This window comes from Synechococcus sp. CS-603 (assembly GCF_977929215.1).
Map to the genome: position 1 here is coordinate 57,672 of NZ_OZ376778.1, position 111,454 is coordinate 169,125.

Genomic DNA, 111,454 nt, shown 5'->3' on the forward strand with positions numbered 1-111,454 from the left:
TTCGGCGGCATCGAGCACGTACTGGTCGTCGGGACAGCTGAAGCTTTTGCCGTTGTCCAGGGTGATCGTGAAGGAGGTCATGGCCGGGATGCTGCGGAAGGAAGTCTGTCCTGGATAGGAAGGCCCTGGCGCTGGCGGGGTAGTGCTCGTCACACAGGGCGGGGCCGGCTCCCATGTGGTGGCATGAACACAAGCCGCCCCAGTCGCTTGCATTGCCACACCCCTGGGCCCGTCAATAGAGGCCAGCTCGTTGAAGGGATACGTGGTCAGGGTGCTGGTCCCGGCGGAACGACGGAGTCAGGAGCAGCGGGTGGCCGCCTCGCCGGAGACGGTGCGCCGCCTGCTCGCCAAGGGTTGTGAGGTGGCGCTGGAGGAGCGGGCCGGGCTGGCGGCTGGATTCAGCGACGACGCCTACCGCCAGAGCGGTGCTGCGGTTGTGCCGGTGGGCTGCCCCGAAAGCTGGAGCCAGGCCGATGTGGCCCTCTGCGTGCAGCCCCCCCTGCCGGAATCCGATGGCGGCAGCGGCGGCCTCGAGCGGCTGCGCTCGGGCTCCCTGCTGCTCGGCCTGCTCGATCCCTACGCCAACCGTGCCTTGATCGAGCGCTTGAGCGCCGGTGGCGTCTCGACCATTGCCCTGGAGCTGCTGCCCCGCATCAGCCGCGCCCAGTCGATGGACGTGCTCTCGTCGCAGGCCAACATCGCCGGCTATAAGGCCGTGCTGCTGGCCGCCGCCGAACTCGATCGCTTCTTCCCCATGCTGATGACGGCGGCCGGCACCGTCCAGCCCGCCAAGGTACTGGTGCTGGGCGCCGGGGTGGCCGGCTTGCAGGCCGTGGCCACCGCCCGCCGCCTCGGCGCGGTGGTCAAGGTGTCTGACGTGCGGGCGGCCGCCAGGGAGCAGGTGGAATCCCTCGGCGCCCGCTTCATCGATCCCCCCGAACGCGAGGCTCCCGGTGAGAGCGGTGGCTATGCCCGCGAGGCGGGTGCCTCCTTCCTGGAGGCGCAGCGCCAGCAGCTGACCCTGCATCTGGCCGAGGCCGATGCGGTGATCACCACCGCCCAGGTGCCAGGACGCCCCGCTCCGCTGCTGATCACCACGGAGATGCTGGCCGCCCTGCGGCCCGGTGCTGTGGTGGTGGATCTGGCGGTGTCAAGCGGTGGCAACTGCGCTGGCAGCCAGCCCGATTGCACCGTGGAGATCGGCGGGGTGCGGATCATCGGCGCCTCCAACCTGCCCTCCACCGTTCCTCACCACGCCAGTGCCCTCTATTCCCGCAATCTGGTGGCGCTGCTGGAAACCCTGCTCGCCGATGACGGCCTGACACTCAACCCCGAGGATCCCTTGCTCGACTCCTGCCTGATCACCCACGGCGGGCTATGCCGCCGCACCGACCTCTGGCCTTCGCTTGAGGAGGTGGTGGCATGAGTGGTGAGATCGGCCTTTCCCAAGCCCTCTGGGTGCTCGTGCTCGGCAGCCTGCTCGGCCTGGAGCTGATCGGCAAGGTGCCGCCCACGCTGCACACGCCGTTGATGTCGGGGGCGAACGCGATCAGCGGCATCACCCTGCTGGCCGCCCTGACGCTGATCAGCCAGGCCGCCAGCCCCGCCCTGCGGGCGGTGGGTGCCGTGGCGCTCGGCTTCGCCCTGTTCAACGTGGTCGGCGGCTTCCTTGTCACCGACCGGATGCTGGCCATGTTCCGACGCAAAGAGAGCAGCTGATGGGCGAACTGACGATCGAACTGGGCGCCGTGCTGCTACTGGCCCTCGGCCTCAAGGGCCTGGCCAAGATCCGCACCGCCCGCACGGCCAACGGTCTGGCGGCCCTGGCCCTGGCCCTGGCGGTGGTCGGCTTGCTGGCCCAGCAGGGGCTGGCGGGCTGGCCCTGGATGCTGGGCGGCCTGGCGGTCGGCGGCGGCCTCGGTGCCCTGCTGGCCTTCCGGGTCGCCATGACCTCCATGCCAGAAACCGTCGCCCTGTTCAACGGCTGCGGCGGCGTCTCCTCCTTGCTGGTCGCCCTCGGCGCCATGCAGCTGCCCGGCGGCCTCAACCTGCTGGGTCAGGTCTCGGTGCTGGTGTCGGTGCTGGTGGGGGCGATCACCTGCAGCGGTTCGCTGGTGGCGGTGGGCAAGCTCAAGGAATGGATCGGCACGCCGCGCTGGACGCTTCGTCCCCAGCGCCATGCCATCAATATCCTGATGGCGGTGGCCTGCCTGATCTGCTGCGGCTTCGTGCTCAAGGGATTCACGCTGGCGCTGGTGCCGCTCACCGTTCTGTCGTTGCTGCTGGGCGTGGGCCTGACCCTGCCCGTCGGCGGTGCCGACATGCCGGTGGTGATCTCCCTGCTCAACTCCTATTCGGGCGTGGCCGCCGCCGCCGCCGGTTTCGTGGTGGGCAGTGAACTGCTGATCATGGCTGGCGCCATGGTGGGGGCCGCCGGCCTGATCCTCACCCAGGTGATGTGCACGGCGATGAACCGCTCGCTCACCTCCGTGCTCTTCGGTGGCGCCCTCGGAGTGGCCGGCCCCACAGAGGCTGGCAGCGAAGGCAAAGAGACCTATACCAATGTCACCTCCTGCAGCCCCGAGGAGTGTGCCCTCACCCTCGAGGCCGCCGAGCGGGTCGTGTTCGTGCCGGGCTATGGCCTGGCGGTGGCCCAGGCCCAGCACAGCCTCAAGGAGCTGGCCCGGCTGCTGGAACAACACGGCGTCGCCGTCAGCTACGCCATCCACCCGGTGGCGGGCCGGATGCCGGGCCACATGAACGTGCTGCTGGCCGAGGCCGATGTGCCCTACGACCAGCTGATCGAGATGGATGTGATCAACCCGGATTTTCCGCGCACCGACGTGGTGATCGTTCTGGGCGCCAACGACGTGGTCAACCCCCGCGCCAAGAGCGATCCGACCAGCCCCCTGTACGGCATGCCCGTGCTGGAGGTCGACCAGGCCCGCTCGGTGTTCGTGGTCAAGCGCAGCCTTGGTTCGGGCTATGCCGGCATCCGCAACGACCTGTTTGAGCTGCCCCAGACCTCAATGGTGTTCGGCGATGCCAAGCAGGTGCTGCAGGGCCTGATCCAGAACCTGCGCGAACTCGGCGTGGGCAAGGTGCCGGTGGCCTCCGGCAAGGGGAGTTAGCTGGCCCTCAGGAGGTTGTCAGACCGGCCTGCAGCCGATTCGGCAGCCCAGGATGAGGCGTTGCACTTCTGGCTCGGCTGTTGGCATTCGCCATTCGCCAGGCCTCCCGCCAACTGTGGGCCAGCGCCACGGCGGCCACCACTCCATCGAGCAGCACCACCACCATCCAGATCAGCAACGCCACCCCCTTGTGAATGGAGCTTGGCGGTGGCGACGCAGGGCCAGGGGCGAGAAGCACAGATGGCTTGGCCGGATTAGCGACGGGATTAGCCACGGTGATGGCTCCTGATTCCTTCCTGTCGATGCTTCTCCGGCTTGCCTCCAGTTCTGATGCGGCAGAGTTTGCAGCAAGAACGCTTTCTGTAGGCACACTGACCGGCGGAATTCCACTGCCAAAACCGGAAACCGCCTCAACGACAACCTCTGCCATCGCTGGTTGGATGGGCGGCTTGATCCCTGCACTGATCAGCTGGGGGCCCTGAGCCGGCGCCTGGACGCAGCTGGCCAGTCCCGTGATCTTCTGCCAGGGGCGCAGAGGAGGGCGCCAGCTGCGCTCGCCGCTCCGGCTCGCCTGACGCAGCCGGTTGTAGAGGGTTGGATTCATGGCGGTAGCCAAACAGCGACGGGAGGGGCCCTCAGGACATGATCTCAGTTCTGCCCACGTAGAATGGAGTTCTTGCGAGGACTTTTCCGATTTCTGTTCTGACCCACCCAGCTCCGGGACAGGAGCAGACCGGTACGCCCACCCCCTCCGTCGTCGATTTTTCAGCCTTCGGCCTCTCTGAACCGCTGCTCAAGGCGATCGCCGCCAAGGGTTACACCACCCCGTCGCCGATTCAGGTTCAGTCGATTCCCGCCGTGCTCGGCGGTCATGATGTGATGGCCGCCGCCCAGACAGGCACCGGCAAAACGGCCGGGTTCACCCTGCCGATGCTGGAGCGTCTCCGGCATGGGCCCCATGCCCGCAACAACCAGGTGCGCTCCCTGGTGCTGACCCCCACCCGCGAACTGGCGGCCCAGGTGGCCGAAAGCGTGCGGGAGTACGGCCAATACCTCGATCTGCGCAGTGATGTGGTGTTCGGCGGTGTCAAGATCAACCCGCAGATGCAGCGGCTGCGCCGCGGCGCCGACGTGCTGGTGGCCACCCCCGGCCGGCTGATGGATCTGTACCAGCAGAACGCGATCCGCTTCGATCGTCTGGAAATCCTGGTGCTCGATGAAGCCGATCGCATGCTCGACATGGGCTTCATCCGCGACATCCAGAAAATCCTGGCGCTGCTGCCGGCCAAACGCCAGAACCTGCTGTTCTCTGCCACCTTCAACCCCTCGATCCGCAAGTTGGCCCACGGGCTGCTGCACCAGCCCGTGCAACTGCAGGCCACCCCTGAAAACCGGGCGGCGCCGCTGGTGGAGCAGGTGATGCACCCCTGCGACATGGCCCGCAAAGGCGATCTGATCAGCCACCTGATCCGCAGCAACAACTGGCAGCAGGTGCTGGTGTTCTCGCGCACCAAACACGGAGCCAACCGGCTCGCCGACCGTCTCAGTCAGGAAGGCATCAGCGCCATGGCCATCCACGGCAACAAGAGCCAGGGGGCCCGCACCCGCGCCCTGGCCGGCTTCAAAACAGGCGAGATGCGCGTGCTGGTGGCCACCGACCTGGCCGCCCGCGGCCTCGACATCGAGCAGCTCCCCCACGTGGTGAATCTGGACCTGCCCAACGTCGCCGAAGATTATGTGCACCGGATCGGCCGGACCGGCCGCGCCGGCCAGAGCGGCCACGCCCTCTCGCTGGTGGCCGCCGAAGAGCATGAACTACTGCGCGCGATCGAAAAGGTGATCGGCAATCCCTTGCGCCGCCAGGAAGTGCCGGGCTTCGAGCCCACCATCCACTCAGCGCCACCCCTCGATCTCAGCGGTGGTCGCGGCAAGGGCGGCAGCCGTGGGGGAGGCGGTCGTAGCGGCGGCAGATCAGCCGGAGGCCCCGGCGGGTCGATGCCGCGTCGCAGCGCCTCCTCCCGCACCATTCCCTCGCGCAGCCAGCCCTCCTCAAGGGACAGCCGGCCGCGGGGCAGGGGCTGAGGCTGGGACCCAACCCTATGGATTACCTCGCAACTCGAAGCTCTGTTCTTCCACACGAGCCCATCGATGAGCGAACTGCCCCGCGGCTGATGGGTGACCCGGCAGCGATCTAACTCGGTAGCCCTCGTTTTGAATCACGACACCAACAACCCGTCCCATGGCATGGGCAAAAGTGCCATCGGTTCGACCGGATTCATATGCAAAAACTGAGGATCTTTCGCCATCTCCAGAAGGGGAGCCAAATCAACAGTGTGAGCCGCCATCATGCTTCCGGCCAAAAACAAATGGCCAAGAAATTTTTAAGCATCCATCTCCCATTCCTCGAAGATTTCCACAAGATTTTCAATATTTTCTGTCAAGAAAACCGTGGATGGCACAAGGGATCTGGGAGGCGCCAAGAGACCAAGCTCGGGATCATCCAGGAAAGCCTTACGAATGAAGTTCAAGCGGGGCATTCAACCAGACTTTCAAAAAGATGCTCCGCCCAACATTCTCTTATCTTGAGAAGGAGAGAGCATTTTACATTTAAATTCACAAGGACTGGGCGCCCCGCTGCCATTCCTTTGGAGAATAGGTGATTGAGGAAAAGCTGGCACGATTGAGCAGAGTTTCTGCCAAATCAAGGCCGGGGCTTGATCAGGTCGAGGAGTTGCTCGAGAAGATCAAGGTAGAACCCATGCACTATCCCACCAAAATAATTGGGACTGAATTGCCCACTTTGGCGCGACTCCAAGTCTGATGAGCGGGCGCGCCCTTCACATTCCCCCATAGTTACACGCCGTTTCTGGAGCTGCCCGGCCACCATCAGCTCCCTGAAATCCTCGGATTCGGGGGACCGCAAGCAGACCTGGAATTCCCCCCCGGGCTGCCCTAGATGCGTAGTCCCACCATGAGGCCGATCACAACCAGAACCCCCACCGCCGACTTGGTGATCGCGCTTCCTTACCTGGAGGGAGGGGTGGGCAGAAGAGACATAAGATCAGCCGGCTGTTGCACCAATGGCTCCAATCCACGCGCCTGGAACCTGAATGTCCGCTGAACGCATCACCGCCGACCTGCCCAGGACCGGCCTGATTACCCCGCACGGGGGCAGCCTGGTTGATCTCCAGGCTGCCTCTGAGCAGCACCAGGCGATCAAGGCGGGAGTGGATCGGGTGGTGGAGTGCTCAGACCGCAACGCCTGCGACGTGGAGCTGCTGGTGGTGGGTGGCTTCTCCCCCCTGCGCGGCTTCATGCACGAAGACGATTACCACGCTGTGGTGGCCGGCCACCGCACCAGCTCAGGCCTGCTCTTCGGCCTGCCGATCGTGCTGGATACAGACGATGAGAGCATCACGGTTGGGGACCGGCTGTTGCTCACTTACCGGGGCCAGGACCTGGCTGTGATGACGGTCGAAAGCCGCTGGGAGCCCGACAAGGTGCGCGAGGCGGCTGGTTGCTACGGCACCACCTCGATTGAGCATCCCGCCGTGCGGATGATCTGCTGCGAACGGGGCCGATTTTATCTGGGCGGTGCCGTGCAGGGCCTCGAACTCCCCCAGCGTGACTTCCCCTGCCAGACCCCTGCTGAGGTGAGGGCCAGCTTGCCCAACGACCAGGACGTGGTGGCCTTCCAGTGCCGCAACCCGATTCACCGCGCCCACTACGAACTGTTCACCCGCGCCCTGCACGCCAGCAACGTGAGCGCAGCCGCCGTGGTGCTCGTTCACCCCACCTGTGGACCCACCCAGGACGACGACATCGCCGGGGCTGTGCGCTTTGCCACCTACGAACGGCTGGCCGCCGAAGTGGCCAACCCGCGCATCCGCTGGGCCTATCTCCCCTACGCCATGCACATGGCCGGCCCCCGCGAAGCGTTGCAGCACATGATCATCCGCAAGAACTACGGCTGCACCCACTTCATCATCGGCCGCGACATGGCCGGCTGCAAATCATCGCTTAGCGGTGATGATTTCTACGGCCCCTACCAGGCCCAGGACTTTGCCAGAGACAACGCCAGCGAACTGGGCATGGAAACGGTCCCTTCCCTCAATCTCGTCTATACCGAAGAAGAGGGCTACGTGACAGCCGAGCATGCCGAAGCACGTGGGCTGCATGTCAAGAAACTGAGCGGCACCCAGTTCCGCAAGATGTTGCGGGCCGGGGAGGAAATTCCTGAATGGTTCGCCTTCCGCAGCGTGGTGGAGGTGTTGCGTGAGGCCAGCTGATCAGCTCCCCGTCGGCATCGATCCCGAGGTCCTGCTGGCGGTGCTGCGACGCCTGGCCTGGGAATCGGCCGCCATCCTGCGCGCCTATGCCCGCGGCGAGCAGCCCCCCTTCGGCTACCCGGCCGTGCTCTCGGTCGATGACAATCCCAAGGGGCCTGTCTCAGCCGCCGATCTGGCGGTCAATGATCACCTGCTTACCGGCCTTGGCAAAGCCTTTCCCATTGCACCCTGGACCCTGCTGAGTGAGGAAACGGCCAGCCAGTGGCCCGCCGGCCAGCCGATCGATGCCGAGTGGCTCTGGATCCTCGATCCTCTCGATGGCACCAAGGATTTTCTGCAGGGCACCGGCGAATACGCCGTTCACCTCGCCTTGATCCACCAGCAGCGTCCCGTCCTCGGGGTGGTGCTGCTTCCCGAGCTTGATCAGCTCTGGTTCGGGGTGGTCGCTGCTGATCCAGGCGAGTCCCAGGCCTGGTGCGAGTCGCCGTCTGGGGAGCGTCAGCCGGTGCGTTTCAGCAGCCGGGCACACTTGCGGGAGTTGATCCCCGTCACCAGTCGCAGCCACCGTGATGATCGCCTGGAGCTTCTGATGGGCTCGCTGGGGGTGGCTGCGGGCCTCGCCCGCGGCAGTGTGGGCGGCAAGGTTGGCGCGATCCTGCGGGGCGAAACCGATCTGTATGTCTCCCTTTCGGGCCGCACCGCCCCCAAAGATTGGGACATGGCCGCGCCGGAAGCCGTGCTGCTGGCCGCTGGCGGGGCCTTCACCCACGCCGATGGTCGCCCCTTGCTCTACAACACCGGTGATTCCCGTCAGGCCGGCTGCCTGATCGCCAGCCATGGCCGCTCCCACGCCGATCTCTGCCAGGCCGCTGCGGCCGCGATGGCGCGGATCGACCCGGCATTCCCTGTTTAAGGCGGTCACGCCTAACGCGATCCCGTTCAGGGCGATCCAGTCCGCCCCTTCTTGATCCATCCGTTTCCTGATCCATCCCTTCCCCTGACGAGCCCATGCCCCCAAGCCCCAGCGGAAAAGCCACCAACATCGTCTGGCATCAAGCCTCGATCACCCGCGAGAGCAGGGCTCAGCAACGGGGCCATCGCAGCGCGATCCTCTGGCTCACGGGCCTCTCCGGCAGCGGTAAAAGCACCCTGGCCAACGCCCTCAACGCCGAATTGTTCAGCCGCGGCCTGGCCACCTATGTGCTCGATGGTGACAACGTCCGCCACGGGCTCTGCCAGGACCTGGGTTTCTCCGACGCCGATCGGGAAGAGAACATTCGCCGCATCGGCGAAGTGGCCAAATTGTTTCTCGATGCCGGCCTGATCGTGCTCACCGCCTTCGTGTCGCCCTTCCGCTCTGATCGCGACAAGGCCCGCTCCCTGGTGGAAACGGCGGATTTCATCGAGATTCATTGCGCCGCCGATCTCGATGTCTGCGAAAGCCGCGACCCCAAGGGCCTCTATGCCAAGGCCCGCGCCGGCCAGATCAAAGACTTCACGGGCATCTCCAGCCCCTACGAAGCCCCTGAAGCCGCCGAACTGCGGGTGGCCACCGGCCTTCAGAGCCTGGAGGAATCCGTTGCCCAGGTGATCGCTTACCTGGAGAAGGAAGCGATCATTGAACCGGCGCCGCGCCCTTAATCATGGCTGTATCAATCAGCTGAACCCAGAGGTTTACTGATTTGCCTAGGTGTGTGGTGGGTCAGCCCTGAGCTGGTGGGGTAACCAGATGATCACAGGTGTGAGATCGCCAGGGTCAGAGCTCCCTTAGGCCTTCTAGGCAGTCTCGGGAACCTATCGAAACGGAGAGGGTGGGATTCGAACCCACGGAAGGTTTCCCTTCAAACGATTTCGAGTCGTTCGCTTTCGACCACTCAGCCACCTCTCCCTGTGCGTCCACGGCCGACAGGGCGGAGTGGAGCAGATCTGGAGTTTACGGAGCCGTCAGCCGGCGGGGCTATCGAGCGCTCCACTGCCACCACTGGCTTGCCAGCCACTGGGTGCATCGGGCCATTCCCCACTCACCCAGAGGCGCCGGGGCGCCGCCGCTGCCACGGCCTGCCGCTCAAGCGGCCAGGGCTGGAAACCCAGCCAGGTGCCGCTCCAGCCATCAGCGCGATCGGAGCCGGGACCGGCCTCCGGACCCAGCTGCTGTTGCCAGGCCAGCAAAGACTGGCGATCGGGCAGCAGCAGCCAGCGGTGGCTGCCCACCGTTAAAACGTGGGCGTGGCTGTCGGCGCTCAACGGCGTGAGCGCCAGGCCTGGGCTCTCCAACCGCTGACCCGGCAGCAGGGGCGCTCGGCCTTCGCTGGCGGCCAGCACCAGGGGGCTTTGTTGCTGCCAGCAGGCGTGCTCGTCGCTCGCCACTGGATCGAGCAGGGCAATCCAGTCGTAGCGGCTGAGGCCGAGGCCGGTGGCCAACCTGGCGGCGCTGGAGCAGCTGAGGCCATCGGCGCGAAGGCTGATCAGGGCGCCGCGACCCCGGTGGCGGGCCAGCAGCAGATCGCCCCCCCATTGATGCACCAGTAGCAGCCGGTCGGCGCCCAGCAGCGAGAGGTGCAACGCCAGGGTGAGGCCCAGGCCAGCCAGCCCCAGCCGGCGCCAGCGCTGCCCCTGCAGCAACCAGGGCAGCAGCGACAGGAAGAGCAGCAGCACCAACCAGGGAATCGGCCGGCCCACCTGCCACTGGGCCATCGGCAGGGCCGCAAAGCCGCGCACCAGCAGCAGCAGCAGGCCGCACAGTGCCCCCAGCGGCCAGGCCAGCAGGGGCAGCAGCGCCGGCAGGGTCACGGCGCAGAGGGCCATCGCCATCGCCCCGAGCGTGAGCGGGGTCAGCAGCGGTGCCACCACCAGGTTGGCGGGAACGGCATACAGCGGGACAACACCGAAGTGGAGCAGTTGCAGTGGCAAGGTCCAGAGCGAGGCCGCCACCGGCACCGCCAGGCCAGCACCAATCCAGCCAGACCCCTCCCCAGCCGGCAGCCAGCGCTGCAGGGCCTGCTCCAGGTCGGAGGCGGTGAGGATCAGGCCGGCCGTGGCGGCCACTGAGAGCTGGAAGCCCACATCCAGCAGCCAGTTCGGACGCACCAGCAGCATCACCAGCACGCTCAGCAGCAACACACCCAGGGGCCGGCTGCGGCCACCGCCTTCAAGCACCGCAAAGGCGACGCCCCCCATCAACACCGCCCGCACCACCGAGGGCTGGGGGCCGGCCAGCAGCAGGAACAGGAGCATGGCGCCGATCGCCAGCGCCGCCCGAGGTGGCCGCGGCAGCCTTCGCCCGAGGGCCATCACCGCACCGAGCAGCACGGTGAGGTGGAACCCCGAGGCCGCCAGGGCGTGGGAAAGCCCGGCGGCCCGGAAGGCTTCGCGCACCTCGGCGGGCAAGGGCACCACGGCACTCCCGAGCACCAGCGCAGCGAGTACCCCGCCGCGTTCCGGGCCGCCGGAGGCCAGCAGGGCCGCCGCCATCCGCCGCCGCACCTCCGCGATCGGCGGGGCGGGGCGCTCCAGCACCGTGGGGGGATCCTCCAGCCGCAGCTGGCTCCAGATCCCCTGGCGGGCCAGCCGCTCGGCCGGGCCACTCAACAACGGATGGGGACCGCTGGCCGGCCGGCGCAGCAGGCCATCCACCTCCAGCCGCCAACCCTGCTGAACGGCGGGGCACTGGCGCCAGAGCAGTTCCGTGCGGCCACCGGTCTGCTCAAGCACGGCGCTGCAGCCGCCCTGATCACCCCGCGGCCTGGGATCGGCGACCAAGGTGCCCCGCAATCGCACTTGCTGAGGAACTGCAGACATGGGGGCGGCAGGCAGCAGCCGCACCGGATCGGCGGGGCCGGGCTGGGGCTGGCGCACCACCCCCCAAAGCAGCAGGGCCGGCACGAGCAGCAGCAGGGCCAGCCGCGCAGCCAGTCCAGCCCCAAGCTGCCCGGCCCGCCACCAGCTGAACCCCAGCACCAGCAGGAGGCCAACAACACGCAGCCACTCCCCTGCTGCCCCCTCCAGAGGCAGCACACCCAGGGCCAGGCCGGCCAGCGCCAGCGACACCGTCAGCAGAGGCATCCAACGTCCGAAGGGAAGAGCACCCTTCAGCGTTCCCCAGCCATGCCCACTTCAGCCCAGTGAAAACTTCAACCCAGCCCAAACGCTTAGAAGCTCGGCAGCTTCAGCAGCAGATCGCAGAGCTCGGGGCTGGGCAGGTCGGCGCCCAGCAGCGGGGCCACCAGGGCGGCGACCGGCCGCAGCCGGCAGGGCCAGATCGCCCGCTCGCTGAAGCGGCCGGCCTCAAAAGCGCCAACCAGCAGCAATACGCTCAGCAGAACGCGTTTCACCCGGCCAGCCTTCACCCCTTCAGCAAGGGGAAGCCGAGCTGGCGCCGCTCCTCCAACCAACCCTCCGCCACCTGGCGGGCGAGGTGACGGATCCGGGCGATCGTGGCAGTGCGCTCCGTCACCGAAATCACGCCACGGGCCTCGAGCAGGTTGAAGGTGTGACTGCACTTGAGCACGTAATCGAGGGCCGGCGCCGGCAGGCCCGCCGCCGCCAGATCGCTGGCTTCGGCCTCATAGAGAGCAAACAACTGCTGCAGCCGTTCGGGGTTGGAGGCCTCGAAGTTGTAGCTGCACTGGGCCTTCTCGGAGGCCAGCCAGAGATCGCCGTAGCTGCGCTCGCCATTCCAGCTCAACTCCCAGATACTCTCCACGTCCTGGAGATACATGGCGAGGCGCTCGAGGCCGTAGGTGATCTCGATCGACACCGGCCGGCAATCAAGGCCGCCGCACTGCTGGAAATAGGTGAACTGGGTGACCTCCATGCCATCGAGCCACACCTCCCAGCCCACGCCCCAGGCGCCGAGGGTGGGCGATTCCCAGTTGTCTTCCACAAAGCGGATGTCGTGGTCAGCGGCGCGGATGCCAAGGGCTTCGAGCGAGGCCAGATAGGTGTCCTGGATGCCATCGGGTGATGGCTTGATCAACACCTGGTACTGGAAGTAGTGCTGGGCCCGGTTGGGATTGTCGCCGTAGCGGCCGTCGGTGGGACGGCGGCAGGGCTCGGGATAGGCCACCGCCCAGGGTTCCGGTCCGATCGCCCGCAGCACCGTGTGGGGGCTCATCGTGCCGGCGCCTTTTTCGGTGTCATAGGGCTGCAGCAACAGGCATCCCTGCTCGGCCCAGAACCGGTTCAAGCTGGTGATGATGTCCTGGAAATGCATCGTCTGATCTTCTCAGAGCGGCTTCAGGCGACCAGCTGAAGCAAACCCATCAGCCCACCGGCCACGGGGCGGTGGCGAGCAAAAGCGAAGCCGGCCGCCAGCGCCAGCCGCTCCTGCTCGGGTGCGGTCGGGAAGCGCTCCAGGCTGGTTTCGAGATAGGCGTACTGCTCGGGCAGCTCAAACCAGCGCGCGGTGGGCACCACCAGATTGCGCAGATAGAAGCGCTGGAACGCGGCCGTGAGGGCACCGGCCGCCGTGGCCGGATCGGACCGGTTGAAATCCAGCACGGCGGCGCGGCCAGCGGGCCGCAGCAGGCGCCGCAGTTCGCGCAGCCCTGCGGCCGGATCGGCCAGGTTGCGCAGCCCGTAGGCCATCACTGCCCCATCGGCCGAGCCGGCGGGCAGGCCCGTGGCCAGGGCATCGCCCTGCTGCCAGCGCAGGGGCAACCAGGGCTGGAGCTGGCTGCGGCGGCGGGCAACGGCCAGGGGCGCGGCGGCGGCATCGAGGCCGAGCACCTCCCCACCGGGCCGCAGCCGCTCGGCGAGCACCAAGGCCAGATCACCGGTGCCGCAGCAGAGATCGATCAGCCGCTGGCCGGGACGGGGCTGCAGCCAATGCAGCGCCTGACGCTTCCAGAAGCGATGCAGACCAAGGCTGAGCAGGTCGTTGAGCTGGTCATAACGCGGGGCGATGGCGTCGAACAACTCACGCACCGCCTCGGGATCAGCAGGCTTCAAGCGGCAGCTGGGGCGAATGACAACTCTGAAACATGGCTGCTCAGGAGGATGGCAGACCGGGGCAACGGGCGGGTTCCACCAGACAATCGAGCGAGGTGTCCCAGGGCAGAGCGACGGAATCGAGGCTGATACCGGTGCCCGTGGCGAACGGTACGTTCGTCAGGCCATCGACCATCAGCCGGTAGGGGGAACTGACAGTGAGCACCATCACTGTGGCCAGGCCGACGGCGGCGGAGCAGACCATGCAGCCGGCCAGCATCAACGAAAACTCCTGGCGGTCGTTGGCGGCCTGCATCAGCGAAAGCGCCCAACCCACCAGCGCCACCACAGTTGCAACCACCAGAAGAGCGAGGGTTGTCGAGACGAGTGGGGGCAGAGCCGACACGGTGGCGTCAGAAGAAAGTGAATCAGGTGTTACAACCTGAGAATCAACTGTAAAGGCTCGTTACAGCCTTTTGCGGCCCCTCCAGCGGACGGATCGCCAGCCCCCTGGCGATCAGGTCGGTCTTGATCGCTTCGATGCTGAGCACGCCGTCGTGGAGCAGGGAGGCGAGCAGGGAGGCCGAGGCCCCGCCCTGCTCCAGGGCGGCGGCGATGTGATCGATGCAGCCGGCGCCTCCTGAGGCGATCACCGGCACCGAGACGGCGCTGGCCACCGCGCTGGTGAGCGCCAGGTCGTAGCCGGCCTGGGTGCCATCGCCATCCATGGAGGTGAGCAGCAGTTCGCCGGCACCGAGCGCCACCACCTGGCGGGCCCAGGCCACGGCATCGAGGCCGGTGTTCTGCCGGCCCCCTTGCACAAACACATCCCAACCCGTGCCCTCGGCGCGGCGGCGGGCATCGATCGCCACAACGATGCATTGACAGCCGAACTGCCGGGCCCCTTGCGCCACCAGATCGGGATCGCGCACCGCCGCTGAATTGAGGCTCACCTTGTCGGCGCCAGCGCGCAGCAGGGCGGTGATCCCCTCCACGCTGCCAATGCCGCCGCCGACGGTGAAGGGGATCGTCACGGCTTCAGCGGTCTGGCGCACCAGCTCCACCAGGGTGGTGCGGCCCTGATGGCTGGCGGCGATGTCGAGAAAGACCAGTTCGTCGGCACCGGCGGCGTCGTAACGGCAGGCCAGGGCCACCGGATCACCGGCATCGCGCAGCCCAACGAAATTGACCCCCTTGACCACCCGGCCGTCAGCCACATCGAGGCAGGGAATGATGCGCTTGGCGACCATGGAGGGGGGAAACGGGGGGCGCTGTTAGGGTTGCGCGACTTGCCCAGCCGCGCTGGCCATGACTCAGGCTGCCACCCCAGGATCCATCGACATCGGCTCCCGGGTGAGGATCACCCGCGTGCGCGATCGCATCCCCGCCGATCTGGTTGAAGCGCTCAAGAGCGATGCCTCCGGCACCGTCAGCGGTTTCAAGATGACCGACGGCAGCGGCATCGGCGTGGTGGTGGAACTCAGCAACGGCAGCAGCGGCTGGTTCTTCGACGACGAAATCGCCCCGGCCTGAAACCATCCATCCCGCCGATGACGGTCGAGCCGGTTTCGGTCATGCTGGTGATCTCTGCTTCCATCTCTTGAGCGACGCCCCCGATTCCCCCCCCAGCAGCAGCGGCGGAAAAGCCCGCCAGCTGCTGGGCATGAAGGGGGCCGCAGGCACCACCAGCATCTGGAAGCTGCGGCTGCAGCTGATGAAACCGGTCACCTGGATCCCCCTGATCTGGGGCGTGATCTGTGGAGCGGCTGCCTCGGGCAACTACGTGTGGAGCGGCCGCGACTTCGGCGCCGCCATCGCCTGCATGTTGATGAGTGGTCCGTTGCTGGCCGGCTACACCCAAACCATCAACGACTACTACGACCGCGAGATCGACGCGATCAACGAGCCCTACCGGCCGATCCCCTCCGGGGCGATCTCCCTGGAGCAGGTGCGGGTGCAGATCTGGGTGCTGCTGCTCTCGGGGCTGGCCGTGGCGGGGGGCCTCGATCTCTGGGCGGGCCACCGCACCCCGGTGCTGTTGCTACTCGCCCTGGGCGGATCGCTGGTCAGTTACATCTATTCGGCGCCACCGCTGAAGCTCAAGCAGAACGGCTGGCTGGGCAACTATGCCCTTGGCGCCAGTTACATCGCTTTGCCCTGGTGGGCCGGGCAGGCCCTGTTCGGCCGGCTCACCTGGACCACAGCCCTGCTCACCCTGGCCTACAGCCTGGCCGGGCTCGGCATTGCTGTGGTCAACGACTTCAAGAGCGTGGAAGGCGACCGGGCGATGGGGCTGAAATCGCTGCCGGTGGTGTTCGGCATCGAGCGGGCCAGCTGGATCAGCGCCGGCATGATTGATCTGTTCCAGCTGGCGATGGTGGCTGTGCTGATCGCCATTGGCCAGAACTTCGCCGCGGTGCTGCTGGTGCTGCTGATCATTCCCCAGATCACCTTCCAGGACATCTGGCTGCTGCGCGATCCGGTGGCCTTTGACGTGAAGTATCAGGCGAGCGCCCAGCCGTTTCTGGTGCTGGGGATGCTGGTGACGGCGCTCGCGATCGGCCACAGCAGCCTCACGGCCGTGTTGTGACCAGCGAAGTCTCTCGCAAGGGATCCCCCACCCGCCTGAGGGGCGAGGAAAGGAAAACGTCGACCCGGCAAAGCCGCAAGAAGCTGCTGCTGGCCGGGCTGTTGGCAGCGGGAGTCGGCAGCGCCGCAGCCTTCGGCCAAGCGTCGCTGGTGCGCTCGGTCGACGGGATGCTGCCTGACGTGGCGCGGATCAACACCTTCAACCGACCCGGCACGGTGACGATCCTTTCGGCCGATGGCCAGGTGCTGCAGAAGCTCGGCCCTGCCACCCGCGAGAAGGTGGCTGCCGGTTCGATGCCCGAGCTGCTGCGCCAGGCGTTCGTGGCCGCCGAAGACCGGCGCTTCTACGAGCACGACGGTGTTGACATCTGGGGGATCGGCCGGGCCATGGTGCGCAACATCCGCCGCGGCGCAGTGGAAGAAGGCGCCAGCACCATCACCCAGCAGCTGGCCCGCACGGTGTACCTCAGCCAGGACCGCACCCTGGTCCGCAAGCTCAAAGAGGCGGCCCTGGCCGGCAAGATCGAGCGCCAGCTCAGCAAACAAGAGATCCTCGATCAATACATCAACTATGTGTATCTGGGCTCAGGCGCCTACGGCGTCGCCGATGCGGCCTGGATCTACTTCTCCAAGGCCGCCGACCAGCTCACCCTGCCGGAAGCAGCCCTGATCGCCGGCCTGCCGCCGGCCCCGTCGGTGTATTCGCCGCTCGTGAACGAAGACCTGGCCCTACAGCGGCGAGCACTGGTGCTGGGCCGGATGCGCCAGGCGGGGTTCATCAGCGCTTCCGAGCAGACCGAGGCCGAGGCCACACCGCTCCGGCTCCAACCGGCCTTGCCCAAGTACTGGAACAGTGAGGCCCCCTACTTCACCAGCTGGGTGGCCCAGGAGCTACCCAATGTGTTAACTCCTGAGCAGCTTGAGGTGGGCGGACTGACGATACGCAGCAGCCTCAACCTGGCCATGCAGACGGAGGCCCAGAAGGTGATCAGCAGCAGTGCCAGCGGCTCCATGGAGGGGGCGCTAGTCACCGTCGAGCCGGGCACCGGCCTGGTGCGTGCCCTGGTGGGCGGTAAGGATTACAACAAAAGCCAGTTCAACCGAGCCACTCAGGCGCTGCGATCACCCGGCTCCACCTTCAAGCTGTTCGTCTATCTCGCCGCCCTCAAGGAGGGGATGCGGCCAGAAACCGTCTTGGACGACAAGAAGCGCTGCTTCGCTGGCTACTGCCCCAAGAACTTCGGTGATCGCTACCGAGGCAAGGTGACGATGGCCACGGCCCTGCAGAGCTCTCTCAACGTGGTGGCGGTGAGCCTGCTGCAGCAGGTGGGCTTCGACAAGGTGATCGCCATGGCTAAGAGCCTGGGAATCACCCGTGAGCTGGGCCGCTTCTACCCGATGGCGCTGGGCGCCTACGAGCAGACCGTGCTTGACATGACCGCCGCCTATGCCGCCGTGATCAACCGCGGCGTGTTCGTGCCACCCACCCCGTTCGAGGAGATCAGCGGCCCCGACGGCGAACTGCTCTGGAGCAGGCGCCTGCAGTCGGACCGGGGCCGGCGGGTGGTCGACAGCGACATCGCCGACGCGATGGTCTGGATGCTGCAGCGGGTGGTGACTGGTGGCACCGGTGGAGCGGCGTCGATCGGCAGGCCTGTGGCCGGCAAGACCGGCACCTCCGAGGGCGCCCGTGACGTCTGGTTCATCGGCGCGATCCCCCAGCTCACCACCGGCATCTGGCTGGGCTGGGACAACAACCGCTCCTCCAAGAGCGACAGCGGTGCTGCCGCCGCCGCCTGGGGCCGGTACATGCGCGTGATCGCGAAGGATCTGCCCGTACGGCAGTTCCCGCCCAAGCCCGTGCTCACGGGCAGCTTCAAGGCCAACAAACCCGCCGCGAAGAAGCCAGCCGCCCCAACCGCCAGCCCGGCCCCCGCCCGCGAGCAGCCCAGGCCGTGGGAGCAGGATCGGCCAGAGCCGACGTCCAGCTTCGAGCCCCGTGACTTCCAGCCCGAGGAACCAATTCCGGCACCCACTCGGGCTCCCGCGAGCCGCCCATCCCAACCCCAGTCCAGGCCAGCCCCACAGGCGGTGCCCAGACCGGCCTCGCCACCGAGCCGCCCGCCCCAGCCAGTCGCTCCTGTTCCGGCGCCAACTCCTGCTGCCCGGCCGCCGGCCAGCCAGCCAGCACCAGCGCCCGCTCCCCCGCCAGCACCACCGCCAACAGCACCACCGCCGGTGCTGGCACCAACGGCACCACCGCCACCACCTTGAGCTAACGCCTTGAGCCTTCAGCCCGGGGCCTGGAGCACGGCGGCGTAGAAGCCATCGCCGCCGCCCGGCGTGGGCCAGAGCTGAAGTTCCGAACGCTGGCTCCAGCTGGGGTGGCCCGCCAGGAAGGCCGTGACCAGTTCACCGTTTTCACGGGGATGGACGGTGCAGGTGGCATAAACCAGCCGACCGCCTGGCTTGAGCAAGGGCACCATCCCCTCCAGCAGGCGGCGTTGCAGCACAACCAGATCATCGATGGCGGCGGGGGTGATCCGCCAGCGGGCATCGGCATGGCGGGCCAGGGTGCCAAGACCGGAGCAGGGGGCGTCGACAAGAATCCGATCGAAGCTCTCAGCTGGCAATTCGCTGGCCAGCTCGGCCGCATCGGTCTCGTGCTGCTGAATCGAGGCCAGCCCCAACCGCTCGGCATTGACGCCGACGCGGCGCAGGCGGCCAGCGGAGCGATCAACGGCCAGCACCACCCCCTGATCGGCCATCAATTCGGCCAGATGGGTGCTCTTGCCGCCGGGGGCCGCGCAGGCATCAAGCAGACGTTCACCAGGGAGGGGCTCCAGCAAAGGGGCGATCCGCTGGGCGCTGCGGTCCTGAACGCACCAGTGGCCTTCGGCATAGCCGGGCAGGGCGCGCAGATCACCGCAGCGGCCGTGGAGCGTCAGCCCCCAGGCTTGATCAACAAGGGGTTCAGCGGCCACGCCAGCGGCGGCAAAAGCGGCGAGCACCGCCTCACGGCTTGCCTGCAGCCGGTTGACACGCAGATCCAGGGAGGGCGGCAGATTGGCCGCCACACCGAACGCCTCAGCGCCTTCGGGCGGCAGCCATTGCAGCAGATCGGCAGCCAGCCAGTTGGGCAGGGAGTGGCGCAAACCAAGGGCCGCGACGGGTTCGGCAGGCAGCGGTAGGGGGCTGCTGGCAGCGGCGCTACGGCGACGCAGAAAGGCGCGCAACACACCATTCACCACCGGCGCCAGCCGGGCCAGACCATCCCGTTTGGCCAGTTCCACGGTGGTGCTCACCGCCGCTGAGGCGGGAACCCGTTCGGTGGCGAGCAGCTGGTAGAGGCCGAGGTGCAGCAGCCAGCGCAGCTTGGGAGGCTGACGTTCGGCCGGCACCTTGCCGAGCTGGTCGAGCCAGGCATCCAGGCGGCGGCGCTGGCGGATCGCCCCGAAACAGAGCTCGGTCGCCAGGGCACGGTCAGGCGGCGAGAGCGGCAGGCGGCGCAGTTCCCGCTCCAGGGCCAAATCGGCATAGGCCCCGGCCGCCACGGCCAGAAGCGCCCGCCAGGCCACCCGCCGCGAGTCGAGTCCGGCGGCTTCTGGCTGCAAGGCAGCCGCAAAAGCATCGCGATCCGGCGCAGCGGTCATGGTTGGGGAGTGGTCATTGCGGCACCCAGAGATAGCTCCGCAGGGCCAGGCGGCCCGCCCCATCCACGGGGATGCCTTCAGCGATCAGCAGCTCGCGCTGGATCCAATCGCTGCCTTCGCGGCTGAGGCTCATGCTGATCTGGCCTCGGGCGCTGACGACCCGGTGCCAGGGGACCGGTGAGGGCAGGGCGAGACGACGCAACGACCAACCCACCTGGCGGGCGCAGCCGTAAGCGCCGATCCAGTCGGCAACCTGGCCATAGGTGGCGAGGCGACCCTGGGGGATGGGCGCCACGACGGCATAGACCCGCTGATCGAAGCCAACGGCGGCGGCAGGCAGGGCAGGCCTCATCAATTCATGATCCCACCCCTGCTTGCAGGAGCCGCGCTTGCTGCAGTCAAACCATGATCGAGCCTTAAGGTCTGAAGCTCCGCCCCGTTCCATGCCGCTGCTGCCGCGCCGCTACGAGCGACTCCAGGCCGTGCTGAATCGGCGCATGGCCGATCTCACGCTGCTGCTGGAGGCGGTGGACAAGCCCCACAACCTCTCGGCAATCTTGCGCAGCTGCGACGCCGTTGGGGTGCTCGAAGCCCATGCGGTGAGTCTGCCGGGCCGCAGCCGCCGCTTCAACCAGGCCTCCCTGGGCAGCGAGAAGTGGGTGGCGGTGCACCCCCACGCCACGGTGGAGGAGGGGCTGCAACGGCTGCGGCGGGAAGGGTTCCGGATCTACGGCACCCATCTGGGCGTGAACGCGGTGGACTATCGCCAATGCGATTTCACCGGACCAACGGCCTTCGTGCTCGGGGCCGAGAAGTGGGGCCTGAGCGCGGCGGCCAGCGCAGGCGTGGACCAGGGTCTGTTTGTGCCGATGGGCGGCATGGTTCAGTCGCTGAACGTATCGGTGGCGGCGGCGGTGCTGCTGTTCGAGGCACTGCGCCAGCGGCAGGCAGCAGGGCTTCTGCCCCTGGCCGGCGAGGGGGTGCCGGCAGAGCGGCGTAATGGCCTGCTGTTCGAGTGGGCCTACCCCCAGGTCGCCGACTGGTGCCGCCGCGAAGGTCGTGCTTACCCAGCGCTCTCAGCGGAAGGGGCGATCAGCGAAGAGCTGCCGCGCACACTGCGGCTGCGCTGCTGACACGTCTGAAGTGGTCAGTAGGCCAACACTCAGAATGGAATCATCACATCATCGCGATGGGGCTCCGTCCGACCGGCCTGGCCGGAGCGGGCCCGCGGCAACCAGAGGGCCAGAGCCAGACCAGCGAGCTCAAGCAGCAGGAGCCGACCGCCAAGCAAGACCACAAGCAGCAACCCCACCGCCAGGATGTGCTCCAGCAGAGCGATCACGTCGTCGGCGTTGGCGGAACCAAGCAACCAGAGCAAGGTGGCGGCAGCGAGCAGAACAAACGTGAGCCAGAGGGGCATGGGGAATGTCGAGGCGCCTAGGCGTAGCGGATTAATCCCGGCCATTCATTTTGAGCGGCTCGGTGGCGCTGCGTGGGTTCAGGGGGAACGTTCCAGCCAGGAGAGTCGCCGGATCAATCAGTACAGCGGCTATGGACGGGCCGTGTGCTGGGCGAAGCGAGCTGAGAATCACGCAGTTCTGGGCGAAGGTGAGGGTAGAGATCATGGCCGCGGTCGCAGGAGACAGCTGCGCCATCGCCATCAGGGTTTCTACAAAGCTGTTTCCACAAGGCTGCGGTCGTCAGGTGAGAGAAAGGAGCGATTGGTGTAATCGATACAGAGCTTGAGCACTTCCAGGGCAGACCAGCAATTGTGCAGGCCTTAGCGGGTGGGATAGCCGTAAATATCGACAGTGATCCAATAGGACGTTTCCACATCTTCAAAGATGTAGAGGCCGCCAGGACGGAGCAACTGATCGAACAGAATTGAGAAACTGGAGAGCTGATGGGGCGGAAAATGGGAGCCGTCGTCGACGATCAGATGAACGGGGTGGCGAATGGATGCGATCACGCCCTGCACGGCAGCGGGATCCCCCTGATCCACCTGGAACACATCATTGCCAACACCAGAGAGGCTCAGGTCACGATCCAGGCAATACACATGCGCGCGTGGGAATCAAGAGATGCGAGAAGGGAAGGCTCTTACCCTCCCCATAGCCGATTTCGACAATGGCCAGAGTTTTGCAGCGCCTGAGCGGGGCAAGAAAAAGAGGACAAAAGCGGACATAGCCGTGATGCGTGGTCTTGTCGGTCCGGCATTCAGCTCCGACCGCCTGCACGAAGGCCTGATCAAAGGTAGGTCGTTTGGACGGAGAGGCCATCGAAACACAGGCATGATCGCCTGCGCACTCAACGTACACACGTTGCAGAGATCCAGACAACCACTCTGGAGGGTCAGAGCGTTACGCACATCGGCATGGATGACTGGAAATCAGAATGCAGCAGAAACAGCCTTTTGCAGGCAGACTAGGTCAAAAGACATGTCGTAACTCCATCGGTATTGACATCGATTGTCAGTTCATTCGTCGCTGCAATTGTTTCAACGGCCATGCATCGAATACCAGCAGGCCCAGGCTCAAGGGTGACAACAAAAGTACCGCCACCAACGCAGTTATCCACTGCGTTAACGGCAATAACATTTTGATCACTCGGTTCCGTCATACCAATAGCCAAATCAGAAGCAGCAGATGTTGCACATTCTTTGGCAAGGCCAAGCGCCTCTCCTATCAGCGCCCCATTGGCAGCCGCTCGGCGGGCTTGAAGATATTGCGGTAAAGCAACGGCAGCAAGCACACCAACGACCGCTACAACGATCATCAGCTCAACGAGCGTGAAAGCTCGATTCTTGCTGCGGCTTGCATGGATGCCGCGAAGCACACGGAGTTGAGCCTTGGGCAAGAGTTTCATCAGACCAGGAACAGTTTTGATCATGAACTGTAAAGGCTTGATCCATTAGAGCCAATGCTCTTTTCCGAAAATCGATGAAGCAATAGCCGACAAGATAGAGAAAGCAAGGTGAACGCAAGCTGAGAGAGCACTCTGCTCCGCAGTGCTGAACATCAGCCTCCCTTGCCCCCATCGCCGCCGCTCACCCAGGCCTCCAGGCCCTCGCCCAGGAACGAAAGCCCCAGTACCAACACAAACATCGCCAGGCCGGGATAGAGCGCCGTCCACCAGATGCCGGTGGGCAGCGCGGTGAGAGCCTGCTGCAGGTCGGCGCCCCATTCCGGAATCGATTCGGGGAGCCCCAGGCCCAGGAAGCCCAGGCCGCCCAGCACGAGTACGGCGTCGGCAGCGTTGAGGGTGAGCAGCACCGGCACCGAGGTGATCACGTTGCGCAGCAGGTAACGGCGCAGGATCCACAGCGGCCCCGCCCCCAGCGATTGAGCCGCTTCCACATAGAGCTCCGCCTTCACCTGGGCCGTCTGGTTGCGCACCACCCGGAAATACTGGGGGATGTACACCACACACAGCGCCGCCGCCGCATTGGGAAGGCCGCGCCCCAGCAGGAAGGCGAGCACCACCGAGAGCAGCAGCACCGGCAAGGTGTAAAGCGTGTCCATCAGCAGCACCAGGATTCGGTCGAGGCCACCGCCCAGGTAGCCGCTCACCATGCCCAGCGGCACGCCGATCAGCAGTGCCGTGATCAGGGCCAGCAGCACCACCTGCAACGCCACACCACTACCGGCCAGGGTGCGCACGCAGACATCGCGACCGAGGCGGTCAGTGCCGCACCAGTGCTGCAGCGAAGGGGTGGCATAAATCTCGTTGGCCAGGCCGGCGTTCGGATCGTCCAGCAGGCCCAGATGAATGAGTAGGGGCGTGGCCAGGGCCACCAAGCCGTAGGACAACACGATCAGCAGGCCCCAGCGGGCCATGCGGCCAGAAAGGTTCTTCGGGCGCCAGCGCAGCCATTCCCTGGGCTGGAAGACGGTCATGGCGGCAGCTTGAGCGGCGTGAGCGGGCCCAGTGTGGGACCCAAAGCGACCTTTGGGAGCGGTGGCCAGCCAAGAGGCCTAACCAGACTTGAAGAAACCCGCATCAAAACCCGGCCTATTGCTACAACAAAGCCAACATGGATCCAGCAAAATCAATGCGCCGAAGCTGAATGTTTCCCAGCGGGGGAAGTCATGCGCGATACAGTCATGCGCGATACAGAAAGCAGCCCACGCATTCTCATCGTCGATGACGATTTCGAATTGCGCCGTTTCCTCCAGGGGGAGTTTCTGGTGGAGGGTTTTGCAGTAGGCGAAGCCGATACGGGCCTGAGCGCCCTCACCCAGTTACGCGACAACCCCAACCCCTTCGATCTGGTGCTACTCGATTGGACCCTGCCCGATTTCAGTGGTGTCGAGATCTGCCGCCGGCTTCGCTCCAGCGGCGTCACCGTGCCGGTGGTGATGCTCACGGCGCGAGACGACATCCGCGACCGAGTTGAGGCGCTGGATTCCGGCGCCGACGACTTCATCAACAAACCATTCTCCATCGAGGAACTGCTAGCCCGCGTCCGCGCCCGCATGCGCCGCACCGGACTCAACTTGAACGGCAGCGTTGGCGAGCTACTCAGCTATCGCGGCCTGACCATGAACACCGGTAACCGGGAAGTTCGCCGCAATGGTGCCCCGATTCATCTCACCGTGCGCGAATACGACCTCCTCCAGACCCTGCTGCGCGAACCGAACCGGGTGCAGACGCGCAATCAGATCCTTGCCAGCGTCTGGGGCGCCAACCATTTCGGTGATGACAACCTGCTCGACGTCTACATCCGTTACCTGCGCAAGAAGGTCGAGCAATCCGGCTGCCCCAGCCTGATTCAGACCGTCCGTGGTGTCGGCTTCATGCTCAAGGAAGGGGATCCTTGGAACTGAACCGGCGCAGCAGCAACTGAAAATCGGAACCGCCCCCTGGGCCGGGGGCATCCACCACCCGCGCCTCCCCTCCCATCCGCTCCATCAGCAACTTCACCACCGACAGACCAATGCCGCTGCCCCGACGCCTTGAAGAAGCGCTGCCCTGAACAAACCGCTCGAAGATCCGCTCTTTTTCGGCATCCGCCACCCCAGGCCCGCGGTCACGCACATGCACCACCACCACCTCCGCACTGCAGGCCAGGCTCTCCCCTGAGGCCTGGGGAGTGGTCTTGGGGGTGCACTGGGAGGTGGCAAACAACTCGATCGGACTGCCTGGATCGGCGTACTTCAGGGCGTTTTCCACCAGGTTGGTGAGGCACTGCTGCAATCGATCGGCATCACCGCAGGCCACCAGGACCTCAGCCTCGACGGGCGCCAACAGCCGCAGCCGCGAACCGGCATGGTCCACCAGCTGCTCATAAGTCGCCAGCAGCAGCAGCTCCACATCGATGACCTGGTGGCTCACCTCCAGGTGGCCGGCCTCATCGCGGGCGATGGCGAGCAAGTCGCTCACCAGCCGCCCCACCCGCTCTGCTTCGCCCTGGATCAACGCCAACGGCGCGATCATTTCCGCAGCAGCCCCATCGCTGTCCACGTCGCTGGCCGGATCGCGCTCACGGGTCGAGCTGGTTTGTTCTGCCTGGCGCTGCAACCGCTGGGCGTAGCCACTGATCAGCGTCATCGATGTACGCAGCTCATGGGAGACCCCATCGACAAAATCCCGCTGGCGCTCGAAGGAGATAGCCAGGCGATCTAGCAAGTCGTCGAAGGCGAGGGCGATCGGTTGAAGCTCCTCGGGTTGGGGTTGCTCCTGCAACCGTTGGCGGCCGAGGCCATCGGCGCTGATCGCCGCCACGCTGTTGCCAAGCCGCTGCAGGGGCCGCAACCCCCCCTCCATCACCAGCCGCAGCAGGGCACTGGTCAGCAGGGCTGTCATCCCGGCCATGGCGATCAACAGCAACTGGGTGATCCGCTCCCGCCCAGCATCGGCGCTGAAATCCTCGAGGACATGCAGGCGAGCCGGGCCGCTGCTCAGCAGCACCGGGTTGGCATAGGTCAGGAAGATGCCGCCACCCTCCCGGAAGGAGACCGGCCCATCGACTTGCCGGGCCAGGCGGCTGGCGGTGCTCTCCAAAGGACCGAGGGTCTCCGCCGCCCCTGGAGCACCTTCCAGCCACACCGTGACGCCGGGGAGGAGCATCGAGCTGATCCGCCGTTGCATTTCCGTCGAATCGGGAATCTCAGCGGATTCAGTGAGCTTCTTCTGAAGCGCATACACCCCGTCGCTGTGGGCGTCGTAGCGGCTCAGAGCGGCGAGCTGCCTGTTGGCAAGAAGAAGCACGCCGTAGCCAACAAGCACGGCCAACAGACTGGTGGCTTGAAGTCGACGACGAATCGAACTCAAATTCGATCACCATTCAAGGCCAAAGGTACCTTCAGAATCGCTGGTTTGTCCCTCCTCAGAACACATGGTCCTGAGCGGAGATCTGAGTCAACAGTCGCAAGGGCGCAGAGCGATCGCATTCGACTAACCGGCACCCGCCAACACTTCGCTGACGATCGTTTGCGCTCTTCCGCCAGCCTCGCTGAAGCTCTGCTCCAGCCGCAGCGCCACCAGCTGGGTCTCGGGATCGAGGCAAGCCGAGAATGGCAGCCGTGACGAACCATTCAGTTCCACCCCAGCCGCTACCGCGGCTTCGCCGCCGTTGAGCAACAGGCTGCAGCCCTGCCAGGGCGTGGCCTGGGCAGCCAGCCCGTCCAGCACGACCCGGCTCTGGAACGTCGTGCCGGCGGACACTTGGCCGTCAAGCCCGAAGGCAGGCCCACAGCGGACCAGCACCCTGCCCTGCCAGAGGCCACTGGGCGCTGCTCCAACCGAATAGGTGATCGTTCCCTCCGGCGTCCTGAGCTGCAGCACGGCCGGCCGCCCCGCCAGGCCGCAGGCTGAGCCGTAGCGCTCTGGGTCGGGCGCCACCGCCGTGGCCCGCTGCAGATCGGCCTGGATCAGGTCCAGGGCTCGGCCCTGGTTCGCCCGCTCCCGCAGCAGGCGGCTGAACCGTCCGGCGTTCAGCCCTTCCCCCAACAGCGCCTGGACCACCACCCCGCAGAACAGCAGCCCCAGCCCCATCGCCAGCAGCAGCTCCACCAAAGAGAAGCCGCCCCCCTGACGGCGCAAACCCTGCTGTTGGTGTTGAAACGGAATGGACGACCCGGCGGTACGCATGGTGATGAACAACAACGATCAGAGCGTGGGATCGGGTTGGCAGAGGCTGCTGTCGGGCCTGCTGCCGCTGGCCCCGCCATAGCGGCCCAGCCGCACGATTCCCAGCGGCAGCGCCATCACCAGACAGCGGCGCAGGGGAGTGCCGCTGCTGGCCAGCACCACCGTGCCGCCATCAAGCACCAGGCCATTGCTGCTGAAGCGCAACACCTCTGGCAGGTTGTGGAGCACGTCCACCGCGGTGCTCTCCACCCCCTCACCCAGTTCCATCAGCGTGTCGCGACAGGGCCTCAAAGCTCCGCCCTGCGGCGGCTGCCAGCCCTGCTCCGAGAGGGTGAGTCCACAGGCTTCCCCCTGCTGTTCGGCCTCACTGCGGCCACGCTCGATGCCCTGAGCCAAGCGCCGACTCGCCACCTCCAGGCGTTGCCTGGCCAGGCTTTCACCCCCCGACCGCAGGCCCAGGCCAGCCAGCAGGCCGATCACCGCCAGGGTCACCAGCAGCTCCACCAGGCTGAAGCCAGCCTGGTGGCTGAAGCGGCTCGGCCTGGCCTGCAGACGCTGTCTCACGTGCCCTCCTCCAGATCGGAAGTGGCAGCCGCTGACGGACAGAGGCCATGGGCGGCAGCGGTGAACAGCCGGCGACGCTCCAGGCCCATGGGCTCGATGCGGTAGACGAGCCAGAGCCCATCCACTCCCGACGACGTCGCGCTCACCTGGCGCTGCACTCCCACCGGCAGAGCTCCAGCCCCGCTCTGGAGCTGCTCCGCCATCCACTGGCCTGCCGCCGCACAACCGGCTGCCGGCTGTTCAGGGCCTTCAGCTTCCACTCCAGCCACCACAGCGAGCGCCGCCTGGCGCAGGCCGTGCTCGCGGCGCAGCAAGTCGGCATCGACACGGCGCAACATTTCCTGCTGTTCAGCGTTGGCCTGGCTCCAGCGGGCGCTGGAGCTCCACAGTTGCAACGAGGTGTTGGCCGCCAGGGAGAACACCAGCATCGCCATCGTGATCTCGATCAGGTTCATCGCCCCATCCGCCGCACCGTCAGCAGCCGCTCCGGCCGGTCGGGATCAAGCCGCAATCCGAACAGGGCCTGGGCCCGACTGCCCGTCTCCTCTCCCCCTAACTCCAGCCGCAGCCGAGCCTCCAGTGCCGTCACCGGTTCAGCAGCAGGCCCAGGAGCAGGCCACCACTCCACCAGCCTGTAGCGGGAGCTGCCCACCTCCCCTTCACGGAGCCCGGCGAGGCTGGCGCCCGCTCCGCAACCCGCCGGTGGCCACTGCGACGACGGGACTTGCAGCAGGCAGCGGTAGGGGCCATGGAGCTGGGCCGCCACCTGCTGGGCGGCCGAAGCCAGGGCGTCGCTGGCCTGGCGTTGCCGCCATTGCCCTGCCATCTGTCGATGGCCATGCAGGGCAGCGGTTTGCAGCGAGAGGCTGCTGAGCAGCAACACCAGCCCCACGCCGAAGGAGAGGGGCAGAAAGAAGCCCGACTGGCCAGCATGCTGGGCGGCCATGGACTTGCTTCGAAGCTGAGAAGGCATCGGTGGCCTCAGGTGGGGATCACGCCTTCAGCGTTCCCCTCCTCTCGCCGCTTGAACCTGGGCGAGCAGCGGCTTACTGATTCAGCTTCAACACCGCCATGAAGGCCTCCTGGGGCACTTCCACCCGACCCATCGCCTTCATGCGCTTCTTGCCCTTGGCCTGCTTCGAAAGCAGTTTCTTCTTGCGGGAGATGTCACCGCCATAGCACTTGGCCAGCACATCCTTGCGGATCGCGCTGATGCTTTCGCTGGCGATGATGCGGCTGCCGATCGAGGCCTGGATCGGAATCTTGAATTGTTGGCGCGGGATCAATTCCTTGAGTTTCTCCACCAACCCCTTGCCCACGTTGTAGGCCTTGTCACGGTGCACGATCGTGGTGAGCGGATCAGCCTTCTCGGCATTGATCAGCACATCGAGGCGCACCAGTTCATTCTTGCGGTAGCCGATCAGGCTGTATTCCATCGAGGCATAGCCCTTGGTGCGGCTCTTCATCTGATCGAAGAAATCAGTGACCACTTCAGCCAGCGGCATCTCGTAGTGCAGCGTGACGCGCTCAGTGGTGATGAACTTCATATCAATGAATTCACCGCGCCGCTCCTGGCATAGCTCCATCAAGGTGCCGTTATAGGTATTGGGCGTATAGATCTCCAGCTTCACATAGGGCTCCTCGATCGATTCACGCTTCTGCGGATCAGGCAAGGTGGCCGGATTGTCCACCATGATCAGCGTGCCGTCGATCAAGGTCACCTGGTAGATCACCGATGGCGCCGTCACGATCAGGTCAAGGTTGTATTCCCGCTCCAGCCGCTCCTGCACGATTTCCATGTGCAGCAGCCCAAGGAAGCCGCAGCGGAAGCCGAAGCCCATGGCGCTGCTGGTTTCGGGCTCAAACTTCAGCGCCGCATCGGAGAGCTGCAACTTGTTGAGTGCTTCGCGCAGATCGGGGTATTGATCCGCGTCGGTGGGGAACAGCCCGCAGAACACCATCGGCTTGGCCTCGGCATAGCCGGGCAGCGCTTGGGCGGCCGGATTCGCCAGCAGGGTGATTGTGTCGCCCACCCGGGCATCGGCCACCGCCTTGATCGAGGCCGACAGGTAGCCCACCTCACCGGCATGCAGGCTCTCCACCTGGCGCTGGTCTGGGGCCATCACCCCCACCTCGTCGAGTTCGTAGCTGGTTTTGCTGGCCATCAGCAGCACCTTGTCCTTGCGGGCGACCCGGCCACTGATCACCCGGAAGTACACGATCACGCCGCGGTAGGCGTCGTAATAGGAGTCGAAGATCAGGGCACTCAACGGCTCAGAGAGCCGATCCGGCGGCGGCGGCACCCGATCCACCACCGCCTGCAGGATGGCTGCCACCCCCAGGCCGGTCTTGGCGGAACAGGCGATGGCGTTACTGGTGTCGAGGCCGATGATCGCTTCGATCTCCTCGCTGATCCGGGCTGGATCGGCGCCGGGCAGGTCGATCTTGTTGAGCACCGGAATGATCTCCAGATCGTTCTCCAGCGCCAGATACACGTTCGCGAGCGTCTGCGCCTCCACCCCCTGGCTGGCATCCACCACCAGCAGCGCCCCCTCGCAGGCCTGCAGGCTGCGACTCACCTCATAGGAGAAATCCACATGGCCGGGCGTGTCGATCAGGTTGAGGATGTAATTTTCGCCATCGGCCGCCTTGAACTCCATGCGCGCCGCCTGGAGCTTGATCGTGATCCCCCGTTCGCGCTCCAGTTCCATGTTGTCGAGGAACTGGGCCTGCATGTCCCGCGCCGCCACCGTGCCGGTTTCCTGCAACAGACGATCGGCCAGCGTCGACTTGCCGTGGTCGATGTGGGCAATGATGCAGAAATTGCGGATCCGAGAAACGGGAACGTCGGTCATCGCGTTGGGAAAGCCCGTTCAGGGAAGCCAGTGGGATCAATCCTAGGAATCGGGCGACAAGCCCAAAGCCATTCCTCTCGATTCAACTAAGCTAAGCCTTAGTCCATCGTCGCGCCATGGCGCTTTCAGCCACGCCCAAAACCACGCAGGCAAGCCTCCGCCAGGTGAACGTGCACGAAGCCAAGACCCAGCTCTCCCGCCTGCTTCAGGAGGTGGAGGCCGGTCAGGCGGTGGTGATCGCCAGGGCTGGTGTCCCCATCGCCCAACTGGTCCCCATTCAGGCCCAAGCCTCCGGCGTCGCGCCTCCAGGGGCGATGCGCGGTGAGATCACCATGGCGGACGACTTCGATCGCACCCTGGACGACCTGTTCACCGTTCTGCAGCTGCCGATCGCCCCTTGATCCATGGCCCGGTTGCTCCTCGACACGCACCTGGTGCTCTGGTGGATCGCAGACCACCCACAGTTGCCCAAGGCTGCGGTCGGCCTGATCCGCGACCCTGAGAACGAGGTTCATGTCAGCCAGGTTTCCCTCTGGGAACTGGCGATCAAAGCCTCCGTGGGGCGGCTGGATGTGGACCTGGCCAAGCTTGAACGCACCATTCCCGCCCAGGGCTTCCGCTGGCTGGCAATCCGCAACCAGCACCTGCTGGCTGTGGCCGAACTGGGAACCAGCCCCGTGCATCGCGATCCCTTTGATCGCTTGCTGGTGGCCCAGAGCCGCAGCGAACCGCTGAGGCTGCTCACGGCCGATCGCCAGCTCGCGGCCTACGGACCGACGGTGACGGTTTTTTGAACCCAGACGATCCATGGCCTGGATCCAGGCGACCTCCAGGCTGCCTCCCTAAACTCAAACCACACCTCGAATTCTGTTGATGAGTCCCGAAACTGCCACCAGCGAAACCACCACTCCAGAGCTGAACGTTGAAGCGGCGATCAGCGACCCCCGGGCCCTCACCATCCCCAACGTGGAGCGTGTGCTCGATGAGCTGCGCCCGTACCTGATGGCCGATGGCGGCAATGTCGAGATCGTCGAGATCGACGGTCCGATCGTCAAGGTGCGTCTCCAGGGTGCCTGCGGCTCCTGCCCCAGCAGCACCATGACCCTGAAGATGGGCATCGAGCGCAAGCTGCGTGAATCGATCCCCGAAGTGAGCGAAGTGGTTCAGGTGCTCTGAGGCCCCTGCGCCGAGTGATCACGGCCAGCCTTCGCTGAGGGCTGGTTAAGGGTTGTTGCCCAGAAAACCCTGGCACCACTGAGCCGTAGGCTTCCCACACTTGCCTGATTGGCTGTGCTGGACCTGCGCTTGGTGCGCGATACGCCGGAGCTGATCGTCGAGCAGCTCGGCCGCCGCGGCCTGAAGCTCGATCTCACCGCCCTGCAGATGATCGCCCGCCAGGAGCGGGATCTTGAGCAGCAACGCAGCAGTCTCCAGGCCGAGGGCAACCTGGTGGGGCGTCAGGTGGGAGAGCTGATTCGCTCCGGCGAAGCGCCCCACAGCCCGGAGGTGCAGGCGCTGCGCGACCAGGGCAACCGCCTCAAACAGCAGGTGGGGGTGCTTGAAGAAGAGGAGAAGAGCCTCGAAACCCGCCTGCGCGACCAACTGCTCGCTTTCCCCAATCTACCGTCGCCCCACTGCCCGGAGGGACGATCGGAAGCCGACAACATCGAGGTGCGTCGCTGGGGAACGCCCCGCCAGGGCGAGGGCCTGCAGGAGCACTGGCAGATCGCCGAGAGGCTGGGCCTGATCGACAGCGAGCGCTCGGTGCGGATTGCCCAGAGCCGCTTTGTCACCCTGCTGGGCCAGGGCGCTCGCCTGGAGCGCGCCCTGATCAGCCTGATGCTCGACCTGCACGGCCGGCGCGGCTACCGGGAGGTGATGCCGCCGATCCTGGTGAACAGCGCAAGCCTGATGGGCTCCGGCCAGCTGCCGAAATTCGCCGAAGAAAGCTTTCGCTGCGCCGACGACGACCTCTGGCTGACGCCCACCGCCGAGGTGCCGATCACCTCGTTCCACCGCGACGAGCTGATCGCGGCCGAACAACTGCCGCTCAAATACGCCGCTTACACCCCCTGCTTCCGGCGCGAGGCGGGTACCTACGGCCGTGACACCCGCGGCCTGATCCGCCTGCACCAGTTCAACAAGGTGGAGCTGTACTGGTTCTGCAGCCCAGAAGCGTCGGAGGCCGCCCACGCCCAGCTCACCGGCGACGCCGAGGCGGTGCTGCAGGCCCTGGACCTGCCCTACCGGGTGTTGGAGCTCTGCACCGGTGATCTCGGCTTCTCCGCGGCCCGCACCTTTGATCTGGAGGTGTGGCTGCCCGGCGCCGGCGCCTATCGGGAAATCTCCAGCTGCAGCAATTGCGGTGACTTCCAGGCCCGCCGCTCCGCCATCCGCCAGAAGGATGGCAAGAAGACGCGCCTGCTCCACACCCTCAACGGCAGCGGCCTGGCGGTGGGGCGCACGATGGCGGCCCTGCTCGAAACCGGACAGCAAGCCGATGGCAGCGTCCTGCTGCCGCAGGCGCTGGTCCCCTACATGGGCTGTGACCGCCTCGTTGCCGAAACCTGAACCCAGTCTCTTACGGCCTCCCCCACACCTACCCAACCGCCTTCAGCCCGCCGGCGGGCGGGTTGCCCCTCCACAATGAGGGCACTGCGTCACGGTCTGAATGGGTGTTCTTTCAGCTCTGGCGATCCTGGCCGCCCTGATCGTTGTGCATGAGGCTGGCCACTTCTTTGCCGCCACCTGGCAGGGCATCCGCGTCAGCGGTTTTTCGATCGGCTTCGGTCCGGTGCTGCTGGAGCGTCAGCGCCGCGGCGTTCAGTTCGCCCTGCGGGCGATCCCGCTCGGCGGCTTTGTCGCCTTCCCTGACGATGACGAAGACGAGACCAGCGCCATCGCTGCCGACGATCCCGATCTGCTGCGCAACCGCCCCCTGCACCAGCGCGCCCTGGTGATCGCCGCCGGCGTGCTCGCCAACCTGCTGCTGGCCTGGACGGTGCTGGCGGCCCAGGGAATTGTGGTGGGCATTCCGGCCGGTTTCAGCGCCAACCCGGGCGTGGTCGTGGCGGCCGTACAGCCTGGCCAGCCGGCGGCCCTCTCGGGCCTGGTCGCCGGCGATCGGATCGTCAGCCTCGGCGGCGTCAGCCTGCTGGGAGGCCAGGAGGCGGTGGTCGGCCTGGTCGGCGATATCAAGGCCGCCCCCAGCCAGACCCTGGACCTGGTGGCCGAGCGTGACGGCAAGACACTCACGCTCAACCTCACCCCCGCCGACAACGACGGCATCGGCCGCATCGGCGCCCAGCTGCAACCCAATGGCAGCGAGGCCTTCCGCCCCGCCACTGGCCCACTGGAGGTGATCAACCAGACCAACCGCATCTTCGCCCAGCTCACCGGCCGCACCATCGATGGCTTCGTCGCCCTGGTCACCCGCTTCAGTGAAACGGCTCCGCAGATGTCGGGGCCGGTCAAGATCGTTGAAATGGGCGCCACGCTGGCCAAGAGCGGCGGCAGCAGTCTCTACCTGTTCACAGCCCTGATCTCGATCAACCTGGCCGTGATCAATGCCCTGCCCCTGCCCCTGCTCGATGGCGGTCAGTTCCTGCTGCTGTTGATTGAGGGGGTGCGCGGTCGCCCCCTGCCCCAGCGGCTGCAGATGGTCTTCATGCAGTCGGGCTTCCTGCTGTTGGTGGGGCTCAGTGCCGTACTGATCGTTAAGGACACCAGCCAGCTCTCGGTGGTGCAGCAGCTGATCGGCCGCTGAGGTGAGCGAACGTCTCCGGCGGCCTCGCTTCCCGACGGCGCGGCAGCGGGCTCCGTTGATCCTGGCCCGGCTTGGTGAGCTCTATCCCGAGGCCACCTGTTCGCTGAACTGGCGCACCCCCTGGGAGCTGCTGGTGGCCACGATGCTCTCGGCCCAGTGCACTGATGAACGGGTCAACCGGGTCACCCCGGCCCTGTTCGAGCGCTTCGCCGATGCGGAGGCCGCCGCCGCTGCCACCGCCGCAGAGGTGGAGCCGTACGTGCATTCCACAGGCTTCTTTCGCAACAAGGCCAAAAACATCGTGGCCGCCTCGCGGCTGCTGATCGAGCACCACGGCGGGGCGGTGCCGCCGCGCATGGACGCCCTGCTGGAGCTCCCTGGTGTGGCCCGGAAAACCGCGAATGTGGTGCTGGCCCATGCCTTCGGGATCAACGCCGGCGTCACTGTCGACACCCATGTGCGGCGGCTGAGCAACCGGCTCGGCCTGAGCAAGCAGAGCGAGCCGCGCCGCATCGAACCGGAGCTGATGAAGCTGCTGCCCCAGCCGGAGTGGGAGAACTTCTCGATCCGGATGATCTTCCACGGCCGCGCCGTCTGCAACGCCCGCAAACCCGCCTGCGACGGCTGCCCCCTCGCCGACCTCTGCCCCAGCCATCCCGAGCACGGCCGCGCGGTAGACTGATACATCCCTGAACCAGCTCTGAAGCCGCATGGCGAAGAAGTCGATGATCGCGCGCGATGTCAAGCGCAAAAAAATCGTGGCTCGCTTCGCCGTTAAGCGCGCCGCCCTGATGGCCGCGTTCGAGGCCGCCCCAGGCCCGATGGAGCGCCTTGAAGTGCACCGCAAGATCCAGGGCCTGCCCCGCAACAGCGCCGCCAACAGGGTGCGTAACCGCTGCTGGGCCACTGGCAAGCCCCGTGGCTACTACCGCGATTTCGGTCTGTGCCGCAACCAGTTGCGGGAGATGGCTCACAAGGGTCTGCTGCCCGGCGTCACCAAATCCAGCTGGTGAGCCCATTCGGCTGGCAACCAACTCCAGCTGATGAAAAAATCTGGCTGATGGTATGTGGCCGATGCTGAACTGCTCTGTTCCGCTTCATTGTCCGCAAACTTTTTGACTGTTGTGTTCTATCGCCCCTTTTTTGCGACCCCATTCGTTGCGAAAAAGTGGCGGCAAGATCAACAGCACGGGTGGCCCTGACGCCACCCTCTGTCGGGCGTTTTTGTAGGCCAGCGCTGCCGGCAGGCAAGCAGGCGCAGCCGATATTGATTGCAGGTTTGGGGCCCTGATCACCCCGTTTTGCCTCTTCACTAGTGGGCGCAGCCCATACGGGGGCAAGACAAAATGCGAGAATCAACAACGTCAACAAAACGGACATAATCAGAAGTGCCAGGAAAAATTCAGTCGGTCTCCTTCGATGGTCGGGAGATCCGGCTGACCACAGGGTTGTTTGCCCCTCAAGCAGGCGGGGCCGTGTTAGTTGAATGTGGTGATACGTCCGTGCTGGTCACGGCCACCAGGGCCAAGGGTCGCGAAGGGATCGATTTCCTCCCCCTCACCTGCGACTACGAAGAGCGTCTCTACGCCGCCGGACGCATCCCCGGCAGCTTCTTCCGCCGCGAAGGCCGCCCCCCCGAGCGCGCCATCCTCACCACGCGCCTGATCGACCGCCCGATGCGGCCGCTGTTTCCCTCCTGGCTACGGGACGACCTCCAGGTGGTCGCCACATGCCTGTCGCTGGATGAACGGGTCCCGCCCGATGTGCTCGCCGTGACCGGCGCCTCGATCGCCACCCTGCTGGCCAAAATCCCCTTCAACGGCCCGATGGCGGCCGTGCGCGTCGGCCTGCTTGGCGACGACTTCGTGCTCAACCCCAGCTACCGCGAGATCGAGCGCAGTGAGCTGGATCTGGTGGTGGCCGGCACCCCGTCCGGGGTGGTGATGGTTGAAGCGGGCGCCAACCAGCTGCCCGAACAAGACGTGATCGAAGCGATCGACTTCGGCTACGAAGCCGTGGGCGAGCTGATCAAGGCCCAACAGACCCTCCTCGCCGACCTGGGCATCGAGCAGGTATTCCCGGAAGCGCAGGTGCTCGACGCCGCCCTGCCGAATTTCCTGGAGCAGGAATGCGGCGCCGGCATCGGCGAAGTGCTCAAGCAGTTCAGCCTCACCAAGGCGGAGCGCGACGCCCAGCTGGATGTGATCAAGGCAGGCGTGGCCCAGAAGATTGCCGGTCTCTCCGACGACGATCCGATCCGCCTGGCCGCCACCGGCAAGGCCCTCGGCAACACCTACAAGGGCATCACCAAGAAGCTGATGCGCGCCCAGATCCTCAGCGAGGGCAAGCGGGTCGATGGCCGCAACCTCGATGAAGTGCGGCCGATCACGGCGGCCGTCGGCGTGCTGCCCAAGCGGGTGCATGGCTCCGGCCTCTTCCAGCGCGGGCTCACCCAGGTGCTCTCCTGCGCCACCCTCGGCACCCCCAGCGATGCCCAGGAGATGGACGACCTCAACCCGATGGGCGAGAAGACCTATCTCCACCACTACAACTTCCCCCCCTATTCCGTCGGCGAAACCCGGCCGATGCGCTCCCCCGGCCGCCGCGAAGTCGGCCACGGCGCCCTCGCCGAGCGGGCCCTGATTCCCGTGCTTCCCGCCAAGGAGGGCTTCCCTTACGTGATGCGGGTCGTCTCGGAGTGCCTCAGCTCCAACGGCTCCACCTCGATGGGCTCGGTCTGCGGCAGCACCCTGGCGCTGATGGATGCCGGTGTGCCGCTCAAGGCTCCCGTAAGCGGCGCCGCCATGGGCCTGATCAAGGAGGGTGATGAGGTGCGCATCCTCACCGACATCCAGGGCATCGAGGATTTCCTCGGCGACATGGACTTCAAGGTGGCCGGCACCGAGAAGGGCATCACCGCCCTGCAGATGGACATGAAAATGTCCGGTCTGGCGGTGAAGACCATCGCCGAAGCCGTCAACCAGGCCCGCCCGGCCCGGCTGCACATCCTCGAGAAGATGCTGGAGGCAATCGAGAAGCCCCGTGAGATCCTCTCGCCGCATGCCCCGCGGCTGCTCAGCTTCCGCATCGATCCCGAGCTGATCGGCACGGTGATCGGCCCCGGTGGGCGCACGATCAAGGGCATCACCGAGCGCACCAACACCAAGATCGACATCGAGGATGGCGGCATCGTCACGATCGCCAGCCACGACGGCGCCGCCGCCGAGGAAGCCCAGCGGATCATCGAGGGGCTGACCCGCCGGATCAGTGAAGGCGAGCAGTTCAGCGGCACGGTCACCCGGGTGATCCCGATCGGCGCCTTCGTGGAGATCCTCCCCGGCAAGGAAGGGATGATCCACATCTCCCAGCTCTCCGAAGCCAGGGTCGAGAAGGTGGAAGACGTGATCAAGGTGGGCGATGCCGTCACCGTGCGGGTGCGCGAGATCGACAACCGCGGTCGTATCAACCTCACCCTGCGCGGTGTGTCCCAGGAACCCGTGGCGGTCTGAGATCGATCGGGCCCCGCTGAAGCTGGATCCCCCGGCTGAACCCGCCGCCGGTGTGCTCTACCTGGTGGGCACACCGATCGGCAACCGGGGCGATCTCTCGCCCCGGGCCCAACAGGTGCTCGCGGGAGTCGATCGCATCGCCTGCGAAGACACCCGCCACAGCGGCCAGCTGTTGGCGGGTTTCGCCATTCGTGGCCGCCTGCTCAGCTTTCACCAGCACAACCAGCACGGCCGCACCCCCGAGCTGCTCGCGGCGCTGCAGGCCGGCGAAAGCCTGGCGCTGATCAGCGATGCCGGCCTGCCGGGCATCTCCGATCCCGGCGAGCTGCTGGTGGCGGCCGTGCGCGCCGCCGGGCTGCCGGTGATCTGCATTCCGGGCCCCTGCGCCGTCACCACGGCCCTGGTGAGCAGTGGCCTGCCGACGGGGCGTTTCTGCTTCGAAGGCTTCCTACCCGCCAAGGCCCGCCTGCGCCGCCAGGCCCTGCAGGAGCTGGCCGCGGAACGCCGCACGCTGGTGCTGTTCGAAGCGCCGCACCGGTTGGTCGAACTGCTGGAGGACCTGCTCGATCTGCTCGGCAATCGACCGCTGCTGGTGGCCCGGGAACTCACCAAACGCCACGAACAGCAGGTTGGTCCCACGGTGGAGGCGGCCCTGGAGCACTTCCGCCAGGTGCCCCCCCGCGGCGAATGCACCCTGGTGCTCGGCGGCGCCCCTGCCCCCGAAGCTCCCCAGTGGAGCGAGCACGAGCTCAGGGCGGAACTGGCGCGGCGCCTGGCAGCGGGCCTCAGTGGCAGCGACGCCGCCCGCCAGCTCGCCGCCGAAACCGGCCTCTCCCGCCGCAGGATCTACGCCCTGCTCCACCAGCCACCCCCATAGCAGCCGCCACTACCAGTTCGCCTGGCCACTGTTCGCTCGCCCACCAGCAGTCAGAATCACAAGAGCCAACTGTTTTGTCCCGTGCTGCTGCGTCTGCGCCTGCTGCTCTCCAGCCTCGGTGGCGGCCTGTTGCTGCTGCTGATCCTGTGCCTGGGCTCGCAGAACCTCAACGAACGGGCCGTGCTGCAGCTTGGCATTGGCCGCACCGTGCCGCTGCCCACCGGCTTTTTGGTGGGCGTCGCCCTGGTGGTGGGCGTGATCAGCGGCGGCAGCGCCACCGCCCTGGTGATGCCCAGGGGTGATCAGGATCCCGGCAGGGAATAGACAGCGCCTTCGAGCACGAGTCGGGTGATGCCCTGAACCAGCAGGTAGGGGGCGGTGCGCCGCAACACCTGGCTGTCAGGCAGCTTGATCACCCGTTGGGTGCGCCCGCAGTGGCGCTTGGCCTGGCGCGGGTTGGCGAACACCAGCAGCGCCTGACCTTGTTGCTCCCCATCGGGCAGTCGGCCCAGCTCAGGAAAATCGCTGAGGGGGCGGGCCTGCAGTTCCACCGTCTTGTCGACGAGCATGTAGAGGCTTTCAGGCAGTGGCGCGCTCTCCAGCGGCTGGCGGCAGGCTGCCGCTGGGCGATCCTCAAGGGCAACGCCCACGGGGACGGCCACAAACAGATTGCCTTCTCGGTCCCGCCCGAAGCCATCGCCGCCATCGCCGCCCTCGTCGTCGCTGTCGTCGTCCTCACCGAAATCATCGGCATCATCGATCGCCAGCACACCGGGCCTGGTGTCCTCGTCGTCGTCCTCTTGGCCTAATTCAGCGCCGTCTTCAACGTCTTCAGCGCCAGCACCTAGGTCAGCGCCGGCAACAGCAACTGGCGCTGTGGTGGCAAGCGGAGAAGCTTGGGCCTTGCCCCGTTGCCGCTTGAGCTGTCCGTAGACCTCCTCCCCCAGAGCCGCCTTGACCAGGCGCGTCACCGTGTTGGCGCTGCAACCGAAGGCCGCAGCCAGCGCCTGGGAGCCCTCGCCCCGCTGATAGCGCCGCACCAAGTCCTGTTTCTGCTCGTCGCTGAGCCGGTTGGCCGCCATGGAACTGGAGAGGGTTGCGTAGCCGCTCACCTTAGGCTGCCCGGGTGGGCCGTTAGCTCAGTTGGATAGAGCATGCGACTTCTAATCGCACGGTCGCTGGTTCGAGTCCAGCACGGCCCGTTGAACAGCTCCAGCCCTGCCGGCCAGCAGAAGACGCCAGGGTTCGCTCACACCCGAACGGTTCGGTGATAAACAAGTCATTGGGCGCAACGTTTTGTAACCAGAATTGACGAATCAACGCGCTCACCCGTCAATGGCCCTTTCGCCATCCGTCGAGGTCGTACAGCTGGAGCGCAGCTGTACCGGCCGCACCACCTTCTGCGCAGCCCAATCCAGCGACCAGACCCTGATTGCCGAGTTGGCACCGCAACAACCCTGGGAGCTGTTCTGCCATCGCCACCAGACCGATCAGCTGATCCTGTTGCGTGGCTCCCTCGACTTAGTCGTGCTCCACAACGGCCGCTTCGAGCGGATCACCCTGCGCGAAGACGACCCGGTGATGGTGCGCATTCCCCCCGGCGTGCCGCACGGGGCAATCAACCAGGGTCGTTACTCCGCCACCCTGGTTAACGCCGTGCTGCGCCATGGACCCGCCGCTGCCGGCGATTACCGGCCCCGGCCGATTCCAGCCGGCCTGCTTGGTCAGTGGCAGAAACTGCTGAACGTGCCCGATTCAACAGCTCACCTTGGCTTGGAACAATCAGGCGAGACGCCAGGCCGCAGCGTTCCAGGAAACGGATGAAGCCATAGGTGGGATCCGGCAGCACGCAAACCTGGCCCGCCTGCAGGGTGAACCCTTGCCGCGCCGATGACTGGAAGGCGTGGTGCAGGTTGTGCCATCCCTCGCCGAGGGTCAGCAGCGCCACTAAGCCATTGTTGCGGCTGTGATCATCGGTGCGAAACGGCTGGTCGCCCGCTAGGTGGGCCAAGGAATTCACGGTCGCCACGCCGTGGAACAGCACTGTGGTGCTGAGGCAGTAGGCCGCCAGCAAGGGAAGGCCGCCCAGGGCGAACGACAACCAGCCCAGGCCTACGGCCGGCAGGACATGCAGCCGGTCGATCAGGCGCAGCACCGGATCAGCCTCCACGTCCGGGGGGAGCCGCTCGGGGAAAAAGGAAGGCCGCAGCAGCCAGCCGACCTGGGAACGCCAGAAGCCTGCCCAGCCCCTGAGGGGCGCCAGGGGGCTGTGGGGATCCCGATCGGTGTCGACGTAGCGATGGTGACTGAGGTGGTGAGCCTTCCACCAGCTCGGGCCCATCTGCCCTGCCGAAGCCCCCACCAACGCCCCAAGCCAGAGCACCAGTTTGGGGGCCTGGTAGCTGCGATGGGTGATCAGGCGGTGATAGATCGCCGTTGTGGCCAGCATTCGCAGCAGATAGAGCGTCACGGCCCAGGCGATCGCGCCGAGCCCGAGGCCCGTGGCCAGCAGCAGCAGGCAGCCCAGATGGACAGCCACGATGAACACCGGTCCGAGGACGTAGAGGAAACGGGTAAGAACGGAGTACAGAACAGGCCTTGCACCAGACCCGACGCTAGAGGCTGGCTCTCACCAACGAGCCCGGACCCGTTGCTCAAAACCCCTGATTTCAGAACATTTGATCATCGCCCTGGTACGGCTCGAATTCACTCCATCCTGGGCTGGCGTCATCGAACAGTCCGTAGCGGGCCGCTTCGTCATTGAGCAAGGTGTTGCCTTCCGGCTGGGTATCACAGGTGATTCCGCCGCCGACAGCCGGGCGGCAATTGTCGAAGCGGATATCAGCCAACAGGGGCTCAGCTCGTCCAGGAGCCGCAGCGCCCACCAGGAGCAGAAGTGCTGCCGTTGCGCTGGAGGCGGCAATCGAAGTTGCGATGGAAATGGCGGCTTGCCAGGGGCTTTGGTGATGGGCGGTTGTCATGGTTTAGGTGCTGACCGGCGAAACGGGATGATGGCGACGAGCTTTTCTCGCCACGATGTACACCGACTGGACTGCCGTCATCCTGCTGCTGCTCACGGCTGCGCCCTTAGCGGTGGTGGTCGGGACCGCCACCTTCTTCATCTGGAGCCAGAAGAGAAGGCCCCAGCGTTGATCTCCTGGTTCCAGGGCTGAATCACGTCCGGCTGGATCATGTCTTGAAGCCTCGGCTGGGGCTCGAAGCGCGGCTCATGACCCTGGCCAAGGCAGTCGAGGCAGGTGCGAAAGCGCTGCTCACTCATCCTCAGCACCCCACTACCGCCGCAATGCGGGCACGGCGGCAGCGGAACATTCGGCAAGGAGGCACTGGGGCCTGAGCCGGAGGGGGGAAGGGAGGTCACGAAACGAACACCATCTGCATGAATGCAGTCTGCCCCTCCTGCTCCTCACAGGGAGGACCGATCCAGCTTCATTCCTTAAGAATTCCTTTCTTAAGTGTTTGTTTCTTGAGCCTTCCTTGCCTGAGCATTCGTTTTCACAGAAACCGGCTTTACAGGGGCTGGCGTAGCCGCTCCCGCAACAGGGGCAGGCTGAGTTGCTCGCAGAGCTCCAGGGCACTGAGGCGACTGCCGACTGGCACCAGCTGCAGACTCGCCGCCAACTGACCGATCACCGCCGGTCCATCCAGTCCCTGAGCGCGCAACCCAGCCAGCCCTTCGGCCGCCGATCGCTTGGCCAGCCGTTCGCCGCCGGGCCCGCACCAGAGCGGCACATGCCAGTAGTCGGGAGGACGCCGCTCCAGGCAGGCCATCACAGCCAGCTGCGGGGCGGTGGAGTGCCAGAGGTCGGCTCCACGCAGCACCGTGCTGATGCCCAGGGTCAGCTCATCGACTGCCGTGGCCAGGTGATAAGCCACAAAGCCATCGGCCCTGCGCAGCACCACGTCACCGACAGCCGTAGGACCATCCAGCCCAGCCTCGCGTCCAACCAGTTCAGGCCAATGCAGCCGCCCCGGCGCCAGCCGCAAGCGCCAGCTGGGCTGGCGGCCATCCTTGGTACCCCAATCGGCAGGAACGGCGCGGCAGAGACCTGGATAGGGCGACCATCCGCCGTGGGGGGCTGAAAGATCGGCGAGCATCCGCCGGCTGCAATGGCAGGGATAGAGCTGGCCCGAGGAGCGCAGCCTGGCCAGTGCCGCGTCGTAGAGCGAGCGGCGCTCACTTTGAAAGAGCGCCGGGCCGTCCCAATCGAGACCCAACCAGCCCAGGTCGGCCTCGATGGCTTCGCAGGCACCGCTGCGGTTGCGGGGCGTGTCGAGATCGTCGAAGCGCAGCAACCACTCGCCACCGCTCAGCCTGGTCTGCAACCAGCTGAGCAGGGCCGTGCGCAGATTGCCGAGGTGAAGATCGCCGCTGGGGGAAGGGGCAAAGCGCCCGCGGTGGTGGCCCTGCCGCAGACAATCGCCGCGCTCGAGCTGCTGCTCAAGCGCGTCTTGAAAACCTTCTCTGGAGGCACCGGGCCTGCCGGCGCCTGGCCTGCTGGGGCTGGCGGAAGGAATCGACCCGATTCAGCCCTGAACCTGGTCTTTGAACTGCTTGCCGGCGGTGAAGGCGGGCACGCGCTTGGCGGGGATGGCGATTTTCTCACCAGTCTTGGGGTTCAGGCCCTGACGGGCCGAGCGCTCGCGGGCCTCGAAGGAGCCGAAACCGAGGATCGACACCTTTTTGCCTTCGACCACCGAATCGATGATCGTGGAGATGGCGGCGTCTACGACATTGGAGACGTCGGTCTTGGTGAGTTCGGTGCGGGCTGCGACGAGATTGACGAGATCAGCTTTGTTCATCGGATAGGAAAACCTTCAGGGAGTGCGGGATCTGGGCGGAGCGGAAAATCCCCTCCCGCCATGCGGTGGAGCAGCCAACGGGATGTTGAGCGCGCCAATCGTATGGGGGAAGGGCTGATCCAGCAACTGAAATCGCCCTGTCGGCAACGGTTTTGACCCAATTGGGCCCAAATTGGGCCGATTTGGGCCTGGATCGAGCGGCGATCGCTGCCAGAGCGGGCCGTTGAACACCGTGTTGGAGCAGGCCAGGCAGCGGTTGCAAAGCCTCCTAGTTTGTGCGCGCCCCAGAACTGAGCCCTTGGCGGCGATCCAGCTCGGACATCCCTGGCCCCTGGGAGCAAGCGTGACGGCGCGGGGGGTGAACTTCTCTGTGGTGGCTCCGCGGGCCACCCGGGTGGAGTTGCTGCTGTTCCGCGATGGTGCGGCCGCGGAGCCTTACCGGGTGTTCGCCCTCGATGGCCGCCACCGCTCCGGTGACTACTGGCATGGCGAAGTTGAAGGGCTGGGGATCGGCTGCCGCTACGGCTACCGGGTGTTCGGTCCGCTACTGCCGGGGCTGCACGGGTTCAATCCGGCCAAGGTGCTGCTCGATCCCTGCGCCCGGGCGATCGATGGCTGGGAGGTCTACGACCGCGCGGCGGCCAGCGGCACGGTGCTCAACACCAGCTGCTGCCTGAAGGGGGTGGTGACCGAACGGGACCGCTTCGATTTCGATTCCGCCCCCCGGCCCCGCCACAGCTGGCAGCGCAGCGTGATCTATGAGCTGCATGTGGGTGGCTTCAGCCATGGGGCGGGCAGCCCCACCCCGGCGGAGCGCCAGGGCAGCCTGCTGGGCCTGATCGACACCCTGCCCTACCTGCGCAGCCTCGGGGTCACCACCCTGGAGCTGTTGCCGGTGATGGCCTTCGATCCCCAGGATGCACCCACCGGCCGCCACAACTACTGGGGCTACAGCCCCCTGAGCTGGATGGCTCCCCATCAGGGCTATCTGGTGGGGAACGATCCGCTCGAGGCTCGCCAGCAGGTGCGCGCCCTCGTCACCGCCTGTCACCAGGCGGGCCTGGAGGTGCTGCTGGATGTGGTCTACAACCACACCAGCGAAGGCAACCAGAACGGTCCAACCCTCAGCTGGCGAGGCTTTGCCGACGCCCTTTATTACCAGCAGAACGAGTCGAGCGAGTACCAGGACGTCACCGGTTGCGGCAACACGATCGCGGCCAACCGGCCGCTGGTGCGGCGTCTGATCATCGAGTCGATGCGCTGCTGGGCCCTGGAGCTGGGCATCGATGGCTTCCGCTTCGATCTGGGCATCGCCCTCTCCCGCGGCGAGAACATGCTGCCGCTGGATCAGCCGCCCCTGTTCGAGGAGATCGAAGCCGATCCGGAGCTCAGCGACCTGAAGCTGGTGAGTGAACCCTGGGACTGCGGCGGCCTCTACCGGCTCAGCGATTTCCCGGCCAAGCGCATGGGCACCTGGAACGGCCGCTTCCGCGACGATCTGCGTCGCTTCTGGAAAGGGGACGACGACTGCAGCTGGCTGATGGCCGAGCGACTGAGCGGCAGCCCCGATCTCTACGGCGGCCGCCCAGCGGCCGTGGGGCGGGCCATCACCTTCATCACCGCCCACGACGGCTTCACCCTGGCCGATCTGGTCAGCTACAACGGCAAACACAACCTGGCCAATGGCGAGGACAACCGCGACGGCGACAACCACAACAACAGCTGGAATCACGGGGTGGAAGGCCCCTGCAACGATCACGCCATCACCGCCCTGCGCAACCGCCAGCAGCGCAATCTCCTGGCCACCCTGCTGCTCGCCCCGGGGGTGCCGATGCTGCTGATGGGCGACGAGGTGCGCCGCAGCCAGGGGGGCAACAACAACACCTGGTGCCAGAACAATCCCCTCGGTTGGATGCACTGGCGGCCCGATGCCGGCGATCTGGCCCTGCGTCAGTTCGTGCAAAGGCTGCTGGTGTTGCGCCGCAAACTCGCCGGCCTGCTCAACCCGGAGCAGCCCTACGTGCAAGGCAAGCCGGGCCGACCCACAGCCTCCACAACCCTCTGGCGCGAGTGGCACGGCGTCGAAGTGGAACGCCCCGACTGGGGCAGCTGGTCGCACACCCTGGCCTGGAGCCTACACAGCGCCGAGCGCGGAGCGCTGCTCTGGTGCGGCCTGAACGCCTACAGCAAGGCGATCCACTTCGATCTGCCCAAACCCAGCGAGGGCTGGTTGCGCGTGATCGACACAGCCCTGCCCAGCGGCCAGGACCTGCCCCTCCCCCCCGAGCTCTGGACCCCCAGCGGGGCCCCGCTGGAGAGCCGCAGCCTGATGCTGATGGTGGCCCCGGAGCTGCTGCAGAAGCCAGCCAAGCCGAAACAGGCCGGGAGCGCGGCCAGGGCCAGCGCTCAGGCCACCTGACAACCCTGGCTCCACGCTCACCGGCCCAACCGGCTTCATCCGCTCGGATCCGCCAACACCCCCCTGGCCGCGCCCCTTCCCGCCTTGACCACCACCGTCCCCTATCTCGACCTCCAGGCCGTGGAGGCCTACCTGGGCCCCCGCCCGGTCTTCACCAACCTCAGCCTGCGGCTACACCAGGGTGAACACACCGTGATCCTCGGGCCGAACGGGTCAGGCAAGAGTGCCCTGATCAAGCTGCTGTGCCGCGAAATCTACCCGGTGGTCAAGCCGGGATCCTGGCTGCGCCTCTTCGGCCACCAGACGGCGAATCTCTGGGATCTGCGGGCCCGGATCGGGCTCGTCTCCCAGGATCTGCAGGCCAACTATCGAGGCGGCGTGCTGGCCCGCGATGTGGTGCTCTCCGGCTTCTTCGGCTCGGTGGGCATCGGCCCGAGCCAGCAGCCCACAGCCGCCCACAGGCTGAGGGTGGGTGAGCTGATGGACCAACTCGGGCTGGCGGATCTGGCCGAACGCCCCTACCGCCAGCTCTCGGACGGCCAACGGCGACGGCTGCTGCTGGCCCGGGCCCTGGTGCACGATCCAGAGGTGCTGGTGCTCGATGAGCCCACCAATGGCCTCGATATCCAGGCCCGCTTCCAGCTGCTGACGATCCTGCGCGGCCTGGCCCAGTCCGGCACAACCCTGCTGCTGGTGACCCACCAATTCGATGCAATCATCCCGGAAATCAGTCGCTGCGTGCTGTTGCGGCAAGGGGCCGTGCAGGAGGATGGCCCCGTCAGCGAGCTGCTGCAGGACGGCCCCCTCAGCGCCCTGTTCGCCACGCCCCTGCAGGTGTGCACAGCCGGCGGTTATCACCAGGTGCTGCCGGCGGGGGAAGCTCCTTGAAATTATTCTGTAAAATGAAGCAGACAGCTGAGCAATCAAGGAATTTCGCGGGATCATCAGCACCACGGCTCCTCTCGATGAAGTCCTTTCGACGAAGCCCTTTCGATCAAGCCTGTCTTTTTTCATCACGGAGATAACTTTGTTCCCTGTCAACTGCCGTTTCCTACGCCTGCGATCAAACGCAAGATCAACGGCAAGATCAACGGCAAGATCAACGGCAAAGCTGATGCTGCCGCTGCTTGCGTTCGCTGTGGCCCTCCCAGCAGCACATGCCGGCCCATTCAGCTTTGACCCTGTGTCGTTTGCCGGCTATGCCAACAACTGGCAGAAGTTGCAGGGTAATGATCTGGTCTTTCGCAACCTCTCCCTCTGCGCCAAGGAGGGCAACGGTGGCTACAGCTGCCTGGCAGGCGAGGTGCTGCGCAAAGAACCTGGCAAGTCAGGGCGATTTTTCTGCAAACTGCGCTCCGTGGGCTATCACCCCAACACCCGCAGCATCACCTTCGTGACCCGCTCCTGCGAGTATCGCAGCGGCCAGCGGCGGATCATCGATCAATCCGAAAAACTATTCCAGAAGGGCCTCGACACCCTTGAGAATTTCACCAATTAAGCCAGCAACAATCATCAATTAAGCCAGCAGCAATGGTGACCCAAAAATGCTGATTGAGAAAAACCCTGATTTGGGAAAGTAAGCGGACGGCGGGAATCGAATCCGCATCATCAGCTTGGAAGGCTGAGCCACCAATCGCCCAGTCTCCTTGTTGTGCCTGACATATCAACAACAAAAAATCAACAACAAAAAAGCCATTTTGTGAGTTACTTGGTGAGATGCTTCGCTCCTGAAAGCCGTCTGGGGGCCTGGAGGTGGTCCATGCGCCGCGAGGCCTCTGGCCACAACGAGGTCGCCAGCACCGCCGGTGTTGCACTCAGGGCCGGTGTCCGCTGCAGTGGCACCTTGAGAGCAAGGAGGCCACCATCACTGGCTTGTATGGACGTAGAGTCGTGTATCGACACTGCTGGCAAGATCCAAGGCGGTCCCGTGACAGAGTCCATGGCCCAGAACCATCCCGTTGATACAGGTAGGCACTTCCAGCAGGCGATCCGCCGCTGGGGAAACAGCCTGGCCGTTCGGCTCCCCGCTGACTGCCTGCGTCAGGCCGGCCTGCGGGAAGGCGATCAGATCGAGATCGTCGTTGGCCCTGACGGCCGGCTGAGTCTCGAACCCCTGCGCCAGCTGGATCGCTCGGCTCTTGCCGCTGTTCTTCGCGAGCTCCAGGCCACCATGCCCCTCACTCCCTCTGTGGTTGAAGAATGCCGCGCCAATGAGCGCTGGTGAGACCGTCCGCTCGATGATCTACCTCGACACCAGCGTGGTGGTGGCTCTGCTGACCTCGGAGGAGCGCAGCCCGCACGCGCTCGACTGGTTGGCGCAGTGCCGCGAACCCTTGATCAGCAGCGACTGGCTGATCACCGAGACCCACAGCGCCCTTGGGATCAAGCAGCGCCATCACGGCCTCAGCCCCCAGGCCCGCCAGGCCGCCGGGGACCAGTTCGAGCGCCTGCTGCAGGGCGGAGTTGAACTGCGCTCGCTTGCTCGCGACCGCTTTCGTCAGGCAGCCGAGCTGCTTCAAGATCCTGCTCTCGCGCTGCGGGCCGGTGATGCGCTGCATCTGGCGGTGGCACTGCACAGCCGCTGCACCCAGCTGGCCAGCTTTGATGGGCGGATGCTGCAAGCTGCGGCTGCCCTCGGGCTGAGGCCGGTCAAGGAGCTCGGCATGGGCTAGTGAGCTGAAATCAGGGACTATCCCATGGCCCGATAGCCCAGCAGCCTGCTGGTGGGAATCCGCGATTCGATCAGCCGTTTGGCCAGCGTCTCCTGAAACTGCTCCCGAATCCATGCGGTCGAGGTCCGCTATTCCCGCAGGGCCTCGGGATGGTCCTCAGACATGACGGCCCTGGCCGAAAACCCTGATTTGGGAAAGTAAGCGGGCGGCGGGAATCGAACCCGCATCATCAGCTTGGAAGGCTGAGGTTTTACCACTAAACTACGCCCGCAGCAGCACAGATGATCTGATGCTGTGATCGTTAACGCCTCACCCGCGCCACACCCCGATCACTGCAGCATTATGGCCTGCGTCGGAGTGCCCCAGCTTGAGCCCCATCCCAGCGCCGGTGCCCTCTGCTGGAACCCCGGCCATTGCCGATGCGGCCGATGCGTCCAGGGCCGAGCAGCGCCGCCTGCTCTGGGCCTACGGGCTGGGTGACACCGGTACCGGCATGGCCGCCACCCAGCTGGGCTTCTATCTCTTTGTGTTTTACACCGGAGTCGCCGGTCTGCCGGCCTGGATGGCCGGGCTGGTGCTGATGGTGATCAAGGTCTGGGACGGCATCAACGATCCCTTCGTGGGCTGGCTCAGCGACCACACCAAGAGCCGCTGGGGTCCGCGGCTGCCCTGGATTGCCTGGAGTGCCGTGCCGATGGGGCTGGCGATGGCCGCCAACTGGTGGGTGCCGCCGGGCAGCCTCTGGCAGAAGTTCGCCTACTTCGTGGTGATCGCCCTGCTCTCCCAGGGACTGTTCACCTGCGTGAACCTGCCCTATTCCGCCCTCGCCAGCGAGCTCACCGTCGACACCAGCCTGCGCACCCGGCTGAACACGGCGCGCTTCACCGGCTCGATCCTTGCCGGACTCAGCGGCCTAGTGCTCGGCGCCCTGCTGGTCCGCGGCGGACCATCGGGCTACCTCAGCATGGGGCTCGCCTCCGGCCTGCTGATCATTCTGGGAACCCTGGGCTGCGCTTGGGGTCTGTCGCCGTTCACGGGCCATTGCCAGCGGCCCACCGGCGATCCCGAGCCGATTGGACGCCAGTTGCGACGCATTGGCGCCAATGGTCGTTTCCTGCGGGTCCTGGGCCTCTACCTGCTGCTCTGGTGCGGCCTGCAGCTGATGCAACCCGTGTCGCTGATCTTTTTCGAGGCGGTGATGCGACTGCCCAAGAGCTGGAGCGTCTGGATCCTGATTCCCTTCCAGCTCAGCGCCTTGGTCGGGCTGCAGGTCTGGAGCCGTGTGTCCTACAGGCGCGGGCGGGTGCATGCGCTGCGCTGGGGCGCCGGCCTCTGGATCGCCGGCTGCGCCCTCTCGATGGTGCTGGTTCCACTGGAGGCCAGCATCGGTCCGCTCGGTTCGCTCAGCAACATGGTCAGCCTCGGTCTGCTGGTGCTCACGATCGTGCTGGTGGGACTGGGGGGCTCCACCGCCTTCCTGATCCCCTGGTCGCTGCTTCCCGACGCGATCGATGCCGACCCCGACAAACCGGCGGGCCTCTACACGGCCTGGATGGTGATCACCCAGAAACTGGGCATCGGCCTGGCCGTGTTCGCTTTGGGCAACGTGCTCAGCTTCAGCGGCTATGAAGCAGGTCTGCAAGGCCTCCAGCCCGAGAGCGCCCTGCTGACGATCCGGTTGTGCATGGGCCTGATCCCCGCCACCCTGGTGGTGTTGGGGCTGCTGGTGATGCGCCGCTGGCCGGAGCGAGGGCTGCATCTGCAGCGGGCACCACGATGAGGACAACCCGATGAGAACTCCCCGGTGGGTCAGCCGGCTCGGCACCAGCTGCCTGATCGGCGGCCAGACGCTCTCGGCGATCGCCCGCGGCCAGATCAATTTCAACGACCTCTCTGAGCAGATGCTTGAGGCCGGTCCTGGCAGTTTCCTGATCGTGGCGATCACCGCCCTGGCTGCCGGCACCGTGTTCAACATCCAGGTGGCAGCTGAACTGACGAAACAAGGGGCCGGGATGGCCGTGGGCGGGATCCTCTCGCTCGGTCTGGCCAGGGAGATTGCGCCCCTGCTCACCGCCACCTTGCTCACCGGCAAGGTGGCCACCGCCTATGCGGCCCAGCTCGGAACCATGAAGGTGACCGAGCAGATCGATGCCATCACGATGCTGCGCACCGATCCGGTGTCCTATCTGGTGGTGCCGCGGGTGCTGGCCCTGGTGATCATGGCGCCGGTGCAATGCATGCTCTTTTTTGCGGTCGGGGTGTGGTCGGGGCAGCTGAGCAGCACCTTCCTGTTCTCGATCCCGCCGAACGTGTTCTGGAACTCGGTGCGCACCTGGATGCAGCCCAGTGACCTGCCCTCGATGCTGGTCAAAGCGGTGGTGTTCGGCCTGCAGATCGCTGTGATTGCCTGTGGTTGGGGCCTCACCACCAAGGGCGGCCCGAAGGAGGTGGGCACCAGCACCACCGGCGCCGTGGTGATGATTCTGGTCACCGTCAGCCTGATGGACGTGCTGCTCACCAAAGTGCTGTTCGGCGACTGAGCGGCCGGTAGCCCAGCATGGAGGCCATGATTCCAGGCCATGACCACTCCCTCCAGCTCCAGCGACAGCTCGGCCGACAGTTCCACCGACAGCTCGGCCCCCAGCCCCACGCCCGCTGACACCCCAGGGGTGATCCTCACGCCCCGTCCCTGGGTTCCGCTGGGGTTGGTGCTGCTCGGCCTGGCCAGCCTGCTGTTGCTGCCGCGCTGGAGCGGGGCGCTCTGGTTGGCCGGTGCGCTCGTGCTGTTCGGCCTGCTGCTGCTGCTGCAGACCGCCCTGCTGCGGCTGCAGTTCAGCCCCGATGCCCTGCTGGTCTGGCGGCGTCAGACCCTGTTGCGCCGCTTCCCCTACGACGAATGGCTGGGCTGGGCCGTGTGGTGGTCGCCGCTACCGGTGCTGTTTTATTTCCGTGAACAGCGCAGCATCCACCTGCTGCCGGTGTTGTTTGATGCCACCGCCCTGCGCGAGCAGCTCAACCTGCACATCAGCGCCCCGAAATGACCGATCCGTCCACCTCCCCTGATCCGGCAGCCGAAGTGCCGAACGAAGCGCTCAGCGAAGCGCCGGCTCAATCCGGCTCCCCCTGGCAGGACCTGGCCCTGACCGAGCTGAGCGGGCGACGCCAGGCGCTGCTGGCGGAGATCGAAGGGCTTGAGGCCCGCCGCGATCTGCTGGCCAAGGACCTGCTGGGCACGGTCGCTGGACAGTCCGATGCCATTGCCAGGCGCCTGAAGGGCTTTCAGGACTATCTGGTGGTTGCCCTGCAGGATCTGGCCAGCCAGGCAGAGCAGATTGATCTGGCGGTGCCGCCGCTGCAGCTGCAACCCTCTCCCCTCGATCAAATGGCCGCACCGGCGGCAGCGCCCGAAGCCGCTGCGGCGGTGAGCCCTGGGGTGGGTCTGTTCAGCCAGGACGAGGCCCTGATCAGCGACCAGCTGCGGCGCTTTCAAGGCCAACCAGACTTCTACGCCGATCCCTGGAAGCTGCGCCGCAGCATCGAGCCCTCCGCCACGGCCCTGCTTGAAGACTGGTTCCTGCAGCAGGGCGGCCGCGGCGCCCAGGCCAGCAGCGGCAGCCGCAACCGCAACGCCCTGGTGGTGGCGGCCGCCGTTGCCATCCTCGGCGAGCTCTACGGGGAGCGTTTTCAGACCCTGGTACTGGCCGGCCAGCCCGAACGCCTCGGTGAGTGGCGCCGCGGCCTGCAGGACTGCCTGGGCCTGGGTCGGGAAGACTTCGGCCCCAACAGCGGCATCGTGCTGTTCGAGCGGCCCGATGCCCTGATCGAGCGGGCTGATCGGCTCGAAGAACGGGGGGAGTTGCCGTTCATCGTGATCGATGCCTCCGAGCAGGTGGTCGACATCCCGATCCTGCAGTTCCCGCTCTGGCTCGCTTTCGCCGCCACCGCCAACGAATTGGCCCTCGAGGAGGACCAGCTCTGAGACCCGCGCCACCAGCCCGCCCGCAACCCCGGACCCGCCCATGAACGCGCTTCTGCCCCTTGTGGTGATGCTGACGGGATACCTACTCGGCTCGATCCCATTCGGCTGGCTGGCGGGCCGCTGGTGGGGGGGAATCGACCTGCGCGAACTGGGTTCGGGCTCCACAGGCGCCACCAACGTGCTGCGGCAGATGGGCAAGGGCCCGGCCCTGGTGGTGTTCCTGCTCGATGTGCTCAAGGGCAGCGCCGCGGTGTTGCTCGCCAAGGCCCTGCTCCAGCCGCTCCTGATCAGCGACAGCAGCGACTGGTGGGTGGTCGCCGCTGGCCTGGCCGCCCTGGCCGGCCACATCTGGCCGATCTGGCTGGGGTGCAAGGGCGGCAAGGCCGTGGCCACCGGCCTGGGCATGCTGCTCGGCCTGGTGCCGGCCGTGGGTCTGGCCTGCTTCGGCCTGTTTCTGGCCACCCTGACGGTCAGCCGGATCGTCTCGCTCTCGAGCGTGGTGGCCGCCCTGAGCCTGCCGCTGTTGATGCAGGGCAGCTTCATGACCGCCGGAACCGGCCTGCGGCCGGCCTATCTGGCCCTGGCCGTGCTCACCACCGTGTTGGTGGTGTGGCGACACCGCGCCAACCTCGGGCGCCTGATCGCCGGCACCGAACCGAAGCTGGGCAGCAAATCCGGCGCCAACTGATCCAGCCAGACAACTCAGCCTTCGGCCAGGGCCCGGCTGCGTTCGGCGGCCGCCAGCACCGCCTCGATCAAGGCGGAACGCACACCGCCCTGCTCCAGGCGCCTGAGGGCCGCGATCGTGGTGCCAGCTGGGCTGGCCACCATGTCCTTGAGCTGGCCGGGGTGCAGCTGCTGCTGTTGCAGCAGCTGCACCGAGCCGGCCATCATCCCGCCGGCGAGCTGCAAAGACAGGGCGCGCGGCAGGCCGGCGGCCACGCCGCCATCCGCCAGCGCTTCGATCACCACCGCCGCCAGCGCCGGCCCGGAGGAGGCCAGGGCGAGGAAGCCATCGAGCTGGCTCTCCGGCAGCTCGAACACCTGGCCGACCGACGCAAACCAAGACCGCACCTGATCACACTGCTCCGTCTGCACCGCCGCACCCCAGGCCAGGCCGGTAATGCCGGCGCGCACCAGGCAGGGCGTGTTGGGCACGGCCCGAACCACCTGGCAGTGGGGAAAGGCCTGCTCCAGCTGCCGCAGGGTCACCCCGGCGAGAACCGAAATCAGCAGCGGGGCTTGACCCGCCGCGAAAGACGGGGCAGCGGCGGCAACCCGGCGTAATTGCTGGGGTTTGACAGCCAGCAGCACCACCGCTTCTGCCCAGGCAGCGGCTGGATCGGTGCCGACAGCCACCCCCAGCTCCGCCCGCAGGCGCCCGGCACTGGCCTCGCTGGCCACCACGGCCTGGACCCGCCCCGCAGCCACGGCGCCTTGCTCAAGCAGCGGAACCAGCAGCGCCCGGGCCATGCGGCCCAGACCAATCACACCAAGACCAGTCACATCAGGACGGATCACACCGGGATCAGCCCAGGCCGGCACCGAGATCGGTTCGGCCCCAGGCAGGGCTGGGGGCGGCCACCGAATCGGCGCCGAGATCCTTGGAGGTCACGATGGTGGGCGAGGAGGGCTCTTCGCCGGAGGCCGTGGTGACGGTGACACAGCTGGGGGCAAACAGGAAAATGCTTTCGCCGACCCGTTCCTGGTGGCCATCGATGGCGTAGGTGCCGCCAGCCACGAAATCGACGGCGCGCTGGGCCTGATCGGGCTCCATCATCGTGAGGTTGATGATCACGGTCTTGCGGTCACGCAGGGCCTGAATCGCCCGCGGCATCTCATCGAAGCTGCGGGGCTCCATCAGGGTGACTTCCGCGGCCGTCGGCGAAAGACCGGGCATGCCGATCACCTTCCCACCGGCGAATGGATCGTCCATCGAAAAATCTGAGCTGAGGCTCAGGGCGCTGCCGCTGCTGCTCTGGCCAGCGGCGCTGCCGCGGGGGGTGCTGGCGGTGGCTGTGGCCTCACCGGCGTCGTAGTCGAGTTCGTCGTCGTAGTCGCCATCGAGATAGTCGTCACCCGAGACAACCGCACGCAGGCGTGAGAACAACGACACCTTGAGTTCCTTCGTGTTGGTCTGTACCTCAATAGCGTCCCACGCCAGCGGTGGCAACTGGTCACACATCGAACAATCCCGTTCCGAAACAGCGATTGGCCTGGATCGGGCCGCTCAGATCAGACCGCTCAGACCTGGCCGCTCAGATCGGGCGTGGACCGAACAGCGCCGAGCCAATTCGCAGCCAGTGGCTTCCGGCAGCCACCGCTTCAGGCCAGTCACCGCTCATGCCCATCGAGAGCTCCGGCAGTCCCAGGCGTGCCGCCAGGGCCGCGCAGTCGCGGAACAGCGCCAGGCGCTCAGCCGGCTCCAGCCCCATCGGCGCAATCGTCATCAATCCCACCAGCCGCAGCGGATCGAGGGCCCGGAGTTCAGGCCAGAGCCGCTCGAGTTCGGCCGCCTCAAAGCCGGTCTTGCCGGGGTCAGGCCGCAACTTCACCTGCAGAAACAGCCTGGGGCTGAGGCCCTCCTCGCTGGCGATGCGCTGCAGGCGCTCGGCCAGGGCGGCGCTGTCGACGGAATGGATCGTGCCGAAATGACGCAGCACCGCCCTGGCCTTGTTGGCCTGAAGGCGACCGATGAAATGCCAGTCGAGCGGTTCGAGATCGGCCAGTTCGAGCTGCTTCGCCACGGCCTCCTGCAGGCGGCTCTCGCCAAAGGAGCGCTGGCCACACCCCACCAGACGGCGGATCCGCTCGGCCGGCTGCCCCTTGCTCACCGCCAGCAGCCGACTGCCCGGCGGCAATGCAGCGGTCAGGCGCTGGAAGCGCTGCTCGAGGCCCTCAGCGGCATCCACGCCTAGATGAAGGTCTGGTCGAACAGCTGGCGCCAGCGGGGGAGGTGGGCGCTGCCATCGCGGCGGGCCCGCGCCAGGTTCTGCTCGGCGTAGTGACGGGCATCCATCAAGGGAATCACCTCGAACTGGGCACTGCGCGACTGCAGGGTGACCAGAAAAAACATCCTCTGGGCGTAGAGGGTGGCGAACAGGTCACGCCCTTCTCCGGCCGGGGACACCCGATAGAGCAGACCGAAGGTGGGGTGATTCAGATACCGCTCCGTACTCGCGTCTGCGCTCACTGATGGTTCTAGCGGCTACCAATCACAGCGCACCGTACTGCCAGCGCAGTCCGAGCAAGGCGATCAGGGCGGTTGCGGCGATCCAATTGAGTGGGTGAGCCGCCCGGACCACCAGCCGCAGTTGCCGGGGTGGCAACCACTGGCCGCCCCTGGCCATCAGGGCTTCGGCGCCCTGCTCGGCCCGCAGCAACAGGTTGGCCAACAAGCGTTCTCCCACCGCCAGAACGATTCCAAGCGCCCCCTTCAGGCCAAGGCTGCGCAGGTTCACGGCCCGGGTGGCCAGCGAGCGCAACAGGTTCTGGAATTCTTCCTGCACCAGGGGCAGAAAGCGCAGCGCCAGCAGCAGGGTGAAACCAAGCCGATCCACCGGCAGGCCCAGCAGGCGCAAGGGGCTGATCGCCCAGGTCAGGGCCCAGACCAGCTCCTCGGGAGGGGTGCTCAGCAGCAGCAGGTTGGCGCTGTGGATCAAGGTGAACAGCAGGGTGGCGCTGTTGAGGCCCAGTTCGGCTGAGCGGCGGTTGACCACCAAGGGCCCGAGCGGCAGCGGGCCGAGTTGCACGGGCCCCCAGCGCAGCAGTTCCCAGGGTTCTCCCAGGCGCTGGGTTGCGGGCTGGCCGGCAGCACTGGGGGCCAGCGTCAGCTCCTGCGGCGATCGGCTGATCGGTGCCGCTGGCACCGCCCTGGTGGGCAGCAGGGCAGAGAGCAGCCCCACCAGCAGGCTGAGGGCGAGCAGAGCAGGAAGGTTCCGGCGCCACAGCCGCCAGGACAGACCGCTGAGCGCGGTGATCAGCAGCAGCAAGCCCACCAGGGCGATCCGCCAGAGGGGTCCAGCCAGAATCGGCGTGACCAGGAAGGCCAGGGTCCAGCCGAGCTTGAGGCGGGGATCGAGGCGGCGCAGCCAACTCGATGAGCCATCGACGAATTGGCCAATCGGAAGCTGCCGAAGCCAGTCCATCAGCGAAAAACTCTCACGTCTGCGCCATCAACCCAAAGCCATCAAGACAGCGGGGCGTCGGCGGAGTCGGCCGTTAAATCATCCAGATCAGCGGTTGCACCAGTCTTGGAATCGCCCCTGGAGCGGGCCACGGAACGGGAATCGGAACGGGAATCGGCGTGGGCGGTGGCGCGGGCCTGCTGGCGGTTGAGCTCCTTCTCCGCATCCCGTTCCTGCTTGCCACGCCAGAACAACTTGATCGGCGAGCCATCGAAGCCCAGGCCTTCGCGGATCTGGCGTTCCACATAACGCCGGTAGGTTTCACCGAACAGCTTCGGATCATTCACGAACAGCGTGAAGCTGGGGGGCCGGGTGGCCACCTGGGTGCCGTAGTAGAGGCGTCCCTGGCGCCCGCCGCGGCTGGTGGGGGGCGAGCGCCAGCTCAGCGCCTCCTGCAGCACTTCGTTCACCACCGAGGTGGTGACCCGACGCCGGTGCTGCTCCACCGCCAGCAGGGCCAAGGCAAAGATGCTCTCCACCCGCTGGCCGCTGAGGGCGGAGGTGAACAGCATCGGCGCCCAATCGAGGAAATAGAGCTTGGCGCGCAGCTCCTTCTCCATCGCCGGCATGGTGTGGCTGTCTTTTTCGATGGCGTCCCACTTGTTGACCACCACCACGCAGGCGCGGCCGTCTTCCTCGATGCGCCCGGCAACGCGCTGATCCTGCTCGGTGACGCCGTCGAGGGCGTCGATCACCAGCACACAGACATCGCTGCGTTCCACCGCCTTGAAGCTGCGGGTGATGCCGAAGTATTCGGGGCCGTAGCTGACACTGCGGCGACGGCGAATGCCGGCGGTGTCAAGCAGTTTCCAGGTTTTGCCTTCGCGCTCGATCGTCGTGTCGATCGTGTCGCGGGTGGTGCCACGGATCGGGCTGACGATCGCCCTGGGCTCGCCGCAGATCGCATTGAGCAAGCTCGACTTGCCCACATTCGGGCGGCCGATGATCGCCAATTGGATCGGCTCCTCGCCTTCGAGCTCGTCGTGGGGGGGCAGGAAGCCAATCAGCTTATCGAGCAGATCGCCGGTGCCGGCCCCGTGAATCGCCGAGACGGGGTGGGGTTCGCCCAGGCCGAGCCCCCAGAAGTCAGCGGCCATGGCCAGACCCTGGTCGGGCGACTCACACTTGTTGACTGCCAGCAGCACGGGCACCTTCTGGCCGCGCAACCATTCAGCGATGGACTGATCGGCGGCAGTGAGCCCCTGCTGACCATCGACCACCACCACGGCGACGGCCGCTTCGGCCATGGCCAGGTTGGCTTGCTGGCGGATTTCCGGCAGAAATTCGCTGTCGTCGTCAAAGACCAGACCGCCGGTATCGACCACCCGGAAGGTGCGATCTCCCCAGAAGCCTTCTTGGTAGGTGCGGTCCCGGGTGACCCCGGGCTGGTCATGAACGATGGCTTCGCGGCTGCGGCAGAGCCTGTTGACGAAGGTGGACTTGCCCACATTGGGGCGGCCGATAATGGCGACGACTGGAAGCGCCAAAAATACTTATCTCAACCAAACCGTGGCTACTCTTGACACTACAGAGCGCCGGGCTGCTGCGGAAGCGCCCCGTTCTGCGGCAGCGGCTCGCCGCAGCCAGCCAGCCAGGCCAGCAACCAGTTCACCGCCGTGGCCCGGCGGGTGCGGCGGGGATGGAGCTCACCGATCCGGTAGCCAGCGAATCCCAGCTGCTCCTTGAGCAATTGCTTGTAGGGCGCCGCGATCGAGCGGGTGAGCCTGACGCTGGCGGGACGCTCGGCGATCAGCTCCGGGGCCAGCGGATAGGCCTCGGCCCACTCCTGTGGTGTCTGGGGACCGGCACTCCAGGGCTGGCCGGCCGACTCGGGCCGGTAGCCCAGCCGTTGCCAGACCAATTCACAGACGAAGCGATCGCTGAACTCGTCGTCGAGGATCCGCCGCAGCAGGTCGGCGCTGAGCGGGAAGGTATCGGGATGCATCGAGGCCTGCCGCTGCTGAAGCCATGCTGACCCCTCCACTGCGCTGGCCGGGCCGGGGCGTAGCCCGCCAGCTCGATTGCCGCGTGTTTCAGTCGCCGCTGGCGGGTGTGAGCGACAGGATCTTCCGCTCCCTGGTACGGCGTTGGGCGCCGGAGGCCCTGCTGTTCACCGAGATGGTTCACGCCACCAGCCTGGAGCGCGGCCATGGCGGCGAGAAATTCGAGGACTTAGCTGGCGAAACCGGCCCGATCGCGGTGCAAATCTTTGATCACCGTCCGGCGGCGATGGCCGAAGCGGCGCGGCGGGCCGAAGCCGCCGGTGCCTTCCTGATCGACATCAACATGGGCTGCCCGGTGCGCAAGATCGCCCGCAAGGGCGGCGGCAGTGGCCTGCTGCGCGATCCGGAGCTGGCCCAGCGGATCGTGGCGGCGGTGAGCGGGGCGGTGCGGATTCCGGTCACGGTCAAAACGCGGCTGGGCTGGTGCGGCAGCAGCGCCGATCCGCTGGGCTTTGCCCTGGCCCTGGAGAACGCTGGTGCCCAGGCCCTGACCCTGCACGGCCGCACCCGGGAGCAGGGCTTAAGCGGCGAGGCCGACTGGGGCGCGATCGCCGCGGTGAAGCGGGCCCTGCGCATTCCGGTGATCGCCAACGGCGATGTGACCAGTCCGGAGCGGGCGCTCGCCTGCCTGGCGATCACCGGCGCCGATGGGGTGATGGTGGGCCGGGGCAGCCTCGGTGCCCCCTGGCTGGTAGGGCGGATCGATGCGGCCCTACGCGGCCGGCCGGTGCCGCCGATCCCCACGGCCACGCAGCGACTGCAGCTGGCGGCCGAGCAGCTCACGGCCCTGGTGGAGGCCAGGGGCGACAAGGGCCTGCTGATCGCCCGCAAACATCTCGGCTGGACCTGCCAGGGCTTTGCTGGCGCGGCGCAGCTGCGCCGTCAGCTGATGGGGGCGCCGAACCTGGCCGAGGCGCTGGCCCTGCTCAGGGAGGCGGAGAACGGAGCAGGAGCCTCAAAGAGCGAGGCGGGTCTGGAAAGGGATGGGGCTGCACTGAGTTGTGCCTGATCCGATCCCTGCCGGCTCAAGGGCAGGCCCAGCAAATCGCGGCTGCCGGTGATCGCCTGCACCGCCAGAAGCACGGCCACCAGCAGGTTGGCGCTCACATGCAGGCGCCGGAAGCGCAGCGAGGCGATGATCTCCGGACCCGCCGCCATCGAAAACAGCAACAGACCCATCAGCAACAGGCCACTCCAGTAGTGGGAACTCCAGAAAGCCCCGCTGAACGGGTTATCGCTCTGGCGCCAGACCTCGGGCTGGCTGCCCAGCGCCAGCAGGCCGGCCCAGGTGAGCAAAGCGAAGCTGGCCCGCAGCGCCGCCAGCCGCACCCGCCAGAGCGCCAGCAGACTCGCGAAGGTGCCGGCACAGACCAGCAGCAACAGCGCCAAACGGGGAAAGCTGGCGGCACTGCTGAGGGAGGTGCCGCTGAGAAACGAATGAATCAGGGCGATCAGCACGGCCACCACCGCGCCGGAGCCAACCCAGCGGCCGTGGTCGGCATGCTCCACCCCGACGCTGGCGGGCAGAGGGTTGATCTCAAGCCGCCGCTCCCGCGCCAGGATTCCCAGCCGGATCGTGGCCCCCACAACGGGATAGACAAACAGGATCATCAGCACCGGATGGAGCAGGGAGAACCACTCGATCGGGGTCATGGCGGCGGCTGGCGATGGGGAGAGCAAAGCATCTGGCGTGCCATCAGGGGAGCACCTCTGGCCAGCCCAGGCGGATCAGCAGCAGGGAGAAGTAGGGCTGCTCGGCGGCCGGCACCTGCTCGGCCGCTGCCAACAGCTCATCGGGCCAGCCCAGGCGCTGGGCCAGCTGGCAGCCCGCCAGCAGCTGGCGGCGGGCCAGCAGCGGCCTCACCCAGGACCAGCGCCGGCCGAGCTTGAGCAGCACCAGATTGGCGCGCTGCTCCGGCGGTAGCTCCTGCAGCTGATCGAGCAGGGCTTCTAAGGCCTCGGGCTGATCCGGTGTGGTTCGCACCAGCAGGCCCTGCTGCTGCAGCGCCAGGGGCCAATGGGCCGCCGCCGCCGCCGCCGCCAGCGCGGTGATCCCCGGAATCAGCCGCAGCGGACAGTTGGGGTGGCGCTCCGCCAGGGCCAGCAGGGCATAGGAGGCGCTGGCAAACAGCGACACATCCCCCTCGCAGAGCAACACCACCCGCCGGCCGGCCGCCACCGCCGCCGCCAGCCGATCGGCCGCCGCTTGCCAGGCCAGACGGCGCGGCTCGTCTGCAGTCACCATCGGGAACAGCAATGGCAACAGCTCCTGCTGCTGCGTCAGCCAGGGCGCCGCGATCGCCGCGGCCATGCCGGCACCGCCCTGCCGCCCCACCGGATAGGCCACCACCTCCGCAGCCCGGATCGCCCGCACCGCCGCCACGGTGAGCAGGTCGGGATCACCGGGACCCACCCCCACCAGCACCAGGCCCGGCTGTGGATCCAGTGGCAGATCCAGCGACGGATCCAGTGGCGACTCAGGGGCCAATCCGCTGCGCTCGAAGGCTTCGCTCAACGCCTTGTTCTCTTCGATTTCTAAACTTGCAGATTGTCCCGCCGTCCCGGGTTCCACCAGCCCGCTGACCCTTGAGCCGTTTGCAGATCTACGCCGCCAGCGCTGGCCATGGCGCCAGCCAAAACGCCGGCCCCGCCCAACTGGAGAGCGACGACGGGGCCGTGATCGCCGCTGAACTGGCAGCCCGCGGCATCGGCTTTGAGCGCTGGCTGGCCAGACTCGAGCTGGCGGCCGATGCCGATGCCACAGCGATCCTGGCGGCCTATGCCACGGAGGTCGCCGCGCTGCAGGCCCAGGGCGACTACCCCACGGTGGACGCGATCCGCCTGGTCCCCGACCACCCGGAGCGCGCGGCCCTGCGCCAGAAGTTCCTCGCCGAGCACACCCATAGCGAAGACGAGGTGCGCTTTTTCGTGGAGGGCCAGGGGCTGTTCTGCCTGCACCTGGCGGAAGACGTGCTGCTGGTGCTGTGCGAGCGCAACGACCTGATCCGCGTGCCGGCCGGCAGCCGCCACTGGTTTGACATGGGCAGTGCCCCCCGTTTCACCGCCCTGCGTTTCTTCAACAACCCCGCCGGCTGGGTGGCCAACTTCACCGGCGACCCGATCGCCGAGCGCTTTCCGCTGCTCGCCTGAGATCACGCCAGGGCCAGAATGATTCTCGACTGCTCCGAGCCCCAATCAAAAGTGCTCGATTAAGCAAACCCAATGTTCCGGCATGAAGACAAGCGCTTCCTAATCCTGCTGACCCATGCAATTGACTGTCGGCGGGCGACCGTTGCAATTGGTTGCTCAATCGCCGAACATCCAGAGCATCTTTGGATGGTAGGGACTCTTCCGTATGGCGGATACAAACACGACAATTTCAATCACTAGTCCCTAGATCTCGCAATGACTGAAATGAATGTTGTTAGCGAAAAGACAAGAATTGACGCAACGATTCCGGGCTAATCTCGCCCGCTCTCACGAATCGGGATGTCGTGAAGTCAGACATGACTAAGAATCTGGCAACCAAGCAACCAGACCCGCCAGTCCAACGGTTTCTTAGGACCGCTAAGGAATTAGAATAACTACAACCTAGGAGTGGATCGAACAAGCATGGCAGAGTCGCCGTCTCAATTGGCCCCGCCGGTCAGGCTGCATGGCCACTTGGATGGACTTGATCAACCCAGTACGTCTATTCGACTGCTTTGGAGAGCACCGAAGCCGCTGCTCGACGCTCCGGGCAGAACACTGGCGCTTCTTGAACGATGGCTACGAGAAGGTTTTGATGTTCACTCTTCAATTCTGACAACCACACCCAACTTCAATAGATCTGAAGCGAATGCTCACCTTGAACAGGCAGCTTGGCACATTCTTGAACTCGGCCAAGCGCTTCTTCAGATGCTGGAGATCCCCGTATTTCACCCAGGAATCCTTCACCAAGTCCAAAAAGACCCTGCTCAACAAGAGTTTTGGAAGATCAGCGCCACCACTGCCACCCTTGACCATTTGCCTAAGAAGATCCATGGTGAGTGCTACCTTCGCGCAGCCAATCTGCTCCATGGAATTGCCTACCTTGAGCCCACCAGAAGTGAGATCACCAAGCTCCAGGAAAGGGTGCAACGTGATCATGTTGAGCAGATGAGATCGTTTATTCCACGCGGCAAATCAACTTACTTCCTTCTTTCTTTTGCCTATCGTCGACGGGTTCCCTTTCGACATCTTGGATTGGGTGTCTACTCCTTAGGATGGGGATCCCAGCGCCGAAGAATGCGCGGAGGAGGGATCGACAAAGATTCAATGGTTGGTGGAATTCTCAGTCACAACAAGGCTGTGGCACGGGAAGTCCTGCTTATAGCAGGACTTCCCGTGCCTGACCAGTACATCATTGATTCGGAAGCAGCTGCGGCCGTTGCCGCCAAGGAGCTCGGGTGGCCAGTGGTGCTGAAACCAGCCGATTGCGATCGTGGCGAAGGGGTGACGATCGATATCCGAGATCCTGAGCAACTCAACAGTGCCTGGCAAGAGGCCCGGCGGTTCTCTGCTCACCTGTTGTTGGAACGTCAGATCTCCGGCGTCTGCCATCGCCTGCATGTCTGTGATGGCCAATTGATCAGCGCCTGGCGGCGACGACCCAAGTCCGTTCAAGGAGATGGAATCCTCAGCGTGCAGGACCTGATCGACAAGGCCAATGCGGAACTGGATGCCCTACCGCCCTGGAAGCGCTTAAAGCCATTTGCTTGCGATGATCTCGCCGTCCGGTGTCTCGAAGCCCATGATCTCAGCCTTGCTTCAGTTCCCGCCAAGGGAAAGTGGGCCCCCTTGAGACCCTTCAATGCACCCGCTTGGGGAGGCGTGGTGGAGGAAGTCGATGGAACCATTCATCCAGATAACGTTTCCTTGGCCATTCAAGCTGCAAGTCTTTTCGATCTCAGTAACGCAGGAATTGATCTCATTTCCACGGACATTGCTGAATCCTGGCATCGCAACGGCGCAGCGATTAATGAGGTCAACCATTCTCCTCTAGCTCCTGAAAGGCCACAGCTTCTGGAAAAAATCTTTGACAGCCATTGTCCAGCAGATGGACGAATCCCGATTGAGGTTTTTATTGGCAAGAAGGAAGCATGGAACCTTTCTATGATTAAACAACAACACTTCAACGCCTCTGGTCGCCCTTGCTGGGTAACCGATCATGAGCGCAGTGTGGATTGCTCAGGCCGTGAACTTCTCCTGACGGCGCGTGGATTGTTCGACCGCTGCCATGCCTTGATGTGCAGCCGGGAGGTTAGTGCTCTGATCGTTGTGGTTTCGGATACAGACCTGCTCTCCACAGGCTTACCGTTCGACCGCTCGGATCATTGCCAGATCATGGAGGACTGGCAGCCTAAACCTGACGAACGCGCATGGGCAAAGTTGCTGAGCTGGTTGCAACCGGAGCTGAAATCAATCACCGCTGGCGAACTTGCCTGAGCAGCGAATGGCCTGATCGGCACTCTCCATCAGAGCACGACCAGTCATCGTCAACTGTCCATGCTTTTGGACCACCTCCATGCCGGCATCGAAATTCCGTCGGTCTTCGACTTGGGCCTTGAGTGCCTCCGCGCGACTGGCAGCATCGAGAACACCCGAAGCCAGAAGAGTTTCCATGGCCCAATACATCCGAGCTGAAACCCAAGTGGCATGGAAGATGCCATCCATCGGTCGAGAATCAATCCGAAGAGGCGAAGGATAGAGATCTTCGTCCGGGTTCGTCACCAAAGGCTCTTCTATTGTGAAGCCGTACAACAGCATGTGCGCAGCCTCGTGAACCAAGACTTCCAGTAGTTCAAGGATGGATCGAGGGCGATCGATGTTGATGAACAACCCCCCCCACAGCATGTAACAGGAGCCACCATCGAACGTCGTTGCGCCACCTTTGGTTCCGCTCACCATCACCAACTGGGTCACAAGTGCATCAATCTCCCCCGCCAAATCAGGGCAAATGCGATTGAGGAGCTTGAGTGCAGCGTCGAGGTCGTTAAGAAAGCTCGGTACACGTTCCGGCTGGGGAGGCAGTATCAGAAGCGCATCCTCATCCCCCTCACCCATCAAGGCGGTATAGATGCTGATGTCGGGAGCCAACGCGGGATCATCCAATCCAATGACCTGCATGGTCTCGATCGGAACATGTGATTCACCCAGCCGCTTCCAGAGTGCTGTTGCAGCCTTACGATCACCATCAACAAGTTTGTGTACGAACTGGGCGTACAGGCCGAAGGGAGCAGGCCCAAAACGAACGCCTTGCCTAAGCCCACGAACCAGATTATCGCTGGGGGCTGAATCCAGCATCAGATATTCAGCACTCACCTCAGCTAAATAGACAAGACTGTCGGCAACACTGCGCCTTACCGCACGATCAAGCTGCCGTGCACGTTGATGATCAGGGGCAAAGTGTAAAGTCATGAAAAATGGCCTATCGGCACCTTGAAAGATTTGGCGCTAATAGACCAATTGCAAAGGCTATCTAGAATCCCGAATTTGAGCAGAAATTCAGACTTCAGACAGAGAGTTGACTGGGATCGCCCAGGAATGCCAGCCAAGCCTTTAACCTCCTGTACAAATACCTATATCAACAGATTAGTTTAAACTGGCTGAGCACTTGATTAATTATCAGCTAGAACTCAGTTAGGGTCAGTAGGTGGAGAAACAGGTGGACCTGGATTTTTTCTGCCGACTTTATTGCCGATTTTGGAGCTCATGGCAAGGGGAGAATTCTCAAGGCTGCCGGACTCTGGCAGGGAGATCGGGAGGCATGATAGGAGCCTGAAGCCGTGAAGTTTGGACAGATCTAGCTGAAGAGTATGCATAGGAATTACTCCAATACCAAAAATTATCTTGGGATACTTCCCTATCATTGTCAAGCGATTGGTTTTACTGCACAGACGGCTTGCCTTTCAATGCCCACTGAGTGGAATCGAAAAGCATGGCTGCACTCAAGGGCTCCACTGAGAATGCGTGTTTCCTGCTCCGCTAACTGCTCCAAGCGAGCGACCGTTAACGCTCTCCCGAACCGCCGTTCGCTCAGTATCCAGTAGAGGCCGAAGTGCTTTGCTTCGCTGGCCAGTAAATCGCCATAGAGCTCACGGAGCTCCGGATCTGGGGCATGACTGGCGAGCAGGGCCATGCGCTCGTGGCTGCGGGCTTCGATCAGGCCAGCCACCAGGAAGCTATCGAGCATCCTGTCTGGTTCCTGCCGGCGAATTTCCCGGGCGAGAGCGGCGCCATAGGGAGGAGCAGGCAATGTCTTCAATGTGAGGCCGCGACGCTCAAGCAGGGCCAAGACCCTGTCGAAGTGCTGCAACTCCTCCTGGGCCAGGGGGCTGAGCACGGCCGCCAGCTCAATGTCGGAGGGGTAACGGAACATCAACTGCAGGGCCGCTCCGGCTGCCTTGCGCTCGCAGTGGGCATGATCGATCAGCAGCAGATCTGGGTAGGCGAGCGCCTGCTGGAGCCAGGTGCCGCTGCTGGCAGAAACCAACCACTTCACACGGGTGGTGTCAGCTGCCGCCATGGCGGAGGTGCTCATGGTCGGGACAAGCGCAGGTGATCCACCAGCCCGTCGAGGGCGAGGCGATAGCTCGTGGAACCAAAGCCGCAGATCACTCCAACGGCTCGATCGGCCAGGTAGGAGTGGTGGCGGAAGAGTTCGCGGGAGTGGGTGTTGCTCAAATGCAGCTCCACAAAAGGAAGGTCCACAGCCAGCAAGGCATCCCGCAAGGCGATCGATGTATGCGTGTAAGCCGCAGCATTGATCAGGATTCCGTCGGTATCTCCACGGGCTGCCTGGATCCGATCCACCAGGGCTCCCTCGTGGTTGCTCTGAAAACTCAGGAGCTCCACCCCCAAGCGGGCGGCCTGCTCGTGCAGGGAGGCATTGATCTGCTCAAGGCTGCAGCTGCCGTACAGCCCCGGCTCACGGCTGCCCAGCAAATTGAGGTTAGGGCCGTGGAGCACCAAGAGTCTCACCGGCAACGCCACCATCGGAAGATCCTCGATCGTATCGGGCTCCGGTGGATTGGCTGGCAACCGGTGACTGGGGGCGTCAGGCTGGCTGGTAGGTTCTAAGGGTGTGGTGCGGGTCGGTGCCCGAGTGGTTAATGGGGGCGGACTGTAAATCCGCTGGCTTCGCCTACGTTGGTTCAAATCCAACCCGGCCCACCTTCCACATGCCCTTGTAGCTCAGCGGTAGAGCACTCCCTTGGTAAGGGAGAGGTCACGAGTTCAATTCTCGTCAAGGGCTTTCAATGTTGCAAGGGCGCTATCAGGATCACAACTTGTTTAGGCAAGTTGTTGGCACCTGAATACAGGTCAAAGCCAACTATCTACAGAAAAACCATTCAGCGGCGCTGCTGGGCCAGCACGCCATGGCGGGGTGCAAACAGAAAACTGAGCACGAACAGGCCGGTCTGGGTGAGCACAATGCAGCCGGCGGTGGAGGCATCCATCCAGTAGCTCCAGTAGATGCCCACGAGGCTCGAGAGCATCGCCGAGCCCACGGCAATCCAGACCATACGGTCAAAGCGATCGGTGAGCAGGTGGGCTGTAGCCCCGGGCGTGACGAGCATGGCCACCACCAGGATGATGCCGACGGTCTGCAGACCGGCGACGGCTGCTAAGGACAGTACCGAGAGCAGCAGGTAATAGAGCACGCCGGTGTTGATGCCGATCGAGCGGGCGTGGGTGGGGTCAAAACAAAAGAGGATCAGGTCGCGGCGGAACACCATCAGCACCACCAGCACCACCGCGCTGATCAGCACCGTCTGCTGGATGTCGGAGTCACTAATTCCCAGCACATTGCCGAAGAGAATATGGGTGAGGTCGATGTTGCTGCGTATTTTTGATACCAGCACCAGGCCAAGGGCAAAGAAGCCGGTGAACACCAGGCCGATCACCGTGTCTTCCTTGATCCGGGTCATCTGTTTGACAAAACCGATCACCGCCACCGACCCCACCCCGAACACGAAAGCACCGAGCGCGAAGGGAAGATTGAGGGCATAGGCGATCACCACGCCGGGCATCACGGCGTGGGAAACGGCATCCCCCATCAGGGCCCAACCCTTGAGGGTCATGAAGCAGGAGAGCAGCCCACAGACCGCCGCCACCAACGCGCTCACCAACAGCGCCCGCACCATGAATTCATGGCGGATCGGTTCGAGCAGCCAGGCGGCGATGTCAGCTGTCATCACGAGTCCCCCAACCTGATTCCATCCTTCAGCGGCAGGAGCAGGTCCTGGGGAGCGGTGGTGCTGAAGGTGCGCGCCAGGTTCTCCTCGGTGAACACTTCCGAGGTTTCGCCATAGGCCATCACGGTCTTGTTGATCAGCACCACCTGATCACAGAAACCGCGCACATGCGAGAAATCATGGGTGGAGATCAGCAGGGTGCGGCCTTCAGCGCGGAACTGCTCAAACAGTTGGATCATCAGTTTCTCGGTGCGGATGTCGACGCCGGCGAAGGGTTCATCGAGCAGCATCACCGCAGCCCCCTGGGCCAGGGCCCGGGCGAGAAAGGCACGCTTGCGCTGACCACCGGAGAGTTCGCCGATCTGGCGATCGCGCAAGGGCCAGAGATCAACCCGCTCCAGGCTCTCGCGCACAGCCCTGTGGTCGCTTGGCCGGGGGATGCGCAGCAGGTTCATACCGCCATAGCGGCCCATCATCACCACGTTGCCCACATTCACCGGGAAGTTCCAATCCACGCTCTCCATCTGGGGCACGTAGGCGACGGCCTGGCTGCGGCGCGCCTGCCGCAGCGGCCGGCCATTGATGGTGATGCTGCCTTTGGAGGGGTGCACAAAACCCATCAACGCCTTGAACAGCGTCGATTTGCCAGCGCCGTTCATGCCCACCAGCCCGCAGAGGCTGCTGGCCTGAACCTGCAGGGAGACGTCGTGGAGCGCAACGATGCCGTGATAGTCGACGCTGAGGTTGCGGACGCTGATGCGCTCGCTGGGGGCAGGTTCGCTCAAGATCGCTTCCATCGGATCAACTCCCGCCAAGGCCGTCCAGCAGCGTCTTCGCATTGTGACGCTGCAATCCCAGCAGGGATGGGGCCGGGCCATCGGCGGCCGAAAGCGAATCCACGAAGAACACCCCGCCGAAACGGGCGCCGCTTTCCTTGGCCACCTGGCGCTGGGCTTCGTCGCTCACCGTGCTCTCACAGAACACCGCCGGCACCTCACGCTCGCGCACCAGGGCGATCAACCGCGCCATGCGTTTGGGGGTCACCTGGGATTCGGCATTGACCGGCCAGAGGTAGGCCTCCTCCAGGCCGTAATCCCGGGCCAGATAGGAAAAGGCTCCCTCGCAGGTGGCCAGCACCCGCTGCGCGGGGGGGATCGCCGACAGGCTGGCGTGGAGTTCGCGATCGAGGCTGCGCAACTGGGCGCGGTAGGCCTCGGCATTGCGGCGGTAAGCCTCGGCGTTGGCGGGATCGAGCTTGGTGAAGGCCTTGCGGATGTTCTCCACATAGATCTCAGCGAGCTTCGGGGACATCCAGGCATGGGGATTGGGCTTGCCCTTGTAGGCATCCTCAGCGATCGGCATCGGCTCGATCCCCTCGCTCAAGCTGACCCGGGCTGACTCGGGCAGACCGGCGGTGAAACGCCGGGCCCAGAGTTCGAGATTCAGGCCGTTTTCAAGCACCAGATCGGCGCCGCTGGCCCGCTCCAGATCGCTGGGGGTGGGCTCGTAACCATGGATTTCAGTGCCCAGCTTGGTGATCGATTCCACCCGGAGGTGCTCCCCTGCCACCTGCCGCGCCATGTCCGCCAGCACGGTGAAGGTGGTGAGCACCAGGGGGCGCGGGTCAGCAGCCTGCTGGGCCTCGGGCCCTGTCGAGCGCGGCTGCCGGCAGGCGCTGCTCAGCAGCAACAGCGGCACCAGGCCTGCCTGCACCAGCAAGGAAGCAAGCCGTTTCGGATGCATGGGCAGCAGGCCAACCCGACCAACGTTAGGAGATGCTGACGGGCCCAGAACCCCTGCCTGTTGCGGAGTCAACCGCCAGCAGCGTGCTGCGGTTGGCCTGGGCCAGACGACACACTGAAGTTCGAGCCTGCGTCCCCCTGAGCGATGACCCTCTCCAGCACCGGCCAGCCCAGCACCATCGCCGTTGCTGCCCTGGCGCTGTCGCTGGAGCGCTTGCGCGAACCGGTGCGCCAGGGCACCACAGCTCCGCTGGCCTGGCGCCTCCAGCAACTTGAGGGGATGGCCGAGCTGCTGAACAGTCATGAGCAGGCGGTGCTCGACGCCCTCGCCGCCGACCTGGGCAAGCCGCCGGTGGAGGCCTACTTCGAGCTGGTGGCGGTGCGGCAGGAGCTGAAGCTGGCCCAACGGCGGCTGCGGCGCTGGATGGCGCCCCGCAACGTGTCGTTGCCGCTCTCCCAACGCCCCGGCCGGGCCCAGCTGATCGCCGAGCCCCTGGGCTGCGTGCTGATCATCGGGCCCTGGAACTATCCGTTCTCGCTCTCGATGCAGCCCCTGGTGAGTGCGCTGGCGGCGGGGAACACAGCCGTGCTCAAGCCCTCCGAACACGCCCCGCGCACCTCGGCCCTGATCGCCGAGCTGGCCGGTCGCCATCTCGATCCAGCTGCCGTGGCGGTGGTGGAAGGCGACGGCGACACCGCCCGGCAGCTGCTGGAGATGCGTTTTGATCACATCTTCTTCACCGGCGGCGGCCGGGTCGGTCGCCTGGTGATGGCCGCCGCCGCCCGCCATCTCACCCCGGTCACGTTGGAACTGGGTGGCAAGAGTCCGGCGGTGGTGCTTGGCGATGCCGATCTGGCCGTGACCGCCCGGCGCATCGCCTGGGGGAAGGGCCTCAATGCAGGCCAGACCTGCATCGCCCCCGACCACCTGTTGGTGGAAGAGGCGGTGCGGCCCGCCCTGATCAGCGCCCTGGAGGCCGAATTCCTGCGGGCCTATGGCCCGGATCCGCTGCGTTCGCCCGATCTGGCCAGGATCGTCAACCGGGGCCAGTTCGAGCGGCTCTCGGCCCTGCTGGAGGGGGCCAGGCAACGGGGTCAGATCCTGGCTGGCGGCCAGAGCGATCCCGAGAGCCTGCGCATCGCCCCCACCCTGCTGGCCGTCGATCAGGCCGACGACCCGCTGATGGCGGAAGAACTGTTCGGGCCCTTACTGCCCGTGCTGAGTGTCCCCTCGCTGGCCGCGGCGATCGCCCGCATCAACGACGCCCCCAAACCCCTGGCCCTGTATCTGTTCAGCCAAAGCCTCTCGGCCCAGGAGACCCTGCTGGCCGGCACGAGCTCCGGAGGGGTCTGCTTCAACGACGTGGTGATGCAGGTGGGGGTGCCGGAACTGCCGTTCGGAGGCGTGGGCGCCAGCGGCATGGGCAACTACCACGGCAAAGCCGGCTTCGACACGTTCTCGCACCATCGCAGCGTGCTGAGACGCCCCTTCCGCTTCGATCTGCCGTTCCGCTATCCGCCCTACGGCGACCGCCTCGGCCTGATCAAGCGGCTGCTGGGATGAACCCCTGCCAGGGGGCTGGCGCAATGGTGCGTTCTCCTTATGGTTCGAGCATGCTTCTGACCCTGTCCATGCGACGTTCCCTCGCCGCCCTGGTCCTCGCCCTGCTGTTGCCCCTGCCCGCCATGGCGGCCGAAAGGCATGTGGTGAAACCGGGCGAAACCCTCTCCCAGATTGCCGAGCGCTACGGCGTGTCCACCTCCAGGCTGATGCAGCTCAATGGCATCAAGAGCGCCGATCTGATCCAAACGGGCACCAGCCTGCGCCTGCCGGCGGCCCGGCCCGCGGCCAGCGCAGCGTCTGGACGCGGCACCTACAGGGTCAAACCGGGTGAAACCCTCTCGGAGATCGCCGAACGCAGTGGCATCTCCGTACGCCGCCTGATGGATCTCAACAACCTCAGCCGCGCCGACCATGTGGAAGCGGGCCGCCTCCTGGTGGTGCCTGGTGCTCCTGCCACTGCTGCTGCCTCCTCCAGGCCAGCAGCGGTGAACAAAGCGGCCAGCGAGCATGTGGTGCGGCCCGGCGAAACCCTCTCGGGCATTGCCGAGCTCTATGGCGTGCCGGTCAGCAGGCTGGTGTCGCTCAACGCCATCTCCAGCCCCGACAACGTGGAAGCCGGCACCCGCCTGGCCCTGCGTTCACCAGCTGCGGCGGCGAAACCAGCTGCAGCAGCAGTAAAGCCTGCCCCAGCCAAACCCGCCGCTGCCACTCCAACTGCTGCCCAACCCGCCGCCCCTGCCACTGCCGCCGCAACCACCCCAGCAACCACAGCCGCCGCTGGCGGCCCGCCTGACTGGCGCACCTATGGCCCTATCCAGGTGGATTTCACCACCTGGCAGCCCCTGGGAGGCAGCCAGGTCGCGTCCGCGCTCAATAACCAGGGCCAGCAGCTGTTTCTGGCGGTGAACTGCACCGCCAAGCAGATCAACACCACAGGGGAGGGCGGCGTCTGGAAGACCTGGGCCGCACCCCAGGCCGACTTTGAAGAACGGCTGATCGTTGATGCCTGCTGAGCTCAGGCGACCCAGCGCAGCGGCCACGGCTGCTGCAGATAGCGACGGCCGGCCGAGCGCAACCACAGGCGCTGGCTGCCGTCATCGCTCTCACTGATCAGCTCTTCCTGGACCAGGCGGCGAGCCAGCCAGCCCCAACGATCCTCTTCTGATTCCGCCGTGGCCAGGGCATCGGCCAGGCGGCGCAGATCAAAGCCGCTGCGCTGCTCCAGGGCCAGAAGCACCTGGGCCACCTCGAGCGACCAATCGGTGGGACGGCTGCCGGCGTTGCAGTTGTCACAGCGACCGCAGGGGGGCACGAGCTCACCGACGGCCAGCAGCAGCGTCTGCTCGCGGCAGGTTGACCCTTCCGCCACCGCCTCCATGCGCCGGAGCTGCTGCTGGGCCAGCTCCAGGCGGGGTCGCTCCTGCTCCTGCACGTCGTCTGTGAGCTGCCGCATCGAGGCCCGCATCGCCCAACCCAGGCTGGTGCGATCGGCCGGATCGAACAGCACCAGGCACTGGGCCGGCAGCCCATCGCGTCCCGCCCGGCCCGACTCCTGCAGGTAGCCCTCGGCGCTGGCCGGCAGGTCCAGGTGCAAGACCAGGCCCACATCGGAGCGGTCGACCCCCATGCCGAAGGCGACCGTGGCCACCAGCACGGGCCGGGGGTGCTGCTGAAAATGCTCCAGGGCCAGCAGTCGGCTCTCCGGATCCATACCGGCGTGATAAGCGATGGCCGCCACCCCAGCCGCCGAGAGCCGGGCGGCCCAGGCCTCCACCGAACGCCGCGTGCGCGCGTAGATCAGCACCGCCCCCCTGGCGGCGGCCACCGCCTCAAGCACCGCCGGCAGCGGCTCGGCCGGCCGCCGGCGCATGGCGTAGCAGAGGTTGTGGCGACGGGCCGAGCGCACCTGGATCAGGGGCCGGCGCAACTGCAGCAGGCGAATGATGTCGGCCCGCACCCGCGGGGCCGCCGTGGCGCTCAGGGCCACCAGCGGCACGCCAGGGCAGAGGGCGCGCAACTCCCCCAGCCGGCGGTACTCGGGCCGGAAGTCATGGCCCCAGGCGCTGATGCAGTGGGCCTCATCCACGGCCAGAGCCACCAGGCTGCCCTGCTCCAGCACCTCCTCCAGCAGCCGGCGGGTGGCCTCGGCGCGCAGCCGCTCCGGAGCGAGGTAGAGCAGCCGCAGGCCATTGGCCTCGATCTGGCGGTGCAGGCGGTGGCGCGAGGCCGTGTCGAGGCCGCCGTGCAGGCAGGCCGCCGGGATCCCGCGCCGCCGCAACTGGCTCACCTGGTCCTGCATCAGCGCCACCAGGGGCGAGATCACCAGCACCAGCCCCTGGCGCACCAGGGCCGGCAACTGGAAACAGAGCGACTTGCCACCGCCGGTGGGCAGCACCGCCAGGCAGTCACGGCCGGCCAGCAGGGCCTCTACCACCGGCCGCTGGCCCGGCCGAAAGTCACTCCAGCCGAACTGGCTCTCGAGGACGGTCTCGAGGGTGCTGTCCAGACTGGTCTCGAGTGGATCCGGTGCCAATCCCACCCCAGATCTGGTGTGTGGCCACTGTAGCGACGCCAGATCTGCTCAGCTCGCCGGGAAGGCCAGCACCAGCCCGTGCTGGGGCGGCAGCTCGCGGGGCGGCGGCCCACCCACCGATTGCGGTGGCCAAAGCACCGTGGTGGCGCCGGCGGGCAGCGCCAACGGCAGCGCCAGCAGCCCCCGATTGATCACCACCCAGACCCGCTCCGGGCCTTCACCCCGGCTCAGCTGCAGGAGATCATCGTGGCCGCTACCGGTGAAGGCCAGCTCAGATGAGCGCAAGGCCGGCTGGCTACGGCGCAGGGCACTCAGCCCGGCCAGCAGCGGCCGCAGCGGTGGCGCGGCGCCCAGGGGAAAAGCGTCCCAGGGCATGGCCTCGCGGCAGCCGGGTTCAGTGCCACCAGCGAGGCCCATCTCGGTGCCGTAATAGAGGCAGGGCGCACCCGGCAGCAGGAACAGGAGCAGCAGGGCCAGGGCCAGGGCCTCCCGGTCGCCGCCGAGCACATGCAGGGCCCGGGGGGTGTCATGGCTGTCAAGCAGGTTGAGCTGGCAGCGGTTGATCGCCGGGCCGTACCAACCCAGCACCTCCTCAACCCTGGCGCGGAAGCCGGCCTGATCCAGGGGCTGGTAGGGGGGCTCGGGCAGGGCCGGCAGCCGCAGCTGAGCCGGCACCTGCCTGGCGCCGACCCAGCCGAGGATCGCCCAGGCCAGCGGGTAGTTCATCGTGCCGTCGAACAGCCCGCTCTGCAGCCAGGGGCGGGCGTCGCGCCAGAGCTCGCCGACGATCCAGGCGTCGGGCCGCTCAGCGCGCACCACCGCCCGGAACTCCCGCCAGAAGTCGTCGGGTACCTCATCGGGCACATCCAGCCGCCAGCCATCCACCCCGGCGGCAATCCAGTGCCGCGCCACCGCCAGCAGATAGGCCCGCACCGCCGGGTTGGCGTGGTTGAAGCTGGGCAGGGCCGGATCGTTCCACCAGCAGTGGTAGCCACAAGAGCCGTCCTTTGCAGCAGCGCCACCGCCACCACCACCGCCACCGCCGTAGGGGTTCAGTGGCCAGTGCTCCACGTGGAACCAATCCACGTAGGGCGAGAGCGGCCCGTTCTCGAGCAGGTGATGGAAGGCCCAGAAGCCGCGGCCGCAGTGGTTGAAGACGCCATCGAGGATCAGGCGCATGCCGCGGCGATGCAGCTCCGCCACCAGAGCGGCCAGGGCGCCGTTGCCCCCCAGCAGCGGGTCCACCTGGAAATACTCGAAGGTGTGATAGCGGTGGTTGGCGGCTGAGGCGAAGACCGGATTGAGATAGAGGCAGGTGGCGCCAAGTTCCTGGAGATCGTCGAGCGCCTCGATCACGCCGTAGAGATCACCGCCTTGAAACCCCTGGGCGGCCGGGTCCTCCCCCCACGGCTGCAGGGCCAGCCCCTGCTGGGCCGCCACCTTGCCGCTGCGGCGAAAGCGGTCGGGGAAGATCTGCACGATCACGGCATCGGCCACCCAGTCAGGGCGGCTGGCGGGGTGGCTGGCGGGGCGGCTAGCCGTGTCGTCGTTCGTGTCAACCCGCATCGACCAGCCTGAACATGCGCTCAACAGCGCTAGCACGGACAAAACGGAGCCCCCATGCCCAACGACGCCCTCCTTCTGACGCTCGACCAGGGCACCACCAGCTCGAGGGCCTCCCTCCACACCGCCGCAGGCCAGAGGCTGCTCAGCCGCAGCGCTCCCCTGAGCTGCCGGCACCCCGCCGACGGCTGGGTCGAGCAGGACGGCGAAGAGATCTGGGCCAGCCAGCTGGCGGCCCTCCAAGCCCTGGAGCAGGCGATCAGCCCGGAGCAACGCCGCGCCGTGGCGGCCTGCGGCATCGCCAACCAGCGGGAGACCACCCTGCTCTGGCATCGCCGCAGCGGGGCACTGCTGGGGCCGGCAATCGTCTGGCAGGACGGCCGCACCGCCGGCCTCTGCGCCGACTGGAAACGCAACGGCCTGGAGCCGTTGGTGCGGGGCCGCACCGGCCTGCTGCTGGATCCCTATTTCAGCGCCAGCAAGATCGTCTGGCTGCTGCGCGAGCAGCCGCAGGCGGCGGCCGCTGCTGCGGCCGGGGAGCTCTGCTTTGGCACCGTCAACAGCTGGCTGCTCTGGCGCCTCACCGGCGGCCAGGTGCATGCCACCGACCGCAGCAACGCCAGCCGCACCCTGCTGATGGACCTGGAGCGGGGTCAGTGGGATCCGGAACTCTGTGACGCCTTCGGGGTGCCGGCCGGCCTCCTGCCGGAGCTGCGCCCCTGCCACGCCGACTTCGGCGCCATCACTGCGGAGCTGCCCTTCGCCGGTGTGCCGATCCGGGCCATGCTCGGCGATCAACAGGCCGCCACCCTGGGTCAGAACTGCCTGCAGCCGGGTGAAGCCAAATGCACCTACGGCACCGGCGCCTTTCTGGTGATCAACACCGGCAGCAGCATCGTGCGCAGCGACGGGGGCCTGCTGAGCACCTACGGCTGGTGCGGCGCCGACGGCTCCGCCACCTACTGCCTGGAGGGCAGCGTGCTCAATGCCGGCACCGCCATCCAGTGGCTGCGTGACGGGCTGGGCCTGATCGAGAGTTCCGCCGAGATCGATGCGCTGGCGGCAACAGCTCCCGCCGGCAGCGGCCTGATGCTGGTACCGGCCTTCACAGGCTGGGGAACGCCCCACTGGGATCCCCACGCCCGCGGCCTGCTGATCGGCATCACCCGCGACACCGGCGGCGGCGCCATCGCCCGGGCCACCCTCGAGAGCATCGCCCTGGCCGTGGCCACCCTGGTGGAGCTGGCCACCGAAGCCCTGGGAGCTCCGCTGAAGGAGCTGGCCACCGATGGCGGCGCCGCCGCCGCCGATGGGCTGCTGCAGGCCCAGGCCGACAGCTGCGGCCTGGAGGTGCGCCGCCGCGCCGATCTCGAGAGCACCAGCCGGGGCGTGGCCCTGCTCGCCGCCCTCGATGCCGGTTTGGTGCCTGGCCTTGAGGCCTGGGCGACCATCCCCGGCGAACCAGCCGCCAGCCGCTTTCAACCAAGCCTCAGCGAAGACGACCGCCAGCGGTGGCTGAAGCGCTGGCGGGAGGCGGTGCGTCGCAGTTTGGCCTGGTATGCGCAACCCTGAGGAGAGGCCCAGAGCCGCCCAGACCGCACCTCCGCAGAGAATCCTTGCCGATCGCCAACGGAATGTCTTCTCCTGGCCCCAACCATTCAGGCCCCAGTCACGGCCCTGACCAGAACCCTGGCCACGACCCGGACAAGGTCTTCGATCTGCTGGTGATCGGCGCCGGCGCCACCGGCGCCACCATCGCCTTGGAGGCCGTGCGCCGCGGCCTCTCGGTGGTGCTGGTGGAGGGCAGTGACATCGCCTCGGGCACCAGCAGCCGCAGCACCAAGTTGCTGCATGGCGGCGTGCGCTATTTGGAGCTGGCCGTCAAAACCTTTGATCTGCGCCAGCTGCAGCTGGTGCGCGAAGCTCTGGGCGAGCGCGGCCACTGGCTGCAGGCCGTGCCGTTCCTGGCCCAGCCCCTGGAGCTGCTGCTGCCCACCCGCAACCCGCTGGCCACCGCCTACTACGGCGCCGGCCTGGCGGTCTACGACCTGCTGGCCGGCCGGCGGCGCATCAGCGCCAGCCGCTGCCTCTCGCGCCAGGAGGTGAGCCGCCAGATGCCCGAGCTGGCGCCTGGCCACGGCGGCGTCGCCTACGCCGATGCCCGCTTCGACGACGCCCGCCTCAACCTGCTGATCGCCCGCAGCGCCGCCCTCGCCGGCGCCGCTGTACACACCCGCAGCGCCGTGGTGGAGCTGCTGCGCGACGGCCAGGGCCAGCTGAATGGGGCCGTGATCGCAGCGGAGCCGGATGGCGCCAGGCAGCGGCTGCGCGCCCGGGTGGTGGTGAACGCCACCGGCATCGGCGCCGACGCCCTGCGCCGCATGGCCCAGGCCGATCTGCCGCCCAGGCTGCAGGTGAGCCGCGGCATGCACGTGGTGCTCGACGACGACCTCTGCCCCGGCGGCCTGGGCCTGCTGGTGCCCGCCACCGACGACGGTCGGGTGCTGTTCATGCTGCCCTTCTTCGGCCGCACGCTGGTGGGCACCACCGACACCGCCTGCCCCCTGGCCGAAGCCGAGCGGCCCGCCGCCAACGAAGAGGCCTACCTGCTCGACTACGTGCAGCGCTGGTTCCCCTCAGATACTCCACGCCAGGTGAGCAGCCGCTGGGCCGGCGGCCGCCCGCTGTTGCTGCCCGAAACAGCGGCGGAAGCGGCCGCCGGCACGGCGCGGGTGGTGCGGGAGCACGCGGTGGAGCGGCTCAGCTGCGGTCTGATCAGCGTGATGGGCGGCAAGTGGACCACCTGCCGCAGCATGGCCATCGACGCCCTGGCCGTGGTGGCCGAGCAGCTCGGCCGGCCCTTGGGGGAGCCTGTCGCCGGAGCGATCCTGGGTGCCGCCAGCGACCCCGGCCGCAGCGCCGCCGAGCTGGCCGCCCTGGCCACAAAGCTCAGCAACGAGCTGGGAGGCCCACTGGCGGCCCACCTGATCGCCAGCCATGGCCTGGAGGCCCCCGCGGTGCTCGCCTGCGCCGCCGATGCCAGCGAGCGCACCCCCCTCAGCGACGTGATCCCCCTGACCGCCGCGGAGGTGCGCCACATGGCCCGCCATGAGTGGGCCCGGCAACCGGAGGATGTGCTGGCCCGCCGCTGCCGGCTGGCCTTTGTCGATCAGGCCGAGGCCGACCGGCTGGAGGGCACGGTGGGCGATCTGCTCGAGCAGGAAGCCGCCGCGGCCTACTCGCTCACCAGCCACCAGAAGAACCCATAGGCGGGCAGGTAGACGAACCACTCCGGGCTCGCCGGGGCAAACTCACAACCCCAGAGCGTTTCGCGCATGCGATGGCCCTGCCACTGGCTGAGGTCGAGCCGGGTGGAGGCGCCCGTGCCGGAGAGGTTGGCGGCCACGATCACCGTCATCGCCGACAGGGTTTCCTCGCCCTCGCTGCGCTCCTGGCAGGAACGGGCGTAGCAGAGCACGCTGGGGTGGCCGCTCTCGATCATCACCATGTCGCCGTAGCGCAGGGCCGGTAGCAACCGGCGACTGGTGAGCATGCGGTGGTGCCAGTTGAGCAGGGAGCCCGAGAGCTGCTGCTGCACCTCCACGTTGACCACGCGGTAATCAAAACCGGGTGAGGTGATCGGCGGCAGCACCAGCAAGGGGTCTGGAGCGCTGGAGAAACCACCGTTGGGGGCCCGGCTCCAGGCCATCGGTGTGCGGTTGGGGTCGCGGTCGCGCAGTCCCGGCCAGTCGCCCATGCCCAGTTCATCGCCGTAATAGAGGCAGGGCAGGCCGGGCAGGCTGTAGATGAGGGCATGTAGCAGGGTGTTGGGCCTGGCATCGCCATTGAGCAGGGGGGCCAGCCGCCGGTTGATTCCCCAGTTCAGCCAGTGGTCACGTGCGTCGGGAAAGCCATTGAGGATGGCCTCCACCACCGCATCGGGCACCAGGTGACCATCCCCGAGCCAGAGCTCATCGTGGTTGCGCAGCGGCAGGGCCCAGCGGCAGCCCGGCACCATCTCCTGGGCATGGGTGAGGCAATCGCGCAGGGCATCGCTGCGGCCATTGGCCACGGCCGCGAACAGGTGGGCCGTGAGGCCGAAGTCGAAGGCGGCATGCAGTTCATCGTTGGCCAGGTAGGGCGCCGACTCATCGACCGGCTGGATCGCCTCGGCCAACAGCAGCACATCCCGCCCGCTGGCCTCCACCCGGGCCCTCAACCGCCGCAGGAAGGCGTGAGTTTCGGGCAGGCCCTCGCAGCGGCTGCCCTCCGCCTCGAACAGGAAGGGCACGGCATCGAGGCGAAAGCCGTCGGCCCCCATGTCCAGCCAGAAGTCGACCACCTTCAGCATCTCCTCCTGCACCTCGGGATTGGCGTAGTTGAGATCGGGCTGGTGGCGCAGGAAACGGTGCAGGTAGAACTGGCCCGCCACCTCGTTCCATTCCCAGTTCGAGGCTTCGAAGTGGCGGAACAGCACCGGCGCATCGGCATAGCCCTGGTCGTCGTCGCGCCAGACGTAAAAATCACGCTCGCTGCTGCCCTGGGGCGCCCAGAGGGCGCGCTGAAACCAGGGGTGCAAAACGCTGGTGTGGTTCAACACCAGGTCGAGGATCACGCGGATGCCGTGGATGTGGGCCTGCTCCAGCAACAGCCCCACGTCGCGAAGATCGCCGAGATCGGGGTGGACGCTGGTGAAGTCGGTGATGTCGTAACCGCCATCGCGCAGCGGCGAGGGATAGATCGGCGTCAGCCAGATCGCATCGACCCCGAGCCACTCCAGGTAAGGAAGTTTCTGGGTGATACCGGCCAGGTCACCGATGCCATTGCCGTCGGCGTCGTGGAAGCTGCGCGGCATCAACTGATAGATGACGCAGCCTTCCCACCAGGGAGGTTTGGCTTTCGGCATGACAGTGAATGGAGAGGGTGAATGGAGGGGGTGAATCGAGAGAATGAATTGGTGGTCAAGCCGTCAGACGCCGGCCGCCGGCCGCAAATCGATGCTCATGTTGTGGCTCCCAGGCGATGCGCACGGCATCGCCGATGCTTCGCCCGCCATCGCAGACCCAGCGCAGGGGTCCGCGGGCTGTGTCGAGCTGCAGTTGCTGGCTGGCGCCCTGCCATTCCCGACTCACCACCCGAACCTGCAGTCCACCTTCCCGCACAGCATGGAGGTGTTCGGGCCGCACGGCCAGCAGGCTGCCATCGGGTTCTTGGAGCACGTTGATCTGGGGCCGACCGATGAACTGGGCCACAAACAGCGTGGCGGGTCGGTGGTAGAGCTCGCGAGCCGTGCCGCACTGCTGCAGGCGGCCGGCATCGAGCACGGCGATGCGATCGGCGATGCCCATGGCTTCTTGCTGGTCATGGGTGACGTAGACCACCGGCGCCCCACCGCCGCAGAGGATCGCGCGCAGCTGGGGCCGCAGCTCCTCGCGCAGCTGGGCGTCGAGGTTGCTCATCGGTTCATCGAGCAGGAACACCTGCGGGCGCCGCAGCAGGGCCCGAGCCAGGGCCACCCGCTGGCGCTGGCCGCCGGAGAGATCGGCGGGCCGCCTTTGGCGCAGCTCACCGAGCTGCAGCAGCTCGAGCACGGCATCGAGGTCGCGGGCGATGGTGGCCGCATCGACGCCGCGGATCTCCATCCCCAGCGAAAGGTTGCGGGCCACGCTCAGGTGGGGATAGAGCGCGTAGCTCTGAAACACCATCGCCACCTGACGGCGGGCCGGCGGCAGGGCGGTGATGTCGCGCTCGCCGAGCAGGATGCGGCCCCGGTCGGGGGAATCGAGGCCGGAGATCAGGCGCAGGGTGCTGCTCTTGCCGCAACCGCTGGGGCCGAGCAGGGCCAGGCACTCGCCGGGGCTCACCGTCAGATCGAGATCTTCGAGGATCGTGCGCGCGCCGATGCGGCGGCTGATCCCCTCCAACTGCAACGCCGTGGCAGCGCTGGTGGTGGTGCTGGAAATCGTGCTGGAAACGGTCATCGGCGGGAGCGGCGGACAGCAGGTTCAACCCTTGATGGCGCCCTGGGTGAGGCCGGCCACGATCGGCCGCTGAAAGACCAGCAGTAGCAGCAGCAATGGCACGCTGCCCAGCACCGTGGCCGCAGCGAAGGCGCCATAGGGAACCGAGAACACCGAGGAACCGGCGATGCGGGCCATGGCGGGCGCCAGGGTGAGCAGCTCCGAGCGGCTCAGCCAGGTGAGGGCGATCGGGAACTCATTCCAGCTGAACAGAAACACGAGCACGGCCGTGCTCGCCACCGCCGGGCCGAGCAGGGGCACCAGGATCCAGCGCAGACGCTGCCAGAGGCCAAAGCCCTCCAGCAGTGCGCTCTCTTCGAGCTCGCGGGGCAATTCGGCAAAGGCCGCCTCCAGCAGCAGCACCGCCAGGGGAAGCGAAAGCCCGGCATAGGGCAGACAGAGCGCCAGCAGGTTGTTGGCCAGGCCGAACTGGCGCGCCAGCTGCAGCAGCGCCAGGAACAGCAGCACCGAGGGGAAGGCGGCGGCCACCAGCAGGGCCCCATCCACCAGCTGCCGCTGCAGGCCGCCGCGCCGCTGCAGGGCGTAGGCGCAGGGGATGGCCAGCAGCAGGGTCAGCAGCGTTGTTCCCACCCCCACCAGGGTGCTGTTGAGCAGGTAGCGCCAGAAGGGCGGATCACTGCTGAGGATCTGGCCGTAGTTGGCCAGGGTCCAGCCCCGACCGATCGCCGCCAGCCCGCCCAGCAGGGCATCGGGGGTGCGCAGCGAGGTGTAGAGCTGCCAGAGCATCGGCGCGAGGCTCCAGAACAGCAGCAACGCCACCAGGGTCCAGCGGCGCGGGTTCTGCCCCCTCTGTGAGGCGATCGGTTGTGCAGACGGCGAAGCAGGCATCGGATGCGGGGTGCTTGACAAAAAAATCAGTGCAAGGAAAAGGGCGCGGGGCAGCTCAAGCCCTGGCAGGACGGCGCAAAACCAGCAACAACACGCCCCCCAGCAGCAGCAGCACGCCAAACATGCCGATCATCACGGTGGCGCTGTAGCCGAAATCGAGGAAGCGCATGGCATTGAGATAGGCGTAGCCCGCCACACTCTCGGTGCTGCTGGCAGGCCCGCCGCCGGTGAGCACCACGATCAGATCGAAGACGCCCAGGGCCTGGGCCAGGCGGAACAGCAGCACCAGCAGCAGGTAGGGCCTGAGCAGGGGCAGGGTGATGCGCAGCAAGGCCTGACGGGCGCTGCCACCCTCCAGCGCCAGCGCCTCGTAGAGATCGGCGGGGATCATCTGCAGCCCGGCCAGCAGCAACAGGGCCACGAAGGGCGTCGTCTTCCAGACATCGGCAAAAACCACGGCCAGCCAGGCCAGGGAGGGGGAGGCGAGGAAGGGCAGCGTGCTGCCGGTGAGGCCAGCGATCACGCCGTTGATCGGGCCGCTGGGGTCGTTGAAGATCCAGCGCCAGCCCAGGGCCATCACCGTGGTGGGCAGGGCCCAGGGCAGCAGGGTGAGGCTGCGCACCAGCCCGCGACCGCGCCAGCGCTGATTGAGCAGCAGGGCCATGGCCAGGCCCAGCCCCAGCTCCAACGACACCGACACCAACGCGAAGCGCAGGGTCTGGGCCGCGTCCTGCCAGAAGCGGGCATCGAGAACCAGGCGGTGCCAATTGAGCATCCCCACCGGAACGGGCTGGAGATCCGTGAACAGGTTCTGGGCGTGGAAACTCAGCCACAGGTAAGAGGCCATCGGCCAGAGGAACACCAGCAGCAACAGCAGCAGGGCCGGGCCGATCAGCACCACGCCCATCAGACCGCCTCCACGCCACTGGCGTTGAGCACCGCCCGGCTGCTGCGTCCGGCCCGGCCCATCGCCACTTCAGGGGCCGTCCCGCCGGTGATCGCGTCGCTGAGTTGGCGCTGAAGGATGTCGCTGAGTTGGGCATAGACCGGGGTGATCGGCCGCAAGGCCGCCACCTCCAGGGCCTGGCGCAGGGCGGGCAGCAGGGGCAGGGCCGCACGCAGCTCGGGATCGTCGAACAGGGAGGCGAGCGTGGGCGTGTAGCCCCAATCACGGGCCAGCCGCCGCTGGCTCTGCTCACCGGTGAGGGCCTGCAGCACCGCCACGGCTTCGGCCGGATGGGCACTGCCGCGCAGCACCGACAGCCCCCAGCTGCCCTGGGTGGCAGCCGGCGACTGGCCCGGCTCCGCCACCATCGTTGTGATCGCCACCTTGCCGGCCACGGCACTGCCCGGTTTCTGCAGCTCTTTCCAGGCGTAGGGCCAATTGCGCATGAAGGCGGCCTCGCCACTGGCGAAGGCCTGCAGGCTTTCGGGTTCGGCGAAATCGGCCACCGACGCGGGCGTCACACCCGTTTCGACCAGCTGGCGCAGCCAGGAGGCGGCCGCTGCGGCCTGGGGTGAGTCCAGGCCGATGCCGCTGGCCGCCGCCCCGCCCCACTGGCCGCCGAAGCCACGCAACACTTCGAGGAACACACAGCTGAGGCCCTCGTACTGACGGCCCTGCCAGACGTACCCCCAGCGCACTAAGCCCTGCTCTTGCAGCTCTTTAGAGCGATCCACCAACTCGGCGGGCGTGCGCGGCGGCGCCGCCATCAGATCGGTGCGCCAGTAGAGCAGGCCCATCGAGGCCAGCATCGGCAGGCGCCAGAGCTGGCCATCGAGGCGATTGCCCTCGCGGGCACCGGGCACAACATCGACAAGGGGATCGCCGTCGAGCCAGTCGTCGAGGGGCAGCAGCCAGCCGGCGGCGGCGTATTTGGCCGTCCAGGTGACATCCATCATCAGCAGGTCGTAGGGGCTGTCGCCCAGCAGCAGGCTGCTGATCGCCAGATCCGACACCGCCTCAGTTTCAAACGGTCCGCGGGCCACGGCGATGCGCAGCCGACGGTGGTCGCGGTTGAAGGCCGCCACCGTGTCAGCGGTGGCTTCAGCGAAGGGAGCGGGCATCAGCACGGTGATCGTCAGCGGCGGCCGCGCCCAGGCCACGGGCAGCGCCAGCAGGACCAGGATCCCAGCCAGGACGATCGCCAGGGCCAGCGCCCGGGGCCTGGCTCTGGCACGGCCCACGATCACAGAACGCTGAGTTCACCCAGCTGCTGCTCGGCCCAGTGCTCCACGGTGAACTCCTCGACGGCCTGGTTCATCGTCACCATGCGCTCGCACTGTTCGGGCTTGGGCATCACCAGGGCTTCGGCAATGGCCCGGTCCATGCTGCCGTGGGAGTAGGGGTTGGCGAGCACCGCCCCCTGCAGTTCCACCGACGCTCCGGTGAATTCGGAGAGCACCAGCACCCCATCGCGACCCCGCCGGGCCGCCACGTATTCCTTGGCCACCAGGTTGAGGCCGTCGCGCAGGGGGGTGATCCAGCAAACATCGGCCTCGCCGAACCAGGCCACCAGCTCTTCGTAGGGAATCCGCCGGGTCGAGAGGCGCACCGGCGTCCAGTCGATGCGGGCAAAGCGGCCGTTGATGCGGCCGACGATTTCTTCCACCGCCCGCTGGATGTCGTCGTAGATGCGCATGCCACCGGCAGCCGCCACGCAGCCAAGGAACAGCTCAACCTTGCCGTGCCAGGTCTTGTCGGCCTCCAGCAAACGCTCGTAGGCGAGCAGCATCTCCTCGTTGCCCTTGGTGTAATCCACCCGGGAGGCGGAGAGGATCAGCTTGCGGTCGGAATGCTGCTCCGAGATCTGCTTCGACATGGCGCAGATCTCGGGACTGGACGCAATGCGGCGGATCTGATCGGGGGAGGTGCCCACCGGCGAGGCGACGATGCGCACGCGCCGGCCTTCATGCATCAGGTAAGGAACAACGAACGGTTCGGCCAGGGCGCTGCCGTTACGGCGGAACTTCTCGGCGACCGGCACCGGATCCACCCCCTTCACGGCGCGGAGGCTGACGGCCGAGCGGGCGAAGTTGTTGGCGTAACGGGGAATGTGGAAACCGACTAAATCACAACAGAGCAGGCTGTCGAGGATTTCATCCCGCCAGGGAAGAATGCTGAAGACGTCTGTGGACGGGAAGGGCGTGTGGTGGAAAAAGGCGATCCGCACATCGGGGCGTTCCTTGCGGATGTAAGCGGGCGCGAGCCAGAGATTGTAATCATGAATCCAGATCGTGGCCCCCGGTGCGGCTTCCAGGCAGGCCGCCCTGGCGAAGGAGGCATTCACCTCCTCAAAGATGCACCAGTCGGAATTGTCAACGCTGAAATGGCTGGGAAAGGAGTGCAGAATCGGCCAGAAGGATTCCTTCGACGTGACGTGATAGAAGCTGGATATTTGTTTGGTGGTCAGCGGCAGACGCCGCAACATGAAGTCGTTGGGGGGATCCATCTGGACCAGTTCGTCGTCTGACGGCCCCTCTTCGTCTTGGCGGCGCCAGGCCACCCAGGTGCCTGAGCGCTGGCTGCGAAACAGGTTCCTGAGGGTGGGAATGATGCCGTTGGGGCTCTTCTGATCCACCCAATGCCGGGTTCCATCGGCATCGATCTTTTCATCGAACGGCGAGCGGTGATAGACGAGCACAAAGGCGCTGGTGCCCGCCACCGCTGGGGCTGTAGCCGGAAGGTCTGCGGAAGTTTTGCTGGTCATCTCTGGCCTTCACGTGGGGCCATCCTCTCACCGTTGAACGGGGGCGCTCAAAGTGAGCGTTCAGGGCAAGGGAGGCGCTTCGAGCTGGTCGGGGCTTTCTTCCACCAGTTGAATCCGCACCCGCTTGCCACCGGCGAGCTCTCCGAGTGACACCCGCAGCGTGCTGCCACTGAGGCTCTGCAGCAGGGTGAGCAGCTCGCGCAGGTGGGGGGTGCTGCTGCCGCTCTCCACCCAGAGCCGCTCCTGCAGGCCGCCCAGCCGCCGCCAGCTGGTGTGCAGTTTGAGCACGGCGCTCTCGATGTGCTGGGCCTGGCCCACGGCATCGGCCAGCAGGCCGAGGGCATCGAGGCGCTGGGCTTCCTGCAGGGCCTTTTCAAAGTTGAGGTCTCCCTGCTGGAAGGCCCGCACCGCCGCGCCGGCCTCCGCCGCCTTGCTCAGCCAGCGGGCCGTATGGGTCACGTCCTTGACCCGCTCCAGCTCCGGCTCCTCACGCAGGGCGCGGCGCAGGTCGTCCTGCTGGGGTTCCGGCAGCTTGGCCAGCTCCTTGACTAAGGGCGCCACAACCCGCGGCGGCAAAAGGTTCTCCTGGGTGCGCTGGCGAATCTCTTCTGGCAGCAGGGGGCTGGTGGCGGCGGTGAACTCATCGGTGAGCCGGCGCACCTGTTTGCGCGTGATCTGGCGGCCCTCATTGGCCGCCTCGCTGATCATCAGCTGCACTTCCACATCCGCCTGGGCCGTCTCCAGGAAGGCCCGTTTCGAGAAGTTGTTGACGCTGGCCTGCTCCAGCAGGCCGCCACCGACGAGGTTGTCGGCGGATTCCGCCAGCTGGATCAGGCCATAGGCCCTGGTTTTGCTGATCTCGCGCTCGCGCAGCCACTGCAGAAAGCCGGTGCCCCGGCCTTCGCCGCCGCGCTTTTCCCGATCCCGTACCGAACCGAGGATGCGGCCGCGCCAGATTTCGGTCTGCAGATCGAAGCGATCACAGACCTCCCAGGCCTCCTCGAGGCGGGCGAGGAACTCGACGGTGCTGATGTCCTCGCGGTTGGGATCGGGCAGTTCGAGGCTGAGGACAGGTGCCTCCATCGAGGGCCAGGGGCAGGGGAGGCGATCGTGCCATGCGGCCCCGGGCGACGATTCGTGACACGAGCTGGTTGCCAAGCCCCTGCCGCGGGTAGTTTCCGCAAGGAAGTCACCCTCATCTAGGCAGCGATGGCCATTTCACGCGGCGACAAGGTGCGCATCAAGCGGGCTGAGTCTTACTGGTTCAACGACGTCGGCACTGTGGCCTCCGTCGACACCTCCGGTATCCGCTACCCGGTGGTGGTGCGTTTTGACAAGGTGAACTACACCGGATTCAGCGGCACCGACGGCGGCATCAACACCAACAACTTCGCCGAGTTCGAACTCGACAAGGCTTAAGGCCGTAGGCCTGAGGCTCTAAAACCTGATAATCCTGCCCGGAGTTTCCGTGGCAGGATTTTTTTGCTGGTCGTCAGCAGACGAGTCAGAAGGCATTCGGTGAACGGATGTTCAGGATGGTTTTGATCATGATCTTGAGATCGAGCCCGAGCGACCAATCGCGTTGGTAGCGCAGATCAGCCTCGATACGCTGAACCATCGCCTCAAGATCAGCGGTTTCGCCGCGCCACCCTTCCACCTGGGCCAGGCCGGTCATCCCAGGCTTGAACTGGTGCCGTTGCATGTAGCCAGGAATCACCTTGCGATAGAGCTCGTTGTGATCCACAGCATGGGGCCTGGGGCCGACAAGGCTCATCGAACCACTCAAAAGGATGGTTTCGCGAAGATGCAAGAATTCATTGCCCGAGAATTTGCTGAGAAAGAGCCAGAAACTACTCTCAACGGTAAAACGTAACCCCAGATGTTTGGATCATCAAGGCAATCAACAAGTTCTACCAAACGATATGGAGCTGATCAGGTTGACGGCCAAGGTCAAATCCACAGCAAGCTAGGCATTGAGTCCGTAGCCTTCCCAAAAAAGTTGCGGTGAAAAACGTTGATCCTGGTTCCTATCGTTGTCAGTCGTAGAGGCTTTGGATACGGCCCACCCGTTTCAAACTCTCCTCTCCAAGAGAGCTGCCAGCTCGGCAGAGCAGATTATTGAGGCTCCAGTTCACGTCGCGGCTGCGGAATTCCACCACTGAAGAAGACTGGCCATGGTCTTGCAACAGAGGCCGCAGAACCTTCAACACGGTTTCAAGACTGATCAGGCAGGCGTCGACTACGGCAGGATCCGTGCTGACCATGGAACTATCGGAGCGTTGGAGGTAGCGATACTCCGTTTGGATGGTGCTGGCATAGGTGTGCGCGCAACGGTAAAGCAGCACCGTGCACAGCATGTCTTCGCAGAAGTTCAGCTGGGGGTCCTTGGGGAGGCCCATAGTCTTGAGCTGCGCCATGGCTTGCTCCAAAAGGCTGCGGCGGATCAGTTTGTTGGCCAGGTTGTTATGGGATTCACCAATCAGATAGCTCTCCAGGATGGCGGCATCACGCGCATCGTTTCTGTTGCAAACTGCTGAAGGATGTAAGGGGCCTTCCCTGGTGGCACGACCCAGAATGGACACTCCACCACATCGGCCTCGGTGCTGCGGGCCCTTGCCAGCATCCGTTCCATGAACACTGCTTCCCCGTGGTCGTCATGGTCAAAGAACCAGAGGTAGCTGCCCGATGTTGCATTGGCAACCGCCGCTCGGGCGCGGAAGGCTCCCTGGCGCTCTGGAAGCTGCAACAAGGAAGCGGGGATTCCCTGGGCCCTCAGCCCGTCCAGCACGTCCTCCTCCACAGCGCAGCCATCGGCCACCACCACCACCTCGAAATCGCGGAATGTCTGTAGAACCAAGGCGGCCAGTGCAACCTCCAACTCGCTGACCTTGCCGTGGAAGGGAATCACCACCGAGATCTGCAGGCGCCGGGCTGCGGCTCGGCTCGCCTGATCAAAATTGGGCTTTAAGTGAGCAAGCACTTCAGCGTGATCCACCAGTTGGTCCTGCCACTGCTTCAACAACAGCATTCGGGAATGGGCGCTCTCTGGCAGGGCCTGATCATCTGCAAGGTCAGTCTCCAGAAGCTCCCTGGCTGCGCCCAACACCCATTCCGGGCAGGGGACATGGAGCTGGCTGAGTCGTAACAACAGAACGATCGCGCGCCGGCGTGCTTCACGGCCAGCCACCCCGCCGGCATGAGAACTCTCCCGCCACTGAAGCGCCCCGTAGCGGCTGAACTGTTCGTTCAGGATGGGCAGCCAGCTTGGCAGGGCATCGCCAGAAAGGAGAGGCCCCAGCCGATCCAGCACAACCACGCCAGACCAACACAGCTCGGCTCTCTGGTCCGCATCCGGTGCCGCCTCGGTTTCGGCCTGGATCCGCCCATCGATCGCGGCCAGCAGTTCCATCCATTGGGCGGCGATTCCCTCCAGCTTCAAGGCGATGGCAGGCGGTTGCTCCAGGATGGTGGCGAGTTGATCGAGAGCCTCGCCGTCGCGGCCCGCCGCCAAGGCGTCCAGGCAGGCATCGAGAGCCTGGCGTAAGGCTTCCAGGCCTTGCTGGCACGCCTGTTGCTGCTGCACCCACTTCTGTTCATTCAGCACCTCCAGGCCAACCTCGAACATCAGCGCCACGCGGTGCTCCAACAGGTGGGCACCCCGCACTCGCAAGCTGGCCGCCTCCCGGTCTTGAAGGCGATGGGTCTCGAGCGCACGTTGCCTGGCCGCCCTCAGTTCCCGGGGCGACGACACGTCCACCAGCAGGAAATCACGACCGGCGATCAGGGAAGGAGCCAGGTCGTCGAGCACGGCACCAGCAAGCTCACGATCCACGATTGGCAGTTGTCCAGCTGCAATTGCGTCGAAGAATCGCAACGAGAGATCGGATCGAACCGGCAGGCAAAGCGAGAAGAGATGTTGGCACCAGTCAGCAAAACGCTCTTCGGCCGACATCGTAAAATAGGAATAAACTTCATTTTCTTCAAGCTGTAACTTCACATGCTCACTCACCAAACCCTTGCCATAGCAACGCACAAGTTCACTCCGCCTGGTACCGACAGCCCAGTCACTTTTAGTATTGGAATAACTTGTGAACCGGCCAGATATTTCGGTAGAGCGCTGATCGCCAAGCGGGGTGGCGACAAGAAGCCGTTCCAGCGTAGGCATCGACCACTGGGCGCAGCAGAGTGGCAGTGGATAGGTGGTTCTAGGATTGACATCGGCCAAAAAACCGCTGCCGTGATGATGGGAAGGGACACAGACATCCAGCTCCTTAGCAAGCCTACAATTACTAATGTAGCTATGATGATTGTCCCAGAACCAACCAATCACCAGAGAGTTTGTCTCGGCCCGAATCCGTTGGATCTCCTCCAGCTCCCCGTTGATTAGGTGCAGACACGCTAGATAGAGAGTGTCGCGGCGTGGTGGGCCGAGTTTTTCCCCCACCGTGATCCGCTCAATCTCCGCCAGAGCCGTGCTCCCACAGGCGGGCTCGAGCAATCCACGCAACGTGTCTTCCAGCGTTGCGTATAATCCAGGATCGAAGTATCGCCCCAGCCTCCTGCTGGCCAGATGGATCCGGCGTGGCCGGAACGAACCAAGTCGTTCCTGCTCATCCAAACAGCGGCGAACCATCGCCTTGAGATCGGCGCTGACCCTGGCAGCGAACCGTGGCGGATGTTCGGCCAGCCTTTCGGCAGGATCAGCCAACTTCAGCCTCAAGGCAGCCTGTACTCCTGGCACAGATCCATGAAGCGGGTGCTGCCGCAAGCTTTTCAGGCCAGCCTGCTGCCGCTCCGTGAACCGATGCCCACCGGATGCGAGATCAAGCTGCATCCGATGCCGCTTGGACGTGAGTCCAGTGGAGAACGGAGCCACGGGCGTCAATCCAATCCCTGCCATCTGCAGAAACAAGCCAACGGTGGCATCTTCAAAGAGGATGGTGTCGTTAGCCAAAAACGCCTGATGGGTAACGAAGGCATAGGCGAGCGCCTCCAGTCCGCGTCGCCCAAGCACGTAGGCGAATCCCCCATCGGCGTACTGGCTGACGATCGGTGCCTGATAGCTGAGGCCATCCAGATTCTGGTTCCGGCACGTACCTAAATGATCTCCATTCCAGAACTGGCGATGATTCGGAAAGCCGGTGACAGGATGCCCCGCATAGGCCACGTCGTTTCTGAGCAGATCGTGGAGGTGGGATCGAAAGAGGTCCGCTGAGTCCAGCCGTATGTCGTCTTCGAATTTGTAGATCAGCCGTGGTGCCGCCACCATGGCCAGCAAGGTGTAGGCGAGAAGGCACTTGCTGCAGAGGCCTTCGTAATCGTCGCGGCAGCTCAGACCGAGAAGCGAATCCCCATAGCTGAAGCGAAAACCACCTTCCCGTCCCTCTGGATTTCCCACCGCGATGAGATGGAGCAGTTCGCTGTCCAAGCTCTTGAAGGAATCGAGGCTTCGCTGAGCCTGCTCCACTCTCGGCAGGCAGCTGATATGCAGAATGCAGACCTGATCCTTCAAATCTTGCCGCAGCCGCTCAGCAGCGTCACCGCTGAGCAGTGCAAACAGGTGGCTGCCCAGCGACAGGAAGCCCTCGTTCTGCGCATGCAGCGACCAGATAGCACAGATCCGCCTGAACAGCCACTGATCAATGGCCTCCGGATCGTCGCATTCAGCCAGATCCTCTCGAAAAGATCCCACCAGCTCAGCCAGCCTCAGACGCTGCGCGCTAAGCCCTGGCGCCAACTCCGAAGGCATGCTGAGGCCCTCATTGGCATCAAGCGTGAGACGCTCGAGCTGTTGCGTGTAATCGAGCGCCTGATCGAGTACTTCGAGCACCTGATGGGCCAACATCTAGGCGACAGGGTCGAAGGAATCCATGGCATCCAGTTTAAGGGAGACACGGCGCCGGTATCGTGCGACCTGAGCGCCAGGGGCAACTCCCTCACACCACGGCACCTCCCGACCCTCCCAGCACTCTCTTCTCCTGTCTGTGGGAATCCGCCGATCCCGCGTCGGCCATTCGCACCTTGGCGGCTGGAGCGCTGGAGACCGAGCCGATCTCATTTGACGCGATCGAAGCCGTCTGTCGCTTGCGCGATCCTGACCTGCTCGAACGGGCCTGGCAGCGGCTGAGTCGTTGCACGCCAGGTCCCTGGCAGTGGTATTACCGCACCTGGCTCTGGCTCTGCGCTGGCCGTCGCTGGGACTGGGAGCCCAGCTCCGATCCGCAGGCCTGGGCGATCGTGCCGCTGCTTCCCCCGGAAGGCCTGCGCCGCCTGCGTGCCGCTGCAGCAGAAGGCAGCCTCTCGTTGCCCCCCGATCGGCAACAAGAGTTGCTGACCTGTCTTGCCGCCAGCGAAAAGCCGGCCCCCATCTCCCTAGCGCTCGCGGAAAATTTCTACGCCAGGCTCGGCCCCAGCCTGCGCCGGCCTTGGCACAACTGGGAGTCGCCAGAAGCAGCCAGCCCGGAGGCCCTTGAGGGGCTCGTTGCAACCCTGCGGGATGCCCAGGCGATGCAGCAACCATTCAGCCTGATCCGCCTCGGTGATGGTGAGGGGCTGTTCCTTTGCGGCGAGCGTCACGATCTCGGTGGCGCCATCGCCAACGGCACACACATCGATCCCCAGCTCCATGCCCTGGGCAACCGGCTCGACCCCACCAGCTACGAGCAGCTCCTTGAACACTTCCGTCAGGCCATCGCCGGCAGCGACCTCATCGCCATCCCGGATCTGGAGCAATGCCACCACGGGCCTGAATTCATGCACACCGTGGCCGCTGGCCTGCAGCGCCACTTTCCAGGCGCTGCCCTGGAGAACCTGCGGCCGCGCCTGCTCAACGGCGGCTGGCACCTGCACAACTTCCTTCTGCAACACAATGCCTACCGCCATGGACCGTTCCTGGCGGTGGCGGCAGTGATCGCTCCTTCGCTGCCGCCCTCCCTGGCACACCTGGCGGCGAGCAGCTTCTTGATCCCAGGGGAATTGAACCGCCGTGCCGATGCCTATGGCAGCGATGCCCATTACCCGGTGATCTATGGGCAGGTGCTCGCCTGGATCGAAGCCTCCATCCGCCCGGGAATGCTGGTGCTCGTAGCGGCCGGCATCCTGGGCAAGATCTACTGCCACGCCATCCGCGAGCAGGGCGGCATCGCCCTCGATGTGGGCTCCGTGCTCGATCTCTGTGCCGGCCATGGCCACACCCGCGGCGAATACCGCCTCAACCCCTGGCTCAAGGCGCGGGCGGAACAGGCCTTCACCCCACTCTTCACCCCAGTGCTCGCGTCTTGAGCCTTCCTGCCAGGCTGCGTGAATCAATCCTGAGCGCATGCCCGAACTCCCTGAGGTGGAAACCGTGCGCCGCGGGCTGGAGCGCCAGCTCAACAACGCCTTCGAGATCGACAGGGTCGAGGTGCTGCGGGCACGCGCCATCGCCGCGCCCGCAGATGTCGATCAGTTCCGTGCCGGGCTGATCGGTTGCCTGGTGGGCACCTGGAGCCGCCGCGGCAAATACCTGATGGCCGAGCTGAGCCGCGGCGGCCAGGCGGCAGGCCACTGGGGCGTGCATTTGCGCATGACCGGCCAATTTCTCTGGCTGGATCAACCCCGCGACCCCTGCCGCCACACCCGGGTGCGCTGCTGGAACCGCCAGGGGCAGGAATTGCGCTTCATCGACGTGCGCAGCTTCGGCCAGATGTGGTTCATCCCCTCCGGCCAGGCTTGCTCCAGCGTGATGACGGGCCTGCAGAAGCTGGGCCCCGAACCCTTCAGCTCAGGCTTCAACGGCCCCTACCTGCAGCAGAAACTCAAAGGCTCCGTCCGCCCAATCAAGGCCGCCCTGCTCGACCAGGCGCTGGTGGCTGGCGTCGGCAACATCTACGCCGATGAATCCCTCTTCAACGCAGGCGTGGCCCCCCAGCGCCGCAGCGGCAGCCTCAGCCCCGCAGAGCTCGAGCGGCTATGCCAATCACTGATCGAGGTGCTCGAGATCAGCATCGGCTCAGGTGGCACCACCTTCAGCGACTTCCGCGATCTCAGCGGCACCAATGGCAACTACGGCGGCGTCGCCTGGGTCTATCGCCGCAGCGGCCAACCCTGCCGCCGCTGCGGCCAACCGATCCAGCGCCTGCGCCTGGCAGGACGCAGCAGCCACTGGTGCCCCAACTGCCAGCATTGAACCGGTGCAGGAGAATGGTGATCGTGCCGTGAATGGGTCCGTGCCCACAACCGCTCCTGACGACCAGGCCAGGGCCTTGAGCGCAGTCATCGCGGCGATTCATGCCAGGGGCTGGTGCGACGGCACCGGCGGAAATTTCAGCTGCGTCAGCCGGACCGAGCCGCTGGAGCTGCTGATGGCCCCCAGCGGTGTCGACAAGGGCTCCATTGAGCCCGAAGACCTGATCCTGGTGAATGGCGAGGGCCAGGTGATCGCCGGCCATGGGGCAGCCAGCGCCGAAACCCTGCTGCACCTGGAAATCGTCAGGCGCACGGGGGCCGGAGCCGTACTGCACACCCACTCCCAGGCCGCCACCCTGCTCTCCCGTCGGGCCCTGCGCAACGGGTCGCTGCGGATCGGTTCTCTGCAAATAGAGGGCCTGGAAATGCTCAAGGGCCTGGCGGGCCAGTTCAGCCACAACAGCTCGATTGCTATTCCCGTGCTGGCCAACGATCAGGATCTGCGTCGCCTCAGCCTGGCGGCCTCACCACACCTGGGCGAAGCCCCCCACGGCCTGCTGATCGCCGGCCACGGGCTCTATGCCTGGGGACAGGATCTCTTCTGCGCCCGCCGCCATCTGGAAATTCTCGAATTCCTGCTCGAGCAGAGCTGGCGTGAGTTGCTGCTGCCACCCCTTACCAAGCCATGAACACAGCCACGAACGCAGCCACCAACGCCGCCATGACCACCATCAGCCATGTCCTGCTCGACATCGAAGGCACCACCTGCCCGGTGAGCTTCGTGGCCGCCACGCTCTTCCCCTACGCCCGAGCTCGCCTTCAGCCCTTCCTGCAAGCACACGGGCAGGATGCCGATCTGCAACCGTTGCTCAGCGATCTCAACGCGGCCTGGCACAGCGCCCATCACGAAGCCAAAAAACCACAGAATGAGCCTCCCAGCCTTGATCAACTCTGCCGTTTTCTTCAGCAGCTGATCGATGCCGACCGCAAGCTCACCGCCCTCAAAGATCTGCAGGGATTGATCTGGAACGAGGGCTATGCCGATGGCGAACTGTGCACTCCCCTGTTTAACGATGTGCCACCAACACTGAAGCGCTGGCATGCCGATGGCCTGCAACTGGCGGTGTATTCATCAGGATCCGTAGCGGCCCAGCAACTGCTCTACGCGCACAGCAACGCCGGTGATCTGTGCCCACTGTTCAGCGCCTGGTTTGACACCCGCAGCGGCCCCAAACAGGATCCAGCCAGCTATCTACAAATCGCCAACTCTCTCGCCGTATCTGCCGCCAAAATCCTGTTCGTGAGCGACTCCCTTGCCGAGCTCGATGCCGCCCAGGCCAGCGGCCTGGCCACACGCTTCAGCCGCAGAGCTGGCAATCCAGAACAGCACCCCGGCAGCCACAACCTGATCAACAGCCTGGACGACATTCAACTCACAGGCTGAGTTGAAGTGACTTGAGTTGAAAAGACTGATTTCAAACCACAAAAAAAGCCACCTTGCGGTGGCCTTTTCGTCTTGGTCTAGCCGCTAGATCTAGCCGCGCTCAACCAAAAATGGATGGACAAGAGTTTTATCCTGGCATCGAGCTATTTTTGCAGGAAGCTTCCCTCCAACTATCGTCGCCGCTACTGCGTTTCACAACCGAGTTCGAGATGGATCGGAGTGGGTCCACAGTGCCATGAACACCAGGAAATAATCTCTTGCCCCCAAGGTGAACCCTGAGAACTGCCTAGGTAAGTAGAATCCCATCAACACACCCTTTCAGGCCGTTGGCAGAATCCTTCTGAATATCAAACAGCTCATGCTATCTGCAGCAAGAGCGAAGTGTTGGTCAAGCCCTCGGTCTATTAGTACTCCTCCGCTTCACGCATTGCTGCGCTTCCACGTAGAGCCTATCAACGGGTGTTCTTCCCGTGACCTTACTGGCTTAAGCCATGAGAACACTCATCTTGAGGTGGGCTTCCCACTTAGATGCTTTCAGCGGTTATCCTCTCCGCACATGGCTACCCAGCGTTTACCGTTGGCACGATAACTGGTACACCAGAGGTGCGTTCCTCCCGGTCCTCTCGTACTAGGGAGAACTCCTCTCAATGTTCTTACGCATGCACCGGATATGGACCGAACTGTCTCACGACGTTCTGAACCCAGCTCGCGTACCGCTTTAATGGGCGAACAGCCCAACCCTTGGGACCGACTTCAGCCCCAGGTTGCGATGAGCCGACATCGAGGTGCCAAACCTCCCCGTCGATGTGAACTCTTGGGGGAGATCAGCCTGTTATCCCTAGAGTAACTTTTATCCGTTGAGCGACGGCCCTTCCACTCAGAACCGTCGGATCACTAAAGCCGACTTTCGTCCCTGTTCGACTTGTTGGTCTCACAGTCAAGCTTGCTTCTGCTTTTACACTCGTCGGCTGATTTCCAACCAGCCTGAGCAAACCTTTGCGCGCCTCCGTTACCTTTTAGGAGGCGACCGCCCCAGTCAAACTGCCCACCTGATACTGTCCAGCCCCCGGATAACGGGTGGCTGTTAGAACCCTAGCTCTGAAAGAGTGGTATCTCACCGTTGGCTCACCATGACCCGCAAGCCATGGATCAAAGCCTCCCACCTATCCTGCGCATTCAGAGCCCGGGCACAATACCAAGCTACAGTAAAGCTTCATAGGGTCTTTCTGTCCGGGTGCACGTAGTCCGCATCTTCACAGACAATTCTATTTCGCCGAGCCTCTCTCCGAGACAGCGCCCAGATCGTTACGCCTTTCGTGCGGGTCGGAACTTACCCGACAAGGAATTTCGCTACCTTAGGACCGTTATAGTTACGGCCGCCGTTCACCGGGGCTTCAGTCGCTAGCTTCGCTTTCGCTGACCAGCTTCCTTAACCTTCCGGCACTGGGCAGGCGTCAGCCCCCATACATCGTCTTGCGACTTAGCGGAGACCTGTGTTTTTGGTAAACAGTCGCCTGGGCCTCTTCACTGCGACCACCTTGCGGTGGCACCCCTTCTCCCGAAGTTACGGGGCCATTTTGCCGAGTTCCTTAGAGAGAGTTATCTCGCGCCCCTCGGTATTCTCTACCACCCCACCTGTGTCGGTTTCGGGTACAGGCCATCATGCCTTAACGGGTATAGGGCTTTTCTTGGAAGCTTGACATCACCCACTTCGCTGCCGTAGCAGCTCGTACTCACGCCTCAGCTCAGAGCGTTTTCTCCGCTCCTCAACGCCTCGAACGCTTGAACCAGTAACCAACATCTGGCTGGGCTAGCCTTCTCCGTCCCCCTTCCCAAAACATGACAGGTACAGGAATGTTGACCTGTTGTCCATCGACTACGCCTTTCGGCCTCGCCTTAGGTCCTGACTAACCCTCCGCGGACGAGCCTGCCGGAGGAACCCTTAGGGTTTCGGGGCATGGGATTCTCACCCATGTTTTCGCTACTCAAGCCGACATTCTCACTTCCATGCAGTCCACGCCCGCTTACGCTAACGCTTCACCCCACATGGAACGCTCCCCTACCATTTGAATGTTCCTAAGAACAATTAAATCCGCAGCTTCGGTACAATGCTTAGCCCCGTTCATTTTCGGCGCAGGATCGCTCGACCAGTGAGCTATTACGCACTCCTTTGAGGATGGCTGCTTCTGGGCAAACCTCCTGGTTGTCTGGGCAATCCCACCTCCTTTATCACTCAGCATTGATTTAGGGACCTTAGCTGGCGGTCTGGGCTGTTTCCCTTTCGACCATGGAGCTTATCCCCCACAGTCTGACTGCCTAGTTTCACACAGGGTATTCAGAGTTCGTATCGATTTGGTACCGCTCTCGCAGCCCGCACCGAAACGGTGGCTTTACCCCCCTGCTATAGCACTAAACGCTACGCCTCAACGTATTTCGGGGAGAACCAGCTAGCTCCGGGTTCGATTGGCATTTCACCCCTAACCACAGCTCATCCGCTGGTTTTTCAACACCAGTCGGTTCGGACCTCCACTTGGTATCACCCAAGCTTCATCCTGGCCATGGTTAGATCACCCGGGTTCGGGTCTATAAACACTGACGATCGCCCTATTCAGACTCGCTTTCGCTATGGCTCCACCATTTCCGGTTTAACCTGCCAGTGCCTATAAGTCGCCGGCTCATTCTTCAACAGGCACACGGTCATCCTATGAGTAGGACTCCCATTGCTTGTAAGCTCACGGTTTCATGTTCTATTTCACTCCCCTCCCGGGGTTCTTTTCACCTTTCCCTCGCGGTACTGTTGCGCTATCGGTCACACAGGAGTACTTAGCCTTACGAGGTGGTCCTCGCGGATTCACACGGAATTTCACGTGCTCCGTGCTACTCGGGATACAGCTAGGCCAGTTTCGTTTTCGAGTACGGGGCTTTCACCCTCTCTGGCGCGCCATTCAAACGCTTCCTCTAACGTCCCTGGTCCACATTGCTGTCCCACAACCCCGATGGTCGAAACCATCGGTTTAGGCTCGTCCCCGTTCGCTCGCCGCTACTCAGGGAGTCGTTTTTACTTTCCTTTCCTCCAGCTACTAAGATGTTTCAGTTCGCTGGGTTGGCTCGAGCCAGCCTATGGATTCAGCTGGCCGTTCTAGGGGTTGCCCCATTCGGAAATTCCCGGATCAAAGCGTGTTTCCAGCTCCCCGAGACTTATCGCAGGTAACTACGTCCTTCATCGCCTCTGTGTGCCAAGGTATCCACCGTGAGCCCTTTGTAGCTTGACCAATGTTTCTCCACACAGCATTGCTGCGGTTGTACGCAGATTCTCCTGGTTTTACCATCATCAGCTCTGCAACCTTTCAACCACAAGGATTAAAAGATTAAAGACTTCAGAGGTAAAAACAAGATCAAACCCAGTTGTTTCGGCAACAACCAGGAACCATGCAGAGTCTCGGCTCTTACTTTAGAATCTCTCAATTCCTCCTCAGCAACAACGCCATCCGCTCGCCGCTCACCAAAGCAAGCGATCAAGCCAATGGAGCTATCACTGGATCTGGAATTGAGCATCTATGAGATGCTTAATATTCAGACTTACCTATGCAGTTGTCAAGGTTCTGCTGACCACCACTCCATCAGCCTTACAGCCAACAGAGCAAGAGTCCAGCGTCTTTTCAATGGATTAAAATGTTAAAATAACTCTAGTAGAATCTATTCAAAAAAATAAATCCAATAGAATGACTCTAATCTAATCAAATGAAAGGAAGCTGAAATCCATTCACAGCAAAAAAATCTAGTCTCACCATCAAAGTTTCTCCTGTTGCTTTCGCTAAAGGAAGGTTTGGTCAGTGGAGGTTAGCGGACTCGAACCGCTGACATCCTGCTTGCAAAGCAGGCGCTCTACCAACTGAGCTAAACCCCCAAACACGAATGGGCCATCCTGGACTTGAACCAGGGACCTCACCCTTATCAGGGGTGCGCTCTAACCACCTGAGCTAATGGCCCAGGGGAACCCTTGTGGGGTGTGACCTAGACAAAGTTTAGGAACAGAATAAACTTAGAGCAACACGAAAACATCATGATTACCATTGCTGGCTACCATCACAGCTCATGCCACCTAAGTCATCGAGGTACCGATTATCCATCGAGATGACAGGACTTTGGCCTCACCACAAATTGGGTCAGACATCAAAGTCAGTTTTGTCTCCCTGTTAGGAGGTGATCCAGCCGCACCTTCCGGTACGGCTACCTTGTTACGACTTCACCCCAGTCATCAGCCCCACCTTCGGCGTCCTCCTCCCTTACGGGTTGGAGTAACGACTTCGGGCATGGCCAACTTCCATGGTGTGACGGGCGGTGTGTACAAGGCCCGGGAACGTATTCACCGCAGTATGCTGACCTGCGATTACTAGCGATTCCTCCTTCACGTAGGCGAGTTGCAGCCTACGATCTGAACTGAGCCACGGTTTATGGGATTTGCTAGCTCTCGCGAGTTCGCTGCCCTTTGTCCGTAGCATTGTAGTACGTGTGTAGCCCAGGACGTAAGGGGCATGATGACTTGACGTCATCCACACCTTCCTCCGGTTTATCACCGGCGGTCTCTCTAGAGTGCCCAACTAAATGCTGGCAACTAAAGACGTGGGTTGCGCTCGTTGCGGGACTTAACCCAACATCTCACGACACGAGCTGACGACAGCCATGCACCACCTGTCACTGCGTTCCCGAAGGCACCCCCCGATCTCTCAGGGGTTCGCAGGATGTCAAGCCCTGGTAAGGTTCTTCGCGTTGCATCGAATTAAACCACATACTCCACCGCTTGTGCGGGCCCCCGTCAATTCCTTTGAGTTTCACACTTGCGTGCGTACTCCCCAGGCGGAACACTTAACGCGTTGGCTACGACACCGAGAGGGATAATTCTCCCGACACCTAGTGTTCATCGTTTACGGCTAGGACTACAGGGGTATCTAATCCCTTTCGCTCCCCTAGCTTTCGTCCATGAGCGTCAGTTATGGCCCAGCAGAGCGCCTTCGCCACTGGTGTTCTTCCCGATATCTACGCATTTCACCGCTACACCGGGAATTCCCTCTGCCCCTACCACACTCTAGCCCAGTAGTTTCCATTGCCTGGATGGAGTTGAGCTCCACTTTTTAACAACAGACTTTCTGGGCCGCCTGCGGACGCTTTACGCCCAATAATTCCGGATAACGCTTGCCACTCCCGTATTACCGCGGCTGCTGGCACGGAATTAGCCGTGGCTTATTCCTCAAGTACCGTCATGTCTTCTTCCTTGAGAAAAGAGGTTTACAGCCCAGAGGCCTTCGTCCCTCACGCGGCGTTGCTCCGTCAGGCTTGCGCCCATTGCGGAAAATTCCCCACTGCTGCCTCCCGTAGGAGTCTGGGCCGTGTCTCAGTCCCAGTGTGGCTGATCATCCTCTCAGACCAGCTACTGATCGATGCCTTGGTGAGCCATTACCTCACCAACAAGCTAATCAGACGCGAGCTCATCCTCAGGCGAAATTCGTTTCACCTCTCGGCATATGGGGTATTAGCAGCCGTTTCCAGCTGTTATCCCCCTCCTGAGGGCAGATTCTCACGCGTTACTCACCCGTCCGCCACTAGCCCGAAGGCCCGTTCGACTTGCATGTGTTAAGCACGCCGCCAGCGTTCATCCTGAGCCAGGATCAAACTCTCCGTTGTAGTCACTCGTCCTGTAAACCAGCTCAACTAACCTAAAACTTTCGTCTTAAACTAATCTCACCAATCGCAACCAGTGCCGCCACTGAACAAATCGCCTTACCTTACGATAATCGCTTTACCCAGGGCCTCCTTCTCGCAAGAAGGGTTCGAGAGTGCATCAACCACTTCGTCATCACCTTGCAGCAACAACCAGCGCATCAATGACTTTCCAAATCACTCAGATCCGGTCGCAGTCTTCTCTATTGGAACTTTTCATCGCCTGCAACACCCGTGAAAGCGCTACTGGCAACATCCCAACAAACAAGCTGCTTGTTTCTTTTTGACGGGACCTCACACCTTTGCTGCTCGTTCGTTAAAACCCCAGCCTGCTAACCGTAAATTCACGTCGCTTTCGCTTCGCTCACTCACGCTCACAAGCCAAGACCTCAACGCAGCAAAAGCGTCGGTTCCTAAACTTTTCTTTTGTCCAGGTGCGTCGCTCCGCCCTCTCAGGCTCACGACTCGGCGGTCTCTCAACCGCTTTTGAAACCTACAGCATCGTTGGCTTGCGCCTTCTTCTCTGTTCGGTTCTGCAGCACTCGCCTCGCGGCTCCTGCGCAGTCCGAAAATGTAGCACAGGAGACAACCTAAACGGCCTGAACCGCACCCAACCAACCAGGTCAGCGGCTCAGCAGCGCCTCGCCCCAGGGCATGAACACATCCAGGGTGGCTGGATCCTTGGCCGCCAGCACAGGAAAATCACTGTCCGCGAGGTTGGCGCCAGGCTCAAGGGCTTCCGGACTGTTCTGCAACCAACGCAAAGGGCAGCCCAACTCGGAGAGCACCAGCCAGGCGGCCGCCAGATCCCAGATCTTCGGGGTGGCCTCCAGAGCTGCCACCGTCTGCCCCATGGCCACGCTGACCAGATTGAGGCTGGCCACACCCAGCAGGCGAATCTTGCCGGGAAAGCGGCGATCCGGCAGCTTCTGCAGGACGCCGATGGAACGGCTGCAGAGCGAGGCGCAACCGATCGAGCGGCCATCTGTGGAGGGCGGCAACAGCCGTTTGCCGTTGCGCCAAGCCCCCTGGCCCCGCATCGCCACGATCCGTTGCCGGAGGGGCGGCACATCCAGGATCGCCAGCACCGGAACGCCCCCCTCAAAGCGCGCCAGGGAAATCGCCCAGTAAGGGATTCCCGCCGCAAAGTTGGTGGTGCCATCGAGGGGATCGACAACCCAATAAGCCGCCGAGCTGGGAAGGCGCTTGTCGCCTTCCTCACTGAGCACCCCTTCACCGGGATAAAGCTGGCCCAGGCCGCACACGAGGGTGTCGTCACTCCAGCGGTCACAGGCCGTGATCAAGCTGCCATCGGCTTTGGCTTCCGGTGTGGCATGCCCGAAGTCAAGGCGTTGACGGTCAGCCACCTGATCGATGAGGGAATGGATGGGCAACGCCTCCGGGCCCAGGGAAGCAGCGGAGGACGCGGTCATCCGAGCTCGAGCGAGAGAACTTGCGAAAGGCTGCGGCCGGTGTCCTGCTTGAAGCGACGCAGGTTCAGCCTGGAGAGCACCAGCAACGCCCCGATGGCCATCAGGGCCTCAAGGCTGAGCACCAGGGCGAAGGGCAGAAAGGCCCCCTGGGACGGACTGAGCGACCGGCCCAGATCCAGCAAGCCGCCCCCCAGCAATTTGGCCATGGCCCGCGAGAAGGCCTGGGCCAATCCCCAGACGCCAATGAAGGTTCCCGCGGCCTCCGGCAAGGTGAGATCGAGCATCAGACAAAGCGTGCTGTTGGTTCCGATCCCGGAGGCCAGGCCGAAGACCAGTATCACCGTCTTGAGAACCGTCACCTGGGCGGTGAGCCCGGCCAGCAACAGCAGCAGCATCGAGCCGGCGATCAGCTGGCAGCCCAACCGGGCCGTGGCCAGCGGTCCCAGGCGCGGAACGATCCACCAGCCAGCCAGCAGCAGGCCAACGAGGGTGCCGGAACCCCAGAGCGCATTGAGACCGGCCGTGGCGGCAATCGGCATGCCGAACACCTCCGCTCCATAGCTTTCCAGCACCGGATCTTGAAGGAACAGCGCCAGGGTGAACAGGGTGACAAACAGAAAGAAGACAGCCACCTGACGGCTGGAGGTGATCAGGCCCCAGGCCCGGCCCATGGTGACGGCGTCTTCCCGTTCGGCGCTGCGGCTCAAGCCGCTGGCAGCGCTGGAGGGCTCCACGCCCCAGGTGGCCAGAAGGGTGATCGCGAACACCAACAGGGCCGAGCGAACCAGGAAGGGGGACAGCACCGCTTCAAGCACGGCCGGATCGCTGACCCCATCGAGGCTGCGCAGGCTGAGGGCAATCGAAATGGCCCCAGTGACAATCCCGACAGTGAGCATGCACCAGATGATGCCGACGGCCCTGGAGCGTTGCTGCTCGGTGGTGCGATCAATCACCAGGGCCAGGTAGGCCGTGCTGGCCATCGACACCGCCAGGCCGTAGCAGGCGAACAGGCCGCAGAGCAGCACAATGCCGATCACGACCGCCTGGGAATCCTGGGCGTAGAAAGCCCCGGCGAGGCGGAAAGTGAGCGGCACCACCAGCATGGCCAGTCCGCAGAAACAGGCCGCTCCCAACCAGATGTAGGGGGTGCGGTGGCGGCCCGCAAACGAATGGCGATCGGAGATTTGTCCGAACAGGACCCTGGAGGGGGCCACGAACTGCTCGAAGGCCAGAGCTCCACCCACCAGCAGGCCGGGAAAGCCCAGCTCGCTGAGCATGACGCGATTCAGCAAACCGGCAAACACCACGGCCAGAAAACCAAGGCAAGCCTGAAACAGTCCGAGCCTCAAGGTGCTGGGGATCGAGAGCCCGGGGCCGGAAGCTTCCGCGGGATTCATCGGGGCGGAGGCGAACGCCGCAGTGACCTTATCAAGGGCCAAAGCGGTGAACGAATCACAGGATCGAATCCGCCTGGCAAGCCGATTGCAAGGGCAGAGGTTCGATCGGGATCTGGGTGGTGGGGTCAGCCTGGGGCTTGACCGACGGCAGGACCGGTGGCTTGCAGAGGGCGAGCTGGTCGAGGCCGGTGCGGCGCCGCAATTCAGCCAGCCGCCTGTTGTAGTCGGTGACCGAGCGGGCGTAACGAACTTCGGCGTTGGTGAGATCGCGCTGGCTGTCCACCACCTCCCGCTGGGTGGTGACACCGGCCTGGAAACGCAGGCGGGCCAGCCTCAGCGCCTCGCGGGAGGAAATCACTTCTCGGGATGTGGTGGCAATGTCACGGTTGTTTTTGAGCAGCTCATAAAAGCTGGTTTCCACCTCCTGGCGGATCGAATCCCGCCGACTGGCGAAACGGAAGCGGCTTTCCTCAGCCGCCTGCTTCTGCTGGCGATACTCAGCGGCGGCGCGCCCGCCATCAAAAAGCGACCAGCTCAGATTGAGGCCGATGGCGTTGTCAAAGTTATAGGTGAAGATGCTCGTGTCGATGGATTGTCCTGCCGGCACGTTGGTCTGTCCGTTGAATCGATTCCAGCCAAAATTATTAACGATGCTCAAGAACGGCTGAACAGCCCCGATTGAAACATTGGCGCTGCTGTTGGAGATTGAGATATCGAGAATGATCTGGTCGAGTTCTTCGCGGAAGGCGTAGGCAGCCACGATGCTTTCCTGCAGCGAGGGCAACCAGGAAGCCAGCACCCGGGCAGGCTCCTTGGCCGTTGGGGTGACGTCCTGGGGGAGATCAAGGAAGGAGGCCAGGGTGCGACGGGCCACGGACTGATCGGCCAGTGCCGTTGTCAACAGCTGCTGGTCGCGGGCGAGCTGGGTTTCGGCCTGGAGCACCTCCAGCTTGGTGGAGACACCCGCCTGGAAGCGGGCCCTGGCATCGCGCAGGCTGACCAAAGACGCTCGGACCGATTCCTGGCCAATGCGCACGTTCTCATCGGAGAGTTGCAGATCGAAGTAGGACTGGGCCACCTGCAGCCTGAGATCACGCAGGGCAATCAGGTACTGGTTCTGGGCCTGCTCGAATTGGTCACGGGCCCTGGCGATCTGGGGCACCCGCTGGGGATTGATCAGATCCCAGTTGATGCCGATGTTCATCTGGGCGCCGAAGCGCAATCCGGTGGTGGCTCCGGGGTTGGAGAAGCTGCCATCGCTGCTGCTCTGGAAGCGGTAGTTGTTGCTGAGGCCTGGAAAGCTGTTGCTGGTGCTGAGGTTGATGTTGGGGTACCAGGCCGAGATCTGGGCCCTGAGGTTGGACTTCGCCTGATCCATCTGGGAGGCGACCGCCTTGAGGTTGGGGTTGTTGACCTCAGCCAGGGTTTCCACATCACTGAGCCCCAGGGGTCTCAGTTCCTGAATCCGCACCTGATTGGGCGTGATCGGCAAGGCCAGCGCGGGGGGAGCGGCCAGGGGTTGCAGGGCGGGGCTGAGTTCCGTCGCCGCCGGTGCCAGCACGGAGGGATCCGCAAGGGGGCGCTCGCCAACCACCTCCGGAGCCAGGGGGATACCCGTGGATTGAGGGACAACAGCCTCCTGCGCAGGCGGATCCTGGGCTGGGGCCTCGGCCTCCTGGCTCCAACCCGGCCGTGCAACGGCGGGTACCAAGGCCATCCCTGCCAGTGCCGTGATTGCAAGGATCGATGGCCGCACGCCAAACAAATCGGTTGTTCCGACAGAGCTTAAGGAACAAGCCCTTCGCTGCCGACACAAGCGGCCACGAAATCATCTGCCCCAGCCACCAGCGCAATCGGCACCGGGCACTGGGCAGCGAACTGCTCGAGGCTCATGTCGTCAAGGAAGACGGGCTCCCCTTGCCGCAGCAGCACCGAGGGGAGAAGCAGCTGATCGCCCAGGTCCTTGTCCGCCAGCCCCAGCAAAAGATCCGAGCCGGTCAGCAGGCCGGTCACCACCTGGTCCTGGCCCCAATACGGGCTGGGTAAGCCATGCAGGATCAGCTCCAGGCCATCCACGGCATTGAGCCGCTCCACCACCGGGCTGAGGGCGCCAGCCACCAGTTGCCCCACCACCCAGCTGACCCGCCGCGGAGCGGCCAGGCGCTCGGGGAGGCGGCGGGTGGCCTGATCGAGGGCATCGAGGAAGGCGCGGATGGTGCCGACACCGTTCTCCTGCTGGGGCAGGTCTTCGTAGGCGGAGCGGGGCGGCAGGGGCAGGCCCGCAATCAGATACCACTCATCGGAGAGCCAGGCGAAACGGCTGCCCAGCGGCCCCAGGCACTCCTGCTGGAAGGGCTCCACCAGCTCAATGACGGCACGGGCGCAGGCCCGGTCGACGGGCACAAGGGAATCCTGATCGGGGCGGAAACGGGTCAGCCCCACCGGCACCACCGCCGCCGAGAGCACCGCCGGCCAGGGCTCAGCGGCAAAGCCGGCCAGATCCCTGAGGCTGCGCAGCAACGCCTCACCGTCGTTCAGGCCCGGGCAGACCACCACCTGAGCATGGATCTGCAGGCGCCGTTCGGCAAACCAGCCCAACTGGTCGAGCAGCAGGCCGGCCCGGGGATTGACCAGCAGGCGGCTGCGCAGCGCAGGCTCGGTGGCGTGAACGGAGACAAACAACGGGGAGAGCCGCTGTTCTTCGATGCGCTGCCAGTCGGCAGCATTGAGATTGGTGAGCGTGAGATAGGAGCCGTAGAGAAAGCTGAGCCGGTAGTCGTCGTCCTTGACGTACAAACTGCGGCGTTTGCCCGGCGGTTGCTGGTCGATGAAGCAGAAGGCGCAATGGTTGTTGCATTGGCGCAAGCCATCAAAAAGCGCTTCGGTGAAGCCCAGGCCGAGGCCGTCATCGGCGTCCTTTTCGATCTCCAGCCGATGGCTGCTGCCGCTGGGATCCTCCACCTCGAGCACAAGCTCTTCCTCGCCGACAAGAACCCGCAGATCGATCAGATCCCTCGGCCGCACGCCGTTGATGCTCAGCAACCGGTCGCCGGGTTGAAAACCGAGCTCTTCGCCGATCGATCCGGGCTCAACATTGGCCACCACCGCCGGTTGGGGCAGGCGGCCCGGTTCAGCGGAGGCCAGCTGGATACCGGCGGAAGGCTCATTCCACACGGGATCGATGGCTCAGGGGAGTTCAGTTTGGCGGAGTGCCGCTCCTGGCCACCCAGATCAGCAGGACAACGCCGAAAGCCAGCCTGTAGCCGACGAACAACCAGGTGCTGTGGGTCTGAAGAAAGCGCAGCAACCAGGCGATCGCCAGCCAGGACACCACCGCCGCCGCCGCGATCCCCACCAGCATCGGAACCGGACCGAGAACCGCATCAGCGGCAAAAGCCGTCCTCAGCTCCACCAGCCCGGCCAGGCTGATGGCGGGGATACCCAGCAGGAAGGAGAAACGGGCGGCGTCGGCACGCCGCCAGCCATCGAATAAAGACGCCGTCAGCGTGCTGCCCGAACGGGAGACGCCGGGGATCACCGCCAGGGCCTGGGCCATGCCCACCAGGGCCCCATCGATGGGCCTCACCTGGGGCAGGTCCCGACGCCGGCGCCCAACGCTTTCGGCCAGGGCCAGCAGCAGGGCCATCACGATCGAAACAATGGCGATCGAGGTGATCCCGCGCAGGGCGGAGGTTTCGTAGCCCGGCCAGAAGCCCTTGATCGCCAGGCCGGCCACCAGGATCGGCAGGGTGCCGATCAGCATCGCCTGGCCAAGCCGAGCTGAGGGATCGGTCCAATCGCCCTGCTGCCAGGCCCGGCTGATGCCATGGATCACGGCGGCCAGATCACGGCGGAAGTAAATGATCACCGCGCCGATGCTGCCCAACTGGATGACCGCCGTGACGGCCACACCGGGATCACCCCAGCCCAGCAGCACCGGCACCACCTTGAGATGGGCCGTGCTGCTGATCGGCAGAAACTCCGTGAGCCCCTGAACCACTCCCAGCACCAGGGCATGCCAGCACGCTTCAAGAAGCCCCAGCGCTGGCGGGGAGATGGCGGCAGGCATCGGGATTGAGAATCCAAAGCGACCTGACCCTATGGCCCCGACCCATGCCATCTGGAGCAGCCAATCAGCGCAGCCCTTCCCCGTTCCCAGGGAGCGGTCCCTTAAGGTTGCTTACCTTTCTTCATACATGTTGGTGAGCGGGGTTCCAGTCACCTTCCCCAAGACCGAGGACAGCCTGAGGATTCGGCTGACCTTGCCGCTCGACCAGGAGCGCACGGATTCATGGCGTCTCGTTGCTGTCGCCGCTGCGCTGATCGTGGTGCCGGTGTTCCTGCAGGCCCCCTGGGTGCGGCTGCAGCCCTTTAGTGCGGCGGTTTTCACCGCCTGCCTGCTGGGTGTGGCCCTTCGGCTTGAGCAGCATGGTCGCGGGTCCTGGCGCCAGATCGGCCTTCTCCTGGTGGGCTTTTCGGGCAGCTGGCTGGGGGGGTGTCTGTTCTGGGGCTGGTTCCGCCTGCATCCGCTCCTGCATCTGCCGATCGAAGCCTTTGCCCTTCCCCTGGCCATAGCCGGCCTGAGGGGGCGCTGGCACCTGGCCGCCTGCTTTTATCTGGCTTCCCTGCTGGGCACGGCCTGCACCGATGCGGCCATGGCCCTCACCGGGGTGATGCCGTTCTGGCCCCTGGTCCTCAACGCCTCGCTCGCCGATGCGCCCCTGTTGCTGGCTGAAGCCGCCCGCCAAGTGCTGCATCCCTTCGCCTTGCTCGTGGTGGCGGGCTTCGCCGCCGGGCTGATGGCCCTGGGCCGCAGGCTGGCGGCGGAAGACAGCGCCGGCCGGGTCGCCGCCGCAGCCTTGGTGATGACCCTGGCTGTCGATGGCCTGTTCCTGATGGCGGCCTTGCTTGCCCCCCAGTTCAGTGGGCTGATCTGAAAGCCTGGCTTGAAGAACTGCGAAAACTAGAGCGGGCTGGGAGGGAACAGCGGCAGCCTGGCTGTAGCGTTGCTTTGGTCCCGCCTGGGGGCCCACGCAAGGAGAATTTTGATGAAACGGCTGGTTGCCTGGCTGATGAGCGGCGTGCTTCTGGCCGGCCTGCTCCTTTCCCTGTTCCTTCCCTCCGCCGCTCAGGCCGCAGAGCGCCGAAATCTGGTGGACGACAAGATTGCCTCCGCCCAGGGGAAGGTGGATCTCAACAATTCCTCAGTTCGAAGCTTCCAGCAATTTCCTGGCATGTATCCAACCCTGGCCGGCAAGATCGTGATCAGTGGGCCCTACGAATCGATCGATGACGTGCTCAGCCTTGATCTGACCGAGCGTCAGAAGGAACTGTTCGAAAAGTATCGCGATAATTTCATCATCACGCCGTCTTCAATCGCCCTCAACGAAGGCTTTGATCGCATCAACAACGGCGTCTACCGCTGAGCCCTAAGCTCCAGCTCCCGCCTTGAGGCGGCATGGCTGCGGACGCTCAATCTCAACCGCTCCTGGCCAGCCATTGGGATGTGGTGGTGGTCGGTGGCGGTGCCGCCGGGCTGATGACCTGCCTGGAACTTCCCGTTGGCTTGCGGGTGCTGTTGATCAGCAAGGACAGAGCACCGCTCTCGGCCAGCCGCTGGGCCCAGGGGGGCATCGCGGCGGTGACCAGGCCGGAAGACAGCTTCACGAGCCACCGCCAAGACACGCTCAAGGCCGGTGCCGGTCTCTGCGATCCCCAGGCCGTTGAACTGCTCGTTCGCCAGGCGCCGGCCTGTGTCGAGCGCTTGCTGCAGCTCGGCATGGCGTTCGATCGCAGCAACGGAGGTCTGAGCACCACCTTGGAGGCGGCCCACAGCCACCGCCGGGTGCTGCATGCCCAGGACCGCACCGGCGGAGCCCTGGTGGACGCCCTCGAGCGGGAGGCCAAGCGGCGCCCGCTGCTGGAGCAGCGCCAGGGCCTGCTGGCCCTGAAACTCTGGGTCGAACGGGGCCGCTGCCAGGGTCTGCAGGTTCTCGATGGCCTGCAGGTGCGCTGGCTGCGGGCCCGGGCCGTGGTGCTCGCCAGCGGCGGCGGCGGCCACCTGTTCGAGAAAACCACCAACCCGGCGCAGGCCACCGGCGACGGGGTGGCGATGGCCTGGCAAGCCGGCGCCCAGGTGCGCGATCTCGAATTCGTTCAGTTCCACCCGACCGCCTTGATGCTGGCGGGCGCTCCCCACTTCCTGATCTCTGAAGCGGTGAGGGGCGAGGGCGCCCGGCTGGTGGACCACAACGGCCAGAGCCCCGTGGCCCAGCTGGCGGGGGGGGATCTGGCCCCTCGCGATCAGGTCAGCCGCGCCCTGGTGCGGACCATGCAGGAGCAACGGGTGGACCAGCTCTGGCTCGATCTGCGGCCGATCGGCGACGCGCGACTGGAACGGCAGTTCCCCACCATCCTGGGGCGCTGCCGGGAGCTTGGCCTGGAGCCGACCACCACGCCGATTCCGATTGCACCGGCGGCGCATTACTGGATGGGCGGCGTCAGCACCGATCTCAGCGCGGCCACCAGCCTGCCGGGGCTCTATGCCGTCGGAGAGGTGGCCTGCACAGGGGTGCATGGTGCCAATCGCCTGGCCAGCAATTCGCTAATGGAATGCCTGGTGTTTGCGCGCCAGCTGGGCGGGTTGACGCTGGCAGACCCTGACGGGCCAACCACTGCCGAGTCAGCCGTGGGCGAGCCGCAATCTGAACCCTGCACCGAGGCCCAGGCCCAGGGCCCCGGGGGTGGGGACGGCGGCGCCGCCATCGCCGGCCAGATCGCGGCGCTGCGGCGGCGCTGCTGGCGGGTGGCCGGGGTCGAACGTTGTGGCAGCGAGCTGCGCCAGGCCCTCGCGGACCTGCGGCTCGAGAAGCTCGAACTGGAGCATGAGCCTCTGCTGCGCGAGCTGGAACAGCTCGAACCCGGCCAGCGTCTGGCCCTCAGCCCAGCCCAGCGCCGCCGCCTGGAGCCGCTCCAGGACCTGCGGCAGATGCTGACGCTGGCGATCCTGCTGGTTGAAGCCGCCGAGTTCCGGCAGGAAAGCCGTGGCGGGCACTTCCGCACCGATGCCGCCAGCACCCAGCCGTTCTGGCAGCGCCACACGGTTCAGCAAAAAGACGCTGCGATTCAGACCGCCGCCCTCGGCCAGATCAGCAGCCCTAGGAGGGATCGGCGGGCTTGAAGCCGCTCAGCTCAGCCAGCCGAGCCAGGGGCTTGACGCCTGAATCCAGGCGGCCGTTGATCTCCCAGCTGGGGAAGCCCTGAATGTTCTTCTGATCGCACAGCGCTTTCTGGCTGTTCACCCCGTCGGCAGCGCACTCAACGATGGTGAGATCCTTGTAGGCCTCCTTGCCGAACATCTCTTTCTGCTCGTGGCAATGGGGGCACCAGTAGGCCGAATACATCACAGCGCCGGTGGCCTTGAGATGCTCAGCCAAAGCCACGGTCGCCGGGGTGCTGGCACTCATCACCACGGGCGGGGTGCCACGGGTTGACAGGGCCGCCGGCCGATCGACGGAGGCGGCCCAGCCCAGCCCAACCAGACCCACCACCAGGGCCAGAATCACGGCGCGGAAGATGAGCTGGCCACGGTCGGGCCAGTCCCCGCCGATCAGGCTGAGAACGAACAGCGCCACACTCAGAACCGCCGAGAGCACGCAGAAAAAGCAGAAGGCCTGGATCTTGAAGACCAGCAGTCCCATCAGCAGCAGGCTGAAGACCGCCATGCCACCGCTGGCCAGAAACAGGCCCCACCAGCTCAGCGC

Annotated in this window: 104 protein-coding genes, 8 tRNA genes, 3 rRNA genes and 2 pseudogenes (2 of these 117 only partly in view); 50 read left to right on the plus strand and 67 right to left on the minus strand. The window is 64.9% G+C overall.

The window, feature by feature from the left end:
• Window positions 1-81, minus strand: the start of a protein-coding gene (locus ACXMDM_RS00315) for a 2Fe-2S iron-sulfur cluster-binding protein (RefSeq protein ID WP_071800110.1). It extends 201 nt beyond the left edge of the window; only the first 81 of its 282 coding nucleotides appear in the window; it begins with the start codon at window positions 79-81; the stop codon falls past the left edge of the window.
• 181 nt (window positions 82-262) lie between these two features.
• On the opposite strand from ACXMDM_RS00315, the gene ACXMDM_RS00320 reads away from it, so the two are divergent.
• The 7 genes from ACXMDM_RS00320 to cysC all read left to right on the plus strand — a co-directional run bounded on the left by ACXMDM_RS00320 (window position 263) and on the right by cysC (window position 9,061).
• Window positions 263-1,426, plus strand: a complete 1,164-nt coding sequence (locus ACXMDM_RS00320) for an NAD(P) transhydrogenase subunit alpha (protein WP_071801941.1) — start codon at window positions 263-265, stop codon at window positions 1,424-1,426.
• Window positions 1,423-1,719 (plus strand): NAD(P) transhydrogenase subunit alpha part 2, encoded by a 297-nt coding sequence (locus tag ACXMDM_RS00325; protein ID WP_071800111.1) that lies wholly within the window; start codon window positions 1,423-1,425, stop codon window positions 1,717-1,719. Before ACXMDM_RS00320 ends, ACXMDM_RS00325 begins: the two co-directional genes overlap by 4 nt.
• Window positions 1,719-3,131, plus strand: a complete 1,413-nt coding sequence (locus ACXMDM_RS00330) for an NAD(P)(+) transhydrogenase (Re/Si-specific) subunit beta (protein WP_071800112.1) — start codon at window positions 1,719-1,721, stop codon at window positions 3,129-3,131. Before ACXMDM_RS00325 ends, ACXMDM_RS00330 begins: the two co-directional genes overlap by 1 nt.
• An 879-nt stretch (window positions 3,132-4,010) precedes the next feature.
• A complete protein-coding gene (locus tag ACXMDM_RS00335; RefSeq protein WP_499569865.1) occupies window positions 4,011-5,213 on the plus strand; it encodes a DEAD/DEAH box helicase in 1,203 nt (400 codons plus the stop codon).
• A gap of 1,028 nt (window positions 5,214-6,241) precedes the next feature.
• Window positions 6,242-7,420, plus strand: coding sequence for a sulfate adenylyltransferase (sat, locus tag ACXMDM_RS00340; RefSeq protein WP_071800116.1), 1,179 nt, complete (start codon window positions 6,242-6,244; stop codon window positions 7,418-7,420).
• Entirely contained in the window at window positions 7,407-8,333 is a 927-nt protein-coding gene (locus tag ACXMDM_RS00345) for a 3'(2'),5'-bisphosphate nucleotidase CysQ family protein (protein ID WP_071800117.1), read from the plus strand. Before sat ends, ACXMDM_RS00345 begins: the two co-directional genes overlap by 14 nt.
• Before the next feature lie 95 nt (window positions 8,334-8,428).
• A complete protein-coding gene (gene cysC, locus ACXMDM_RS00350) occupies window positions 8,429-9,061 on the plus strand; it encodes an adenylyl-sulfate kinase (protein WP_071800118.1) in 633 nt (210 codons plus the stop codon).
• A gap of 162 nt (window positions 9,062-9,223) precedes the next feature.
• Here cysC and ACXMDM_RS00355 read toward each other — a convergent pair.
• From ACXMDM_RS00355 to hisF, 7 genes are all read right to left on the minus strand, one after another.
• Window positions 9,224-9,308: transfer RNA gene (locus tag ACXMDM_RS00355), tRNA-Ser, on the minus strand.
• A gap of 56 nt (window positions 9,309-9,364) precedes the next feature.
• The gene (locus tag ACXMDM_RS00360; RefSeq protein ID WP_071800119.1) at window positions 9,365-11,482 is read right to left on the minus strand and encodes a ComEC/Rec2 family competence protein; all 2,118 of its coding nucleotides are present in this window, start codon (window positions 11,480-11,482) and stop codon (window positions 9,365-9,367) included.
• 86 nt (window positions 11,483-11,568) lie between these two features.
• A complete protein-coding gene (locus ACXMDM_RS00365; RefSeq protein WP_071801942.1) occupies window positions 11,569-11,751 on the minus strand; it encodes a hypothetical protein in 183 nt (60 codons plus the stop codon).
• 11 nt (window positions 11,752-11,762) lie between these two features.
• Entirely contained in the window at window positions 11,763-12,632 is an 870-nt protein-coding gene (glyQ, locus tag ACXMDM_RS00370) for a glycine--tRNA ligase subunit alpha (RefSeq protein WP_071800120.1), read from the minus strand.
• Window positions 12,633-12,655: 23 nt separating this feature from the next.
• Window positions 12,656-13,369, minus strand: a complete 714-nt coding sequence (gene ubiE / locus ACXMDM_RS00375) for a bifunctional demethylmenaquinone methyltransferase/2-methoxy-6-polyprenyl-1,4-benzoquinol methylase UbiE (RefSeq protein WP_071800121.1) — start codon at window positions 13,367-13,369, stop codon at window positions 12,656-12,658.
• A gap of 40 nt (window positions 13,370-13,409) precedes the next feature.
• Window positions 13,410-13,709, minus strand: a complete 300-nt coding sequence (locus ACXMDM_RS00380) for a hypothetical protein (protein ID WP_499569870.1) — start codon at window positions 13,707-13,709, stop codon at window positions 13,410-13,412.
• A gap of 88 nt (window positions 13,710-13,797) precedes the next feature.
• Entirely contained in the window at window positions 13,798-14,598 is an 801-nt protein-coding gene (gene hisF / locus ACXMDM_RS00385) for an imidazole glycerol phosphate synthase subunit HisF (RefSeq protein ID WP_071800123.1), read from the minus strand.
• A 58-nt stretch (window positions 14,599-14,656) separates the two neighbouring features.
• On the opposite strand from hisF, the gene petP reads away from it, so the two are divergent.
• The 3 genes from petP to ACXMDM_RS00400 all read left to right on the plus strand — a co-directional run bounded on the left by petP (window position 14,657) and on the right by ACXMDM_RS00400 (window position 18,211).
• Entirely contained in the window at window positions 14,657-14,881 is a 225-nt protein-coding gene (gene petP / locus ACXMDM_RS00390) for a cytochrome b6f subunit PetP (protein ID WP_071800124.1), read from the plus strand.
• Window positions 14,882-15,011: 130 nt separating this feature from the next.
• Window positions 15,012-15,938, plus strand: a complete 927-nt coding sequence (gene chlG / locus ACXMDM_RS00395; protein ID WP_233831238.1) for a chlorophyll synthase ChlG — start codon at window positions 15,012-15,014, stop codon at window positions 15,936-15,938.
• A gap of 167 nt (window positions 15,939-16,105) precedes the next feature.
• The gene (locus ACXMDM_RS00400) at window positions 16,106-18,211 is read left to right on the plus strand and encodes a PBP1A family penicillin-binding protein (RefSeq protein WP_145536645.1); all 2,106 of its coding nucleotides are present in this window, start codon (window positions 16,106-16,108) and stop codon (window positions 18,209-18,211) included.
• 17 nt (window positions 18,212-18,228) lie between these two features.
• Here the strand turns inward: ACXMDM_RS00400 and ACXMDM_RS00405 are convergent, their stop codons facing one another.
• Window positions 18,229-19,590 carry a 16S rRNA (cytosine(967)-C(5))-methyltransferase gene (locus ACXMDM_RS00405; protein ID WP_071800126.1) on the minus strand — a complete coding sequence of 454 codons (1,362 nt, stop codon included), beginning with the start codon at window positions 19,588-19,590 and terminating at the stop codon, window positions 18,229-18,231.
• A gap of 13 nt (window positions 19,591-19,603) precedes the next feature.
• Window positions 19,604-19,942: an MGMT family protein gene (locus ACXMDM_RS00410; RefSeq protein WP_071800127.1), complete on the minus strand. Its 339-nt coding sequence runs from the start codon at window positions 19,940-19,942 to the stop codon at window positions 19,604-19,606.
• 91 nt (window positions 19,943-20,033) lie between these two features.
• Between ACXMDM_RS00410 and trmH the strand changes: the two genes are divergently transcribed.
• Entirely contained in the window at window positions 20,034-20,723 is a 690-nt protein-coding gene (gene trmH, locus ACXMDM_RS00415) for a tRNA (guanosine(18)-2'-O)-methyltransferase TrmH (RefSeq protein WP_071800128.1), read from the plus strand.
• Window positions 20,724-20,752: 29 nt separating this feature from the next.
• Here the strand turns inward: trmH and ACXMDM_RS00420 are convergent, their stop codons facing one another.
• The 5 genes from ACXMDM_RS00420 to ACXMDM_RS00440 form a co-directional block, all read right to left on the minus strand.
• Complete coding sequence (locus tag ACXMDM_RS00420; RefSeq protein ID WP_071800129.1) at window positions 20,753-21,010, minus strand: hypothetical protein; 258 nt, start codon at window positions 21,008-21,010, stop codon at window positions 20,753-20,755.
• Between the two features lie 360 nt (window positions 21,011-21,370).
• The gene (locus tag ACXMDM_RS00425) at window positions 21,371-21,649 is read right to left on the minus strand and encodes a hypothetical protein (RefSeq protein ID WP_071800131.1); all 279 of its coding nucleotides are present in this window, start codon (window positions 21,647-21,649) and stop codon (window positions 21,371-21,373) included.
• Entirely contained in the window at window positions 21,630-21,869 is a 240-nt protein-coding gene (locus ACXMDM_RS00430) for a hypothetical protein (protein ID WP_145536612.1), read from the minus strand. The genes ACXMDM_RS00425 and ACXMDM_RS00430 overlap by 20 nt, the downstream gene beginning before the upstream one ends.
• Window positions 21,870-22,014: 145 nt before the next feature.
• Window positions 22,015-22,479, minus strand: coding sequence for a prepilin-type N-terminal cleavage/methylation domain-containing protein (locus tag ACXMDM_RS00435; protein ID WP_071800132.1), 465 nt, complete (start codon window positions 22,477-22,479; stop codon window positions 22,015-22,017).
• A gap of 128 nt (window positions 22,480-22,607) precedes the next feature.
• On the minus strand, window positions 22,608-23,426 hold the full coding sequence (locus ACXMDM_RS00440) for an ABC transporter permease (RefSeq protein WP_083544611.1): 819 nt from the start codon (window positions 23,424-23,426) through the stop codon (window positions 22,608-22,610).
• Between the two features lie 252 nt (window positions 23,427-23,678).
• On the opposite strand from ACXMDM_RS00440, the gene ACXMDM_RS00445 reads away from it, so the two are divergent.
• Window positions 23,679-24,416, plus strand: coding sequence for a response regulator transcription factor (locus ACXMDM_RS00445; RefSeq protein ID WP_233831051.1), 738 nt, complete (start codon window positions 23,679-23,681; stop codon window positions 24,414-24,416).
• On the opposite strand, the gene ACXMDM_RS00450 is transcribed toward ACXMDM_RS00445, so the two are convergent.
• The 6 genes from ACXMDM_RS00450 to lepA form a co-directional block, all read right to left on the minus strand.
• A complete protein-coding gene (locus ACXMDM_RS00450; RefSeq protein WP_233831240.1) occupies window positions 24,391-25,818 on the minus strand; it encodes a sensor histidine kinase in 1,428 nt (475 codons plus the stop codon). The two genes, ACXMDM_RS00445 and ACXMDM_RS00450, sit on opposite strands and share 26 nt — an antisense overlap.
• Before the next feature lie 168 nt (window positions 25,819-25,986).
• Window positions 25,987-26,682, minus strand: a complete 696-nt coding sequence (locus ACXMDM_RS00455) for a hypothetical protein (protein WP_186437602.1) — start codon at window positions 26,680-26,682, stop codon at window positions 25,987-25,989.
• Between the two features lie 18 nt (window positions 26,683-26,700).
• The gene (locus ACXMDM_RS00460) at window positions 26,701-27,246 is read right to left on the minus strand and encodes a GspH/FimT family pseudopilin (RefSeq protein ID WP_071800137.1); all 546 of its coding nucleotides are present in this window, start codon (window positions 27,244-27,246) and stop codon (window positions 26,701-26,703) included.
• On the minus strand, window positions 27,243-27,701 hold the full coding sequence (locus tag ACXMDM_RS00465; RefSeq protein ID WP_071800138.1) for a hypothetical protein: 459 nt from the start codon (window positions 27,699-27,701) through the stop codon (window positions 27,243-27,245). Before ACXMDM_RS00465 ends, ACXMDM_RS00460 begins: the two co-directional genes overlap by 4 nt.
• Entirely contained in the window at window positions 27,698-28,192 is a 495-nt protein-coding gene (locus tag ACXMDM_RS00470) for a hypothetical protein (protein ID WP_071800139.1), read from the minus strand. The genes ACXMDM_RS00465 and ACXMDM_RS00470 overlap by 4 nt, the downstream gene beginning before the upstream one ends.
• Before the next feature lie 100 nt (window positions 28,193-28,292).
• Window positions 28,293-30,101, minus strand: a complete 1,809-nt coding sequence (gene lepA / locus ACXMDM_RS00475) for a translation elongation factor 4 (RefSeq protein WP_071800140.1) — start codon at window positions 30,099-30,101, stop codon at window positions 28,293-28,295.
• A 116-nt stretch (window positions 30,102-30,217) separates the two neighbouring features.
• Between lepA and ACXMDM_RS00480 the strand changes: the two genes are divergently transcribed.
• From ACXMDM_RS00480 to ACXMDM_RS00525, 10 genes are all read left to right on the plus strand, one after another.
• A complete protein-coding gene (locus ACXMDM_RS00480; protein ID WP_071800141.1) occupies window positions 30,218-30,502 on the plus strand; it encodes a type II toxin-antitoxin system Phd/YefM family antitoxin in 285 nt (94 codons plus the stop codon).
• 3 nt (window positions 30,503-30,505) lie between these two features.
• The gene (locus ACXMDM_RS00485) at window positions 30,506-30,895 is read left to right on the plus strand and encodes a type II toxin-antitoxin system VapC family toxin (protein ID WP_071800142.1); all 390 of its coding nucleotides are present in this window, start codon (window positions 30,506-30,508) and stop codon (window positions 30,893-30,895) included.
• A gap of 79 nt (window positions 30,896-30,974) precedes the next feature.
• Window positions 30,975-31,277 (plus strand): NifU family protein, encoded by a 303-nt coding sequence (locus ACXMDM_RS00490; RefSeq protein WP_233831053.1) that lies wholly within the window; start codon window positions 30,975-30,977, stop codon window positions 31,275-31,277.
• 114 nt (window positions 31,278-31,391) lie between these two features.
• Window positions 31,392-32,672, plus strand: a complete 1,281-nt coding sequence (gene serS / locus ACXMDM_RS00495) for a serine--tRNA ligase (RefSeq protein ID WP_071801945.1) — start codon at window positions 31,392-31,394, stop codon at window positions 32,670-32,672.
• A 100-nt stretch (window positions 32,673-32,772) separates the two neighbouring features.
• Window positions 32,773-33,867 (plus strand): RIP metalloprotease RseP, encoded by a 1,095-nt coding sequence (rseP, locus tag ACXMDM_RS00500; protein ID WP_071800143.1) that lies wholly within the window; start codon window positions 32,773-32,775, stop codon window positions 33,865-33,867.
• Window position 33,868: 1 nt separating this feature from the next.
• A complete protein-coding gene (gene nth / locus ACXMDM_RS00505) occupies window positions 33,869-34,549 on the plus strand; it encodes an endonuclease III (protein ID WP_071800144.1) in 681 nt (226 codons plus the stop codon).
• 28 nt (window positions 34,550-34,577) lie between these two features.
• Entirely contained in the window at window positions 34,578-34,880 is a 303-nt protein-coding gene (rpsN, locus tag ACXMDM_RS00510) for a 30S ribosomal protein S14 (protein WP_071800145.1), read from the plus strand.
• Between the two features lie 375 nt (window positions 34,881-35,255).
• The gene (locus ACXMDM_RS00515; protein WP_071800146.1) at window positions 35,256-37,376 is read left to right on the plus strand and encodes a polyribonucleotide nucleotidyltransferase; all 2,121 of its coding nucleotides are present in this window, start codon (window positions 35,256-35,258) and stop codon (window positions 37,374-37,376) included.
• 22 nt (window positions 37,377-37,398) lie between these two features.
• Entirely contained in the window at window positions 37,399-38,253 is an 855-nt protein-coding gene (gene rsmI / locus ACXMDM_RS00520; protein WP_259723215.1) for a 16S rRNA (cytidine(1402)-2'-O)-methyltransferase, read from the plus strand.
• Window positions 38,254-38,334: 81 nt separating this feature from the next.
• A complete protein-coding gene (locus ACXMDM_RS00525; protein WP_071800147.1) occupies window positions 38,335-38,577 on the plus strand; it encodes a hypothetical protein in 243 nt (80 codons plus the stop codon).
• On the opposite strand, the gene ACXMDM_RS00530 is transcribed toward ACXMDM_RS00525, so the two are convergent.
• Window positions 38,556-39,365 (minus strand): helix-turn-helix domain-containing protein, encoded by an 810-nt coding sequence (locus tag ACXMDM_RS00530; RefSeq protein ID WP_311134215.1) that lies wholly within the window; start codon window positions 39,363-39,365, stop codon window positions 38,556-38,558. The genes ACXMDM_RS00525 and ACXMDM_RS00530 overlap by 22 nt on opposite strands.
• A 16-nt stretch (window positions 39,366-39,381) precedes the next feature.
• Between ACXMDM_RS00530 and ACXMDM_RS00535 the strand changes: the two genes are divergently transcribed.
• Window positions 39,382-39,455, plus strand: a tRNA-Arg gene (locus tag ACXMDM_RS00535).
• A gap of 446 nt (window positions 39,456-39,901) precedes the next feature.
• Here the strand turns inward: ACXMDM_RS00535 and ACXMDM_RS00540 are convergent.
• The 5 genes from ACXMDM_RS00540 to ACXMDM_RS00560 form a co-directional block, all read right to left on the minus strand.
• The gene (locus ACXMDM_RS00540) at window positions 39,902-40,792 is read right to left on the minus strand and encodes an acyl-CoA desaturase (RefSeq protein WP_259734918.1); all 891 of its coding nucleotides are present in this window, start codon (window positions 40,790-40,792) and stop codon (window positions 39,902-39,904) included.
• A gap of 130 nt (window positions 40,793-40,922) precedes the next feature.
• Window positions 40,923-41,234: a lactate dehydrogenase gene (locus ACXMDM_RS00545; RefSeq protein ID WP_233831057.1), complete on the minus strand. Its 312-nt coding sequence runs from the start codon at window positions 41,232-41,234 to the stop codon at window positions 40,923-40,925.
• Window positions 41,235-41,371: 137 nt separating this feature from the next.
• A complete protein-coding gene (locus ACXMDM_RS00550; protein WP_162922842.1) occupies window positions 41,372-41,632 on the minus strand; it encodes a J domain-containing protein in 261 nt (86 codons plus the stop codon).
• A 149-nt stretch (window positions 41,633-41,781) separates the two neighbouring features.
• Entirely contained in the window at window positions 41,782-42,687 is a 906-nt protein-coding gene (gene gluQRS, locus ACXMDM_RS00555) for a tRNA glutamyl-Q(34) synthetase GluQRS (protein WP_071800149.1), read from the minus strand.
• A 111-nt stretch (window positions 42,688-42,798) separates the two neighbouring features.
• Window positions 42,799-43,074, minus strand: a complete 276-nt coding sequence (locus ACXMDM_RS00560; protein WP_071800150.1) for an HU family DNA-binding protein — start codon at window positions 43,072-43,074, stop codon at window positions 42,799-42,801.
• Between the two features lie 298 nt (window positions 43,075-43,372).
• On the opposite strand from ACXMDM_RS00560, the gene ACXMDM_RS00565 reads away from it, so the two are divergent.
• The 3 genes from ACXMDM_RS00565 to ACXMDM_RS00575 all read left to right on the plus strand — a co-directional run bounded on the left by ACXMDM_RS00565 (window position 43,373) and on the right by ACXMDM_RS00575 (window position 46,991).
• Window positions 43,373-45,493: a glycogen debranching protein gene (locus ACXMDM_RS00565; RefSeq protein WP_499569881.1), complete on the plus strand. Its 2,121-nt coding sequence runs from the start codon at window positions 43,373-43,375 to the stop codon at window positions 45,491-45,493.
• 84 nt (window positions 45,494-45,577) lie between these two features.
• Window positions 45,578-46,381, plus strand: coding sequence for an ABC transporter ATP-binding protein (locus tag ACXMDM_RS00570; RefSeq protein ID WP_071800152.1), 804 nt, complete (start codon window positions 45,578-45,580; stop codon window positions 46,379-46,381).
• 226 nt (window positions 46,382-46,607) lie between these two features.
• Window positions 46,608-46,991, plus strand: a complete 384-nt coding sequence (locus ACXMDM_RS00575) for a hypothetical protein (protein WP_071800153.1) — start codon at window positions 46,608-46,610, stop codon at window positions 46,989-46,991.
• An 81-nt stretch (window positions 46,992-47,072) separates the two neighbouring features.
• Here ACXMDM_RS00575 and ACXMDM_RS00580 read toward each other — a convergent pair.
• Window positions 47,073-47,130, minus strand: a tRNA-Ser gene (locus ACXMDM_RS00580).
• A gap of 290 nt (window positions 47,131-47,420) precedes the next feature.
• Here ACXMDM_RS00580 and ACXMDM_RS00585 point away from each other — a divergent pair.
• Entirely contained in the window at window positions 47,421-47,717 is a 297-nt protein-coding gene (locus ACXMDM_RS00585) for an AbrB/MazE/SpoVT family DNA-binding domain-containing protein (RefSeq protein WP_233831059.1), read from the plus strand.
• Window positions 47,704-48,165: a type II toxin-antitoxin system VapC family toxin gene (locus ACXMDM_RS00590; RefSeq protein WP_233831061.1), complete on the plus strand. Its 462-nt coding sequence runs from the start codon at window positions 47,704-47,706 to the stop codon at window positions 48,163-48,165. The genes ACXMDM_RS00585 and ACXMDM_RS00590 overlap by 14 nt, the downstream gene beginning before the upstream one ends.
• A gap of 200 nt (window positions 48,166-48,365) precedes the next feature.
• On the opposite strand, the gene ACXMDM_RS00595 is transcribed toward ACXMDM_RS00590, so the two are convergent.
• Window positions 48,366-48,436: transfer RNA gene (locus ACXMDM_RS00595), tRNA-Gly, on the minus strand.
• A gap of 117 nt (window positions 48,437-48,553) precedes the next feature.
• On the opposite strand from ACXMDM_RS00595, the gene ACXMDM_RS00600 reads away from it, so the two are divergent.
• The 5 genes from ACXMDM_RS00600 to plsY are packed head-to-tail and all read left to right on the plus strand — an operon-like array spanning window position 48,554 to window position 52,832.
• On the plus strand, window positions 48,554-49,945 hold the full coding sequence (locus tag ACXMDM_RS00600) for an MFS transporter (protein WP_259723177.1): 1,392 nt from the start codon (window positions 48,554-48,556) through the stop codon (window positions 49,943-49,945).
• Window positions 49,946-49,955: 10 nt separating this feature from the next.
• Window positions 49,956-50,705 carry an MlaE family ABC transporter permease gene (locus tag ACXMDM_RS00605; protein ID WP_071800155.1) on the plus strand — a complete coding sequence of 250 codons (750 nt, stop codon included), beginning with the start codon at window positions 49,956-49,958 and terminating at the stop codon, window positions 50,703-50,705.
• A 39-nt stretch (window positions 50,706-50,744) separates the two neighbouring features.
• Window positions 50,745-51,206 (plus strand): DUF3119 family protein, encoded by a 462-nt coding sequence (locus ACXMDM_RS00610; protein WP_071800156.1) that lies wholly within the window; start codon window positions 50,745-50,747, stop codon window positions 51,204-51,206.
• The gene (locus tag ACXMDM_RS00615) at window positions 51,203-52,144 is read left to right on the plus strand and encodes a DUF3086 domain-containing protein (protein WP_071800157.1); all 942 of its coding nucleotides are present in this window, start codon (window positions 51,203-51,205) and stop codon (window positions 52,142-52,144) included. The genes ACXMDM_RS00610 and ACXMDM_RS00615 overlap by 4 nt, the downstream gene beginning before the upstream one ends.
• A 40-nt stretch (window positions 52,145-52,184) precedes the next feature.
• Complete coding sequence (plsY, locus tag ACXMDM_RS00620) at window positions 52,185-52,832, plus strand: glycerol-3-phosphate 1-O-acyltransferase PlsY (RefSeq protein WP_071800158.1); 648 nt, start codon at window positions 52,185-52,187, stop codon at window positions 52,830-52,832.
• Between the two features lie 14 nt (window positions 52,833-52,846).
• On the opposite strand, the gene proC is transcribed toward plsY, so the two are convergent.
• From proC to ACXMDM_RS00655, 7 genes and pseudogenes are all read right to left on the minus strand, one after another.
• On the minus strand, window positions 52,847-53,617 hold the full coding sequence (gene proC, locus ACXMDM_RS00625; protein WP_083544614.1) for a pyrroline-5-carboxylate reductase: 771 nt from the start codon (window positions 53,615-53,617) through the stop codon (window positions 52,847-52,849).
• 55 nt (window positions 53,618-53,672) lie between these two features.
• Window positions 53,673-54,260, minus strand: a complete 588-nt coding sequence (locus ACXMDM_RS00630) for a cell division protein SepF (RefSeq protein WP_071801951.1) — start codon at window positions 54,258-54,260, stop codon at window positions 53,673-53,675.
• A 142-nt stretch (window positions 54,261-54,402) separates the two neighbouring features.
• Complete coding sequence (locus ACXMDM_RS00635; protein WP_071800159.1) at window positions 54,403-55,056, minus strand: YggS family pyridoxal phosphate-dependent enzyme; 654 nt, start codon at window positions 55,054-55,056, stop codon at window positions 54,403-54,405.
• A 2-nt stretch (window positions 55,057-55,058) separates the two neighbouring features.
• The gene (locus ACXMDM_RS00640) at window positions 55,059-55,337 is read right to left on the minus strand and encodes a PipX family protein (RefSeq protein WP_071800160.1); all 279 of its coding nucleotides are present in this window, start codon (window positions 55,335-55,337) and stop codon (window positions 55,059-55,061) included.
• Window positions 55,338-55,359: 22 nt separating this feature from the next.
• The gene (locus ACXMDM_RS00645; protein ID WP_071800161.1) at window positions 55,360-56,292 is read right to left on the minus strand and encodes a CbiQ family ECF transporter T component; all 933 of its coding nucleotides are present in this window, start codon (window positions 56,290-56,292) and stop codon (window positions 55,360-55,362) included.
• 170 nt (window positions 56,293-56,462) lie between these two features.
• Window positions 56,463-57,818: pseudogene (der, locus tag ACXMDM_RS00650) on the minus strand (ribosome biogenesis GTPase Der); the annotation flags it as partial.
• 38 nt (window positions 57,819-57,856) lie between these two features.
• Window positions 57,857-58,276 (minus strand): DUF1823 family protein, encoded by a 420-nt coding sequence (locus tag ACXMDM_RS00655; RefSeq protein WP_071800162.1) that lies wholly within the window; start codon window positions 58,274-58,276, stop codon window positions 57,857-57,859.
• 23 nt (window positions 58,277-58,299) lie between these two features.
• Here ACXMDM_RS00655 and dusB point away from each other — a divergent pair, with 23 nt between their 5' ends.
• The gene (gene dusB / locus ACXMDM_RS00660) at window positions 58,300-59,343 is read left to right on the plus strand and encodes a tRNA dihydrouridine synthase DusB (RefSeq protein ID WP_259722736.1); all 1,044 of its coding nucleotides are present in this window, start codon (window positions 58,300-58,302) and stop codon (window positions 59,341-59,343) included.
• An 89-nt stretch (window positions 59,344-59,432) separates the two neighbouring features.
• Here the strand turns inward: dusB and ACXMDM_RS00665 are convergent.
• A pseudogene (locus ACXMDM_RS00665) lies at window positions 59,433-59,987 on the minus strand (DUF4079 family protein); the annotation flags it as partial.
• Window positions 59,988-60,030: 43 nt separating this feature from the next.
• A complete protein-coding gene (locus ACXMDM_RS00670) occupies window positions 60,031-60,753 on the minus strand; it encodes an SAM-dependent methyltransferase (RefSeq protein ID WP_259722746.1) in 723 nt (240 codons plus the stop codon).
• Window positions 60,754-60,920: 167 nt separating this feature from the next.
• On the opposite strand from ACXMDM_RS00670, the gene ACXMDM_RS00675 reads away from it, so the two are divergent.
• Window positions 60,921-61,484 (plus strand): 1,2-dihydroxy-3-keto-5-methylthiopentene dioxygenase, encoded by a 564-nt coding sequence (locus tag ACXMDM_RS00675; RefSeq protein ID WP_499569888.1) that lies wholly within the window; start codon window positions 60,921-60,923, stop codon window positions 61,482-61,484.
• A 462-nt stretch (window positions 61,485-61,946) separates the two neighbouring features.
• Complete coding sequence (locus tag ACXMDM_RS00680) at window positions 61,947-63,800, plus strand: ATP-binding protein (protein WP_259722737.1); 1,854 nt, start codon at window positions 61,947-61,949, stop codon at window positions 63,798-63,800.
• On the opposite strand, the gene ACXMDM_RS00685 is transcribed toward ACXMDM_RS00680, so the two are convergent.
• From ACXMDM_RS00685 to aroQ, 3 genes are all read right to left on the minus strand, one after another.
• Window positions 63,774-64,772: an aKG-HExxH-type peptide beta-hydroxylase gene (locus ACXMDM_RS00685; RefSeq protein ID WP_259722738.1), complete on the minus strand. Its 999-nt coding sequence runs from the start codon at window positions 64,770-64,772 to the stop codon at window positions 63,774-63,776. The genes ACXMDM_RS00680 and ACXMDM_RS00685 overlap by 27 nt on opposite strands.
• A 454-nt stretch (window positions 64,773-65,226) precedes the next feature.
• The gene (locus tag ACXMDM_RS00690) at window positions 65,227-65,895 is read right to left on the minus strand and encodes a MiaE family protein (RefSeq protein ID WP_259722739.1); all 669 of its coding nucleotides are present in this window, start codon (window positions 65,893-65,895) and stop codon (window positions 65,227-65,229) included.
• Entirely contained in the window at window positions 65,892-66,335 is a 444-nt protein-coding gene (aroQ, locus tag ACXMDM_RS00695) for a type II 3-dehydroquinate dehydratase (RefSeq protein ID WP_259722748.1), read from the minus strand. Before aroQ ends, ACXMDM_RS00690 begins: the two co-directional genes overlap by 4 nt.
• A 110-nt stretch (window positions 66,336-66,445) precedes the next feature.
• Here aroQ and ACXMDM_RS00700 point away from each other — a divergent pair.
• Together ACXMDM_RS00700 and ACXMDM_RS00705 are read left to right on the plus strand one after the other, a co-directional pair.
• Window positions 66,446-66,527, plus strand: a tRNA-Tyr gene (locus tag ACXMDM_RS00700).
• 10 nt (window positions 66,528-66,537) lie between these two features.
• Window positions 66,538-66,609, plus strand: a tRNA-Thr gene (locus ACXMDM_RS00705).
• A gap of 97 nt (window positions 66,610-66,706) precedes the next feature.
• Here the strand turns inward: ACXMDM_RS00705 and ACXMDM_RS00710 are convergent.
• The 3 genes from ACXMDM_RS00710 to ACXMDM_RS00720 are packed head-to-tail and all read right to left on the minus strand — an operon-like array spanning window position 66,707 to window position 69,295.
• Window positions 66,707-67,552 (minus strand): metal ABC transporter permease, encoded by an 846-nt coding sequence (locus tag ACXMDM_RS00710; RefSeq protein ID WP_259722740.1) that lies wholly within the window; start codon window positions 67,550-67,552, stop codon window positions 66,707-66,709.
• Window positions 67,552-68,337: a metal ABC transporter ATP-binding protein gene (locus tag ACXMDM_RS00715; RefSeq protein WP_259722741.1), complete on the minus strand. Its 786-nt coding sequence runs from the start codon at window positions 68,335-68,337 to the stop codon at window positions 67,552-67,554. The genes ACXMDM_RS00710 and ACXMDM_RS00715 overlap by 1 nt, the downstream gene beginning before the upstream one ends.
• Window positions 68,338-68,353: 16 nt before the next feature.
• On the minus strand, window positions 68,354-69,295 hold the full coding sequence (locus tag ACXMDM_RS00720; RefSeq protein WP_311134202.1) for a metal ABC transporter substrate-binding protein: 942 nt from the start codon (window positions 69,293-69,295) through the stop codon (window positions 68,354-68,356).
• Window positions 69,296-69,439: 144 nt separating this feature from the next.
• Here ACXMDM_RS00720 and ACXMDM_RS00725 point away from each other — a divergent pair, with 144 nt between their 5' ends.
• Window positions 69,440-70,858, plus strand: a complete 1,419-nt coding sequence (locus ACXMDM_RS00725; protein WP_259722742.1) for an aldehyde dehydrogenase family protein — start codon at window positions 69,440-69,442, stop codon at window positions 70,856-70,858.
• 68 nt (window positions 70,859-70,926) lie between these two features.
• The gene (locus ACXMDM_RS00730; protein ID WP_259722743.1) at window positions 70,927-71,871 is read left to right on the plus strand and encodes a LysM peptidoglycan-binding domain-containing protein; all 945 of its coding nucleotides are present in this window, start codon (window positions 70,927-70,929) and stop codon (window positions 71,869-71,871) included.
• Between the two features lie 2 nt (window positions 71,872-71,873).
• Here the strand turns inward: ACXMDM_RS00730 and ACXMDM_RS00735 are convergent, their stop codons facing one another.
• Entirely contained in the window at window positions 71,874-73,391 is a 1,518-nt protein-coding gene (locus ACXMDM_RS00735) for a RecQ family ATP-dependent DNA helicase (protein WP_370454084.1), read from the minus strand.
• A gap of 48 nt (window positions 73,392-73,439) precedes the next feature.
• The gene (locus tag ACXMDM_RS00740; RefSeq protein WP_259722744.1) at window positions 73,440-74,957 is read right to left on the minus strand and encodes a glycoside hydrolase family 13 protein; all 1,518 of its coding nucleotides are present in this window, start codon (window positions 74,955-74,957) and stop codon (window positions 73,440-73,442) included.
• 54 nt (window positions 74,958-75,011) lie between these two features.
• On the opposite strand from ACXMDM_RS00740, the gene glpK reads away from it, so the two are divergent.
• Together glpK and ACXMDM_RS00750 are read left to right on the plus strand one after the other, a co-directional pair.
• Window positions 75,012-76,526: a glycerol kinase GlpK gene (glpK, locus tag ACXMDM_RS00745; RefSeq protein ID WP_071800172.1), complete on the plus strand. Its 1,515-nt coding sequence runs from the start codon at window positions 75,012-75,014 to the stop codon at window positions 76,524-76,526.
• Between the two features lie 62 nt (window positions 76,527-76,588).
• A complete protein-coding gene (locus ACXMDM_RS00750) occupies window positions 76,589-78,223 on the plus strand; it encodes a glycerol-3-phosphate dehydrogenase/oxidase (protein ID WP_083544616.1) in 1,635 nt (544 codons plus the stop codon).
• Here ACXMDM_RS00750 and ACXMDM_RS00755 read toward each other — a convergent pair.
• The 7 genes from ACXMDM_RS00755 to ACXMDM_RS00785 form a co-directional block, all read right to left on the minus strand.
• Window positions 78,190-79,860, minus strand: coding sequence for an alpha-amylase family protein (locus tag ACXMDM_RS00755; protein ID WP_071800173.1), 1,671 nt, complete (start codon window positions 79,858-79,860; stop codon window positions 78,190-78,192). The two genes, ACXMDM_RS00750 and ACXMDM_RS00755, sit on opposite strands and share 34 nt — an antisense overlap.
• A 55-nt stretch (window positions 79,861-79,915) precedes the next feature.
• Window positions 79,916-80,935: an ABC transporter ATP-binding protein gene (locus ACXMDM_RS00760; RefSeq protein ID WP_071800174.1), complete on the minus strand. Its 1,020-nt coding sequence runs from the start codon at window positions 80,933-80,935 to the stop codon at window positions 79,916-79,918.
• 24 nt (window positions 80,936-80,959) lie between these two features.
• Window positions 80,960-81,721 (minus strand): carbohydrate ABC transporter permease, encoded by a 762-nt coding sequence (locus ACXMDM_RS00765; RefSeq protein WP_071801956.1) that lies wholly within the window; start codon window positions 81,719-81,721, stop codon window positions 80,960-80,962.
• Between the two features lie 157 nt (window positions 81,722-81,878).
• The gene (locus ACXMDM_RS00770; RefSeq protein WP_071800175.1) at window positions 81,879-82,730 is read right to left on the minus strand and encodes a carbohydrate ABC transporter permease; all 852 of its coding nucleotides are present in this window, start codon (window positions 82,728-82,730) and stop codon (window positions 81,879-81,881) included.
• The gene (locus ACXMDM_RS00775; protein WP_233831066.1) at window positions 82,730-84,010 is read right to left on the minus strand and encodes an ABC transporter substrate-binding protein; all 1,281 of its coding nucleotides are present in this window, start codon (window positions 84,008-84,010) and stop codon (window positions 82,730-82,732) included. Before ACXMDM_RS00775 ends, ACXMDM_RS00770 begins: the two co-directional genes overlap by 1 nt.
• Before the next feature lie 2 nt (window positions 84,011-84,012).
• A complete protein-coding gene (ggpS, locus tag ACXMDM_RS00780) occupies window positions 84,013-85,533 on the minus strand; it encodes a glucosylglycerol-phosphate synthase (protein WP_071800176.1) in 1,521 nt (506 codons plus the stop codon).
• Between the two features lie 60 nt (window positions 85,534-85,593).
• The gene (locus ACXMDM_RS00785) at window positions 85,594-86,616 is read right to left on the minus strand and encodes a hypothetical protein (protein WP_259722745.1); all 1,023 of its coding nucleotides are present in this window, start codon (window positions 86,614-86,616) and stop codon (window positions 85,594-85,596) included.
• A 126-nt stretch (window positions 86,617-86,742) separates the two neighbouring features.
• On the opposite strand from ACXMDM_RS00785, the gene ACXMDM_RS00790 reads away from it, so the two are divergent.
• Window positions 86,743-86,952, plus strand: coding sequence for a photosystem I reaction center subunit IV (locus ACXMDM_RS00790; protein ID WP_071800179.1), 210 nt, complete (start codon window positions 86,743-86,745; stop codon window positions 86,950-86,952).
• An 85-nt stretch (window positions 86,953-87,037) separates the two neighbouring features.
• Here the strand turns inward: ACXMDM_RS00790 and ACXMDM_RS00795 are convergent, their stop codons facing one another.
• From ACXMDM_RS00795 to ACXMDM_RS00805, 3 genes are all read right to left on the minus strand, one after another.
• A complete protein-coding gene (locus ACXMDM_RS00795) occupies window positions 87,038-87,307 on the minus strand; it encodes a sugar transferase (protein ID WP_162922844.1) in 270 nt (89 codons plus the stop codon).
• Window positions 87,308-87,569: 262 nt separating this feature from the next.
• The gene (locus ACXMDM_RS00800) at window positions 87,570-87,950 is read right to left on the minus strand and encodes a hypothetical protein (protein WP_145536609.1); all 381 of its coding nucleotides are present in this window, start codon (window positions 87,948-87,950) and stop codon (window positions 87,570-87,572) included.
• A 62-nt stretch (window positions 87,951-88,012) separates the two neighbouring features.
• A complete protein-coding gene (locus ACXMDM_RS00805; protein WP_071800185.1) occupies window positions 88,013-91,378 on the minus strand; it encodes a glycosyltransferase in 3,366 nt (1,121 codons plus the stop codon).
• A 62-nt stretch (window positions 91,379-91,440) separates the two neighbouring features.
• Here ACXMDM_RS00805 and ACXMDM_RS00810 point away from each other — a divergent pair, with 62 nt between their 5' ends.
• From ACXMDM_RS00810 to mtnC, 4 genes are read left to right on the plus strand one after another with little or no spacing between them, the layout of a single operon-like run.
• Window positions 91,441-92,814 carry a hypothetical protein gene (locus ACXMDM_RS00810; RefSeq protein ID WP_145536606.1) on the plus strand — a complete coding sequence of 458 codons (1,374 nt, stop codon included), beginning with the start codon at window positions 91,441-91,443 and terminating at the stop codon, window positions 92,812-92,814.
• Between the two features lie 37 nt (window positions 92,815-92,851).
• Entirely contained in the window at window positions 92,852-93,700 is an 849-nt protein-coding gene (locus ACXMDM_RS00815; protein WP_071800188.1) for a DNA-formamidopyrimidine glycosylase, read from the plus strand.
• Window positions 93,701-93,740: 40 nt separating this feature from the next.
• Window positions 93,741-94,388 (plus strand): methylthioribulose 1-phosphate dehydratase, encoded by a 648-nt coding sequence (gene mtnB / locus ACXMDM_RS00820; protein WP_071801958.1) that lies wholly within the window; start codon window positions 93,741-93,743, stop codon window positions 94,386-94,388.
• Window positions 94,385-95,143, plus strand: coding sequence for an acireductone synthase (gene mtnC / locus ACXMDM_RS00825; protein WP_083544379.1), 759 nt, complete (start codon window positions 94,385-94,387; stop codon window positions 95,141-95,143). The genes mtnB and mtnC overlap by 4 nt, the downstream gene beginning before the upstream one ends.
• A 130-nt stretch (window positions 95,144-95,273) precedes the next feature.
• Here the strand turns inward: mtnC and rrf are convergent.
• The 10 genes from rrf to ACXMDM_RS00875 all read right to left on the minus strand — a co-directional run bounded on the left by rrf (window position 95,274) and on the right by ACXMDM_RS00875 (window position 107,760).
• Window positions 95,274-95,390 (minus strand): 5S ribosomal RNA (gene rrf, locus ACXMDM_RS00830).
• Window positions 95,391-95,527: 137 nt separating this feature from the next.
• A 23S ribosomal RNA gene (locus ACXMDM_RS00835) occupies window positions 95,528-98,415 on the minus strand.
• 562 nt (window positions 98,416-98,977) lie between these two features.
• Window positions 98,978-99,050 (minus strand) — tRNA-Ala (locus tag ACXMDM_RS00840).
• Between the two features lie 9 nt (window positions 99,051-99,059).
• Window positions 99,060-99,133: transfer RNA gene (locus ACXMDM_RS00845), tRNA-Ile, on the minus strand.
• A 206-nt stretch (window positions 99,134-99,339) separates the two neighbouring features.
• A 16S ribosomal RNA gene (locus tag ACXMDM_RS00850) occupies window positions 99,340-100,825 on the minus strand.
• The 16S, 23S and 5S rRNA genes sit together here with 2 tRNA genes alongside, the layout of an rRNA operon.
• A 659-nt stretch (window positions 100,826-101,484) precedes the next feature.
• On the minus strand, window positions 101,485-102,294 hold the full coding sequence (locus ACXMDM_RS00855) for an inositol monophosphatase family protein (RefSeq protein ID WP_071800190.1): 810 nt from the start codon (window positions 102,292-102,294) through the stop codon (window positions 101,485-101,487).
• Complete coding sequence (locus ACXMDM_RS00860) at window positions 102,291-103,691, minus strand: BCD family MFS transporter (RefSeq protein ID WP_071801960.1); 1,401 nt, start codon at window positions 103,689-103,691, stop codon at window positions 102,291-102,293. Before ACXMDM_RS00860 ends, ACXMDM_RS00855 begins: the two co-directional genes overlap by 4 nt.
• Before the next feature lie 55 nt (window positions 103,692-103,746).
• Window positions 103,747-105,408 carry a TolC family protein gene (locus tag ACXMDM_RS00865; RefSeq protein ID WP_071800192.1) on the minus strand — a complete coding sequence of 554 codons (1,662 nt, stop codon included), beginning with the start codon at window positions 105,406-105,408 and terminating at the stop codon, window positions 103,747-103,749.
• Window positions 105,409-105,476: 68 nt separating this feature from the next.
• Window positions 105,477-106,865, minus strand: coding sequence for a TIGR03279 family radical SAM protein (locus ACXMDM_RS00870; protein WP_259722824.1), 1,389 nt, complete (start codon window positions 106,863-106,865; stop codon window positions 105,477-105,479).
• Between the two features lie 22 nt (window positions 106,866-106,887).
• Window positions 106,888-107,760, minus strand: a complete 873-nt coding sequence (locus ACXMDM_RS00875; RefSeq protein WP_259722825.1) for an undecaprenyl-diphosphate phosphatase — start codon at window positions 107,758-107,760, stop codon at window positions 106,888-106,890.
• 127 nt (window positions 107,761-107,887) lie between these two features.
• Between ACXMDM_RS00875 and ACXMDM_RS00880 the strand changes: the two genes are divergently transcribed.
• From ACXMDM_RS00880 to nadB, 3 genes are all read left to right on the plus strand, one after another.
• Window positions 107,888-108,628 (plus strand): DUF3120 domain-containing protein, encoded by a 741-nt coding sequence (locus ACXMDM_RS00880; RefSeq protein WP_499569899.1) that lies wholly within the window; start codon window positions 107,888-107,890, stop codon window positions 108,626-108,628.
• A 111-nt stretch (window positions 108,629-108,739) separates the two neighbouring features.
• Window positions 108,740-109,117, plus strand: a complete 378-nt coding sequence (psbU, locus tag ACXMDM_RS00885; RefSeq protein WP_071800197.1) for a photosystem II complex extrinsic protein PsbU — start codon at window positions 108,740-108,742, stop codon at window positions 109,115-109,117.
• Between the two features lie 32 nt (window positions 109,118-109,149).
• Window positions 109,150-110,871: an L-aspartate oxidase gene (gene nadB / locus ACXMDM_RS00890; protein WP_259722826.1), complete on the plus strand. Its 1,722-nt coding sequence runs from the start codon at window positions 109,150-109,152 to the stop codon at window positions 110,869-110,871.
• On the opposite strand, the gene ACXMDM_RS00895 is transcribed toward nadB, so the two are convergent.
• A protein-coding gene (locus ACXMDM_RS00895; protein ID WP_071800201.1) for a vitamin K epoxide reductase family protein crosses the window boundary here: on the minus strand, window positions 110,849-111,454 show its 3' portion. Its footprint extends 321 nt past the window's final position; 606 of the gene's 927 nt are visible here — the last part of the coding sequence; its start codon lies beyond the right edge, outside the window; the stop codon is at window positions 110,849-110,851. The two genes, nadB and ACXMDM_RS00895, sit on opposite strands and share 23 nt — an antisense overlap.

What these genes read in the sequence shown, in the direction of transcription:
- ACXMDM_RS00605 (WP_071800155.1), top strand. Translation starts at nt 49,956, where the DNA reads ATGAGAACTCCCCGGTGGGTCAGCCGGCTCGGCACCAGCTGCCTGATC.
- ACXMDM_RS00545 (WP_233831057.1), bottom strand. Translation starts at nt 41,234, where the DNA reads ATGACAACCGCCCATCACCAAAGCCCCTGGCAAGCCGCCATTTCCATC.
- glyQ (WP_071800120.1), bottom strand. Translation starts at nt 12,632, where the DNA reads ATGCATTTCCAGGACATCATCACCAGCTTGAACCGGTTCTGGGCCGAG.
- ACXMDM_RS00770 (WP_071800175.1), bottom strand. Translation starts at nt 82,730, where the DNA reads ATGGGCGTGGTGCTGATCGGCCCGGCCCTGCTGCTGTTGCTGCTGGTG.
- ACXMDM_RS00420 (WP_071800129.1), bottom strand. Translation starts at nt 21,010, where the DNA reads ATGCCCCTCTGGCTCACGTTTGTTCTGCTCGCTGCCGCCACCTTGCTC.
- ACXMDM_RS00720 (WP_311134202.1), bottom strand. Translation starts at nt 69,295, where the DNA reads ATGCATCCGAAACGGCTTGCTTCCTTGCTGGTGCAGGCAGGCCTGGTG.
- ACXMDM_RS00725 (WP_259722742.1), top strand. Translation starts at nt 69,440, where the DNA reads ATGACCCTCTCCAGCACCGGCCAGCCCAGCACCATCGCCGTTGCTGCC.
- ACXMDM_RS00755 (WP_071800173.1), bottom strand. Translation starts at nt 79,860, where the DNA reads ATGCCGAAAGCCAAACCTCCCTGGTGGGAAGGCTGCGTCATCTATCAG.
- ACXMDM_RS00610 (WP_071800156.1), top strand. Translation starts at nt 50,745, where the DNA reads ATGACCACTCCCTCCAGCTCCAGCGACAGCTCGGCCGACAGTTCCACC.
- ACXMDM_RS00575 (WP_071800153.1), top strand. Translation starts at nt 46,608, where the DNA reads ATGCTGCCGCTGCTTGCGTTCGCTGTGGCCCTCCCAGCAGCACATGCC.
- ACXMDM_RS00405 (WP_071800126.1), bottom strand. Translation starts at nt 19,590, where the DNA reads ATGACCGCTGCGCCGGATCGCGATGCTTTTGCGGCTGCCTTGCAGCCA.
- ACXMDM_RS00360 (WP_071800119.1), bottom strand. Translation starts at nt 11,482, where the DNA reads ATGCCTCTGCTGACGGTGTCGCTGGCGCTGGCCGGCCTGGCCCTGGGT.
- sat (WP_071800116.1), top strand. Translation starts at nt 6,242, where the DNA reads ATGTCCGCTGAACGCATCACCGCCGACCTGCCCAGGACCGGCCTGATT.
- ggpS (WP_071800176.1), bottom strand. Translation starts at nt 85,533, where the DNA reads ATGACCAGCAAAACTTCCGCAGACCTTCCGGCTACAGCCCCAGCGGTG.
- ACXMDM_RS00435 (WP_071800132.1), bottom strand. Translation starts at nt 22,479, where the DNA reads ATGATCAAAACTGTTCCTGGTCTGATGAAACTCTTGCCCAAGGCTCAA.
- ACXMDM_RS00815 (WP_071800188.1), top strand. Translation starts at nt 92,852, where the DNA reads ATGCCCGAACTCCCTGAGGTGGAAACCGTGCGCCGCGGGCTGGAGCGC.
- nadB (WP_259722826.1), top strand. Translation starts at nt 109,150, where the DNA reads ATGGCTGCGGACGCTCAATCTCAACCGCTCCTGGCCAGCCATTGGGAT.
- hisF (WP_071800123.1), bottom strand. Translation starts at nt 14,598, where the DNA reads ATGGTCGCCAAGCGCATCATTCCCTGCCTCGATGTGGCTGACGGCCGG.
- ACXMDM_RS00800 (WP_145536609.1), bottom strand. Translation starts at nt 87,950, where the DNA reads ATGGCGCAGCTCAAGACTATGGGCCTCCCCAAGGACCCCCAGCTGAAC.
- ACXMDM_RS00445 (WP_233831051.1), top strand. Translation starts at nt 23,679, where the DNA reads ATGCGCGATACAGTCATGCGCGATACAGAAAGCAGCCCACGCATTCTC.
- glpK (WP_071800172.1), top strand. Translation starts at nt 75,012, where the DNA reads ATGCCCAACGACGCCCTCCTTCTGACGCTCGACCAGGGCACCACCAGC.
- ACXMDM_RS00805 (WP_071800185.1), bottom strand. Translation starts at nt 91,378, where the DNA reads ATGTTGGCCCATCAGGTGCTCGAAGTACTCGATCAGGCGCTCGATTAC.
- ACXMDM_RS00730 (WP_259722743.1), top strand. Translation starts at nt 70,927, where the DNA reads ATGCGACGTTCCCTCGCCGCCCTGGTCCTCGCCCTGCTGTTGCCCCTG.
- ACXMDM_RS00490 (WP_233831053.1), top strand. Translation starts at nt 30,975, where the DNA reads ATGAGTCCCGAAACTGCCACCAGCGAAACCACCACTCCAGAGCTGAAC.
- rpsN (WP_071800145.1), top strand. Translation starts at nt 34,578, where the DNA reads ATGGCGAAGAAGTCGATGATCGCGCGCGATGTCAAGCGCAAAAAAATC.
- psbU (WP_071800197.1), top strand. Translation starts at nt 108,740, where the DNA reads ATGAAACGGCTGGTTGCCTGGCTGATGAGCGGCGTGCTTCTGGCCGGC.
- ACXMDM_RS00485 (WP_071800142.1), top strand. Translation starts at nt 30,506, where the DNA reads ATGGCCCGGTTGCTCCTCGACACGCACCTGGTGCTCTGGTGGATCGCA.
- chlG (WP_233831238.1), top strand. Translation starts at nt 15,012, where the DNA reads ATGAAGGGGGCCGCAGGCACCACCAGCATCTGGAAGCTGCGGCTGCAG.
- ACXMDM_RS00795 (WP_162922844.1), bottom strand. Translation starts at nt 87,307, where the DNA reads ATGAGCCTTGTCGGCCCCAGGCCCCATGCTGTGGATCACAACGAGCTC.
- ACXMDM_RS00470 (WP_071800139.1), bottom strand. Translation starts at nt 28,192, where the DNA reads ATGGCCGCCCAGCATGCTGGCCAGTCGGGCTTCTTTCTGCCCCTCTCC.
- trmH (WP_071800128.1), top strand. Translation starts at nt 20,034, where the DNA reads ATGCCGCTGCTGCCGCGCCGCTACGAGCGACTCCAGGCCGTGCTGAAT.
- plsY (WP_071800158.1), top strand. Translation starts at nt 52,185, where the DNA reads ATGAACGCGCTTCTGCCCCTTGTGGTGATGCTGACGGGATACCTACTC.
- rseP (WP_071800143.1), top strand. Translation starts at nt 32,773, where the DNA reads ATGGGTGTTCTTTCAGCTCTGGCGATCCTGGCCGCCCTGATCGTTGTG.
- ACXMDM_RS00430 (WP_145536612.1), bottom strand. Translation starts at nt 21,869, where the DNA reads ATGGCCTCTCCGTCCAAACGACCTACCTTTGATCAGGCCTTCGTGCAG.
- ACXMDM_RS00465 (WP_071800138.1), bottom strand. Translation starts at nt 27,701, where the DNA reads ATGAACCTGATCGAGATCACGATGGCGATGCTGGTGTTCTCCCTGGCG.
- ACXMDM_RS00740 (WP_259722744.1), bottom strand. Translation starts at nt 74,957, where the DNA reads ATGCGGGTTGACACGAACGACGACACGGCTAGCCGCCCCGCCAGCCAC.
- ACXMDM_RS00855 (WP_071800190.1), bottom strand. Translation starts at nt 102,294, where the DNA reads ATGACCGCGTCCTCCGCTGCTTCCCTGGGCCCGGAGGCGTTGCCCATC.
- ACXMDM_RS00335 (WP_499569865.1), top strand. Translation starts at nt 4,011, where the DNA reads ATGGCCGCCGCCCAGACAGGCACCGGCAAAACGGCCGGGTTCACCCTG.
- mtnC (WP_083544379.1), top strand. Translation starts at nt 94,385, where the DNA reads ATGAACACAGCCACGAACGCAGCCACCAACGCCGCCATGACCACCATC.
- proC (WP_083544614.1), bottom strand. Translation starts at nt 53,617, where the DNA reads ATGGCCCGGGCGCTGCTGGTTCCGCTGCTTGAGCAAGGCGCCGTGGCT.
- ACXMDM_RS00790 (WP_071800179.1), top strand. Translation starts at nt 86,743, where the DNA reads ATGGCCATTTCACGCGGCGACAAGGTGCGCATCAAGCGGGCTGAGTCT.
- ACXMDM_RS00400 (WP_145536645.1), top strand. Translation starts at nt 16,106, where the DNA reads ATGCTGCCTGACGTGGCGCGGATCAACACCTTCAACCGACCCGGCACG.
- ACXMDM_RS00765 (WP_071801956.1), bottom strand. Translation starts at nt 81,721, where the DNA reads ATGCTCTGGCAGCTCTACACCTCGCTGCGCACCCCCGATGCCCTGCTG.
- ACXMDM_RS00645 (WP_071800161.1), bottom strand. Translation starts at nt 56,292, where the DNA reads ATGGACTGGCTTCGGCAGCTTCCGATTGGCCAATTCGTCGATGGCTCA.
- cysC (WP_071800118.1), top strand. Translation starts at nt 8,429, where the DNA reads ATGCCCCCAAGCCCCAGCGGAAAAGCCACCAACATCGTCTGGCATCAA.
- ACXMDM_RS00710 (WP_259722740.1), bottom strand. Translation starts at nt 67,552, where the DNA reads ATGACAGCTGACATCGCCGCCTGGCTGCTCGAACCGATCCGCCATGAA.
- ACXMDM_RS00880 (WP_499569899.1), top strand. Translation starts at nt 107,888, where the DNA reads ATGTTGGTGAGCGGGGTTCCAGTCACCTTCCCCAAGACCGAGGACAGC.
- ACXMDM_RS00325 (WP_071800111.1), top strand. Translation starts at nt 1,423, where the DNA reads ATGAGTGGTGAGATCGGCCTTTCCCAAGCCCTCTGGGTGCTCGTGCTC.
- petP (WP_071800124.1), top strand. Translation starts at nt 14,657, where the DNA reads ATGACTCAGGCTGCCACCCCAGGATCCATCGACATCGGCTCCCGGGTG.
- ACXMDM_RS00690 (WP_259722739.1), bottom strand. Translation starts at nt 65,895, where the DNA reads ATGAGCACCTCCGCCATGGCGGCAGCTGACACCACCCGTGTGAAGTGG.
- ACXMDM_RS00875 (WP_259722825.1), bottom strand. Translation starts at nt 107,760, where the DNA reads ATGCCTGCCGCCATCTCCCCGCCAGCGCTGGGGCTTCTTGAAGCGTGC.
- dusB (WP_259722736.1), top strand. Translation starts at nt 58,300, where the DNA reads ATGCTGACCCCTCCACTGCGCTGGCCGGGCCGGGGCGTAGCCCGCCAG.
- ACXMDM_RS00680 (WP_259722737.1), top strand. Translation starts at nt 61,947, where the DNA reads ATGGCAGAGTCGCCGTCTCAATTGGCCCCGCCGGTCAGGCTGCATGGC.
- ACXMDM_RS00410 (WP_071800127.1), bottom strand. Translation starts at nt 19,942, where the DNA reads ATGAGGCCTGCCCTGCCTGCCGCCGCCGTTGGCTTCGATCAGCGGGTC.
- ACXMDM_RS00440 (WP_083544611.1), bottom strand. Translation starts at nt 23,426, where the DNA reads ATGGCCCGCTGGGGCCTGCTGATCGTGTTGTCCTACGGCTTGGTGGCC.
- lepA (WP_071800140.1), bottom strand. Translation starts at nt 30,101, where the DNA reads ATGACCGACGTTCCCGTTTCTCGGATCCGCAATTTCTGCATCATTGCC.
- ACXMDM_RS00590 (WP_233831061.1), top strand. Translation starts at nt 47,704, where the DNA reads ATGAGCGCTGGTGAGACCGTCCGCTCGATGATCTACCTCGACACCAGC.
- ACXMDM_RS00455 (WP_186437602.1), bottom strand. Translation starts at nt 26,682, where the DNA reads ATGCGTACCGCCGGGTCGTCCATTCCGTTTCAACACCAACAGCAGGGT.
- ACXMDM_RS00560 (WP_071800150.1), bottom strand. Translation starts at nt 43,074, where the DNA reads ATGAACAAAGCTGATCTCGTCAATCTCGTCGCAGCCCGCACCGAACTC.
- ACXMDM_RS00480 (WP_071800141.1), top strand. Translation starts at nt 30,218, where the DNA reads ATGGCGCTTTCAGCCACGCCCAAAACCACGCAGGCAAGCCTCCGCCAG.
- ACXMDM_RS00860 (WP_071801960.1), bottom strand. Translation starts at nt 103,691, where the DNA reads ATGAATCCCGCGGAAGCTTCCGGCCCCGGGCTCTCGATCCCCAGCACC.
- ACXMDM_RS00750 (WP_083544616.1), top strand. Translation starts at nt 76,589, where the DNA reads ATGTCTTCTCCTGGCCCCAACCATTCAGGCCCCAGTCACGGCCCTGAC.
- ACXMDM_RS00615 (WP_071800157.1), top strand. Translation starts at nt 51,203, where the DNA reads ATGACCGATCCGTCCACCTCCCCTGATCCGGCAGCCGAAGTGCCGAAC.
- ACXMDM_RS00785 (WP_259722745.1), bottom strand. Translation starts at nt 86,616, where the DNA reads ATGGAGGCACCTGTCCTCAGCCTCGAACTGCCCGATCCCAACCGCGAG.
- ACXMDM_RS00685 (WP_259722738.1), bottom strand. Translation starts at nt 64,772, where the DNA reads ATGACTTTACACTTTGCCCCTGATCATCAACGTGCACGGCAGCTTGAT.
- ACXMDM_RS00330 (WP_071800112.1), top strand. Translation starts at nt 1,719, where the DNA reads ATGGGCGAACTGACGATCGAACTGGGCGCCGTGCTGCTACTGGCCCTC.
- ACXMDM_RS00760 (WP_071800174.1), bottom strand. Translation starts at nt 80,935, where the DNA reads ATGACCGTTTCCAGCACGATTTCCAGCACCACCACCAGCGCTGCCACG.
- ACXMDM_RS00865 (WP_071800192.1), bottom strand. Translation starts at nt 105,408, where the DNA reads ATGGCCTTGGTACCCGCCGTTGCACGGCCGGGTTGGAGCCAGGAGGCC.
- ACXMDM_RS00655 (WP_071800162.1), bottom strand. Translation starts at nt 58,276, where the DNA reads ATGCATCCCGATACCTTCCCGCTCAGCGCCGACCTGCTGCGGCGGATC.